Raw genomic sequence first — 115,343 nt, forward strand, 5'->3', positions numbered from 1 at the left:
TGGAATATCGCCAGCAGCACAACCTGCCCTGGAATGCGGAAAGCTGGCTGTATCAAGTTATCGCCGGCTACGAAGGCCTGCCGGATGAGCAGAAGCGGGATTTTGAGCTGGACCCCATCGGCGAGGTGCATCCGGTATTTTCCGGCAACTTCATTGTGGGGGATGTGGCGTTGGGACTGGCATGAAGAGGAAATTATATGAAGCTGTCCATCAACTGCTTCGCGAGCGCCAGGAACGAGTCCCGTTAAGTACGACCTGGAAGAAAATCCACAGCCATTTCGACATTGGCGTGCCCGAAGGCAAATGGCTGAAGTTCGATCGGGAACAGCGGGAAATACTGCGTCAACAAGCCCATCTGGACTGGGGTTTTGATCCGCTGGAAGGTATTCCAGACGGTACACGACTTGAAGTTGCCGCCCAGTCTATCGATGAAAAAATCGCCCGTCAGCGTCCTGACGATGGTTATGTACTGATCAAAGGCCGCCTCCCCTGCCCCTTGCCAACGCTGAGCCCGGAGCTGAGCCTGCGCGTGCCGTTAGCTAGTCTGAACCTCGCTGCGATCACTCAAGTTCTGGTTATCGAAAACCTCGACAGCTTCGACGACTGGCAGCAATACCGTGCGCCCTCAGAGTTAAACGATAGCCTGGTGCTCTATCGCGGCCATGGCGGTTGGGCCAGAGGCACCCGACGGCTGCTCGCCAGCCTGGCCACGACCGCTAGAGTCTTCGTCTTCCCCGACTATGATCCAGCCGGCCTGTTCATCGCCGCGACCTTACCCCGTGCCGATGCGCTACTGATACCGCACCTCGACGAGACGCTGATAAGAAAAGGCAGCAGAGAACATTCTGGCCGTCAGTACAGGGCCACTCGCTATCTGGACCGCAGCGAACTGGGCAACTGGCAAGATGTGTGGGAGGAAATGAAGGAAAGAAGCGTCAGCATCAAGCAGCAACATATGCTGGCTTTGGGTACAACATTGCAAGTGGTGGCGCGCCAGGCAGATGGCTCGCGTTAGCTGTTGATGGTAACAATGACTAGAACGAACTAGAACGAACGAGGCCCGCATAAGCGGGCCTCGTTTTTGATGCAAAGCTGGACTAAAGGCTAAGGTTGCGATTCGATGCCTTGAGGAATTCCTGCTTAAGCGCCTCGAACGTATGCACAGCCGGGAACTGCGGAAACTCGCGGATAACATTGTCTGGCGCATGGAACAGGATGCCGGCATGCGCTTCGGAAAGCATGGTGGTGTCGTTGTACGAGTCACCCGCGGCAATGATGCGGTAATACAGGCTTTTCAGCGCAATCACGGATTGACGCTTGGGATCCTTCTGGCGCAGTTGGTAATCGACGACGCGACCCGACTCGTCAGTGATCAAGCGATGGCAAAGCAGCGTCGGGAAGCCCAGCTGACGCATCAGCGGCTGTGAAAATTCGTAGAACGTATCCGACAGAATCACGACCTGGAAACGCTCACGCAGCCAGTCGACGAATTCGACGGCACCGTCCAGTGGCTTCAGAGTGCTAATGACGGCCTGAATGTCTGACAGCTTCAAGCCATGCTCGTCCAGGATGCGCAGCCGCTGCTTCATCAGCACGTCATAGTCTGGAATGTCCCGCGTGGTCGCCCGCAGCGATTCGATTCCAGTGGCCTCGGCAAAGGCGATCCAGATTTCCGGAACCAAAACACCTTCCAGGTCGAGACAGGCTATTTCCACGGGCCACTCCTCAAAGCAGAAAAATTGAAGCGGCACTCTAACGGCAGTGGCCGAGGGACGCAACGCAACGCTTATTCCCTAAACAGCGGTAGATCAACCTCAAACGTTATTTAGAGTCATAAAGCCAGTTTGCTAACATCCGCGGCCAGCAGAGCGCGCCAAGCGCCAACCAAGGAAGCCGCCTGATGAGCCAATCTATTGATGTAGCCGAGCTGGCAGCCGCCTATGCCAGCAAGTCCCCACAGGAAATTCTCAAGCTCGCCTTCGATCTGTTCGGCGACGATCTCTGGATCTCGTTCAGCGGTGCTGAAGATGTAGTGCTGGTCGATATGGCCTGGAAACTGAACAAGAACGTCAAAGTGTTCAGCCTGGATACCGGTCGCCTGCACGGCGAAACCTACCGGTTTATCGAGCAGGTTCGGGAGCATTACGGCATTCCGATCCAGATCATGACGCCGGACCCCAAACTGCTCGAGCCAATGGTCAACGAAAAAGGTCTGTTCAGCTTCTACCGCGACGGCCATGGCGAATGCTGCGGCATCCGCAAGATCGAGCCGCTGCGGCGCAAGCTTTCCGGCGTCCGCGCCTGGGCCACCGGCCAGCGTCGCGACCAGAGCCCTGGCACGCGCAGCCAGGTATCAGTGTTGGAAATCGACAGCGCCTTTTCGACGCCCGAGCACACGCTATACAAGTTCAATCCATTGGCGCAGATGACCAGCGAGGAAGTCTGGGGTTATATCCGCATGCTCGAAGTGCCTTACAACAGCCTGCATGAGCGCGGTTTCATCAGCATTGGCTGCGAACCCTGCACCCGTCCTGTGTTGCCGAACCAGCACGAACGAGAAGGTCGTTGGTGGTGGGAAGAGTCCACGCAGAAAGAGTGCGGCCTGCATGCCGGTAACTTGATCGCGAAAAGCTGACGGCCTGGTTTCGCGTCCCCAGTAATGGCCGCCTACGAGCTGATTCACCGGGCCAGCTCGTAGGATCGCCTCGGACCCTGGCCGGAGCCGACCAAATTCGAAAGCGTTGCGTTGTTCTCACTGCCACGGTGATAGGGGTCGATCACCCCACCGACACCCCGCTATCCTCTCCGACCGCAGCATCTTGTCAGCCACTGACTCGGCCGAATCTCGCGCCCCACTAGAAAGTAGGCAGTTGGACGTCCTGAAATAATTCATCCAACTCAATCTTGTTGCGGCATTGCACTGCCTTCTCGAGCATCTCCCTATCGAGATGCGGCGCAAAAGTTTCGATGAAATCACACATGAAGCCGCGCAGGAACGTGCCGCGGCGGAAGCCAATCTTGGTGACACTGGCCTCGAACAGCTCGCTGGCATCGAGTACTACCAAGTCTGGATCGAGTTTGGCATCGACCGCCATGCGCGCGACGATTCCCACGCCCAAGCCCAAACGCACATAAGTCTTGATGACGTCCGCATCCGCCGCGGTGAACACGACCTTAGGCGAAAGTCCTCTGTGGTTGAAAGCCTCGTCCAGCTTGGAGCGTCCGGTAAAGCCGAATACGTAAGTCACGATCGGGTGTTCCGCCAACGCTTCGAGGGTGAGTTTTTCCAGCTTCGCCAGAGGATGACCCTGCGGTACCACAACGCAGCGATTCCAGCGATAGCACGGCATCATCACCAGGTCACCAAACAGCTCCAGTCCCTCGGTGGCGATGGCGAAGTCTACAGTTCCGTCAGCTGCCATCTCCGCGATTTGCATCGGTGTGCCTTGATGCATATGCAGGGAAACATCCGGGTACTGCTTGATGAATGCACTGATTACCGGCGGCAATGCGTAGCGAGCCTGGGTGTGGGTCGTCGCAATGCTCAGGGTGCCGCGCTTTTCGTTGGAAAATTCTTGAGCGATCTGCTTGATGCTTTCGCATTTGCGAAGAATTTCGCCAGCAGTGGTAATGATTCGCTCGCCAGCCGGAGTGACTCTGGTCAGATGCTTGCCGCTGCGGGCGAAGACTTCGACCCCCAACTCATCTTCGAGCAACCGAATCTGCTTGCTGATACCGGGTTGGGACGTGAACAGGCTTTGTGCCGTTGCCGAGACATTGAGGTCATGATGCGCTACCTCCCAGATGTAACGCAGTTGCTGAAGCTTCATAGAGATCCCTCAAAAGGCCAGTGGCGCCTGAACATCACTATTTTTTATAACTTTCTGCACCAGAGGTCAGAATTCTAGGGCATTTCCTTATGTACCGCCTGTCAGCGAATAGCGTCGTGGTAGCCGCGATGCAATATTTGTGAACCAGGATTAACGAGCACATCCGGCCATACGCCACTCGGTATGCCGCTCCAATCGTCTCTTGGCGCTAAGCCGCCAGCGTCCAATGAATCTGGCGGCCTCGCTTGAGCTTAGCAGCCCGACAAAAAACCACTACCACCTCGAACGCCCGCTCGGCTGCCGGTAGCGCACGTTTCATTGGTGACCGCGCTCGCTTTCCATTCGTGCGGAAATGAAACGCAGCGCCTGATATAGCGCCTCGGTTTTCGGCATCGCAAAACCGGCACTCTTGGCTGCAGCCAGCGGAGCAGCGTAGATGGCGTCGAGCTCCATCGGGCGGCCATGTGCATGGTCGTGGTACATGCTAGGCAGGTAGTTGGGCAGGTGATCGGTGGACATCATCATCCGGTCCACAAGCACGTCAGGCAGCGGATAGCCACAAGCCGACGCCGCTCCACAAGCTTCCAGCATGATCGCCTTTACCAAGGCTCGACTGTCCGGATTAGCCATCAACGGAGCAGTGCCGGCGCCCAGCACGACCGAGAGACCATTGTAAGGCATGTTCCACACCAGTTTCTGCCAACGCGCCTGAGCCAGATTGGCGACTGCATTGGCGTCGACACCAGCCGCGCGCAACATCGCCACGCCTTCTTCGACCAGCGCCTGTTGTTGCTCCGGTAGTTTTGCCGAACCCGAGTGATAGCCAAGATTGACACCACCAAGTGCTTGATGCTCGACGACACCCAGCGCCGAGCGGTGTGCGCAAATGAAACAGAGGCCGCCCAGCAGGTGGAGGTTTTCAGGCAGCATTTGGCGCAGGCCTTCTTCGATTCCCAGGCCATTCTGCAATACCACCACCTTCGCACCATCCGCAGCCGCTTCAATGATTAATGGCGCAAGCTCCGAATTGTTGGTGCTTTTCGCTCCAACCAGCAGCCAATCGCACTTGGGCATATCACTAACGCTGCGATAGGCCTGCACGGCATCCAGATGCAACGAGCCGTGCACCGCACTGTTTACTTGCAGACCATGCTCCCGCACCGCCTCGTATTCACTGCGCAGCAAAAAATGAACGTCATAGCCGGCACGGGCGAGCATCGTGCCGTAAAAGCCTCCAATGGCACCGGTGCCGATGATTCCGATTCGTGGACTAGGTGCAGTCATGAAAGAACTCCAACTTCAGTTTAAGTAGTACGCCATTGACCAGCGGACGCAAATCAACCTTATCAGCGTCCCGGAGTGCCGCCCAGTCGCTGTTATCAGTTGTTCCTTCGACGCCTGAGGTGTCGCTGATGAGCCCGTACGCCTTCAAGGTCATTGTCGAGGCGACGCAATACGCGATAAGGTTCCGCTTCCCCGTTGCGCCCCTTAAGCCCTGCTCCGCCGCACCGGGATGGCTGGCGGACGGCATCCGTGACCCTGACGAGTAACACGATGGCTGATTTACCGATCGATGACCTTAACGTTTCCTCCAACGAGACCCTGATTACGCCGGATCAGTTGAAGCGTGAAATCCCGCTTACCGCCTCCGCATTGAGGACCGTTTCGGAAGGACGCCAGGTGGTGCGCGACATTCTCGACGGCAAGGATCATCGCCTGTTCGTCGTGGTAGGCCCCTGCTCGATTCATGATCTCAAGGCCGCACATGAATACGCCGAGCGCCTTAAAGGACTGGCCAGCAAGGTATCCGACAGCCTGTTTCTGGTGATGCGGGTTTATTTCGAGAAGCCACGGACCACGGTCGGCTGGAAAGGCCTGATCAACGACCCGTACATGGATGACTCCTTCAAAATTCAAGACGGCCTGCACATCGGCCGAAAGCTGTTGCTAGATCTGGCTGAAATGGGCTTGCCGACGGCCACCGAAGCGCTCGATCCGATTTCACCACAATACCTGCAGGACCTTATCAGCTGGTCGGCGATCGGCGCACGCACCACTGAGTCCCAGACCCACCGCGAAATGGCGTCTGGTCTGTCTTCGGCGGTGGGTTTCAAGAACGGTACCGATGGCAGCCTGACCGTCGCGATCAATGCGCTGCAATCCGTGTCCAGCCCGCATCGTTTCCTCGGCATCAACCAGTCGGGCGGCGTCTCCATCGTCACCACTAAGGGCAACGCCTACGGCCATGTTGTGCTGCGTGGTGGCAATGGTAAGCCCAACTACGATTCGGTCAGCGTGGCTGTCTGCGAACAGGAACTGAACAAGGCCGGCATCAGCCCCAACATCATGGTCGACTGCAGCCACGCCAACTCCAACAAGGATCCAGCGCTACAACCGCTAGTCATGGATAACGTGGCCAATCAGATTCTTGAGGGCAACAACTCTATTGTCGGGTTGATGGTAGAAAGTCATCTCGGGTGGGGTAGCCAATCGATCCCCAAAGACCTGGCCGACCTCAAATATGGCGTATCGATCACCGATGCCTGTATCGATTGGGAAGCAACTGAGAAAGCCGTTCTTGGCATGCATGCCAAGCTGAAGGACATACTGCCCAAACGCGTCCGCAGCTAATGAGAAAACGCCGCTTGCCGGCGTTTTTTATTCCTTATCAGACGTGTACGCCGGGTTGCCCTGGCGCTCGATATAACTTTCCACATACGAACAAGACGGAATCACCGTATAGCCTTCACGCATGGCGTAATCCAACGCATGTTGGGTTAGCACCGCGGCAACGCCACGACCGCGAAGAGCGTCAGGTACGAAGGTTCGGTAGATATCCAGGGTTTGCTTACCCAGATCGACATAAGCGAGATAAGCGCGATAACCATCCACGGTGGTCTCGAATTGATGGCCTGCCCGATCATGATGGATGGTCAGCTTGTCGCTCATCTCGCCTCCTCTGCAGGCTCGCCCTGCCCTGTCATCGCCTTGAGGTCATGCGAAGTCCGCACCCCCTCGTTTCTTATTAGTTGGACAGCGCATGCTACCGCCATGCAAGACATGGCTACAAATGCTTTGAAGTTTTGCACTGCGGCGCAGCCAACGCTGTTGACGATACATTACTCAGTTGCGGGCGCGTTTAGAAAAGTGCAACTTTTTGGCCCCGACATCGGTCCATGTAACGAGTGCAACGGCTGGCTCTGATTGTTTTTCAACCAACTTAGCCAGGTGCGTGCCGAAAAAGAAATGAGCTTGCAGAAAAATTGTAGTAGCCGCTGCTTGCCTCCGTTTACTTAGCGCAACTTATCGGTAGTATGTGCGCGCCAACTTTCCATAACGGAAGTTGCCATGGATTTCATCCTTAAGGGGAACACGATGAACAACGTTCTGAAATTTTCTGCTCTGGCTTTCGCCGCAGTTCTGGCTACTGGTTGCAGCAACAGCATGACCAAAGAAAGCGAAGCCCGTCTGACCGCGACTGAAGACGCCGCTGCCCGTGCTCAGGCTCGTGCCGACGAAGCGTACAGCAAGGCCGACGAGGCTATGCAAGCGGCTCAGAAGGCTCAGCAGACTGCTGATGAAGCCAACGAGCGTGCACTGCGTATGCTGGAACGCGCCAGCCGCAAGTAAAGCTTCAGGCGAAAAAAAGCCGACCTGCAACAGGTCGGCTTTTTTATGGGCTACCGATTAACAACCACCCGACAATTCACGCAATTCAGAATATCGGCTCTTCGTGGCTACTGGCCAGCGCCTGTCCCTGTTCGGCGATCTGAATTGGCAAGCCATCTTCACCTGCGACGATTTCGCGAACCATCTCCCAATCCAATTGCAGCGCACCAGCGGCCTCGTCACGCTTCAGCAGCGTGTTGATTACCACCGCGTGCTTGTCCATGAGAGTCATATGCCCGTCCTCGTCTTCCAGCGGCGTATGAGCCTCCAGATACACCTTGCCCTGACTAACACCGAACTTGTACGGCTCATCAATGATCCGCACCTGGGTTCCGACCTTGACCAACCCCGCCAGCTCGAGAACATTGTGATTGAGCATGCGGAAACAACCGTGGCTAACACGCATGCCGATGCCGAATTTCTTATTCGAACCATGGATGAGATATCCCGGCAGCGCCAGGCTCATCTTGTACGGCCCCAGCGGGTTATCCGGCCCTGGCGGAACGACCTTCGGCAGCGGATCGCCCTCGGCGGCATGCTCATCTCGAATCGACTGCGGCGGATACCAGGCCGGATTGCTGGTCATGGCCGAAATACGGGTCGCGCCCACCGGTGACCCCCAACCTTCGCGACCTATTCCTAGCGGGAAGGTATGAACCACACCCTTGCCCTCCGGGTAGTAATACAGACGGTACTCAGCGAGATTGATCACGATGCCTTCACGCGGTCCCGGTGGCAGAATGAAACGCGTCGGCAAAATGATGTCAGTACCCTCGCCCGGCAGCCAGGGATCCACGCCCGGATTAGCCGCGATGAGTTCAAGGTAGCCAAGGTCATGCGTCTCGCCCAACGCTGCGAAAGTGTCCTCGTACTTGGCCTTGATCACCTGAATCTGGCCGACCACGTCTTCACCTTCCGGAGGTAACGGCAACTCAAGAGCCGCGCACTGCCCGGCCAACAGTAAAGCAGCGAATGAAATACAGGAGGCGACTGCAGACGCGCGCGAGAGCATTCAGGGTTTCCTTGGGAATGGGTGATCGGTGTTGCTGTCGATTGTACTCGAAGGGGCAGCGGCCGCCGAGTTACCAGGCGCTGATGGCAGACGGAAGGCCTTTGCGCTGCGCGCTGAGCACCTCAAGGCATGCCGTGCAAAGTCGCCGATCCTTGAGCACCGAGCGCTCCAGATCTTGCCAGTGCGGTTGCGCAGGCAAGAAACCGCCGCAAAGCGTGCGATCGACCCGGCCGCTCAATTCCAGTTGCCGCAGCGCCAGATGCAGCCGGTTCTCGCGGCAAGCAAACAGGTCGAACTGCTCGTCCGGAACGATGAGGCGATAGGCAAATAGGGTCCAGGCTGGGCGCGGCATCTGAGGCTCCGATCGAAGGGCGCGACAGTAGCCGCGCGCAGACCTCAAAGCAAGGGTTCGAGCGCCACCCAGGCGTTGTCCAACAGCCGTTGCTGCGCGCCGGCCACGGGATGTACGCCATCGGATTGCATCATTCCGGCAACCCCTCCTATACCTTCGAGAAAAAACGGTACGTAGGGCAGCTCCTTTTCCTCTGCAAGCGAATCGAACGCGTTGGCGAACGCAGTCGTGTAGCGCTGCCCCAGGTTCGGCGGCAAACGCATGCCGAGCAGCAGAACCTGGGCACCTGCCTGGCGCGACTGCTCAACCATCGCCGCAAGATTCTGTTTCAATTGCGCCGGCGATTGGCCACGCAAGCCATCATTGCCGCCAAGCTCCAAAATCACCACCTCCGGCTCATGTTCTTCGAGCAGAGTGGGCAGCCTGGAAAGCCCGCCGGCAGTGGTGTCGCCACTGATCGACGCGTTCACCACCTGATAGTCCGGTGTCTCTGCATCGAGGCGTTGCTGGAGTAAATGCACCCATCCCTGGCTGGTTTCCAGCCCGAAAGCCGCACTGATACTATCCCCGACTACCAGCACCGTCCCCGCCAGGGCTCCCTGAGCCCAGCACAGCAGCACCAGAACTCCACCTTTTAGCCACTTTCGCATCGGAATCTCCATGAATGCCAGCATTCTCTACGCCCGGAACCTTAGCAAAGCGGTACCCAGCGCGGAAGGCGAGCTGGCGATACTCGACGACGTATCCCTGAGTATCGACAAAGGTGACAGCCTGGCCATCGTCGGCACTTCCGGTTCCGGCAAATCAACCCTGCTCGGCCTGCTGGCCGGCCTGGATCTGCCCAGCTCCGGCGAGGTGCACCTGGCCGGCCATCTGCTCGGCGAGCTGGATGAAGACCAGCGGGCGCGGGTGCGCGCCGAGCACGTCGGCTTCGTTTTTCAGTCATTCCAACTGCTCGACAGTCTCAATGCGTTGGAGAATGTGATGCTGCCGCTCGAGCTTCATGGCCGCCACGATGCACAGGCGAAAGCGACCGAGCTGCTCGAACGAGTCGGACTGGGTGCACGACTGCATCACTACCCTCGCCAGCTGTCCGGCGGCGAACAACAGCGCGTTGCCGTCGCCCGCGCATTCGCCGCCGAGCCTGAAGTGCTGTTTGCCGACGAGCCAACCGGCAATCTCGATAGTCATACCGGCGCGAATATCACCGAGTTGCTCTTTGAGTTGAACCGAGAGCGCGGCACCACGCTGGTGTTGGTTACCCATGACGAGCGCCTGGCCCAACGCTGCCAGCATCTGCTCCGCCTGGAAGGCGGTCGCCAGCTCCGCGATGAGCAAACTCGATGAAGCGTGTGCCCGCCAGCCGGCTGGCTGCTCTGGCGCTGCGCCAGCTATTGCGTGACGCTCGTGCCGGAGAGCTTCGCGTCCTGTTCTTCGCGCTATTGATCGCCGTAGCGGCGAGCACCGCCATTGGCTATTTCGGCGCGCGCCTGAACGACGCCATGATGATGCGTGCCACGGAATTCCTCGGGGCCGACCTCGTATTGCGCGGCAGTGCACCCGCCGAACCGGAGCAGATCGCAGCGGGCACCCGCCTACAGCTCGACCATGCTCGTGCGGTGGAGTTTTCCAGCGTCATCGCGACCGATGACAACCTGCAATTGGCAAGCGTCAAGGCGGCCGATAGCAGCTACCCGTTGCGTGGTGAACTGCGCAGCGCAGCCGCACCGTATCAGCCCGAACAACCCGGACCGGGACCGCAACCAGGCGAAGCCTGGGCAGAGGCACGATTGTTCGCGGCGCTGGACTTGCAAATCGGCGATCGCATCGAGGTAGGCAACAAGCAATTGCAACTGACCCGCGTCCTGACCTACGAGCCGGATCGCGTGGGTGATTTCTACAGCCTGACGCCACGCGTACTGATGCACCTCGACGATCTTGACGCGACCGGCGTGGTTCAGCCCGGCAGCCGCGTGCGCTATCGCGAGCTTTGGCGCGGCTCACCGGAGCAGCTCGAAGCCTACGAGCAAGCCATCAAACCCGCGTTACAACCGCATCAGCGCATTGAGACTGCGAAAGACGGCAATCGTCAGATCGGCGGTGCACTGGGACGCGCCGAGCGCTATCTGAACCTGGCCAGCCTTGCCGCTGTATTGCTCGCAGGCGTCGCGGTCGCACTCTCGGCTGCGCGCTTCGCCGCACGCCGCTTCGATGCCAGCGCCCTGCTGCGTTGTCTGGGGTTATCACGGCGCGAGGCGCTGATGCTTTACACCCTGCAGCTTGGTTATCTTGGTGTCGTTGCAAGCGCAGCGGGCGCTTTGCTGGGTTGGGCGGCACAGCATGGTTTGTTTTTCCTGCTGCGCGATCTGGTGGTCAGCGAAGTACCGCCAGCGACGCTCTGGCCGGCATTGGCGGGCATTGCAACGGGACTGGTAGCACTAGCTGGCTTCGCACTGCCGCCACTTGCAGCGTTGGGACGCGTACCGCCCCTTCGAGTACTGCGACGTGACATGCTGCCTATTCCTCCGAGCTCCTGGCTGGTTTACGGCGCGGCCGTGGTAGCCCTTGGGCTGATCATGTGGCGCCTGAGCCTGGATCTGAAAATCACCCTCGCGCTACTGGGTGGCGGCCTGCTTGCCACATTGATACTCGGTGGGCTGCTGTTGCTGGCGCTGCAGGGCCTACGCCGAGGGCTTTCTGGCGCATCCCTGAGCTGGCGTCTGGGGCTCGGGCAGTTGCTCCGTCACCCCTTGGCGGCTGCCGGTCAGTCGCTGGCCTTCGGCCTGATACTGCTGGCCATGGCATTGATCGCATTGCTGCGCGGCGAACTGCTCGATACTTGGCAGAACCAGCTACCGGACGACGCGCCCAACCATTTCGTACTAAATGTTCTGCCAGCCGATCGGGATGCCTTCGCCGAGCGTATTGCGACACTGTCGGACCACGCCGCACCGCTGTACCCCGTTGTGCCGGGCCGCCTGGTCGCGATCAATGGCGAGCCGGTGCGCCAGCTCGTAAGCAAGGAAAGCCAGGGCGAGCGAGCGATTCGCAGAGACCTGAGCCTGACGTGGGCAAGCGATCTGCCTTCTGATAATCGCCTGACCGCCGGCCACTGGTGGAATGGTGAACGCAGTGAGCTGCCCGGCGTATCGGTGGAAGCGGAGCTGGCGGAAAGCCTGCAAGTCGAGCTGGGCGACCGGCTCAGCTTCACCGTCGGCGGCCTTACCCGCGACGTCAGCGTGACGAGCCTGCGCGAAGTGAATTGGGACAGTTTCCAGCCCAACTTCTACATGATTTTCGAGCCGCAAACGCTGCAGGATGTGCCGGCCACTTACATGACGAGCTTTCATTTACCTGACGGCAAGGATCGCGAGTTGGTGCGACTCGCACGAGACTTCCCTTCTGCGACCATATTGCAGGTCGAGGCGTTGCTCAGTCAGCTGCGCAGCATCTTGGCGCAGGTCTCGCTGGCCGTGGAGTACGTGCTGATGTTCGTGCTGGCGGCGGGACTGGCCGTGCTGTTCGCAGGGTTGCAGTCAACCCTTGACGAACGCATTCACCAAGGCGCGCTGCTAAGAGCGCTAGGCGCCGAGCGCAAGTTGCTGCTCAAAGCCAGACGTACCGAGTTCGGCGTGCTCGGCGCGGCCAGTGGTCTGCTTGCCGCACTGGGCTGTGAGCTGGTCAGCGCCCTGCTCTATCACTTTGCGTTCGATTTGCGCTGGCAACCTCATCCCTGGCTTCTGGTGTTGCCATTGATCGGCGCGCTACTGGTCGGTACGGCCGGCGTAATTGGTACGCGTCGAGCACTTAACGCCAGCCCGCTCAACGTGCTCCGAGAAAGCTGAGCGAGGTAACCCGGCTCGCCGAATGGCGATAACTGCCTCTAGAATGGTCGTTTTCACACTGACCTGGATCGTTCATGAGCCGTTATCGCCCGCCTCGCCCTGCTGGCACTCCACTGATCACGCCCGAAGGCGAGGCGCGGCTGCGGGCTGAACTGCATGAACTCTGGCACGTGCGACGCCCTCAGGTGACCCAGTCCGTCAGCGAAGCGGCAGCGCAAGGTGATCGTTCAGAAAATGCGGAATACACCTACGGCAAGAAAATGCTGAGGGAGATCGATAGCCGCGTACGCTTTCTCACCAAGCGGCTGGAAAAACTCAAGGTCGTCAGCGACAAGCCAAGCGACCCGGGCAAGGTGTACTTCGGCGCCTGGGTGACGGTTGAAGATGAGAATGGCGAACAGGCCCGTTATCGCATCGTTGGTCCCGAAGAGCTGGAGCTGCGCAAGGGATTGATCAGCATCGACTCGCCATTGGCCCGAGCATTGGTGGGAAAGTCGCTGGATGCCGAAGTAGAGGTGCAAACACCCACCGGCCCGAAGCTCTGGTATGTCGTCGCCATCGACTACGCGTGACTCGCCAGTTTCATTGCGACTATATAGTCGCCAAATTCTGCGAACATGCAGCGATTATCCCGAGATAAACGCAGATATTCGAACATCATCACTTTCCTACCCACACAACGTTCCGTCTGGTAACAGGCAAAGCGGGTCACCGCTAACAGCTTTTGCTATCAATCATCTTCGATACGCCGTGCCAGAGCGGTTATTTGTCGTTGGCCTAACTCCTGGCACGATTGCTGCGCTTGTTGCGCCTGCAGTACGCGCAGCGCGCGGTGAATGGCGATGGATTGCCCAATGCCCGATTCACCAACTGATTGAGTGCATCCATGAACAACAAGAAAACGTTGCTTGCTCTCTGCCTCGGTTCCGCCATGGCGCTTTCCGGCCAAGTGCATGCCGGCCTGTTCAGCTCCAGCGGCTATACCCAGACCCGTTACCCGATCGTTCTTACCCACGGCATGCTGGGCTTCGACAGTATGCTCGGCATCGACTACTGGTATGGCATCCCGCATGCGCTTCGCCGTGATGGCGCGCAGGTTTACGTGACCGAAGTAAGCCAGCTCAACACCTCGGAACTCCGCGGTGAAGAACTGCTTGACCAAGTCGAAGAAATCGTCGCGATAAGCGGAAAACCCAAGGTCAATCTGATCGGCCACAGCCACGGCGGACCGACTGTACGCTACGTCGCTGCTGTGCGGCCCGATCTGATTGCCTCTGTCACCAGTGTCGGCGCACCTCACAAAGGTTCGGACGTTGCTGACCTGATTCGCAAGATACCCGAGGGATCCGGCGGCGAGACCATCGTTGCCGGGCTGGTCAACGGCATGGGCGCGCTAATCCATTTCCTCTCCGGCAGTCCCAGCACCGAACCACAGAACGCGCTTGGAACACTCGAATCGCTCAACAGCGAGGGCGCCGCACGCTTCAACGCCAAATATCCGCAGGGGATCCCGACCAGCGAATGTGGCGAAGGGGCCTACAAAGTCAACGGCGTGCGCTACTACTCCTGGGGCGGCACCAGCCCGTTGACTAACCCACTGGACATCAGCGATGCGATGTTGGGCGCCGGCTCACTCGCCTTCGATGAGGCAAACGATGGTCTGGTCGGGCGCTGCAGCTCGCACCTGGGCATGGTCATCCGCGATAACTACCGAATGAATCATCTGGACGAGGTCAACCAGGTGCTTGGCTTGACCAGCCTGTTCGAGACCGATCCGTTGACTGTCTACCGCCAGCACGCCAATCGCCTGAAGAACGCAGGTCTCTAAAGATCGCCGGGGCCGGCCGGCCCCGGCTCCAGCGCACAAGGCATGACGATGAAAAAACTCGCACTGCTGTTCTTGCTGGTCGTCACCATCGGTGTCGCGGCAATCTGGCATGAGCCGACCGAACCGACGCTGACTCAGGCAAAGGCGCTCGCCGAGCCAGCCATAGCCAGCTCACCAGCCTTACAAAACGCGAAGATTCGTTCGCTAGATCCACAGCAGCGGCCGAGCACGACGATTAACCGTCTGCCTGGCTCATTTGCCGGAACGCAGGTTGACGGCCGGCTCCAGGCGGACCCGTCCGGCAATCTGATCGTCGATGGCAATGTCCGGCGGGTCTTCGACTATTTTCTGGCAGCCATTGGCGAAGAGTCGGTTGAGGCCAGCGTCACCCGTCTACGCCGTTATATCGAAGAGCAACTTCCCCAACCCGCGGAAGGCCAGGCATTGCAGGTGCTGGGACAATATCTGGATTACAAGCGGCAATTGTTGATGCTCGAGAAGACCTATGCTCAGCGCGCTGATATTGACGCCATGCGTGAACGGTTGCGCGCGGTTCAGCAATTACGCGCCGGCATCTTCAGCGAATCGGTGCACCAAGCATTCTTCGCATTGGACGAGGCGACCGATCGCTTCACTCTCGAAAGGTTGGCGATTCGCCGCGATCCAACTCTTGATGCCGCAGCCAAGGGAGCTGCCATCGACAGGCTACAGAACAGCTTGCCAGCCGAATTGCTGGATAGCCTGGCGCCGCAACTGCAGACCGAATTGCACGAACAGACCCGGACACTACAGGCCAACGGCGCAACGCCGAGCGAAATTCGCCAGCTGCGCCAACAGCTGGTCGGCAATGTCGCAACCGCCCGCCTGGAAAAACTCGACCGTAAACGCCAGGATTGGCAGCGGCGAGTGAAGGCCTATCGAGAAGAGAAGGTGCGAATAGAGAACAGCCGGGGGCTTGGCGAAACCGACAAGCGCGCGGCAATTGATCGGATGGCAGCCGAACGTTTCGACGAACATGAGCGCCTGCGTCTCGAGGCAGCCGAACAGCTACTCGCCGCGAAAAATAGCTAAGACGCTCAGTTGGACGCGCTTTGCGGCCCGCCTTCGAGCAGATAACGCTCCCGCGTGTAGGCCAGATAATACTTGTTCACCGCATTGACGTAGCTGACCACGCCCATCCCCATGGTCTCCATGGCGATACGCTCGACCTGGAAGAACCATTGATCAGGGTTGAGACCGCGGCGCCTGGCCTCGGCACGCATGCTTTGCACCCGCTGCGGCCCCATGTTGTAGGCGGCCAGGATGAACGCCATGCGCTCGCGTTCATTGAGCCTGGGACTGGCGAAGAATTTGCGGCGGATGCTGGCCAGATATTTCGCGCTGGCCAGCACGTTATTGTCCAGTTTGCCGATATCGCGGACGCCCATGCTGCGGGCTGCGGCAGGTGTCATCTGCATCAGTCCAGTGGCCCCAGAAGCGCCGCGGGCGGCCGGGTTCAGGGTCGACTCCTTGAATGCCAACGCCGCTAGATTGAGCCAGTCGATATCCTGCTGCTGGGCATGCCGTTGCAGCGTCGAACGCACCTTTTCCAAGCGCTGTCGCCCGACCCGATCGAGTGGATACTGCACCCGATAAAGACGTCGATAGACCCGAACGAATGCTGCGTCCTGGTTATCCGGCGCGTTGTAACCCTTGAGAAAACGATCGGCACTTGCGCGCAACATGCTCGCCTCTTTTCGAACGAACCAATGCATGTCGGCACGCTTACCCAGCGCCAGCTGCGGCTCGATGCGCAATTTTGGCAACACTTTCGCCCAGCGTTCAGCGATTGTTTGCTCGACGACAGTGGCCGGGTAGATACCGGCCTGTACCATTTCCAGCACATCTTCCACGGCGAGCGTCGGGTCGACCCATTCCACGGCGATCGGTGCGCGCCCGGCTTGCATCAGCTCACGATTGATTCCTTCCAGGGCAGGCCCGGCAGCACTGCCGGCCGACAACGCCAGGCCGCGCCCCGATAGCTGCTCGAAGCGCTTGTAGTGTGGACTGCCCTGGCGAGTCACCAGAACCATCGGAACATCATCGACGACAGCTCGGCTGCGGCTCACCCGGCGCATCGTTCCCAGGTCCAGCAACTCGCCGGGCGCGACCAGATCGCCCTCGCCTCTTTGCAGTGCGGCAAGTAGTTGGTCCTTGGCCTTCGGAATCATTTCCAACGTGATCGGTTGCCCCTTGGAGCCGCGATTAAGGAACTGTTCGAACGCACGCAGGCGGACGTATTCCACGCCAATAGCTTCACCCTTGACCTCGCCGGAGCTGTTGCGACTTTGGTTCACCAGCACGCGTAAAACCCCACTGCGGCGAATTTCCGCCAGATCGCGTACCGTATCCGCCGACTGCCAGGCTTGAGGACCCATCACGCGCGCGACGGCGGGCCAGGACGCGAGCGCCAGCAGGCAAAAAAGCAGGGGAAATAATCGGATCATCTTCGGCTTATCGGCTCGAAACGGACAGGATGAAACGCGGTCACTCTGCCGCAAAGGGGCGAAGACTCTCACAGCATGAAAGACGCCGCCAGCCGAAGCTGTCTCCTAACGTTAGGTATATCCATTAAATAGCTGATTTTTATAGTTATAATTTGATTTTATAAGCGAGGCAGTTCATGCAGCTTGTCGACATCGGCGTCAATCTGACCCACCCGACCTTCGCCCGTGATCCGCGCGCCGTCCTGGATCGCGCCTATGCAGCCGGCGTCACGCAGTTGGTGCTGACTGGCACCAATCTCACCGAGAGCGAAGCGGCATCGGCACTCTGCCGCGACCTGGATGAAAGCCGGAAACGGCTGTTTTGCACCGCCGGTATTCACCCCCACGACGCGAGCCAATGGACGTCGGAAACCGCTACGCAGCTGAAAGACTTGCTCGCCGAACCCGAAGTGCGAGCGGTTGGCGAGTGCGGCCTGGACTTCAATCGCGACCTGTCTCCTCGCGCGCAGCAAGAACGCGTATTGGAGGAGCACCTGCAGCTGGCGGTGGAAACCGGCCTGCCGGTATTTCTACATGAGCGCGACGCCGATCAACGTCTGGTGGATATTCTCCGGCCATTCCGCGATCAACTCAGCGCCGCAGTGGTGCACTGTTTTACCGGCGAGAAACATGCGCTCTACGCCTATTTGGATCTCGACCTGCACATCGGCATTACCGGCTGGATCTGCGACGAGCGCCGCGGTACTCACTTGCACCCTTTGGTACGCGAGATTCCAGTAACGAGGTTGATGCTCGAAAGCGATGCACCTTACCTGTTGCCGCGCACGCTGCGCCCCAAACCCAAGGGCGGACAGAACGAACCTGCCTTCCTCCCTGAAGTCTTGCGGGAAGTGGCCCGCCATCGCGGCATGAGCGAAGACGAGCTGGCCGCCAGCACCACCGCCTGTGCCCAGCAGTTCTTCGGTATCGCGCCCTTGGATCAAGCTTGAAAGGCCTCCAAGCCAACCACTCACGCCGGTTATGGCCCTGGCCGGCAAACACCAGCGACCACGGCACGCACAGCAGCGCATCGGTCGACTATCCGCAGATACGCCCCCAACCAACCTCGTCCGGTCAGCCGAACACCGTTACCGTCTGACGGCTCAACGCCACCAGCTCGCCCTTGGCAGTCCACAGCGCCGCTGCGCAATGGCCGTAGCCATCCTGCGCATATTCGATCACCGCACGGTACTGACACCATTCATGGGTGTCGATCTGCGGTGTCGGCTGAACGAACTCAATGGTCCAAGTCAGCGAGCTGCCGGGCGCGAAGCCCTTCAGATGCGACAGCACCGCGGGTGGCCATGCATCTACCAGCGCCAGCAGATGCGAGACAGTGACCGGCTCGCGCTCGATCTCTCCGCGCTGTCGCACCCAGCCGCCCATCTCCCGCGAAGTATTGCCGCTAAACGGCAGCCCACCGATGCCCCAACGCATCGCCAGGTAGCGGGTAAATTCTGGCGCCACGCCGGGCACGTAAGGCAACTCCTGGCAATCTTCCACCGGCGGCATCGCTGGCGCCGGCTCCGCTGCCACCTCGACGGCGGAAGCGCGAGCAGCGCCGAAGCTGCCCTGAACGACGGTCACCACTTGGCCGTTCTGCACGGCACGCCCGAGCACCTGGCTGACCGCCTTGCCCTCACGCAGTACCTCGGCCTCGAAGCTGACCGGCGTATCGACCAGCAGCGGACCGACGAACGTGATGGCTAGCGAGCGCACCGGACGGCCTTCCGGCACCTGCGCCTGCATTGCTTCGTATACGAGGGCTGCAACGACCCCGCCGAAACCGGCTCGGCCTTGGCCCCAGCTGGCAGGTACGACGACGTTCTGTGGATTGTCACGCACAGCGTGTATCAGTTCGGAAAGGGTCATGCCCACCTCGGATCGTTGTTATCGGCAGCTATCTTATAGCCGGCTCGCTGATGGGCGCGCATATCTGGGCTTCAATGATAAGGCGCTATCGCGCGCACCTATGGGTCGCTGCGCCCATCCGTGCGCCGACGCCTGAGGATATCCGGGCGCCACGGCAATTGGCGCTTCAGTCTGGCTAGCGAAGCCCGCATCGTCGCCATGTTCGCCGGCTGGCCAGCATAGCGTGTCATCTCGTAGAGCCGAGCGAAATCACGAATCGGCTCGGCAACGGCCGGAGCCAAACCCGCCGCCCGCTCGGCAAAATCGCGCGCGCCCTCGCCCGCTTGCCGCGCGATTCCCTGGCGTGCCAGCAACCCTTCGAAACGCTGAAACAGACGCAGCTGAGGGTCGCGTTCGCGCCGCCAGGGTTTCAGCAGCATAAGCGCCAGAAGCGTAATCAGCAGCGCACCGGAGGCGACCATCAGCAATCCGAGCTTGCGCTCATCGATCTTGCCGAACAGTCCCTTCAGAATTTCCAGCTGACGCTCGCCCTGGTAGCCGAGGACCCAGCGTTGCCAGCCGTAGTTGAGATTGTCCCAGCCGAATCGCAGCTCGTTCAGCCAGCCGATGTCACGGTAGCGTCGCAACGTAAGTGGCGAGTCCTCAAGAAACCCCTGCTCGTCGGCAAGCGCTTCTTCGAGCCCCAGCTCGATGCGTTCCGGTGCAACCTGGAATGTAGGATCCACGGCGATCCAGCCACGATCGGCGATCCAGTACTCAACCCAGGCATGAGCATCAAGCTGACGAACCGACAGATAGTTACCCGAAGGGTTGATTTCTCCGCCCTGATAACCGGCGACGACGCGTGCGGGTATGCCAGCCGCGCGCAGCACAAAGGTCATCGCCCCGGCGTAGTGAATACAGAAACCGTTCAGCGTATCGAACAGAAAGCCATCGACGATATCGGCACCCACCGATGGTGGCCGCAGCGTGTAACCGTATGGCTGCTGATTGAAATGCCGCAGCAGCGCCTGCACGGTCGCCTCTGGAGTTCGGTGGTTGCGGCGCAGCTCCGCGGCCCATGTCCGGCTGCGCGGATTGCCCGTAGCGGGAAGCTGCAAGGCGCGCTCAAGCATCGAGGGCACGGCCTCAGGCTCGCGCAGCGATTCGGTCCATGAAGTCGCCCGGTAAAGTAATGGCTGGTCAATTGGGCGTTGTCGTTGCAGATGGAAATCGGCCATCAGCCGTACGTTGTCCGCATCCACCTGCGGCACGTCCAGCGCGTATAACCACGGCCGGCCACTGGGTTGCATTACGACGCTGTAGCGCACCGGTTCGCCTCGCGGAGTCCAATCAGGTGCCTGCGGCGCTTGTGAAGCGAATGATTGCGACCAGCGTCGGCCATCGAAGCGCTCGAAGGTGACCGCTCGCCAATATAGCTCGTCCCGCTCGGGGATCGGACCTTCGAAGCTGACCCTGAACGCCAGTTCGGCGGAGCGACTCAGCTCGGCGATATCACCCGGCGACATGCTGTCGGCCAACCCGGTTACACCGCGATCCTGTGGCTGCGGCAAGGACCAGAGCGGACCCAACCGCGGGAACAGTACGAACAGCACGAGCATCAGCGGCACGGCCTGAAGCAGCAGCGAGCCCGCCAGCCGCATTGTCGGCCAGGGTTGCGTGGCCACGGTATTCTGCTGCAGGCCGATCATCGCGGCCAGCAGCGCGGTGATTGGCAACAGGCTGTACAGCCCGGCCAGCAAGCTGTCGTAGAACAGATAACTGGTCACCACGGCGAAAAAACCAAGGAAGATCAGCACCAGTGCATCGCGGCGACTACGCATCTCCACCAGTTTGAGAATGAACGCGGCAATCAGCAGCACCACCCCGGCGTCGAGTCCGATTACGCTGCCACGCGAAAAGTACACGCCAAACCCGGCACCAATCATCATCAGGGCTTTCGCCCAGCCCTTTGGATAGCGGGCGCGCATGCGGAAGATTTGTACGCGCCACGTCGCACAAGCGAGCCAGAGGCCGATGATCCATAACGGCAGATGACCGAGATGAGGAAGAATTACCAGCACTTGCGCTACCAGCAGCCAGACCAACCCGTTGCGCGGAATCGCCTGCGCAGTGTTCACTGATCGCGCTCCCGCTCCAGACCGAACAAAGCCAATTCGCGCAAGCAACGGTTGCGGTGATCGGCGCCGCCGTCCGGGCCAATGGTTGTCGCCGCGATGCGCAAGGCGAAAGGTTGCTGGCGTGCAGATAATTCGACGACCCAGTGACAAAGTAGCGACAACCGCGCTTCGATATCGCCGTCGATGGCATCGAGATCAAGTAGCGGTTCCTGGCCGGCCAACGCGGTGAAATCCTTAACCAGCAAGCCTTGGCCTCGGGAAAATGCCTTCCAGTTGAGTCGACGCCGCGAGTCGCCAGGCTGCCATGGTTTCAAGCCTTGATAATCATCGATGCCACTCCCAACTGCGCGAACTCCCTCGCTCTCTTCTTCGGTCAGCCCGCCGGCTTGTGGTAAATCGCCTGCTGATGGACCCGGATAGACCAGCGCAGCCAGTTGCAGATCGACCCAACTCCAAGCCACGAGAATACCCAGTGGAAAACGACTCTCGACACGTATCCGCCCCGGTTTCAGCCAGCCGCGGCGCTCGCTCAGCAGGCTCAGCTCGACCTCACAGGTTCCGCTCGCTGGTACATCGACCAGTTGCAGGCCGCTCCTTGGCCAGCCCAACGCGACAGCCTGATAGAGACGGCCACGACTTTCCAGCCTGACCCGCAGACGCGCCTGCTCACCTAGGAAGACAGCCTCCGCTCCGCCTGCCTGTAGAACCAAGCCCGCTAGATTCCGCCAGGTATGCAGAATCGCAACCACGAATACCGAGCCGAGCAGGAACGTCAGCGCATAGGCGAGACTGTTCTGGTAATTGATCGCGGCAAGCAGCATCAGCAGCAGCGCCAGCAGAAACGACATGCCCACCGCAGTCGGCATGATAAATATGCGCCGCTGATCGAGCCGCACATTCGGCCCGGGCGGAATACGCTTCAACAACCAGCGATCACGTACTCGTGGTAGCAGTCGCATGTTCACCCTCTCGGCAGTTCCCGCGATTGGGCATCAGAGCGCCGGCACTTCGCGCAGCAGCCACTGCACCAACGCGCCGCCACCATGGCCAGTGGCGTCCGCCTGCTCCCGAAGGCGATGCCCGACCACAGACGGCAGCACGGCCTGAACATCTTCCGGAATCACATAGTCGCGACCGTCGAGAAAAGCCCACGCCCGTGCCGCCGCTAATAGCGCCAAACTACCACGAGGCGAAAGCCCCCAAGCGAACTGTGGCTGCGTGCGGGTGGCCTCGACCAATCGCAGCACGTAGTCGACCAACGCATCACTGACCCGCACCTGCGCCACCGCACTCTGAATCTCCACCAGTTCGTCATGATCGAGCATGGGTTCCAGGCGCGCCAGGAGATCGCGGCGCGAGTCCCCGAGCAGCAGCGCTTTCTCCGCTGCCTTCGCCGGATAGCCCAAAGACAGGCGCATCAGGAAACGATCCAGTTGCGATTCGGGGAGCGCGAAGGTCCCGCCGGAGCTGACAGGGTTCTGCGTGGCGACGACGAAGAATGGATCAGGCAAGGGCCGGGTCGCGCCCTCGATGGTGACCTGCCCCTCTTCCATCGCTTCGAGCAGTGCGCTCTGGCTTTTCGGCGTCGCCCGGTTGATTTCGTCCGCGAGGATCAGCTCGGCAAAGATCGGTCCTGGATGGAAGACGAACTGGCCGCTGTCCTTGTCGAACACCGAGGTACCGAGGATATCGCCCGGCAACAGGTCCGAGGTGAACTGGATACGCTGGAATTCCAATCCCATCACCCTGGCTAGCGCGTGGCTGAGCGTGGTCTTGCCCATACCAGGCAAATCCTCGACCAGCAGATGCCCCCTCGCCAGTAGGCAGGCCATGGCCAATCGAACCTGTGATTGCTTGCCGAGCAGGACTTCGTTCACCGCTCTGAGACAGACGTCCAATCGCGCACGCATGCAACTCTCCTTTGTTTGTTCCGTCGATCCTACTGACCCGGCAAGCTCAGGCAAAGCGATGGAAATCTGCGGTGACGAAGTTGTGACCCGGCGCTTGGTCCTTGCTCCGGTGGGGATGCCGCGTATCGCCAACCGCCCGAGCGCGAGCTATGGGCGCGTCGGTAACCTGCAGGCAATCAAGCGCGGCTGCGCGACTACGGCCGCTGCATATCGAAACGCTCGCGGGTATAGCTGTAAGTCGCGCCGCCAAGTCTCCCGACCAGATCGAGCCTGGCCGAATCGATACGTCCGCGCTCGTCGAGTACGCGGTCATCGATATGCGCCAGCAGTACTTCGGCGAAGATCAGCTGGCAGTTGGGCGCCTCAACCGGATACGGCAGGATCTGCGCGACGCGGCATTCAAAGGCGACCGGCGCGCCAGCCACCCGCTGCACGTTCACGAGACGGGCCGGTTCGCTGGCGATACCACAGTGCTCGAATTCGCTGAGACCGTGGGGCAGTGCGGCGGCGGACGCATTCATCGCCTCGGCCTGCTCAGCGCTGACGAGCTGAACGACCAGCTCACCTGTATCGAGCGCATTGCGGGCGGTGTCCTTGGGCAGCCCATCCTTGAGGCCGACGTTGATAAGCAACGTCGGAGGCTCGCTACTGATTACTTGGAAAAAACTGAACGGCGCAAGATTGCTAATGCCCGACGCCGAGCATGTCGAGACCCAGGCAATCGGTCGCGGTGTAACGGTGGACGCCAGCCAACGATAGGCCTCGACCGGCGCCAAGGTGGAGAAGTCGAGTTGCATAAGGGTTCCCTGCGGAGTCGGCCTGCAATTGGCCAGAGCCGACGGATGGGACGTGGCAACCGAAGCGGCTGCCACTCAGCGCCGCGCTGTCAGCGCCCCGCGCGCGATTCGCGCAGATAGAAGCGGGCCTTCTTGGCCTTTTCCACGCAGCCTTGATAACCCTCGAATTGTTGCTGGGTTTTAGCACCGGTAAGCAGGGCGATTGCCTTGGAATAGCTCACGGTGCCGGCAAAGCCTTCCGCTTCTGCCAGACTCTGCTCTTCCCAAGCAGCGTTCAGCTGGGACGCACAGTTGTCGCGATAAGCGGTTTTCGCGGCGCAACCGGTCAGGGCCAACGCCAACAGAGATAAACAGATCAAATTTTTCATCGACACATCCTCAATTTTTGAGACCTGCTCAGTTTTGACTACCTGCAACACGCTCGCGGAGAAATTCGACTACAGCATCTTGCTCGCCAGCGAATTCGATTCGGGACGCCTTGCTCTCCCGCTGGTAGGCATACATCGGGTCGTAGTATTGCCTCAGCAACACCTCGATCCAGCCGCGGTGCAGATCGACCGCACCCGTATTGGCCTGCTCGGTAAGCGCCTGGTCCATGATCGCGGCCAACTGTTTGTAGCACTCGCCTCCGAGCCGCTTGCTGATATTGACCAGACTTTGCTGCAAACGCTCGCTGAACGCGGCAAATCCCGCCTCGCCCTGCTCCGTGACGAACTCGGTACAGAGGTCAATTACGTAATCCTTGAGGATTCGATCGACGCGCCCTTCGAAGCTGTCCTCCAGCCATACCAGTGGATATTGCTGCATGCCCTGGAACAGCGGCAGCGGTATCGAGCAACGGCCCACCAACCGCGCTTCATCCTCAAGGACGAACTGACCGACGCCCGCCTCTTGCATCTTCAGCAGGCGAATCGCCAGCGCGTTCTCGAAATCAATCTGCACCGGTTGCGGCGTGGCACGCTTGCCGAAGCTTGAGCCGCGATGATTGGCGATACCTTCCAGATCGACGCTGTCGTCCAGGCGCGCAAGCACTTCGGTCTTGCCAGTGCCGGTCATGCCGCCGACCAGCACGAAGTCATAATTCGCCGCCGCGTGCTCGATGGTTTCCAGCAGAAAGTGGCGCATCGCCTTGTAGCCGCCCGTGACACGCGGGTAGTCGATGCCCGCCTCGGTCTTGAGCCACTGCTGAACCAGCTGTGAACGCAGACCGCCGCGAAAACAGTAGAGATAGCCCTGGGGATTGTTCCGCGCGAAATCGGCCCAGGCCTGGATGCGCTCGGCCTTGGTCTGGCCGCTGACCAGTCGATGACCCAGTTCGATCGCCGCCTGCTGGCCGTGCTGTTTGTAGCAGGTGCCGACCTTCTGCCGCTCGAGATCGTCCATCAGTGGCAGGTTGATCACGCCGGGAAACGCGCCCTTGGCAAATTCCACCGGTGCTCGCGCATCCATCATTGGTACATCGTTGAGGAACAGCTCGCGGAAGTTATCGGTATCGCCGCGCATCAACGAACCTCGACAGCAAAGGGACCGGCTTCGACCAACTCGCCGATAGGTTCGAGTGTCAGGCCGAGTTCGGTCGCGACCTTGAGAAATTCAGCCTCGCCTTCCGGTGCCACTGCGACCAACAGCCCACCACTGGTCTGCGGATCACAGAGCAATTGCTTGTGGGCCTCGCCCAGCGTCCCAATGCGCTCACCGTAGCTGTCGAAGTTACGCCCGGTACCGCCCGGTACGCAGCCCTGCTCCAGGTAATATTCGACGCCTTCCAGACGCGGTACACGGGCATAGTCGATACGCGCGGTAACGCCGCTGCCATCGGCCATCTCTACCAGATGCCCGAGCAAGCCAAAACCGGTGACATCAGTCATGGCGCGCACGGCTGCAAGCTTGCCGAAGCGGCTGCCGGGCGTATTCAGGGTGCACATCCAGTCACGGGCTCGACCAACGTCCTCGGGGCGCAGCTTGGCTTTCTTCTCGGCTGTGGTGAAAATGCCGATGCCCAGCGGCTTGGTCAGGTAGAGCTTGCAGCCGACCGTTGCCGTGTCGTTGCGCTTCATCTGGCTCTTATTGACTAGGCCGGTCACCGCCAGGCCAAAAATCGGCTCGGGCGCGTCGATCGAATGCCCGCCCGCGAGTGGGATGCCCGCTGCGTCGCATACCGAACGGCCACCAGCGATGACTTCTCGGGCCACCTCAGGCGGCAGCACATTCACCGGCCAGCCGAGAATGGCGATGGCCATCAGCGGATCGCCGCCCATCGCGTAAATATCGCTGATCGCATTGGTTGCGGCGATCCGACCGAAATCGAACGGATCGTCGACGATGGGCATGAAGAAATCGGTGGTCGACACCACGCCGCGCTCTTCATCAATGCCATAAACGGCAGCGTCGTCGCGCGACGCATTACCGACCCACAATCGCGGGTCGAGGTTCTGCGCGCCGCTGCCGGCGAGGATCACATCCAGGACCTTGGGCGAAATCTTGCAGCCGCAACCGGCGCCATGGCTGTACTGAGTGAGGCGGATGGGTTCGCTCATCTGGAAAGGGCTCTCGTGACGCTGGCAAAAACGGGCGCCGATTGTAGCAAAGGCGGGAGCCGGCATTGCTCCGCCGCGGCATTGATAAGCTTTCGTTGCCACTTTTCGTTGCCATACGGTTCTCTGCCCTTGGCTTTTACTTGAAGCTTGTGCCTTGAAGCTTGAAGCTATCGCTCCTGCCATAGGGAGAATCACATGGGCAACAAGGTCGCGCTGGTACTGGGTTCGGGAGGCGCGCGGGGTTATGCGCACATTGGTGTTATCGAAGAACTCACCGCTCGAGGTTACGAAATCAATTGCATCGCAGGCTGTTCGATGGGCGCGGTGGTCGGCGGCATCTATGCGGCTGGCAAGCTGGGCGAGTATCGCGATTGGATCGAAAGTCTGGACTATTTCGACATGCTGCGCCTGGTCGACCCGAGCTTCAGTCTCGGCGCCATTCGTGGCGAGAAAATTTTCGGGCGTATCCGCGAAATGCTTGGCTCGATCAATATCGAAGATCTGCCGATCCCCTTTACCGCAGTCGCCGCGGACCTGACCAATCAGCAGGAAATATGGTTTCAGGAAGGCAATCTGGAGCTGGCGATGCGCGCCTCTGCCGCCATTCCGAGCCTGTTCACGCCCGTCATGCAAGGCAACCGCATGCTGGTCGACGGCGGGATATTGAACCCCCTGCCGATTGTGCCGGTCGTTTCCAGCCACAGCGATATCATCATCGCGGTCAACCTCAACGCGAATAACCATCGGCAATATCCTTTGCCGGAGATCATTCGCCCAGGCCGTTTCGATGCCATGGTCAGCTCGATCAGCTCGCATATTCCGTTCTGGCGGCACGACAGTCTGGATGAGCAGGTCGCCGCGCTTCAGACCGGCGAAGCGACCGCAGACGGCCAGCCACAGGCAGCTTCAACAGGACAGAGCGCACCGAAGTCGGCAGAAGGTTCGATGGTGGTGGATGTTGGTGGGCCAGCTTCGCTGCTGGAGCTGATCAACCAGAGCTTCGAAGTGATGCAGTCTTCGTTGACGCAATACAAGATCGCCGGTTATCCGCCGAACGTGCTGATCAACATCCCCAAGCGCGCCTGCCGTTTCTACGAGTTCTACAAAGCGCCTGAGTTGATCAAGCTGGGGCAGATCATCGCGAGCGATACGCTCGACAGGTACGAGGAAGAACAGCAGCGCTAACAGGCTGCTGCTCCCATCGAGAGTGTCAGTCGAATCGACTGCCCGGCAAGTTCTCCGGTGTCGCGGCGTTTGGCACTTCCTTGATCAGCCAGTCACCCAGCAAGCTGTAGGCGACCGCCAGCAGCGTCGGGCCGAGAAACAGACCCATAAAACCGAACGCCAATACGCCACCGAACACACCTAGCAACACCACCACCAGCGGCAGGTTGCCGCCGCGACTGATCAGATAAGGTTTCAGCACGTTGTCCACACCGCTGATGATGAACATGCCCCAGATGCCGAGAAACACTGCCATTCCGTATTGGCCTTGCCAGACGAGCCATGCGACCGCCGGCCCCCAGATCAGCGGCGGGACCATCAAAAAGCTGAACGCGAACGTCAGCAGGCCAAGAATCAGCGCACCCGGTACACCGGCTATGGTGAAACCGGCATACGCCAGAATCGCCTGGGCAGCAGCCGTACCAATAACGCCGTTGACGACACGTTGCACGGTACCCGCAACCAACTCCAGGTAATGGTCTGCGCGATCGCCAATCAGCCGATGCAGCAGACTGTGGACGAAGGCTGCGAGTTTCGGCCCGTCACGATAGAAGAAGAACACCAGCACCAAGCTCAGTGCCAGCTCCAGCATTCCACTACCGATACGGGCACTGCGCACCAGCAACCAGTTGCCGACCTGCCCGATATACGGACGCACGGTGGCGAAAAACGCTGTCCCCTGCTCATCTACGGCGTTCCAGAAGGCCAGCAATCTGTCGCCAACCAACGGCACCTCACCCAGCCAAGCAGGTGGCTCTGGCAGGCCCTGCACCTGAATGTTATGCAGCAGTGCATTGACCTCGCGAATCTGGTCGGCAACGTTGAACCCCAGCCATACCAACGGCACAGCCACCAACACCATCCAGCCAAACGTCAGCAGCGTCGCGGCGAGTGTCGAATTCCCCTTCAGCAAGCGTGTCAGCCAGCGCATGATCGGCCAACTGGCGAACGCCAGTACCGCCGCCCAGAACAACGCGGAGGCAAATGGAGCCAGTACCCACACACAGGCACCGAGCAGCACCAGGAGCAGAATCTGCACCAGCAGACGATCATTGTTAAGCATCAGAATACCCATCGAAAAACGCGGTGCGCCTTGAGCAAAGCGCACCAGGCGGGAGCTCTATTGCAGACTGAAACGCACCCTCAGCGCAATAGCCTGATACGCAGGCCATCCTCATCGGAAACCTTCGGGTCCAGACGCCGCGCCTTGATCCGCTCATGGATCAGCGCTTCATGCCAAGCCGCAGCGCCTTTACCTTCCAGCATTACCCGCATGGTGCTGTCGAGCCGCAGCACGTTCGCCAGCAAGGCACCCCACTCGGCCGTTGGCTCTTCCGGCAATCGCTGCAGCCAAAGTTCGCCGGTGCGCTTCAACTGACGCAACAGGGTAGCCGGATTCGGCAGGATGACGCCGAGTGGTTCGTCCGGTTCGAACTGCTCCACCTGCAAGTAGGGCCGGCCATTGCCACGCGTAATGCCATAGAGCGCCATAAGGCGATCGGAATCGCCGGGCAATCGCGCCAGCAGATAAGCCTGCCGCGCATCAGGGCCGTAGAGCGTGGATCGCTGGAACACTGCGTTGGCCCACAGACTGCTCGATCCGCAATCGCGCCCTTCGCACCAGAACAGCAATTCGGCCCCATCCTCCAGCAGTTGGTTGCGCGACCGCTCGAATGCTTCGATACCCGTATGCACCTCCGGTAACTGATAGGTGACGGCAGTCAGCTGGCCGGACGCGCTGACTTGGGCACTCATCCTCAGGCGACCACTGATGCGACGGATCGAATCCAGCGGATAAGTCCGTTCCAGCACCTGTTGTTTCTTGAAGGCGACTATCTGCGCCTGCGGGTATCGCGCAATCGACTCGAAATCCCTGCTGCCTGGCAAATCAGCGGCACTCGCTGCACTCGCGAGCATGGCCAGCCCGGCTATCCATACACCTCGCATACGAGACCTCACCGGGTCAGCATCGACTGAGCAGTCTGTACCTGCGTGCGACTGTCGACCCAGCGCTGCACGAAGCTGAGCAGCTGCATCCGACAAGGTTGGCCGAGTTCCTTGAGCACGACCGAGATCCTGTAACCGTTGGGCGTGGCGGCGGTGTAAAGATCGATCATTGCGATGTTCCCTGCTGAGGCGATAGCCCAGCCTCACCAGTTGGCAAAAGCAAGTCAAGCGAGGGTTTGCGACAGATTCTTGCGTAACCGCGTCACTCCCTGGCTAAGCCGCAAAGAAGGGATTGAAAACAGCCGCTACCGCTTCGGCTCCCCGCTGATCATCCAGATGCAGGTGATGTCCGCCCGGCAGCCTATGCAGCGTGAACGGCAAGGCCTCGGACAGCTCCGGCATTGCCCGCTGTGTCATCAGGCCCTGCTCCGCCAGTATTAGGCTCGCGGGACACGCCACGCGCTGTACGAACGACAGCGCGTGTGCGCGGCTCAAGCGCATCGGTGACGGCAGCATCAGCCGCGCATCGGTGCGCCAGGTATAACCGCCGGGAACCGGCATCAGACCACGCTGAGCAAGCAATTCGGCCGCCTCGTGGCTGACCGCACCGACGCCCTTCATGCGTGCCGCGACGGCTTGCTCGAATCTTTCATAGACCGGCTTGCGCTTGTCATCAACGGCGAGCAATGCCTGTAACGACTCACCGAGCTTTTGCGGTGCGGTTTCGGCTTCGCCGGTATAAGGAATCACCCCATCGATCAGCGCCAGGCGCTCGACTCGCTCGGGCATGGCACCCGCCAGCAGCACGGAAACGATCGCGCCCATCGAATGGCCCAGCAGGGAGAATCGCTGCCAACCAAACTGTTCGGCCGTCTGCAGCACATCATGGGCGTAGTCCCAGATATTGTAGGCAGCGCCGACGGGTCGATGATCGGAGTGACCGTGCCCCGGCAGATCCAGCGCGACGATGCGGACGCCATCGAGTAGCGGCGCCAAGCGTGAGAATGTCGCGGCGTTGTCCAGCCAACCGTGCAGGGCGATCACCGGCAAACCATCCTCGGGGCCATAGAGATGCGCCGCAACTTCGATATGCGGCAGGCTCAGGCGGATCTCCTCGAACGCGACGGTCATGCAGCACCTCGTTGATCCAGTTCGCTCCAGCGACCGAACAATTGTCTGAGCAGCATCGCGGTAATCCCCGGATGTTCGAGCGGAAACATGTGACCGCCGGGCAACGTATGCGCTTCACCGTGCGCAACCAGTCGCAGCAGATAAGCATGATGGGGCATCACTACCCGGCTTTGGCGTCCACGTACTACCGCAAGCGGAATCTTCAACGCATGGGGCCAGCCGGGCGTGACGTGCGGCACGCTGCGGTAGATGCGGATTTCGGTTTCCGGGTCGAAGCGCAGGCGCAGCCCCTTGGCGGTCGGCTCCAGTCCGTGCTCGACGTAAGCATCCAGGCAATCGGGATCGAACGCGCGGAACAGCGTCCGACTGGCGAAATATTGCCGCGCCTCGTCCACACAAGCGAATTCCTCGCGGCGTCCGAGCGTGCGACCAGCGGGTGTCAGACGATCGATAAAGCCAAAGCGCTTGGCTGCCCAGATAAGCGTCTGGTCGAACCAGGTCGGCATCGGTGAATCGAGCATGACCACGCCGCGATAAAGCTCGGGCCGCTGCAAGGCCGCGTGATAATGCAGCATGCCGCCCAGCGAATGTCCGACACCCCAGATCGGCTCTTTTACCGTCACAAGCTGCTCGATCAGCTCCTGCACCAGGTTTTGCCAGTTGTCATCCACCGGAAACCGTGGATCGTGGCCGTGCTGGTCCAGATGAGTAACGCTGTAGTCGGGCGCCAGTAAATCGAACAGCTTGCGATAAGTACCGCAGGGAAAGCCGTTGGCATGGGCGAAAAAAATGCGTTGCGTCATGGGCTCGATGCGACAGGAGGAAAGGCAACCATTGTCTGGTCCCCTTCCCCTCGCGGCAATTGGCCGGAGCGGCAGAATGAACGGCAGTCATGCCAAACAAGACGCCTTCGGCGCCCCTCAGGGTCGCGGGATGCTCTCGCCCACAGGCACGACTGCTACGGTTAGCCGGGAAATGCAGCTGAGCTTGCCATCATCGCCGCTCAGGCGGATATCCCAGACGTGGGTGGAGCGCCCCAGGTGCACCGGACGGCAGACCGCGGTCACACGACCGCTACGCAGCGCGCGAATATGATTGGCGTTCACCTCAAGGCCGACACAGTAATACCGGCTCGGATCGATGCATTGATAGCTGGCCGTAGAGCCAACGGTTTCGGCCAGTACCACCGAAGCGCCGCCATGCAGCAAGCCATAGGGCTGGTGGGTGCGTGAATCGACTACCATGCTGGCGGTAAGGGAATCGTCATCGACGGCCTCGAAACGGATATCGAGCAGCTCGACGATAGTGTTCTCGCGCCTGGCGTTGAGTTGTTCGAGTTCCGGTTGATGGTGCCAAATGCTCAAGTGTCGCTCTCCGTATTATTTTTATTTCCGCGCAACGCTGCTGCGCTCTTATTGAACCGGCAAGGCAAGTCGCAGCTCAACGTGGATGCCGCAGCCCGGCGAGCTGCATCAGACCCGCGGCCAGATGTTCACCGTCCAGTTCGGCCAGGCTGGCAGTCGCCATCGGCAGCGGCGTGTCGCGGTGACCATGGACCAGCCAACCACCCAGCGCACCGACGAAAGGCTGATGAGTTACGAGTAGCAGGCGCTGCTCATCGCGGCGGTCGAGATAGAGCATCGCATCGTTTGGATCGGATTCCGGCGTCAGCCAGGGTACGGTTTCTACGGTCCCGGTGAAGCCAAGCGCCCGGCGAACGATCTCAGCGGTCTGCTGCGCACGCCGATAAGGGCTGACCAGAATGACCTCTATCGGCTGACCATGCAGATGCGCGGCACTGTTTTGCACTTCGAGCCGCCCGGTCGCGGTCAGGTTGCGCTCGGCATCGGTACGAGCCCTGGGCTCAGCCTCACCGTGACGCAGCAGCCACAACTTCATACCTGCGGCTCCTGCTTCGGCGGTGCAGGCGTGACCGGAGGAGCTGTTTCGATATCCGCCGGACGCGGCTTGGGCCAGTCGGACATTGGCCAGGGTTTGCGATCGGTGTTAAAGGTGCCGAAACGGCCGATCTGCGCCACATACTGGCTGAGGCTGTCACCCAGGCCCTGCAGGCTTTCGTTGGCCTTGCCGTTCACCGCGCGCAGCACCAGTTGCGCAACCACGACCACTAGCAGTACCAACTCAGCCAATTGCCAGACGAAAAAGAAAACCAGCATCCAGATGGCGCGCAGAATCAGCGATTCGCGATCCGCGCCGCTTTGTAATGTGCTCATTGTTATCTCCGTATCGTTCTCAGAAGCCGTCGGTGGAAATGAAATCCACGTCGGTCTTCGGCTCGCCGCGCATCAGGAGCGCGATTACCTGTTCCAGCGTACGCCCCTCGAACAGAATGGCATGCAGCCCAGCGACCAGTGGCATGTAGACCTGCAGCTCTTCCGCCTTAGTTTTCAAGACCTTGATGGTGTTGACCCCTTCGGCCACCTCTCCCAGGCGGGACACGGCTTCATCGAGACTCAGCCCTTCACCCAGCGCATAGCCGACCTGGAAGTTGCGGCTTTTTGAAGAAGTGCAGGTGACGATCAGATCACCCACACCAGCCAACCCCAGAAATGTCATTGGGTTAGCTCCCAACTTGACCGCAAAGCGGGTCATCTCGGCAAGGGCACGGGTAATCAGCATGCTGCGGGTGTTCTCACCCATACCCAGGGCAGCGGCCATGCCGGCCATGATTGCATAGACGTTTTTCAGCGCGCCGCCGAGTTCGACCCCAAAACGGTCGGCGCTGGCATAAACACGAAAGGTTCGTCCGTGCAGCACCTGCTGCACGGACCGGCAAAGCGCCTCATCATGGCTGGCGATCACCGTCGCGGTAAGCGCGTGCTCCGCGACTTCGCGTGCGAGATTGGGACCGGAAATCACGCCGATGCGGGCATGTGGCGCGATATCTTCCAGGATCTGGCTCATCAGCATGAAACCCTGCGCCTCGATGCCCTTGGTTGTACTAACCAGCATCTTGCCCGCCAACTGAGCAGCGAAAGGCGATAGCGCTTGGCGCAGCGCACTGGATGGCAACGCCACGAAGACCAGCTCACAGTCGCTCAGTGTCTGCTCGAGGTCCGTGACCGGTTCCACTTGAGGAAGCAATGTCACGCCCTTCAAATAGCGCGGATTCTGACGGTGGGTACGAATGCTCTCGGCCTGATCCGGATCGCGCATCCACAGCCGGACGCCGTGACCGTTCTCGGCCAGCAGATTCGCAATGGCGGTGCCGAAGCTGCCGCCACCAAGCACCGCAATGGGTTGCTGTTCAGTCATGGGGTATCCGTTTTGAGCCACCCGGTGGCAATGTTCGGCATTATACGTAGCGATTCAGACACAGCTAGCGTAAAGCCAACCGCTAATGGAATCATCAGGTTACAGTTTCCAGCAGAGCCTCTAGTCCGCGACATTTCCTTTCGTCTGCCCTTCTGCATTACGGCATCACTGCGGACGCTTCCCACGGTCTATAAGGGACAGAGCGTCACAAGGTCGTTGTCAAAGGTCAGGAGTGTTAAAGTATCGGGCCGTTTCCACCATGGTCTCCCAGTGGGGTGGTTGAAACGAGGTATCCATGCCTTGCACCTGTGACTTTAGGCGCAAGGCGGCAGTCTATGACTAGTCTTTATGATCGGACTCTCGGGTCGGATGAAAGCAGCAAGCCCTCCACAACGGGGCCATTGAGGAATACGCATGACCAAACAACAGGCCTTTACTCGGGAAGATCTGCTTCGCTGCAGCCGCGGCGAGCTTTTCGGGCCCGGTAATGCGCAACTGCCCGCGCCGAACATGCTGATGGTCGATCGCATCGTTCATATCAGCGAAGTGGGCGGCAAATACGGCAAGGGCGAATTGGTCGCCGAGCTGGATATCAATCCTGATCTCTGGTTCTTTGCCTGCCATTTCGAAGGCGACCCGGTCATGCCTGGCTGCCTGGGCCTCGATGCCATGTGGCAGCTGGTCGGCTTTTACCTTGGATGGCAGGGCAACCCCGGCCGTGGTCGTGCGCTGGGTTCTGGCGAAGTGAAGTTCTTCGGCCAGGTCCTGCCGACCGCCAAGAAGGTCACCTATAACATTCATATCAAGCGCACCATCAGTCGCTCGCTGATCCTCGGCATAGCCGACGGTACCGTCAGCGTAGATGGTCGCGAGATCTACAGTGCCGAAGGTTTGCGCGTCGGCCTGTTTACCTCTACCGATAGCTTTTGAAGGACTTCCGCATGCGTCGCGTCGTGATCACCGGCCTGGGTATCGTTTCCTGCCTCGGCAATGACAAAGACACCGTCTCCGCCAACCTGCGCGCCAGTCGCCCTGGCATCCGCTTCAACCAGGCCTATGCAGACATGGGTCTGCGCAGCCAGGTTTCGGGATCAGTCAATCTGAACCTCGAGGAGCTGATCGACCGCAAGGTCCTGCGTTTCATGGGCGATGCTGCAGCTTATGCCTATCTGGCGATGCAACAGGCGCTGGAAGATTCGGGCCTTAGCGCCGAAGACATCTCCAACCCGCGCATCGGCCTGATCGCCGGTTCCGGTGGTGCTTCGACCATCAATCAGATGGAAGCCATCGACATTCTGCGCGACAAGGGTGTCAAGCGTATCGGCCCATACCGCGTGCCGCGCACCATGAGCAGCACGGTTTCCGCCTGTCTGGCCACGCCGTTCCGCATCAAGGGCATCAACTATTCCATCGCCTCGGCATGTGCCACCAGCGCGCATTGCATCGGCCATGCGATGGAACAAATTCAGATGGGCAAGCAGGACGTCGTCTTCGCCGGCGGCGGCGAAGAAGAGCATTGGAGCCAGAGCTGCCTGTTCGACGCCATGGGTGCTCTGTCCAGCCAGTACAACGAGACGCCTGAAAAGGCCTCCCGCGCCTACGACGCCAAGCGCGACGGTTTCGTCATCGCCGGCGGTGGCGGCATGGTAGTTGTCGAAGAGCTGGAACATGCCCTCAAGCGCGGCGCCAAGATCTATGCAGAAATCGTCGGCTACGGCGCCACTTCCGACGGCTACGACATGGTTGCGCCGAGCGGTGAAGGTGCGCTGCGCTGCATGCAGCAGGCGATGGCAACTGTCGAAGGCGACATCGATTACCTCAACACCCACGGGACCTCCACCCCGGTGGGTGACGTTGCTGAAAGCAAGGCCGTACGCAACATGTTCGGCGACAAAATCCCAACCATCAGCTCAACCAAGAGCCTGTCCGGACATTCGCTGGGCGCAGCAGGCGTTCACGAAGCGATCTACTGCATGCTGATGATGCAGGGCAACTTCATCGCTGGATCGGCCAACATCGACGAGCTGGACCCAGAAGTCGCTGACCTGCCGATCGTCCGCGAAACCCGCGAGAACGCAAAGATCGATACGATCATGAGCAACAGCTTCGGTTTCGGCGGCACCAACGCCACGCTGGTACTCAAGCGCTGGAAAGGCTGATCGACAACAGCTGAAGAGTAAAAACAACGGCGCCTCATGGCGCCGTTGTTGTTTGTTCAGAATCGTAGGTGTGAAACCCGCCAGGCGCACTGGCACCCACTCCCTTTGGTGGGCCGCAACCCACCCTGCGCCTGCCGGACGCTGGCAAGGTCACGAGCCGCGATCGATCAGCTCAATACCTCGGCGCTGTCGCCATGAGCGATGCACGATGCCGCGGTGAATAGCGCGTCGGTGGAAGAGTTCAGAGCGGTTTCAGCCGAATCTTGCACCACACCGATGATGAACCCGACGGCCACCACCTGCATCGCAAGGTCATTGGAAATACCAAATAGGCTACAAGCCAGCGGAATCAATAACAGCGAGCCACCTGCCACACCGGATGCACCGCAGGCGCAGATGGCGGCGAGCAGGCTGAGCAGAATCGCGGTGGGAATGTCCACCACGATGCCCAACGTATTTGTCGCCGCCAGGGTCAGTACCGTGATGGTGATGGCCGCCCCGCCCATGTTAATGGTCGCACCCAGCGGAATAGACACCGAGTAGGTGTCTTTGTGTAACCCGAGTCGCTCACACAGCTGCATGTTGACCGGTATGTTCGCCGCCGAGCTGCGGGTGAAGAATGCGGTGATGCCGCTTTCGCGCAGACAGGTAAAAACCAACGGATATGGATTCTTGCGGATCTGCCAGAATACGATCAACGGATTCACCACCAGCGCCATGAACAGCATGCTGCCGACCAACACCAGCAGCAATTGAAGATAGCTGGCCAGTGCTGAGAAACCGGACTTGGCGAGCGTTCCGGATACCAATCCGAATATGCCCAGCGGCGCGAAACGAATCACCACTCTGACGATTAGCGTCACACCATCTGATATATCGACGATCAGATCACGCGTACTTTCACGAGCATGGCGAAACGCAAATCCAAGGCCGATGGCCCATGCCAGAATGCCAATGAAGTTACCCTCAATAAGCGCATGCACCGGGTTGTCCACCACACTAAACAACAGCGTTCGCAAGACGGCACCAACCCCCGACGGAGGCACGACGTCGTTCGCCTGGCTGATTAATGTGAGGCTCGTAGGAAACAGTGCGCTGGCTATCACCGCCACCGCAGCGGCGCTTACGGTGCCAAGAGCGTAGAGGAGCAGGATCGGGCGGATGTGCGTCGGTTGCCCGCGCTTATGGTTGGCAAGCGATGCTGTCACCAATACGAACACCAGCACCGGCGCGACCGCCTTCAGCCCGGATACGAACAGATCGCCCAGCAAGCTTACCGAAGCTGCCGCCTGAGGCGATACCCATGCCAACACGCAGCCGGCAACGAGCCCTACGATGATCTGCGCTACCAAGCTGACGCGGTTATAGGCGCTGAAAAAACGGCTTGAAAGGTTGGACATGACTGGAGTCTCGGCGTGGGAGGCTAGGCCGGAAACACGCCAGGCCGCTTCGTGAGCGGCACAGCGGTAGCCAGACTAAAAACGCCGAATGGTACGCATCTAGGTCCGATATGCCCAGCTTTGCGACACGAACAGGCTAGCGACGATGCCGCTTACGGTAGCAAGAACAGCGACCCCAACAGGTCGGGGTGCCATCGATCATAGTCAGATACGGAAACGCGCAACCAGCTCGTTCAAGTTGACGGCCAGCCCTGCAAGTTCCTGGCTCGCCGCACTAGTCTGATTGGCACCTGCCGAAGATTGCAGCGACAGGTCACGAATGTTGATCAGATTGCGGTCCACCTCACGAGCGACCTGGGCTTGCTCTTCCGACGCACTGGCGATGACCAGATTGCGCTCGCTGATCTGACTGATCGCCCGAGCGATGTCATCGAGCGCCTCACCGGCGGTACGCGCTACCTCCAGCGTGCTGCGTACCCGTTCATTACTGGCCTGCATGGCCTGCACGGCCCTATCGGTCCCTTGGTGTACATCGCCGATCATCTGCTCGATTTCTTGCGTGGATTGCTGAGTCCGATGAGCCAGTGCACGAACCTCATCCGCAACTACCGCGAACCCTCGTCCGGCATCGCCGGCACGTGCCGCCTCGATGGCGGCGTTGAGCGCCAACAAATTGGTCTGCTCGGCAACCGAGCGAATCACATCCAGTACCTTACTGATGTCCCGTACCTGGCCGGCCAGTTGTTCCACCTGGGTTGAGGTCGCGGTCACATCGCCAGCGAGCAGACCGATCGACTCGACCGTTTTGATCACTTGCTGACGACCATGCTGCGCTGTTGTGTCCGATTCACGTGATGCTTCTGAAGTCGCCACCGCATTACGGGCAACCTCGTCCACAGCTGCGGTCATTTCATTCACTGCAGTGGCGGCCTGCTCGATCTCGTGGCTCTGCTGATGCAGGCCGCGGGTCGAATCCTCGGTCACGGTATTGAGCTCTTCAGCTGCCGAAGCGAGCTGATTGGACGAATCGGAAATACCCTGAATGGTGCTGCGCAGGTTTGCCTGCATGCTCTTGAGCGCAACCAGCAGACGCGCCGGCTCGTCCGTGCCTTCGATGATAAAGTCCTGGGTCAGGTCACCGGATGCCACGGCCTCAGCGACATTGACGGCCTGATTCAAAGGTCGAACGATACTCTTGGTAAACAGTGTTGCCAGCGCCACGGTGGCAAGGGCAGCGAGGATGATGGTGATGATCACCCAGTTGAACGCAGTCTCGTACGCTTCAAGCGCGCGATCCGCGGCGTGGCCTGCCTCGCCGCTGTTGATACGCTGCAAATCATCGAGCGCGCTGGTCATGGCATCCGCATGCCCATTAATGCTGCCGCGCATGACCTCCATGGCCTGATCCCGCGCGCCTTGACTAGCAAACTCTACTACCTTGCGCTGCTCGGTCATGTATGAATTCTGAGCTGCTCTGAATCGCTCATAGGCGGCTTTCTCACCTGCTGTAGTCAGCTTTTCATAGTCAGCGATCGTTCCACTGACGTCATTGACCAGCTTGGCGAGTGTTTGGCGAGCCGCATTACGCGACTCATCATCGTCCAGCATGACCGTACGCATCGTAAGTGCGCGAATACGCTGCATACCAGCGTTCATGTTGCTCAAGGCTATGATGCTCGGTAGCCAGTTCTGGTCCACCTCGCTGGATTCCTTGCGCATCTCTTTCATCTGATTCAATGATGACAAGCCGAGGAACAGCACGAGCAAGCCGATCAGGCCGAAGCCCATGGCAGAGCGTGCAGGAATATTCAAATTTCGAATCGACATGGGATTTGCTACTCCACGAGGTGCGCTGCAATCTTCGCAGCGATTTCACCTCTTATCGGAGTCCAAACGATTAGCTTGAATGATTGACGCCAAAAAGATGCGTTTATACATACGCCGCGACGAGTGGTAATACACCAAGAAGACGGCTGCTCAACGCCCATTGGTTCGCTCGCGTCGTCACTTTCCCATTAGGTTCAGCGCACCTCTGCCTGCCGTTTGCGAGGCAGAACATCGAGGAAATTTTCGCGGGCGACCTTGCGGGCGACCGACTCGGGCAACGCGTCGAGAAACGGGTCGAAAGCGCGCATGCCTTCACCCAAACTATCGAAGCGCCCCACTACATCCGAACCGAGCATGAAGCGCGTCGGATGGCGCTCGATCAGTGCCACCCAGTCACTGTCAGGCTCGTCGGACGCATTCAGCAGGTAAGGCCTGAGCATCGTCCAGGAGAGGTCGATGTAAAGGTTGGGATAGTCATCGAGCAGGCGCGTAACCGTCGGAAGAAGAAAATCGAGTTTTTCCTGATGACGATGCAGTTCCATGCTCGTTCCCGCATGCGCCCAGATGAAACGGGTATGCGGATGGTTGCGCAGCGGCTCTTCCAGCTCCGCCAGATACAGCGGGTTGCGCTCGCGTTTGGAGGTGATATTGGAATGCAGCATCACCGGCAGATCGAACTCGGCGGCCAGGTGATAAACACGCGTGAGCGCTTCGTTGTTGGCGCGTGGTGTATCACCCTGCGTCAGCGCGGTGACATCGTCATGCCGGGTGAATATCTCCCCTAGCCCTTGCCAAAGGCCTGGATCGAGATCGAGCATTCGCCGAATGTGCGCATCGGCGTTCTTGTCGTTGGGATTGAAGCCTGACAAAAACGGATGGAATCTGCGTCGCTGCTCTTCGTCCAGCTCTTTTAGCGCCGCAGCGACCACCACATCGGTCGCGCTGTACCAATAGACGGGAGCATCGTCGCCAGCGTAGTAACGAGGCCGCTTGGGTTCGTTCTCATGCCATTTTTTTGCAACCGGGATACCGCTGATCATCACGTGATCGATGTCGCCCGCATCCATGGCCTTGAGCAAACTGCTCATGCCATCGCTTTCCTGAAAAAAATCAACGAAGTGAAGGTGCGCGTCGCTGTAGCGGTAATCACGCGCCTGAACCGGGCCAATCGAAGCGACCAGACACAGCGCGATAAAGCAGTTTCGTAAGTTGAACAACCAATGACCTCCTGATAGCCAAGCGGATAGACCGTCCTGGGACATGGCGGTTCAGTAGCAGGCTGTCGTTTCACTCGAGTACGGCGCTTCCCCTACCCTGCCGAGAATCGGTCGCTCGGATAGATGGAGTCTCAAATCATCATGGCGCGACGAGGCAAAACCATGCTGGCCTGAATGCAAAAGGCCCGTCAGTGACGGGCCTTTTGCGCAGCTGTGGGTTATGCGGAAAGCTCAACCAGCAGCTTATTCAAACGCTGCACATAGGCAGCCGGATCCTTGAGGCTATCACCGGCGGCCAGGGCGGCCTGATCGAAGAGGATGTGCGATAGATCAGCGAAGCGATCCTCATCCGGCTCGGCGTCCAGCTTCTCGATCAGCGGGTGCTGCGGATTGATCTCGAAGATCGGCTTGGTCTCAGGCACTTTCTGCCCGCTCGCCTCGAGAATCTGGCGCATCTGCAAGCCAAGATCCTGCTCACCGATCGCCAAAATGGCTGGCGAGTCAGTCAAACGATGCGATACGCGCACTTCGGCCACTGCGTCGCCCAGCGCACCTTTGAGACGCTCGACCAAGCCTTCCTTCGTCTTGGCGATTTCTTCCTGGGCTTTCTTGTCCTCTTCCGAGTCCAGCTTGCCGAGATCAAGATCACCGCGCGCCACGTCCACGAATTGCTTGCCGTCGAACTCGGTGAGGTAGCTCATCAGCCACTCGTCGATACGGTCGGTCAACAGCAGCACTTCGATGCCCTTCTTGCGGAAAACTTCCAGATGCGGGCTGTTCTTGACTTGGGCATAGGATTCGCCTGTCAAGAAGTAAACCTTGTCCTGACCTTCTTTGACGCGGCCAAGGTAATCGGCAAGCGACACAAACTGCTCGCCCGAAGCGTCGCTGGTGGAGGCAAAGCGTAGCAGACCGGCGATCTTTTCCTTGTTGGCGAAATCTTCCGCCGGGCCTTCTTTGAGTACCTGACCGAACTGCTTCCAGAAGTTCTTGTAGTCCTCCGGCTTGTCCTTGGCCAGCTTGTCCAGCATGTCCAACACACGCTTGGTCAACGCCGACTTCATCGAGTCGATCACCGGATCCTTCTGCAGGATTTCGCGAGAAACGTTCAGCGAAAGGTCGTTGGAGTCGACCACACCCTTGATGAAGCGCAGGTACAGCGGCAGGAATTCATCAGCTTGGTCCATGATGAATACGCGCTGCACGTATAGCTTGAGCCCCTTGGGTGCCTCGCGCTGGTACAGATCGAACGGTGCGCGGCCAGGCACGAATAGCAGCGAGGTGTACTCGAGCTTGCCCTCGACCTTGTTGTGACTCCAGGCTAGCGGATTCTCGAAGTCATGGCCGACGTGCTTGTAGAACTCCTGGTATTCCTCATCCTTCACTTCGGTACGCGGGCGAGTCCAGAGCGCACTGGCGCGGTTGACAGTTTCCCACTCGGTCTCGGCCGGTTTTTCCTTCTCCTCGTCGCTCTCGCCAGAAGAATGGATGTCCTTCGGCAACTCGATCGGCAGGGCAATGTGATCGGAATACTTCTTGATGATGTTGCGCAGGCGCCAGCCATCGGCGAACTCTTCTTCACCGGATTTGAGATGCAACACGATGCGCGTGCCACGCTCCGATTTCTCGATGGTAGCGACTTCGAAATCGCCCTCGCCTTTCGATGACCAATACACGCCTTCTTCGGCTGGCGTTCCCGCACGGCGGCTGTACACCTCGACCTGATCGGCGACGATAAATGCCGAATAGAAGCCGACGCCGAACTGGCCGATCAGGTGCGAGTCCTTCTTCTGGTCACCGGTCAGGTGCTTCATGAAGTCGGCAGTGCCCGACTTGGCGATGGTGCCGAGGTGGGTAATCACGTCTTCACGATTCATGCCGATGCCGTTGTCCTCGAGGGTAACGGTCTTGGCCTCTTTGTCGAAGCTGACGCGGATCTTCAGATCAGAACCGCCCTCAAGCAGCTCAGGCTTGGCCAGCGCTTCGAAGCGCAGCTTGTCGGCAGCATCGGAGGCGTTGGAAATCAGCTCTCGAAGAAAGATCTCCTTGTTCGAGTACAAGGAATGGATCATCAGGTGAAGCAGTTGCTTCACCTCGGTCTGGAAGCCCAGGGTTTCTTTGTTTTGAGTCTCCACACTCATCGTTTTGCAAACTCCACATCGTCAATGGCACGGGCCGCGAATGCGGCAATGACAAGCAGATGGGGGCTTCGACAGGGAATTCAAGTGCGCGCAGGCGGCTGGGCGACGTTGAATCATTCAATTGGCACATCGCCGAGCCTGGTTCAGCCTGCGCAGCTATGGCTCTAGCAGTTCGAGCAGGACTATATTTTCTGGAGCGAGATTGTAGGTTGCCTCCCCCGGCCCTTTCAGTACTCGTCTGATCGCCAGGTTGCCATCTCTATCAACACCGATGAAGCGTCCTTCAGCCACCCCGCCACGCTCCGTGTGCGCCCGCATCTGCAGCTGCTCGTAGCGCGCCGGATTGCGTAATAACCGTTCGAGGGAGAACCGCTGTCGACGGTCGATATGTGGCGATGGAGTGCTGTCGAACGAAGATTGCGGCTGAGCGGCCACAACGTTGGATGGGGTTTCGGACTCAGGCAGTGGCGGGTATTCGTCATCATTTACCATCCAGCCCTGCTCGCCTTTCTGAATATCCAGGTCAAAACTTCCGAGCTCACTATTCACTTTAGCTTTCACGACAATCGTTAGAGTTGTCGCAGGAAAAGTCATTGGCGCCAGCGATTCAACCGTTACGGCTCGCGTCTTGAAACGTCGCTGCAGATAGTCCTTGGCAAGATAAGCGAGTGTGTCAGCTGAATCGTGGCGGAGGTCCACCTTGCCCGCGCGATAACGCAATTCGTCCGTGAACAGCTCAACGTGGCCGCTAAGGCTCGTGTGGTAGTGGGCTGGCAAGACCAGATGAAAGTCGCCGGCCAGCTTGTTCGGCGGCACCGGCTGCAGATCCAGATGCAGCGTATAGCCGCTCTGGACTCTACGTGCCTCGGGAAGCTCCTGTTCCGGACGCATCCAGCTGATCTCTATTTCGGGTGCGGGATTGGCATCCTGAGGCAGCACATCTACCCGCAATGCGCCGGGCTGAGTTGTACCAAGGTTGATTCTCACCTCCTGTCTGGCAAACAGATCGTCGCCTTCACGCAGCGTCAGCACCCCATCGATAAGCCTGCCGATCCGAGGGTTGAACGGGCGATCATCAAGCTGACCGTACAGACCGATAGCCAGATGACGGTTCTGCGTTTGTTCGTCTGGCTCAAGCCACTGCAGGCTGGCAATCGCCTCGATGCGCTCCGGCTCATGATTTGCGAGCAGCGTAAAGCCTACGACAAGGGGAACGAACCCCAACCCCGAAAGGCCAACGGCCTTTCGAGCGACGTTCCAGTGACGGACGACGTAGATCAACGTAATCGGCGGAAGAAGGCTTCCAACTCCCCACAACAAGCTGGTACCGAAGGCCAGAACAACCAACCAGACGATACCTGCAACTATCAGCAGCAGTCCGCCCAGTATCAACAACGCATCCATTCAACATCCTTGAGACATCTACAGTGGCGACCGCCAGACGTATCAGGGCTCGTTGACTTTGAAATGGCAACGTGCAGTGGCGATGGGCTCGGCCTGATTGGTTTGCCAGGCTGTAACGGCAACATTGGCTACGCGGCGCCCCTGGCGCCAGACCTGGCAGGCGGCAAAGGTGTCACGATAGTGACCCGCCCGGAGATAATCTATCGAGAAGTCGATGATTTTAGGCAAATGTGGCGCGCCCATAAACATCAGCAGATGGAGCATCGCTGCGTGTTCCATGAAGCCGGCGATCACTCCACCATGGATTGCTGGAAGCGTCGGATTGCCGATATTGGCTTGGTTCTTAGGCAGCCGGAAGACCATCTCGTCACCCAGGCGCAGACACTCTATGCCAATGAGTCTGGCATACGGGACCATCTGCAGAAGCGCATCGTAGCTGTTACTGGCGTGAGCTTCACGAACCAGCGCATCAAGATCCAGGCTGCTCACCTGCGCACCTCCGACTCACCTGAAATCGCTGAAGCCTGGGTGTTCTTGCCCATGCGCATGAAAGCGCCCACGACATGTGCGATCGGCTGATTGACATCGTGCTGGTACGCCACTCCGCGGGTGAAAATCACCGTCGGTGTGACGCGATAGCATTCGGCAAAGCCGAACACATCATGGTTCGGCTCGGCCGGATGCATGTAATCGATGCGCAAATCGAGCGTCGGGCAGATTTCCAGCTCGGGCAGCGCGCATGCCGTCGAGATGCCGCACGTCGTGTCCATAAGCGTTGTGATCGCCCCGCCATGGACAAGTCCGCTTTCCAGATTACTGACAATTTTCTCGCTGTAGGGAAGGCGCAGCGTGAGCCCTTTGGCATCAGCGTGCTCGACGCTCATACCAAGCACCTGACAATGGCGTAACAAGGAAAGGAAGCGCTGAGTACGCTCCAGTATCAGACTATCGCTCATGCGAATTCTCGAGACCGAATCAAGCCGGGCATTTTAACCCTCCCGAAGATATCTTCCCTATTCCTTCGGATTTTCGATAGGCAAGGTTGGCGTAAATACCATTACCTTGAGCACATCGGAATGGAACTCGCGACGATAAAGGATTAGCACGACGCCGGCCGTTACCCCCATAAAGAACCAGGGGTGAATAAACCAGGACAGCGCTGCCATACCGAAATAGTACGCGCGTAAACCGAAGTTGAACTGATTGGCGGCCATCGAGATCACCCGCGCCGCGCGTTCGGCGAATGACTTGCGCTCCTGATCGCTAACGTTGCGCTCGCCCGCCATCGGCGCAGACGCGACCAGTACGGCCGCGAAGTTGTACTGTCGCATGCACCAGCTGAAAGTGAAGAAGGCATAAACGAAGACCACCCCCAATCCGAGCAGCTTGATCTCGGAAAGACCTCGGCTCACCGGCTGGGCGAACGGCAGGTCGGCTAACAGCGACATGGCTCGATCAGATGCTCCCAACGCGGTAAGAATACCGGCCAGAATAATCAGAGTGCTCGACGCAAAAAATCCAGCATTTCGCTCAAGATTGCCGATGACGTTTGCATCGGCGATTCGATTGTCACGCTGCAACATGCGGCGCATCCAGTCCTGGCGGTACAAATGCAGAACACTGGCCAGACAAGCGGTATCCCTGCCACGCCAACTTGCATAACGGGTATACCCTGCCCAACACAGAATGAACCAGACGACAGCGATCAGGTGCGGTAGCAGATGACTCGGAATCGACATGAAAATCCCTCTGAACACTGGCATCTGATTATAGCCAGCCAAACCTGACGGCCTGACCGCCAGGTGTCTTTTGCTGCGGCGTTCGATCCTATGTGGCGATCCTACGTGTACCGATTAGTCGATCTGCAACAAACGCGATTACCAGAGTGACCAACACCGGCACCAACCAACCCATACTCTGGGCCGCCAGCGGCAATCCTTTAAAAAAACTCGGTACTAGATTAGTAAAGCCAGCAGCCGAGAGACCATCCGCAACGCCAAACACAAGCGTCACTGCCATTACCGGAACGAACATCCGGCTCGGCGAGATCCAGCAGCGGTCAAGCAGACTCAGCGCTACCAGCATGATCGCCAGTGGATAGAGCCCAACCAGCACCGGCACCGAAACGCTGATCAGCTGAGTGAGCCCCTGATTCGCCACCAGCAGGCTAAACAGTGTGAAAACGATCACCACGGTGCGATAACTGACAGGGAGGAGGCTGCTGAAAAACTCACCGCAAGCGGCAGTCAGCCCCACCGCGGTCGTCAGACAAGCCAAAGTAATGACCACCGCCAGCAACAGGCTACCCGCAACTCCGAAGGTATGCTGCACATAGGTAGTCAGGATCTGTACGCCGTTCTGCGCATCACCTGCGATGCCCTGGCTGGTGGCCCCGAGATAGAAAAGTGCCAAGTAGACGAGCGACAACCCGATGGCTGCAATCGCTCCGGCAATCATCGAATAGCGAGTTATCAGTGCAGGTTCCGACACACCACGATCACGAATGGCCGTCGCGATCACGATACCGAACACCAACGCGCCAAGGGTATCCATGGTCAGATAGCCTTCGAGAAAACCCTTGAGCATCGGATCACTGCGATAGCTTTCGGCGGTAACGCCGATATCGCCGGCCGGCGCGAAAAATGCTGCCCCGCCCAAAACCAGCAAGGCCGCAAGCAGTACCGGAGTAATGAATTTACCGACCCGGTTGACCAGCTTGCCCGGATTGAGCACTAAAAACAGAGTCGCAGCGAAGAATAGCGCGGTATAAACCAGCAAAGGCATTGCGGAGTTGCCAGTGAACGGGGCCACGCCCATCTCGAACGAAACCACAGCAGTGCGAGGCGTGGCGAAGAGTGGCCCGATCGCAAGATACACGGCAACCGCCAGAAGCGTTCCAGCACCGCGACCAAGGGGTGCCGTCAACCGATCCATGCCACCGCCGACTCGTGCCAGCGCAACCACGGTGAGCAACGGCAAGCCGACCCCCGTTAGAAGAAAGCCAGCTGCCGCGGGCCAAATAAATTGTCCCGCAGCCAATCCGGCGCTGGGAGGGAAGATAATGTTGCCGGCGCCAAGGAACAGCGCGAATGTCATGAATCCAAGAGCCAGCAGATCCTGGCCTTTCAAGCGAATCATCGGTTTCACCACTGCAGCAGAGTTCTGGTACGACGAACGCACCCAAGTATTTTTCGTAACGGCCACACACAGCAATGCCTGGCTGCCCATAAAAAAGGTCGCACCTTAATGGAATTGCATGCCGCAAGCGAGGATTCGAGGCCGTTCCGCCGAAAAGCCGATAACGACTCCATCCAGAGTACTTTCTGTCCGCTATCACCCATTACGAATGTCGATAGATCCGCGTGCAAATAAAAATGCCAGTCAGATTATCTGACTGGCATTTTTTTGTGTCGCAGCGACTATATCAGCCCTGCTTGACTTCCCAACCGGTCACTTCGGCAAGCGCCTTGCCGATATCGGCAAGAGAACGGACGGTCTTGACACCGGCATCCTGCAGCGCAGCGAACTTCTCGTCAGCGGTACCCTTACCGCCTGAGATGATCGCACCGGCATGGCCCATACGCTTACCGGCAGGCGCAGTCACGCCAGCAATGTAGGAAACCACTGGCTTGGTGACGTTGGCCTTGATAAAGGCTGCGGCTTCTTCCTCAGCGGAACCACCGATTTCACCGATCATCACGATCGCTTCGGTCTGCGGGTCTTCCTGGAACAGCTTGAGGATGTCGATGAAAGTCGATCCCGGAATAGGATCGCCACCGATGCCAACGCAGGTGGACTGGCCGAAACCGGCGTCCGTGGTCTGCTTGACCGCTTCGTAGGTGAGCGTACCGGAGCGCGAAACGATACCGACCTTACCTGGCAAATGGATATGCCCTGGCTGGATACCGATCTTGCATTCGCCGGGGGTAATGACGCCCGGGCAGTTCGGTCCAATCAGACGCACACCCAGCTCGTCACACTTGATCTTCACTTCAAGCATGTCGAGGGTCGGGATGCCTTCGGTGATGCAGACGATCAGCTTGATGCCGCCAAACGCAGCTTCCAGAATCGAATCCTTGCAAAACGGCGCGGGTACGTAGATTACCGAAGCATCCGCGCCAGTAGCCGCTACGGCCTCCTTGACGGTGTTGAAGACCGGCAGGCCCAGGTGAGTGGTGCCACCTTTGCCCGGTGTCACGCCGCCGACCATCTTGGTGCCGTATTCGATGGCCTGTTCGGAGTGGAAGGTACCCTGCGAGCCGGTAAAGCCCTGGCAGATAACCTTGGTGTCTTTATTAATCAGGACGCTCATTATTTGCCCTCCGCGGCTTTGACGACTTGAATGGCCGCATCGGTCAGGCTGGTCGCACCGATGATGTTCAGACCACTTTCACCCAGCATCTTCGCTCCAAGCGCGGCGTTGTTACCTTCAAGGCGAACGACTACCGGCACCTTTACGCCAACTTCCTTGACCGCGCCGATGATGCCTTCAGCGATCATGTCGCAACGGACGATTCCACCGAAGATGTTCACCAGAACAGCGGCGACGTTTTCGTCGGAAAGAATGATTTTGAACGCCTCTGTAACCCGTTCCTCGGTAGCACCGCCGCCTACGTCGAGGAAGTTGGCTGGCTTGCCGCCGTGCAGGTTGACGATGTCCATGGTACCCATGGCCAGGCCTGCGCCGTTGACCATGCAACCGATGTTGCCGTCCAGGGCTACATAGTTCAGTTCCCACTTGGCAGCGTGGGCTTCGCGTGGATCGTCCTGCGACGGGTCTTGCATACCGCGCAGCTTGGGCTGCCGATAGATGGCGTTGCTGTCGATATTGAGCTTGGCATCCAGGCAGTGCAGGTTGCCGTCCTTCTTGATTACCAGCGGGTTGACTTCCAGCAGAGCCAGATCGTAATCGACGAAGAGCTTGCCCAGACCTACGAAGATATGAACGAACTGCTTGACCTGATCACCCTTGAGACCGAGTTGGAACGCCAGCTCGCGACCTTGGAACGGCTGCGCGCCCACCAGCGGATCGATGGTGGCCTTAAGGATTTTCTCGGGGGTGTCGTGAGCAACCTTTTCAATGTCTACGCCACCTTCGGTGGACGCCATGAACACGATCCGGCGGGTGGCGCGATCAACCACAGCACCCAGGTAAAGCTCCTTGTCGATGTCGGTGCAGGCTTCTACGAGAATTTTGCTCACCGGCTGACCGTTGGCGTCGGTCTGGTAGGTCACCAGACGCTTGTCCAGCCACTGCTCGGCAAAAGCACGGGCTTCGTCCTTGCTACGCACCAGCTTAACGCCACCCGCCTTGCCGCGACCGCCAGCATGTACCTGAGCTTTGACCACCCACTCGGTGCCACCAATATGGTCGCAGGCTTCTGCCGCTTCCTTAGGACTATCGACTGCGTAGCCTTTGGAAACCGGCAATCCGTATTCGGCAAACAGTTGCTTACCCTGATATTCGTGAAGATTCATCTTAGCTACCGTTCGGTTTGGTGTGCATCAGACGCCACCTCAAGCGGCGTCGCCTCAAGTCGCTGAAAACTATCCAAAATACCTTTCAGAGACCTGTCATACCTTGCTGGAAGGTATCCCGGCGGCCCGCGCAGGACATGAAAGTCAGCGCTAGCCGCCGTTTCCGCAGTGCGGTTTAGCGCTTCTTGCGGTTGGCAATGTGGATGGCATGACCATTCACTGCCAATGCGGCTTCATGCAGCGCTTCGGACATGGTCGGATGTGAGAACACCATCATGCCGAGGTCTTCGGCGCTGGTGCCGAATTCCATCCCGATAGCGCCCTGCTGAACCAGTTCAGCTGCGGCCGGGCCCATTACATGTACGCCCAAGACACGGTCGGTTTTGGCATCGGCAATAACCTTGACCAGACCGGCAGTGTCGTTAGCCGCCATAGCACGGCCGCTCGCGGCGAACGGGAAAGTGCCGACATTGATCTCTACGCCTTCGCCTTTGAGCGCCTGTTCAGTCTTGCCGACCCACGCGATTTCCGGGTGGGTATAGATGACCGAAGGAACCAGGTCGTAGTTCATTTGCGACTTGTGACCGGCGATACGCTCGGCAACCATCACGCCCTCTTCCGAGGCCTTGTGCGCGAGCATGGCGCCGCGTACCACGTCGCCGATGGCGTAAACGCCCGGTACGCTGGTCGCGCATTGATCGTCAACAAAAATGAAGCCACGCTCATCCATGTCGACGCCGGCATCGGCAGCCAACAGGTCAGTGGTGACCGGACGACGGCCGACGGCAACGATCAGCTTGTCGAAGGTCTGCTGCTGCTCGCCTTCAGCATTGGTGAAGTTGACGGTGACCTGGTCGCCTTTAACTTCGGAACCGGTGACGCGAGCGCCCAACAGAATTTTAAGGCCCTGCTTGCTTAGGACCTTGAACGCCTCTTTGGATATCTGCTCGTCAGCAGCCGGCAGGAACTTGTCCATCGCTTCCAGCACGGTAACTTCCGCGCCCAGACGAGCCCATACCGAGCCCAACTCCAAGCCAATAACGCCGGCACCAATTACGCCCAGTTTCGCCGGAACGCTCTGAAAATCCAGCGCGCCGGTTGAATCAACAATGATGTTCTGATCGACCGGCGCCGGCGGGATGTCCACCGGCTTGGAGCCGGAGGCCAGGATCACGTTCTCGGCCGCCAGCGTTTCGGTACTACCGTCGAGCTTGGTGACTTCGACCTGCTTGCCGCTGAGCAGCTTGCCATGGCCTTCAAAAACGGTGACGCCATTGGCTTTCAGCAACCCCGCAACGCCGCCGGTGAGGTTCTTAACGATCTGGTCCTTGCGTGCCACCATGGTCGGCACGTCCATTTTGACGTCGCCGGTGCTGATACCGTGAACCTTGAAGCTCTCATGGGCTTCATGGAACTTGTACGAGCTGTCCAGCAACGCCTTGGACGGAATGCAACCAACGTTTAGGCAAGTGCCGCCCAGTGCGGTCTTGCCTTCCTTGCCCTGGTATTTTTCGATGCAGGCGGTCTTTAGCCCCAACTGTGCAGCGCGAATCGCTGCTACATAACCGCCGGGGCCGGCACCAATGACGACGACGTCGAATTTCTGGCTCATTACGAATCCTCTTTAAGCAGAGTTACAAGCCACAAGCTGCAAGTCGAACGAAGCTGCTAACACTCGCAGCTTGCGATTGCAGCCTGAGGCTGCTTTGTTAGATATCCAGCAGTAGACGGGCAGGATCTTCCAGCAGGTTCTTGATGGTCACCAGGAAGCTGACCGCTTCCTTGCCGTCGATCAGGCGGTGATCGTAGGACAGGGCCAGGTACATCATCGGCCGGATGACCACCTGACCGTTGATGGCCATTGGACGCTGCAGGATGTTGTGCATGCCCAGGATGGCGGCTTGCGGCGGGTTGACGATCGGGGTCGACATCATCGAACCAAAAGTACCACCATTGGTGATGGTGAAGGTACCGCCAGTCATTTCGTCGATCGACAGTTTGCCGTCGCGGGCCTTCTTACCGAAGGTGGCGATGCCGCTTTCGACTTCAGCCAGGTTCATCAGTTCGGCATTGCGCAGGACCGGCACGACCAGCCCACGGTCGCTGGAGACAGCGACGCCGATGTCCTGGTAGCCGTGGTAGACGATGTCAGTGCCGTCGATCGAGGCGTTGACTGCCGGGAAGCGCTTCAGCGCCTCGACGGAAGCCTTCACGAAGAAGGACATGAAGCCCAAGCGCACGCCGTTGTGGGTCTTTTCGAACAGATCCTTGTACTTCGAACGTAGAGCCATGACTTCGGTCATGTCGACTTCGTTGAAGGTGGTCAGCATCGCCATGTTCGACTGTGCTTCGACCAGGCGCTCTGCGACCTTGGCACGCAGGCGAGTCATCGGCACGCGCTTCTCGGTGCGATCACCGGCGGCTACGACAGGTGCAGCGGCAGCACTGGCGGCAGGCTTGGCTGCAGCCGGGGCGGATTTCTTGGCTTCGATAGCGGCGACCAGGTCTTCCTTAGTTACACGACCATCCTTGCCGGTGCCTTTGACGCTGTTCGGGTCGATACCGTTCTCTTCAGCCAGCTTGCGAGCAGCAGGCGCGAGAATGGCATCTTCGCCGCCGGCAGCCGGAGCGGAAGCGGAAGCCGGTGCGGAAGTTTCTGCAGGCGCGGCAGCAGGAGCGGCCGAAGCTGTAGCACCCGCCTCCAGTTTGCCAAGCAGTTCGCCGCTGAGCACGGTGTCGCCTTCGTTCTTGACGATTTCGCTCAGTACGCCATCCGCTTCGGCCAATACTTCCATTACGACCTTGTCGGTCTCGATATCGACGATCAGTTCGTCGCGCTTGACCGCTTCGCCCGGCTGCTTGTGCCAGGTGGCAACGGTGCCGTCAGCAACCGATTCCGGAAATTGGGGGGCTTTGATCTCGATAGCCATTAGCTGGGGTCCTATTTGATTCGGTTTTTACATCGAGGCCGCGGTTTTCGCGGCCTCTTGCAAGAATGATTAAACGGTGAACGCGTCCTGCAGCAGCTTTTCTTGCTGCTCCGCGTGCATGGAGGCGTAACCGACCGCAGGCGCAGCAGAAGCTTCACGACCCGCGTATTGCAGGAACAACTCCTTCTTGTGCGCAACAGCAACGCGACGCATGTGGTGCTGGCTGCAGTACCACGCGCCTTGGTTCATCGGCTCTTCCTGACACCAGACAATGCTCTTGAGATTCTGGTAAGGCGCAAGCACCTCGGCCAGATCATCTTCCGGGAACGGATACAGCTGCTCCAGACGAATGATCGCGATATCTTCGCGACCTTCGTTGCGGCGCTTGTCCAGCAGATCGTAGTAGACCTTGCCGCTGCACATGATCAGGCGTTCGACCTTGCTCGGCTCGATCTGATCAATTTCTGGGATCACCGTCAGGAACGAGCCCTGAGTCAGTTCTTCCAGTGTCGAAGTCGCCAGCTTGTGGCGCAGCAGCGACTTCGGCGTCAGGGCAACCAGTGGCTTGCGTAGCGGGCGAATCGCCTGGCGACGAAGCATGTGGTAGACCTGTGCCGGCGTAGTCGGTACGCAGACCTGGATGTTGTGCTCGGCACACAATTGCAGGTAACGCTCCAGACGAGCGGACGAATGCTCAGGCCCCTGCCCTTCGTAGCCGTGTGGCAACAACATGGTCAGGCCGCAAAGACGGCCCCACTTGTGTTCGCCGCTGGTAATGAACTGGTCGATGACGACTTGCGCACCGTTGGCGAAGTCACCGAACTGAGCTTCCCAGACCACCAACGCGTTGGGCATGGTCGTGGCGTAACCGTATTCGAACGCAAGCACGGCTTCTTCCGACAGGAAAGAATCGTACAGGTCGAAGCGCGGCTGCCCTTCATAGAGATGCTGCAGCGGAATATAGGTACTACCGTCCTTCTGGTTATGCAGCGCCGCATGGCGGTGCGAGAAGGTACCGCGTCCGACGTCCTGACCACTGATGCGCACCGGATGGCCTTCGAACAACAAGGTGGCATAAGCCAATGTCTCAGCGTAACCCCAGTTGATTGCCAGCGCGCCAGCACCCATCTTCTGACGGTCTTCGAGAATCTTCGAAACCTGGCGCTGAACAACAAAACCTTCGGGTGTCGCCAACATTTTGCTGGACAATTCCTGCAGGGCTTTCAGGTCGAAACGCGTGTCATGACGGGCAGTCCAGGCATGGCCCAGATAAGGACGCCAATCGACGAAAAGCTCCTTGTTCGGTTCCTTGACCAGGCTTTTGACCACGTGCAAACCATTGTCCAGCGCGGTGCGATACTCATCGACCTTCGCCTGCACCTGCGCGTCTTCCAGCACCTTCGACTGGGTTAGCGAATCGGCATACAACTCACGGGTGGTGCGCTGCTTGGCGATCTTCTGATACATCAGCGGCTGAGTACCGCTCGGCTCGTCGGCCTCGTTGTGGCCGCGGCGACGGTAGCAGATCAGATCGATGACGATATCGCGCTTGAACTGCATGCGGTAATCGACAGCCAGCTGGGTGACAAACAGTACAGCTTCCGGATCATCCGCATTCACGTGGAAGATCGGTGCCTGAATCATCTTCGCAACGTCAGTAGCGTACTCGGTGGAGCGCGCGTCTTCCTGCTTGTTGGTAGTAAAGCCGACCTGGTTGTTGATCACGATACGGATGGTGCCACCAGTCCGATAGGCTCGGGTCTGGGACATCTGGAAGGTTTCCATGACCACACCCTGCCCCGCGACCGCGGCGTCGCCATGGATGGTTACCGGAAGAACCTTGTCACCAACCGCATCGCTACGACGGTCCTGACGAGCACGAACGGAACCTTCAACCACCGGAGAAACGATTTCCAGGTGAGACGGGTTGAAAGCCATTGCCAAGTGAATTTCACCACCCGGCGTCATCACGTTTGACGAGAAACCCTGGTGATACTTGACGTCGCCGGAGCTAAGGCCCTCGACCTTCTTGCCTTCGAACTCGTCGAAGAGGTCGCGCGGATTCTTGCCAAAAGTATTGACCAGCACGTTTAGACGGCCGCGGTGCGCCATGCCGATGACGATTTCCTTGGTGCCATACGATCCGGACCGCTGAATGATTTCGTCCAGCAGCGGAATCAGGCTCTCACCACCTTCCAGGCCGAAGCGCTTGGTTCCCGGATACTTGGTACCCAGGTACTTTTCAAGGCCCTCGGCAGCGGTCAGGCGCTCAAGCAGGTGGCTTCTGATCTCCGGCGAAAACGCCGGGCGCCCCCGGACGCTTTCCAGACGCTGGAGGAACCAGTTGCGCTGCTCAGAATCGACGATATGGGTGAATTCGGCACCGATGGTGCGACAGTACGTCTCTTGCAACGCCTGCTGGATTTCGCGCAAGGTTGCCTGATCCTTGCCCATGGCAAGATCGCCGGTACGGAAAACCGTATCCAGGTCGGCATCGGTCAACCCGTAGTGATTGATCGCCAGATCAGCTGGCGCCGTGCGCTGCTGCAAGCCAAGCGGATCGAGCTGTGCAGCCTGATGGCCACGCATCCGATAAGCCTGAATCAGACGCAGGACTTCGACCTGCTTCTTCTCGTGCTCGCTACTTACGCTGCCTGCGGAAACAGGCTGGGCGCGACGCTGATTCTTGGCCAGCAGGACGAAGTGATCGCGAATTGTCGAATGCGATACATCTGCCGCAGTGCCACCGCTGACGGGCAGCTTCTGGAAGTAGGTGCGCCACTCTTCGGGCACAGCGTTGGGATCGTGCAGGTAGAGCTCGTATAGCTCTTCCACATAGGCAGCGTTACCACCGGATAGGTGGGCACTGTCCCACATGCGCTGCATTACGCTTTCTTGCATGTCTGGTCACCTTCGATAAGGAGACACCACCAGCGTGGAGACCGCAGCATGACTTCCCAAGTTCTGAAGCAGCGACCAAGGTAAAGCCACCACGGACCGCGCAGATAGTTTCCGAGAACCACCCCGGATGCTCCTGCTGGTCATCAAATTTTCAGAGTGAAATCCCGGCTTTGTGAGCTGGGATTTCTACTAGAACTACGGCGCCGAGGTCAGACTCCGGCGCCGTAGCTGTCGCGGTGAAGCATTACGGGCCTTGCAACTATGCAAATAGTTGCAAACACCCATGGCACATCAGGTCGCGCTCTGCAGCAGCATGTTACGCACGTGACCGATCGCCTTTGTCGGGTTCAACCCTTTCGGGCAAACGCTCACGCAGTTCATGATGCCGCGGCAACGGAACACACTGAACGGATCATCCATGGCACTCAGACGGTTCTCGGTTTCAGTGTCGCGGCTGTCGGCCAAGAAGCGGTAGGCCTGAAGCAACGCAGCTGGACCAAGGAACTTGTCCGGGTTCCACCAGAAGGACGGGCAGCTGGTCGAGCAGCAAGCACACAGAATGCACTCGTACAGACCGTCAAGCTTCTCGCGATCTTCTGGGCTCTGGAGACGTTCGATAGCCGGAGCAGGCGTATCGTTCATCAAATAAGGGCGAACCTTCTCGTACTGCTTATAGAAGATGCCCATATCCACCGCCAAGTCACGAATAACTGGCAAACCAGGCAGCGGACGCACCACCAGCTTGTTGCCTTTGACGACGTCTGACAGCGGAGTGATACAGGCCAGACCGTTCTTTCCGTTCAGGTTCATGCCATCGGAGCCACATACCCCTTCGCGGCAGGAACGACGGTATGAAAAGCCTTCGTCTTGTTCCTTGATGAGCGCCAGTACGTCCAGCACCATCAGGTCTTTACCGTCGGTATTGACCTGGAAGTCCTGCATGTAAGGCTTTTCGTCCTTATCCGGGTTATAGCGATAAACGCTCACTTGCAACATATCGGCGACCTCAGTAAGTCCGGACCTTGGGTTCGAAAGTCGGAACTGTCTTCGGAGAGAAGTTCACGGCACGTTTGGCTACACGCTTCTCACCGGGGAAGTACAGGGTGTGGCACAGCCAGTTTTCATCGTCACGCTCTTCAAAATCTTCGCGAGCATGCGCACCGCGGGACTCTTTGCGGCTCTCGGCTGCAATAGCAGTAGCTTCGGCGACCTCAAGCAGGTTCTGCAGTTCCAACGCTTCGATACGCGCAGTATTGAAGGCCTGGCTCTTGTCAGAAATCTTGACGGTAGCGATGCGCTGACGCAAATCGGCAAGCTGAGCAATGCCCTTCTGCATGTATTCGCCAGTACGGAACACACCGAAGTAGTTTTGCATGCAACTCTGCAGTTCTTTACGCAGCGAAGCGACATCTTCACCGGTAGTCCGCTCGTTCAGGCTGGCCAAACGATTCAGCGCTACGTCCAGATCGGTTTCGGTAGCACCGCGATGCTCGATACCCTCCTTCAGGGCTTTTTCCAGGTGCAGTCCGGCTGCGCGGCCGAACACGACAAGGTCGAGCAACGAGTTACCGCCGAGACGGTTGGCGCCATGCACGGATACGCAAGCGACTTCACCTACCGCGAACAGACCATCGATGATCTTGTCGTTGCCGTTGGCATCCTGGGTCATTGCCTGACCATGAATGTTGGTGGCGATACCACCCATCATGTAATGGCAGGTTGGGACCACAGGAACCGGAGCAGTAACCGGATCGACGTGAGCAAATGTCTTAGACAGTTCGCAGATGCCCGGCAGGCGGCTATGCAGCACTTCCTCGCCAAGGTGATCGAGCTTCAGCATCACGTGATCGCCATCCGGACCACAGCCGTTGCCAGCCAGGATTTCCTTGACCATCGAGCGAGCAACCACGTCACGACCGGCAAGATCTTTCGCGTTCGGAGCATAACGCTCCATGAAGCGCTCACCGTGCTTGTTGATCAGGTAACCACCCTCACCGCGGCAGCCTTCGGTAACCAGCACGCCGGCACCCGCGATGCCCGTCGGGTGGAACTGCCACATTTCGATGTCTTGAACCGGCACACCTGCACGCAGCGCCATGCCGATACCGTCGCCGGTATTGATCAGGGCATTGGTAGTCGATGCGTAGATGCGACCCGCACCGCCAGTAGCCAGAACCACAGCTTTGGAACGGATATAAACGGTTTCGCCATTCTCGATGCAGATCGCGATGATACCGACGATGGCACCGTCCTGGTTTTTCACCAGATCCACGCCGTACCACTCATTAAGGAAGGAAGTGCCGGCTTTCAAGTTGGCCTGATAGAGCGTATGCAGCAACGCATGACCAGTACGGTCAGCAGCAGCGCAGGTACGAGCAGCCTGGCCGCCCTTGCCATAATCCTTGGATTGGCCACCGAACGGACGTTGATAGATGCGACCCTGTTCGGTGCGAGAGAACGGCAGCCCCATGTGCTCCAGTTCGAAGACAGCCTCCGGGCCAACGGAACACATGTATTCGATAGCGTCTTGGTCACCGATATAGTCGGAGCCCTTGACGGTATCGTACATGTGCCAGCGCCAGTCATCGTTCGGGTCAGCCGAAGCGATAGCGCAGGTGATGCCACCTTGAGCGGAAACGGTATGCGAGCGAGTCGGGAAAACCTTGGTCACCACCGCAGTTTTGTGGCCTCCCTGGGCCAGCTGCAGCGCAGCGCGCATACCCGCGCCGCCGCCACCAATAATGATGGCGTCATAAGAAAGAGTACGAATGCTAGCCATGGATCAGATACCCCAAAGAATCTGCACACCCCAGACGAAGAATGTGAACATGGCGATGCCACACACTGCCTGGAAGAGGAAACGTACACCGGTAGCCCACTTACCGATTGCCATGTTGGTTAGATAGTCGGTGGAGATAGTCCACATACCAACCCATGCATGCACACTCAGGGCGACCAGCGCCAGCAGACTGAAGATACGCATCCAGCTGGCCGAGAAGAGCTCCTGCCACTGGGCATATTCCAGCCCTGGGTTCAGAACCAGATATCCGATCAGAAAGAGAAAATAAACCGCGAGAACCACTGCGGAAACACGCTGAGCCATCCAGTCATAAAGACCCGAACGCGAGAAGTTCGTGACGTTAGTTACCATATCCAGACTCCCGCCAGAACGATCAGCACCGCCGAAACGGCCAGAACGATTTTCGAGCCCAGCTTGCCGCCTTCCAGCGTCTCACCATGCCCCGTGTCCATGATCAGGTGACGCACACCCGCCACCAGGTGATACAGCAATGCAGACAGCAGCACCCAAATCACCAGCTTGGCCAGCGGACTGCCGATGTATGCCTTCACCTCTTCGAAGCCTTCGGCAGAAGAAAGCGAGGTATCCAGCGCAAGCAACAGAATGGCCACACCGACGAACAGAACCACGCCGGAGATACGGTGAAGGATCGACGTGTAGGCAGTGATTGGGAGTTTTATAGTCCTAAGATCTAGGTTTACAGGTCGTTGGCTTTTCACGGCTTTTTTCACACTTGAGAGCCCCGAAGACGCAGGGCAAAGTTGTTGGGAAGAGTACGCAGCGGTACCCGCCACCCACGAGTGACAACCCACAGGAAACTGCCTGTTAGGCCCCTGCCGGTCGGTTGCCGAGTATAAACAGTTAGGTCGCTAATGACAATGTGGTGAAGTGCCACTAAAGGCGCATGGCGACCCATTTATAAATGCCGTAAACAGATTATCTGTATTTGCGAATTCACCCGTAAAACCCCCTCTGCGACAGGGCCCCGCGCAAATTGACTTTGTGATTTATCTCACTATAGTGATGCGGGCCCTGCGTGGGGGGCCATGATGATTCCAAGCATAAAACAGGAGGCCATACATGGCTGACAACAAAGCGCAGTTGATCATCGAGGGCGCAGACGCCATCGAACTGCCCGTTTTAACCGGTACCGTAGGGCCCGACGTAATCGACGTACGAGGCTTGACCTCCACGGGTCGCTTCACCTTCGATCCCGGCTTCATGTCCACCGCCTCTTGCGAATCCAAGATCACTTATATCGACGGTGATCAGGGCGTTCTGCTGCATCGCGGTTACCCGATCGAGCAATTGGCCGATAAGACCGATTATCTCGAGACTTGCTACCTCCTGCTGAACGGCGAACTGCCCACCGCCGAAGAAAAGGCGAAGTTCATAAGCACCGTGAAAAACCACACAATGGTTCACGAGCAGCTCAAGTCTTTCCTTAATGGTTTCCGTCGCGACGCACACCCGATGGCCATCATGTGCGGTGTTGTTGGCGCACTGTCAGCCTTCTATCACGACTCGCTAGACATAAACGACCCGCACCATCGCGAAATTTCCGCGGTGCGCTTGGTCGCCAAGATGCCGACCCTGGCCGCCATGGTCTATAAATACTCCATGGGTCAGCCGATGATGTATCCGCGCAACGACCTGAACTACGCTGAAAACTTCCTGCACATGATGTTCAACACACCATGTGAAGTGAAGCCGATTAGCCCTGTGCTTGCCAAAGCCATGGACCGCATTTTCATTCTGCACGCGGATCATGAGCAGAACGCATCCACGTCCACCGTTCGCCTGGCTGGTTCCACCGGCGCCAACCCCTTCGCCTGCATCGCGGCAGGTATTGCGGCTCTCTGGGGTCCGGCACACGGCGGTGCGAATGAAGCCGTTCTCACCATGCTCGATGAAATCGGCGATGTGTCGAACATCGAGAAGTTCCTGGCCAAGGCCAAGGACAAGAACGATCCGTTCAAACTGATGGGCTTCGGCCACCGCGTCTACAAGAACTTCGATCCGCGCGCCAAGGTCATGAAGCAGACCTGCGACGAAGTACTAAGTGAGCTGGGCATCAACGACCCGCAGCTCGAGCTTGCAATGAAGCTGGAGGAGATCGCACTGAACGACCCCTACTTCGCCGAGCGCAATCTGTACCCGAACGTCGATTTCTATTCCGGCATCATTCTCAAGGCAATCGGTATTCCGACCAGCATGTTCACCGTGATCTTCGCCCTTGCACGCACCGTTGGCTGGATCTCGCACTGGAAAGAAATGATCTCGATGGGCCAGAAAATCGGCCGCCCACGTCAACTCTACACCGGCCACCCGAAGCGCGACCTTCCTCGCTGAGCCGTTAGCTGGAAATACAGTCCTAGGCTGCTAACGGACCCCGCTTAATTGCGGGGTTTCGTTTTTCTGGGTACAACCTTGATCGCTTCCCGGTCCGCGCGGGAGCGCCTGCTCTGGACGCTTGCGTCTGGTCTGCAGGCTCTTGGACAACTTGGAGCGTCAATCTTCGGGAACGTGGGACGATCAACAGATTCGCCCAGCAACCGTTCAGCTAAGCAGGGGTACTGGAGGAGCGCGCCATGCGCGTGAATCGGCGGCACGGCTCGCTCCTACATTGGCCTTGCCCCTACCCGTCAGGCCGTAACCTGCTCCATCCAGCCCAGCAGCCGAATCGCGTCTTCCCGAACATCGCCACAGACACTACGATCAGCCTGAAAAGCAGCACATACATCAGGCCTTGAAGGATGACCAAACAGACCGCACAGATTCATCTCGGACAGATGTAGACAAGGTGTTCCGGCCGGCTTACCGAAAGGCATGCCGGGAATCGGCGAAGTGATCGAAGGGGCAATACAGCAGGCACCGCAACCTGGGCGACAATCCATCCCAATCATCCGGACGAAAACGGGTGGCGATAATAGTTGTTGTGAAAGCAAAAGGCACTAGCACTACGGGCCGCGCATCGGCTCTTGCTCTACGGAATCCAGCGCATGGCGGTATCGGATACCGTGCGCCGTCAAAGATGACGCCGCATCGCCGCTTGGGCATACTGGCCGACCTTTTTCAGCATCTTTAGGTATCTGAATGTTCAAGGTTAACGAGTACTTCGACGGCACCGTCAAATCCATCGCCTTCGACATGGCGGCAGGCCCGGCCACTGTGGGCGTTATGGCTGCAGGCGATTACGAATTCGGCACCAACCAGCTGGAGATGATGCATGTGATTGCCGGCAGCCTGGATGTAAAACTACCGGGAAGCGAGCGTTATGAAACCTTTAATGCGGGCACGCAATTTACCGTACCGGCGAACAGCAAGTTTCATCTGAAGGTCGCGACGGACACGGCTTATTTGTGCGAGTACCGCTAAAGGGCAAATACATATGCTTGTAAACAAGCAAAACCGTACCCGGATCTGATGCTAAGTATTTATCCTAGATGTGCGCGGCAATAACATCGAGGCTCTGAAAATCACCTCAGCCTAGCAGCTTGTAGGCCCGATTGACTTGCTTTGATTGACTCAAGCGAGTCAGCTCTCCAACCAACCGCTCCCGCTCCGCACGGCAGCGCTCCCGAACCTCATCATACAAGCGCGACAGCTCTTCGAGCTGCTCGCGCAGGCCGGCATCAAGAGCATCTTCGTCGCGCAATGCGGCAACCAGGGCGAGACACTCCTTATCCAGCGCCGTTATAGCAGTCCACTCACCTGCTGCCAGGGCAACGCGGAGCGCCTCAGTCAGCGTGACGAACTCCTGTTTGCGTGACAGCATGGGTGCCTCGGCGAAAAGCAAATAGATGGAGCATTGAATTCAGAACTAGAGCCCAATCGAAACCAGCGTTGATAGGCTGATTACGCCTGCGGCGCAATCTTGTCCCAGGCCAGCTTGATCTCGCCCAGCAGCTTGCTCACTTCGTTCAGCTTATCAATATCGTTATGTCGACTCGACTCGAACAGACGCATCGTCATATATTCATAGAGCCGATCAAGATTTTCCGCTAACTCACCACCGACGCTTTTATCAAGCGCGTCGCGCAAACCACCGATGATATTGATGGCCTTGCCAACAAGCACTCCCTTCTCCGCAAAAGCATCACGCTCCATTGCGCCTTTTGCCTGAGCGATACGGTCCAGGCCGCCCTGCATGAGCATTTGGATCAAGCGGTGCGGATCAGCCTCATTTACTTGAACTTTTACGCCAATTTGCTGGTACTGCCTCATTGCTGCCATAGCGTTCATTTGGATGAGCCCCTCGCCACATCAATTTGTATAATCAGTGTATCGGGCAACGACTGACAAACTTTATGGTTGCGCTAACCTTTTGAACGAAAAAAGCCGCCCAGGCGGCTTTTTAATGCGATGAGTGCTATTTGGAGTTGCTTGCCGCCCACGGAAGGTTTTCCAGAGAAGCAATCAAGCTACTCGATGTATTGCTCAACTGGCCAACCAGCAAATCCATTGCATTGAACTGCTTGTAAAGGCGTTCTTGCAAAGAGGTGATGCGCCGATTGAGATCCTCCTTCTGCTTGTCAATATTTGAGATGGTCTCAGTCATTGACTTGTTGCGTTGCTCTAGGATACCGCCAATTTCTGTGTATGGCTTGAGCTTCTCATCAAGCCGGGTCGCTAAACCCTTTTCTCCAGCAAACAGGTTGGACAATTCTTCGAAGCTGCTGCCAGTCACCTTGGCTAGCTTATCGCTATCTATCTTGAGTGAGCCGTCTCTTTGGGTGGTGATACCGATATCGCTAAGCGCTCGGATAGTACCCGAACCCTCTGTCTTGACCAGTTCATTACGGATAGTATTGAGCAAAGTACGAGCGGTTGCGTCTCCAACCAGCGCGCCGGTTACCGGCGTTTTGCCATCGCCCACCGGAGTAACTTTTGTTTGGGCATTCACTACACCTATGAGCTTGTTATAGGCATCGACGAAGGCTTGGACCTGTTTCGTAACTCCCGCTTCATCTAGTTTCACGCCAACCGTCAACGGCTTCCCTTCTTCCGTTACGCCTTTCAAGTCCAACGTCACCCCCTCGATGGCGGTTTCGATCTTGTTGGTCTTGCTGATCACACTTAAGCCATCAATAGTGAGTTCGGCACTACTGGCTTTAGTTATGACGCCTGCCGAACCGTCGTCACCAGGCGCCGCTGTTCCACCAGCGAAAGCCAACTTGGACAGATCACCGCTCGCTCCGCTCACCGCGACGGTAATGTCTTCGTTCGCGCCAGAAGTAGAACTGTTAAGTACCAGCCGCGATCCGGAGCTGTCAGTCACTATGGTTGCGCTCAGACCCTCCTTAGCGCCGGCTTTGTTAATCGCATCCCGAACACCCGCTAAAGTATTGTTACCCTCACCCACCGTAATGGCAGGCAGCGCAACTTCGCCAATACTGACAGTAAGAGTTCCGCTACCCAAGGTTACAGGTGTTTTTGGATCATCAACTATCGCCTGAAGCGCCACCTTGCTCCCAGCTGCAAGTTGACTAACTTCAACTTTATAGCTGCCGGCACCTGCAGATATGCCTGCCGTTACCCCAAGCAGATCAACATTGGAAGAGGACGCAGCCCTGGCCTGGAACAGCTCTGGTTTATTTAGCTTACCCAGCGCAGTCTGAAATTCACTGATGGCACTCTTCAGCGTGCCGATCGCCGTAATTCGAGTGGTGGTTTTGGACTCGAGCGTGCTGAGCTGCGACTCTTTTGGCGCGCGCTCCGCAGCCACCATACTGGCTACGATACTGTCGATATCGATTCCGGAACCGATGCCCGTTACGCCCGCCATAACCCTACCTCGTCAAGAAAACAACGTACTGAAGCAACCAATCAAGATCCGTGCCGTTACGCCTTCGTCTCGAATAACAAGCTGCGCATCTCATCAAGTCGTTCGGCCAATCGAAGAATTTCCTCTGATGGAATTTGCCGAACCATCTTGCCCGACTCACCATCGACAACCTGAACGACAAGCTCGCCTGTCGAGTCGTCGACGCTGAAACTCAAATCACGCCGCGCACTTTGCATTTGCGCAAGCAATTTTTCCACGGCCTCGCCGACAGCTGCCGACCGGTCAGCTTGGCCCTCGCCGGGAGCGACAGGCTCTTGCCGATCAGACGACAAAAACCCAGACTCCTTGGGAAGGCTGGGTATTGTGCTGAGCGGGGTCAAGGCCGCTGCGACTCCGGCTATTTTTGCGACGTCCATGATTCACCTCGAAATGAATCGATGGGGAAGTGACAAGCACTTCCCCATCTTACGCCATCTTAGAGCCGCTTATTATTGCAGCAGGCTCAGGACTGCCTGCGGCAGCTGCTTGGCCTGTGCCAGGATTGCGGTACCAGCCTGTTGCAGAATCTGGTTCTTGCTGAGGTTGGCGGTTTCAGCGGCGAAGTCCGTGTCCTGGATTCGACCGCGAGCGGCAGAGACGTTCTCAGAGATGTTCTGCAAGTTCCCGATGGTATTCTCGAATCGGTTCTGAACAGCACCGAGATCTGCTCGCTGCGCATCAATGTCTTGAATAGCTTGGTCAATGACCATCACAGCTTCTTGAGAACCCTGTACCGTACTTACATCAATTCCAGATACTTTAGTCTCAGTGGCCTCTGTTGCAGCTGTGTAAGCGGCACCCGCCGCCAGGCCTGCAGGCAGAGCACTAACGCTCAAAGACGTGAGTGCGTTCGCCGAGCCATCAGTATCTAGTCCGGAGATGATTTTAGTATCCGCGCCGTCAGTCACGAAAGCACCCAATCCGACGTTCGCATCGTTGATTGCAGTCGCAATTTGCTGAGTGGCGTCAGCTGCTGTAGTACCACTCGCGATGGTAGTAGTCACAGTGAAGTTTTCACCGTTGACGGTCCCGCTTACAGTAACTGTGCCCGAAGCGCTCGCAGTTCCGGTCGCCGCAGCCACGGAGCCTTCGAAAGACTTACCTTTCAAAGAATCGGTGCTCATCTCGTCAATCTTGACGCTGATGGTTTCGTTAGCGGCACTTCCTACTTGGAACGTAGTTGTATCGAAGCTGCCATCCAGCAGTTTCTTACCACCGAAGGTGGTGGTATTCGAAATACGATCAAGTTCCTTCTTCAGCTCACTTACTTCCGAGTTCAATGCTTTACGCTCGGAATCACTGTTGGAACCGTTGGCCGACTGCAGGGCCAGATCGCGCATACGCTGCAGCAGGTTTGTAGATTGCTGAAGCGCGCCTTCGGCTGTTTGCGCCATCGAGATGCCGTCGTTGGAGTTCTTTACCGCAACACCCAAGCCGTTCACCTGGCTGGTAAGACGGTTCGCAATTTGCAGACCAGCAGCGTCATCCTTCGCGCTGTTAATACGACTGCCTGTCGACAAACGCTGCATAGAAGTGGCAAGCGAGTTAGACGAATTATTCAGGTTGCGCTGAGTATTCAGGGAAGCAACGTTGGTGTTTACGGTCAAAGCCATGATATTTGTCCTCCATCGGACCTAGCTTGTTTTGCCTGGGTTGCGACCCTAGCCTGCAATGCTCAGGCAACCAGTGAGTTCGCATTCATCTTTTGTATCGGCGCTTCATCTGGAAGCTTTAGAACTTTCTGCCTGTTCTTCGAAAATCGCCGGCTCGTACCTGCACAAAAGCCCTTTTTGACCCGGTATATCCAATCGGGTCCTGACCTGTATCGACTAGAGTGCGAACAGCTTTAGCCAGCTATGAAAAAAGCCCTCCGTAGAGGGCTTTCAACATCGGACATGAGCGATTCAGTATCCCGTCCAGGCATCACGCCACTGATCCAGGACCTGTCCCGCCAGAAGCCAATCGCGGCGTACCACGACACGCAACTCATCGCCTAGACGGGCAGTAGCTTCCCGCTCAGCCATGTGGCCTCGTATTGCATCCACCCAATCGGCAAAACGATTTTTCACCCGCGTAACAGGCAGCGCTCCCTGATAAGGCGCGAGGTTGCTGCAAACGACCGGGAAGCCGCAGGCGCCATACTCCAGCAATTTGAGGTTGCTCTTGCATATGTTGAATGGGTTGTCTTCTAACGGCGCGATTGCGAGATCTAGATCCAGGCTGGCGAGCTTCTCGGCGTAACGCTCGATGCCGACACCCTGGTGCCACTCCTTGACATAAGGTTTCAAAACCTCTGGACACATCCCAAGGAAGATCCAGTCCACTTCTTTAGCGAGCTCACGGACCACGTCGACGATCAGTTCTAAATCGCCTGTGTGGCTGGCCCCGCCTGCCCAGCCGACACGCAACCGTTCGCCATTACGGCGGTTCGCCTTGAGGCCGCCCCACGGTCCCGTTGGTAGCCGATTTGGTACAACCCGGATATCCGGATGATAGCCATGAAACGCTTCGGCAAGCGGATCGGTAGTAACCACAATACGATCGACGAAACTCATTCCTCGTCGTAAGGAGCGCACAATGTCTTTGGGCATGTGCTTACGATGGACACTTTTGACCGGCACGTTGGGCAGATAGTCGTCCAGCTCGTAAATTTTGAATGCGCGAGAAAAAGCCTTCAGCCGCCGCATCGCCTCGAGTCGTTCGTCGCCAATTTGTCGTTGCAGGATAACCGCGTCCGGCTCGTAACGCTCCAGGTCCGCAGGATGCATGAGCCCTACCGACACTGCCCCCTCCGCTTTGCCAGCTTCTTCCAATGCCTCGAAAGGGTAAATGATGCGATAGTGGCCGCAGCCGAAAAGGTCGGCAGGATGCGCCAGGATGCGAGGAACTGGTTTCCATGACCCCATTGGACGCCACGACAGGCGGACATCTGAAAGCTTGAAGCCTCCGAGCCGCTGCAGACTTAAACCCGGGTTATATGCCGGATCGCGGGCCAGTACGCTCAACCAGCGAGCATAAATCAGGTCGTCCTGCTCCGGGGTGCTGGCAGGCCACCGAGCATCGTCTTGCAAGAGACGCACATGTGGCGTCCACACGGTGAGGTAACCCGCCTCACGCGCCTTCAGGCAGAGATCGACGTCGCCCCAGGCCTGGCCCAGTTCGCCCTCGTCAAGTCCATCCAGTTGGACGAACAACGCCCGTGAAATCATCAGGCACTCAAGCGAGACCGCACTATAGTTCTGATCTACCAGCATTCGGTGCATGTATCCGATCGAATCGATACTGCGCCCATAAAATGCGCGACCAGCCGGGCCGCACAAGCCAAGAAGAAGCCCGGCGTGACGCAGCTTACCCTCAGCCGATACCAGAGTACCGCCAACGACCCCGACCTCGGGACGAAGTGCATGATTCAGTAGGCCTGCCAGCCAATCGGCATCAAGCACTGCAACGTTATCGGCGAGTAAAAGCAGGAAGTCTCCTTTCGCCGCGCCGGCAGCCTGGTTGATAGCAGCCTCGCGACTGCCTTGGCTGTTGAGTACGCGTAGCTGCGACTCGCCCATCGATGCGAGGGCACAAAGCCATTGGCTAACCTCAGGCGAGCATTGTCCGTGATCGAGCAGCAGCAGTTCGAAGGCTACGCCTTGAGTCGATTCCAGAATGCTTTCCACGCAGCGCTGCAGTAGCGCCAAATCATTGCCTGCCCTAACGACGATCGATACGGAGGCCTGCTGCGAATGACCATACTGAATTCGGTAGTGATTCGGCCTTAGCTCAGAAACTGTGGCCTCGGTATATCCGCGGGTGGCCAGGTGGCGTTCTATCGTCCTACGCTCGTCAGGATGGCCTGCCAGAACCGGTGGCTGACCTGCAATCAGCAACTCTGGAACGTGGCCGAGCCCAGCAAGCCCGCCCTCTTCGATCAGACCTAGCAACGCGTGGAATTCAGGCGCTCCGGCGTACATCGGATCGAAGCCGCCCAACGACACCAATGCCTGGCGATTGAAAAGACAATGGCGCACGATGCTGCATGGAAAGCTCAACAGCAGATCCAGGTTTAGATCAGGTCTGAGTACCAACCCTTTCGTCCCATCCATCTCGTGCTGCACGGCATCCATGTAAAGGGCACGGAAGCCCGGGGCTGCAGCGAGCTCCAGACCGGCGACAAGCAATCCCGAGGGCGTGAGCATGTCGCCTGCATCCAGAAGCAGCAACCAGTCGGCAGTGTCGGCCTGAATGAATTCATTCAAGGCGGCGAGCGACTCGCTTTCGGATGAGTGCAGCAGTGCTATGTCGCCTGGGAGCGCAAAAGGTATGACGTGTTCTGTGAGCACGACGCCATGAATAGCCGCATAACTGCCGCGCGCTTGGGCCAGGCTGTCGAGCGTTCGGCGCAGCGAATCAGCCACGACGCCATCCCAGCGCACCACCACACGGAAGCTGGGCGGGGTGATTGCTTCAAGGCGTTGTTCGATCAGGTGACGCTGAGCGACAGTCGGCACGCGAGCCGCGATCCAGCCATCGATCTGCTGGCGGGATTCACTATCGGCTTGCGCATTGCTGAGCGCTGCCACTAGGTCGATGGGCTCGAAATGAAGCGGCTCGGAAAGCGTCGCAACACCCACGTGCCGGCTTGTTTTCTCGTCGCTAGCCCAACCCAGCTCGCGCACCATGCGCCGGAAGTTGGCATGACCTTCGTTACCCACACCTGGCCGTTCGCGGCCGATCTGGCTGAACTGCATCCGCGAGACGCGAAAACGCGTCAATGGTGCAGATAGGAATGCCAAGTGGCCACGCTGCAACAATTTGACGTAGAGCGCGAGATCAGCGACCCAGGTGATCTTGACGCCATTGAGCGCTGACAAGCCCTCACCGAACGACAGCACATCGCTACGCCGACACATCACGGTGCTGGGTTCACCAATGAAGTTGAAGGTGTGCTCAGCGAGAAACGAGGTCAACGTCTTGCCATCGAGCACAACATCGCCACCGAAGGGAAACACAGTCGCCGACGTATCGGGCAACGAATGCCCCTGCTCGTCGATCAGTTGGCGCCTCGAGCCCGCTAGGGCGATTTGCGGGCAGGCTTGCATTACACCGACCAGGCGCTCGATGGCGCATGGTTCGAGGGCATCATCGTCATGCAAAAACTTGATGTATTCGCCCTCCGCCACCGCAATGGCTCGAGCAGTACTGCGAGTCTCGTATAGGCGGCTTTCGTTGCGGTGATAGCGAACGGAGAAATCTGCCCGGTCGGCGAATGCCTGCACCGTCAACTCGACATCCGGCGTGGTGGAGTCGTCGCAAACCACCAGTTCGATGGGCCGATAGGACTGGGCGAGAAGGCTATCGAGCGCCTCGGGCAAGAACTGCGCCTTGTAGGCGGGCATCACCACGCTGACCAGCGGGGCGGGCGATTTCAGATTGTCCATGGCTACCTCTCGTACCGGGTGAGCGCGGCGATACGGTCTATCACGCGTCGGGAATTGCAGTCATCGCCATGGGCGAAGAAGAACGTTTGGGTCTTGCGGTAGTGCTCGGTCAGGTGTTGCTGAGGGCAGCTCAGTAACTCGTCTAGCGCATTCAACCAAGCCTCGAAGCGAGTCGAGACAGGCCCTGGAAAAGCCAAATCCATGTCGTATAACAAGCCATTCTGTCGGCTGCGGTAATGCTCCAGGTCGTAGGCGAAGCTCATGACCGGCTTGTCCAAATACAACGCATCGATATAGACCGAAGAATAATCAGTGACCACCACATCAGCCTCGCGCAGAATCGGCGCGATTTCCGCAATCTGCTCATGGCCCAGGTCGATCAGTGTGTGGCCGTCGACGAAGCGCTCCATATTGAAAAGCGCCTCGACATTGCGGAAATAGTGCATACGAAAGCCCAGCACTGCGTCATGGCGTTCGAGCACCTCTCGTAGCGCGGTAATTTCCTGTTCACTGAACTGGTAATAGCTGGCCGATTCGATGGCGGTTTCACGGTAGGTCGGGGCATAGACCACCAGCCGCCGTCCGCCCTTTAGGCTACGGATGAGCTCTAAATCGCGTCGCAGGAAGGCGGGCAAATGCGCCTCGGCACGCTTGAGAAAATCATTGCGCGGCAAACCCGTCACCCAAACGTTCTCGTACGGAATCGGATGAAAGATCGCCGTCATCGCGTAGCTATCTACGTCTGACGACGCAACCAGGCCTCTGTAAAACGCACGCTCGCGACGCCGATAAGGAACCCGGTCGCCCTGATTGCGTTGCTCAGGGTTCGCCAGCGCGAACAGTCGCTTGAGCGGAATGCCATGCCAAAGATTCACAACCAGACGGCGCGTCAGACTTGGACGTGGAAAACTGCGTGAGCCGTCGGACCAGCGCAACGCGAGATCCATGGTGATGGAATTGGTCAACAGCAAGACGCCGCAGCGAGTCAGCGCCAGCAGCCCACCGAGGCTCTGTAGGTTAACCACCTCGGTATTGCAGGCTCCCTCAAGTTCGATCGTCACTCCCGGCCCGCGGGTGAAAATGCGCTTGCAGATACGCGGGTCCGCCTTGACCTCTTCAAAGACTGCACGCGAGTTTTCGACGAACTGGGTGCGCTTGAGCGGGTGGGCAAAAAATGCCCAATGGTCATCCTGCTTGGGCAGAAGTCGATCCATCATCCAGAAAAAGGGTAAGGCCAGGTACTTACCAAACCAGACGGATGCGATCTGCGCCTGCGACCATCGATCAAGCATGCCAAATTCCTGCGTTTGCTTAGCCCCCGCTGCGTCGGACGGACAATCGGTGTGACTCATCGCGCGATGACGCCTGCCATTGGCTGTTCATCAAGGCCCGCCAGGAGATCTACAGGCGGAACGATGCCGGCGTGGATCAAGAGCAATTCACATATGCCTTCGACGTCCGCATCTGACAGATCTGGGTAGATCGGCAGGCAGAGCACCTGACGCGATATCGACTGCGCCACCGGCAGGTTCGATGGCACCGACGAAGGCAGGCCACGGTACATTGGGAAATCGCTGATCAGCGGGTAGAAATAGCGCCGAGCGAGGATGCCGCTTTCCCGCAGTCGTGCATTTAGCTCGTCACGGCTAATCGGAAAGTTCTCGTCAATCAGCACAGGGAAATAAGCATTGTTGCGAAATGCTTGTTTCCCAGGGGCAACGCAGGTCAGTCCCGGCACGCCTGCCAGCCGGCTTCTGTAGAGCGCATCAATTTCAGCACGACGTTTGAGCGCGGCATCGATGTAGTTCAGTTGCAATAGCCCGAACGCGGCATTGATTTCACTCATTTTGCCGTTGATGCCAGGCGCAACTACGGTCGTTTCGTTGACGAAACCAAAGTTCTTCAGATGATTGATGCGCTGCTTGGTCTTTTGGTCCGGGCAAATGATCGCCCCACCCTCGAACGTGTTGAATACCTTGGTCGCATGGAAGCTCAGCACACTCAGATCGCCGTGGCGCAGGATGCTGCCGCCTTCGTCGCGCACGGCAAATGCGTGAGCGGCGTCATAGATGACGCGCAGGTTGTAGTTGTCGGCGATCTGGCTGATCGCCTCTACGTCGCACGGGTTGGCATAGCAATGCACCGGCAGGATTGCGGTGGTCTGCGGAGTAATAGCCGCCTCGATCTTGCTCGGGTCCAGGTTCAGCGTCACCGGGTCGATGTCGACGAATACCGGCTTGATGCCGTTCCACAGCAGCGAATGCGCAGTAGCGACGAATGAGTACGGGGTAGTGATGACCTCGCCAGTAATGCGCAGAGCCTGCAGCGCTGTTACCAGCGCCAGCGTACCGTTGGCGAAAAGCGCAATATGTTCGACGCCAAGATACTCGCAGAGAGCCTGCTCGAGGGCCTGATGCATCGAGCCACCGTTGGTTAAAATTCGGCTCTGCCAGATCTTTTCCAGATACGGCATGAATTCCTCAAGCGGCGGGAGCAACGGACTGGTGACCGGAACATTCTTTCGCATGTCGTTACCTGCATGAGCTGATCGAGGCGGCGGGTAGTCGCGGTGAGAACCCAGACGGTTCATTGGCGCCAAGTCGTCGCATGCAGGACTAGCTGCAAAAGCCGTTCCCGATTACGCTGCGGTCGGCGATCATGGATGAGTGGTCACCGTTAGCGCACCGGTTTCAGGGGTCAGCTCAAGTTGCAGAGCGGAAGTGATTGCGACCGGCAGCTGGGCGATGACTGCCGGATCGATCAGCGAGCGTCCCAAGCGGTATCGCGCAATTTGCCCCCGATAGCGATAGCGCAATGCGAGGCCGAACGGTCCGTCATGCTGTCGCCCCATCCATTCGTCAATAACCCGGCATGGAAGCGCGAATCTTTGATCTCGCGCCCCGCTTTCATACAGGGTGAACGGCAATTCCTCACCCGAGCCAAACGACCACAGCGTCAAGCACACGTCGGCTCGCTGCTGTACGTCAGCCGGCAAGTCCAGGGTCATGCGCAACTGACCACCCTCCACGCTGATCCGAGTCAATGCAAAAAAGCCCAGCGTTGGAATCTCGATCTGCAATGCGCTCGAATCGAATCCGGCCGGCGGCGATGCAAGAGCCGCAGGCGCCCAATGTGTCGCCCCGTCCCGCTGCTCAACACGGCAATCATTAGGTGTCTGCAGCAAATGCTTGAGGGCGGAAACATGCCCCTGATGGATCAATGTCAGATAAGTCGAACGCCGAACGCCAACGGGTGCCAAGTCCAGCGGACCGAAGTCCGCTATCAACTCGGACATTCCCTCAATGAAAGCCTCGCAGAACTCCTCGGAAACGAGGACCTCAGGTGCAACCTGCAACGCCCGCTGCAAGTTGCTGAGCGCAATGGCGCGTCGGTACAGTTGGGCGAGAGGCTCATCGGCATATTGCGTCCATTCCAGTCGAGCAGAACGGATACGATCCCTGAAGTTGCCAACCTGCGCCTTGCGTTGGGTAATCGAATCACCGGCTGGACGCTGACGCCAAAGATAAACAACCTGCCCCTCCACCACCGTACACCGGCTAAGCCAATAGGCACGATGCACGAATGGCCGGTCGGCATACAGCAGCCCTGTCTCCATACCAAGCCCATGCTCGCGTAAAAAACCGGTACGAAACACCTTGTTCCAGTAAAAGCCGTCATGCATCAAATCATCGAGCGCTGCGGGCGTCTGGATGACTCGCGGTCGCGACCAGGCAAACGGTTCGTAGGCAAAGCCTTCTATGGTCAACACATCGCCGACCAGGCGCATGGCACGCCCAACCACGATGTCCGCCCCGGTCGTTTCCGCCCGTTCGATAAGCCGCGCATAACCCTGCGGCGTTACCACATCATCCGAATCGACCAGCGCCAGGTAGCGACCACGTGCGAGGGAAATACCCAGATTGGCTGCCACGGCGCCGCCTTCGTTGGCTTTGCTGATGCATCGAAAATTAGACCGGGTGCGCTCGTATTCCCGGCAGATCGCCAGACTGTCGTCCGTGCTCGCGTCGTCGATCGCAACGATTTCGACGTCCTGACACGCCTGATTCAAGAGCGAGTCAAAGCACGCTCTCAGGTATTCAGCCGTGTTGTATACCAGCACCACTACGCTCAGCAGCGGTGCGGATGTCTCGCCCGAAGGCCCCGTCACAGGCGCCAATCCATCAGCTGCTCTACGGCATCGACATCGAATACCGGCACGCCGGTCTTGCGGCTGACATCCATACGTTCACGGAAAGAGTCATCGATGAATATCGCCGATTCGGGACGGTCGATCACCGTGCTCTTCGGCGAGCCGTCAGCGATGTGAACGATGCGCGAGAAGATTGCGGGCGACAGCTTGTTCGCTTCGAGCGTCGCGCGCGGGCAGCGGTTGTGACGGGTGACCAGCACGACCGATACCTGACGTCCCAGCCACTGATACAGCAGCGCTACCAGCATGACGTTGACTTGCCCGTCGATGATCAGCGTATCGTCGAGATCAAGGTAGACGGTGTCGTACTTAAGCCCGACCCGGTAGCAATTCTTCAAAGCTCGGTCGAGCTGAATCGGGTACTGCTGCGTCTGTACGCTGAACGGCAAATTGCGATAAGCCAACACCGTCAGCAGCGGATAGTTGATGCCAAGATTTCGTGACAGCCCCATGGAGCCAGCAATGCGCGGTGCCACCTCCAACAATTTGTAACGGCCTTCCCCATTGCGCTTTAGCTGAAAGAACCAAGCGCCTTTGAGCCGCAAACGCTTGGCGATGCGTTCGGCGATCGAGCTCATCTCTTCATCCAGAGGCACCGGTTTCGTGCTGACGCTGATGCCCGCCTTTACGCGTGCACGGACTCGCGGCGACGCATGTAGCAAGCCCCCCGAGCCGTCAGAAATGCAATCAACGGTATATTCTTTGCCCGGCAGGTACTCAGAAAATACGTATTCGGTGCCCGCGCCAAGGAGCTGTACGTGCCTCGCCTGAGAATCGATCCGTTCGGCACCCTGCGAGCCTTGCCCTACGGCCGGCTTTGCGAAGATCGGATAATGCGCGGCGAGACCCTCGACGGTAGCCGGTACGAAGTCCTCCTCGGCAAAGGCGCGATAGGTCACGTTCTTGTTGCGACAAAGCTTCGCCGTCTCGGCATCCGGTACTGCCACCGTGGCAGCAATGCGCTCGGCCGCCAGCGCAAGCGCAAGCACCACGCTGTCATGGGCGGGCAACACCACGTCGATCTGCCAGCTATCGATCAGGGCATTGAGCGTCTCGATGAAATCGGGAGAGCGCACATGGGCATCGATCTGGGTGTAACGGGCGTAGACATAGGCACCGTGGTCGTCAACCGACGAGGCTCCAAACAGCCGCACGGCCTTGCTGTATTTCAACGCTGAATGGATCTCCAGCCCTATTTCCGAGCCGCAGGGAAATACGAGCACATTTAGCGCAGTCATTTAATAGCTCCAAAAACGCGTTCAACTACCCGCTCGGCAGCACGCCCATCATTAAGGGCACAGAAACGCTCACGAAAGTGCGCATAACGATTGGCGTAGCGCTGCGAGACAGCGGGCAAGTCTGCGAGCAGATCCAGCAACTGCTCGCTGTCCTGCACAACGGGCCCAGGAAGATCACTCTGCATGTCAAGGTAGAACCCGCGTAGCGCCTTCTCGTACAGCGCCAGGTCATAGCAGTAGAAGAGAATCGGCCGGCCGGTGACAGCAAAATCGAAAAACACTGATGAGTAATCTGTAACCAGACAATCTGCCACACGGCACAACTCCGTGATGTCGCCCAGGTGCGAAACGTCCCGGACGTTTGACGGCAAACTCGAGCGGTCAATCCGTTCAGCCACCAAGTGATGTGCCTTGATCAGTAGAAAATGGTCGATCGGCAGGCGGCGCGCCACTGCGGCCAAGTCAAGATGCAAATCCAGCCCGTACTGCCAGTCACCCACCGGTTTGTGGTCTCGCCAAGTCGGCGCATAAAGAATGACTCGAGCCTGCGGCGGCAGGCCGAGTGTCTTTAGTCGGTCGGCTCGATCCGAGCAGGGCTGCACCAGCGGATCGGTCAATGGATAGCCGGCCTCCAGCACCTCACCGTCGTAACGAAAGGCACGGCGGAAGATGGTGGTCGAATAGCCGTTTTCGCTCAGCAACAGACTCCAGTCACGCGATTCTTTGTAGAAATTGTCCCTCGCATCGACTTGAGGATTGTCGATATCGAAGGCAATGCGTTTTAGCGGAGTACCGTGCCAGGTCTGCAAATAGCAGGTCTCCGGCTTCTTTCCGTGGACGGAGAAGATCACGTTGTTGACGCGATAGCGCGCCTGGGCAAGCAGGCGGTAATAGTCGGGAGAGCGACGCGTAACCACCTGCGGGTTGCCGGGAATCACGTCGTTACCATCGTAGGACCAAACGCAGCGCAGATCCGGGCGAAGGCGCAACAACGCTTCGTAGAGATAGCGAGGATTGCCCGCGTATGCCTTGCCTAAAAAGCTTTCGAAGAACACCAACTTGTCATCTAGTGGTGCTTCTGCCAGGTGATGAGCGTAGCGCTCGCGGGCGTTTTCGGCTTCGACGACGCCTGCATGGCGCTTGCTTGGAGCGATGTAAAGGGCTAGCGACTGGGCGCTTTCGGTCAGGTAGCAGGATAGGCCATGCGACGCGGTGGACCAGACAAGGAAATGCCGATCTTGGTTACGTACCAAGCGGTCGCCGCGCAGCAGCGTTTCGCTCGACGCCCCTCTCCGGCACAGCTCACATACTCGAACATCCCACCGGGCTTCACGTTCGAGCAGCAACGGTACCAGAGCCAGTCGTGCGACCAATTGGTCGCCATCGCGCGAACAGGCTACCCGATGCTCGCGCTTGTCGCTGCGCCGAGTGAACAGCAGCTCGCAACGTGTGCTCTCGCCGCCGGGCGGCTGAAAAGCCAGGCTCAAATCGCCCGATGATTCGGGTACGACCGACAGGGCGAACGGCATCGTCATCAATCCAGCCCCCGCTGCAGCGATTTCAGCAGACCGAGCATATTGGTGATTTCTTGCTCGCTCGACAGAAGACTGCGTAGCGAATCACGTAGCTCAGTCGAGGAAACGCCACTGGTGCGCTCCAGATATTTAACTTCACAGTACGCACCGAGGTGGTCGAATTTGCCGGCCCAGTCGTCGCCCATCACGAACAGGTCGACGCCGTGGCGGCGAATATCGTCGGGCTTTTGCGCCCAGTCGTCTTCGGGAATAACCAGATCGACACAATCCAGCGATTCGATGATCTCCCTGCGTTCTACGAACGGGATCAGCGCTTTTTTGCCCTTGCGTTCGTTGAACTCATCGGTTGAGACGCCGACGATGATCCGATCACCCAGCGCGCTCATGCGCTTGAGCAGACGCAAGTGGCCGACATGGAACATGTCGAAGGTACCGTAGGTGATTACGGTGGTAGGCATGGCGGTCCTCGCGGGCTGCTGCGGCCACGCGGTGCCAGCTGAAGCTGAACGGAAACGGCGGGCCGGCGCGGGCAACAACACGTCAAAAAGCTGGCTGCTCGCGCTCTCGACACAGGCGTAGCAAGGACGGTGCCAGGGATCACTTAGTCCGGTGTGCTGTCGCCGAACGGGTTATCGAGCCGCAAAGTCCTGCTTTCTACTCTCAAGACGAAGCGGTACTCAATGTAGTCAGGATTCTTGGACCACCAGGAGCCGGCATTGGCCTCCTCCACGGCGAACCCTGCACGGTGGAAAAGCATCAGCCAGTTTTCCTGGGGCAGGCAGTTAAAGTGCGAGTAGAACCACACCCAGCCCTTGGTGTGCTGGGGCACTACTACTACAAGCAGTCCGTCGTCCTTCAGGCAGCGGTTGTATTGCCACAGTTGAAACAGCGGGTTGAGCGAGTGCTCGAGGGTATGGCGAGTGGTAATGAAGTCGAGACTGCGGGCAGCGAAATGCTCGGCGAAGGCGGACATATCAGCCGCAACGAATTTTTCGATGGCCGGATCGGACGGGGGAAAGTAGTCGAAATATGTGATGTCGCATCCCTTTGCAGCTGCTTGCTTGACCAGGTAGGCGGTACCGCCTACGTCAACCCCGGCGCCACCTTGCAACCAGTGCAGCATCCAATTGCACGAGTTCTCCTTGGATTTGCTCCAGCCGTAGCCAAAATCTTTGAATTGCCCCTGCAGTTCGCCTATGAATTCTGAATAAAGGCTCATTACCACCCCCGGATTTGATCTCGTATACGTTAGCACTGCTCAGCGAGAAAGATCGTTGAGCCGCCGGCCAAACGCCTCTTCATCCAGGACTGTCACGCCTAGTTCAGTGGCTCTGGCTAACTTCGATCCCGCTCCAGGTCCAGCCACAACGCATGTCGTCTTGGCCGATACCGAGCCGGACACCTTGGCCCCGAGCGCCTCCAGTTTTGCCTTGGCTTCATCACGGCTCATGCTTTCCAGCGTGCCGGTAAGCACCCAGGTCTGACCCGCCAACGAAAGGCCTTCCGCTGCCTTACGTTCGCTCTGCCAATGCATGCCGAACTCACGCAGTTGAGCTTCAATGCTACGAGCGCGCTCGGCGTTGCCAGGGTCGTCGAAGTAGTCGCGCAACGCGCGGGCGGCCTTTTCATTGAGACGCTCGACCTGACGCAGGTCCAGCCAGTCGGCACCAACGATGCCCTCAAGGCTGCCGAAGCGATCCGATAAACGTTGAGCGCCGGTTGTAGCGATGAAAGGGATATTCAGCTTGTCGAGCAGCCCTGCCAGCGTCGCGCAGGCGGCGAATTCGGGATGCACGTCGCCTTCTTCTTGCAGCCGAACGCCACGCTCATGCAACTGCTTGATAACGAGCTGGTTATGCTCGTCCTCGAAGAAGCTATGGATTTCATGGGCGACTTCCAGCCCGATATCGGGCAGATAGACCAGCACATCCGGCATCGCCCGGCTGATGCGATCGAGCGAGCCCAAAGCCCGCGCCAGCAGCTTGGCGGTGCCTTCCCCAACATACGGAATCCCCAAGGCATAGATAAAACGCGCCAGGGATGGTGCACGACTTGCGTTGATGGATTTGAGCAAGTTGCGGCTCGATACATCGGCAAAACCTTCCAATGCCAGAACCTGGTCATACGTCAGGCAATAGAGATCGGCTGGCGAGTGCACTAGGCCGGTGTCGACCAATTGCTCGACGATCTTGTCGCCCAGACCGTCAATGTCCATCGCACGGCGCGAGACGAAGTGGATAATCGCCTGTTTGAGCTGGGCCTGACAGGCCAGGCGGCCGACGCAGCGGTAGATGGAGCCCTCGCTGACCGACTCCCTGCCCTTGCTGCGCTTGATCAGCTGGGTGCGTTCAACAGCCGAGCCGCAGACAGGACATTGCTCGGGTACATGGACCGCACGCGCATTTTCTGGTCTGCGTTCTGCGATCACGCCAAGGATTTGAGGGATCACGTCGCCCGCACGACGCACGATTACGGTGTCACCGATCATCACGCCCAGACGCGCAACTTCATCCATGTTGTGCAACGTGGCGTTGGAGACCGTCACGCCGGCAACCTGCACGGGCTTCAAGCGCGCGACGGGCGTGATAGCGCCTGTGCGGCCAACCTGAAACTCCACATCCAACAGCTCGGTAATTTCTTCCCGGGCCGGAAACTTGTGCGCGATGGCCCAGCGCGGCTCGCGGGCGCGGAAGCCCAGTTCACGCTGCTGTCGCACGGAATTCACCTTGAACACCACACCGTCGATCTCGTAGGGCAATGCGTCGCGCTTTTCACCGATGGCCTGGTAATAGGCACGGCATTCGGCGACGCCCTTGGCCAGCTTCAGCTCACGGCTAATGGGCAGGCCCCAACCCTTCAAAGCATTGAGAATACCGATATGGGTATCGGGCAGCCCATCGTCGCTGCGACCAATGCCATAGGCGCACAGCTCCAGGGGGCGGCTCGCGGTAATCTTCGAGTCCAGTTGGCGCAAGCTTCCTGCCGCCGCATTACGGGGGTTGGCGAAGGGCTTGCCGCCACTTTCAACCTGGCGGGCGTTGAGTGCCTCGAAACCGGACTTGGGCATATAGATCTCGCCGCGCACTTCGAGAATTGCTGGCCAACTACTGCCGTGCAGCTTCAAGGGGATATTGCGGATCGTGCGCACGTTGGCGCTGATGTCCTCGCCAGTGCTGCCGTCGCCACGAGTGGCGCCACGTACCAGGTGGCCATTTTCGTAGAGCAGGCTGACCGCTAGACCATCAAGCTTCGGCTCACAGCTGTATTCGACTTCAGCGCCGCCACCGAACAGGTCGCCGGCTGGAATATCCAACCCCTCACGTACGCGACGATCGAAATCGAGCAAGTTTTGCTCTTCAAATGCATTGCCGAGGCTGAGCATCGGAACTTCATGGCGGACCTGGCCGAAGGCCGCCAGCGCCTCACCGCCGACACGCTGGGTCGGCGATTCGGCCGTTATTAGCTCAGGATGTTCGGCCTCAAGCGCTTTCAGCTCGTTGAACAGACGATCATATTCAGCGTCAGGGACACTGGGCTCGTCGAGTACGTAGTAACGGTAGTTGTGGGCGTCGATTTCGCTGCGCAGTTCGGCGATGCGCTCTGCAGCGGTTTGGGCGGAAGGCATATGACGGAGCCGTGGCTATGGCAATGCTGATCAGACAGTCTCAGCGCGCCTTGGTTGATATCAGGCGCGGGATTTTAGCCGATCCTGCAATTGGCGGCAGGTTTGCGCTGGCGTCGAGGCTGTTCATGGCATCGACAGCGTGTTGCACGGCGTTGAGCAGGCGAAAGCTCCGTAGGGTGGGCTTCAGCCCACCGGGGGGCCTCGGAGGGTTGGTCGAAGCGTCTTCACCCATCCTCATTTTCTGATGCGTTTTTTTCGGTGGGCTGAAGCCCACCCTACGATTGTGTGCCTCTCCGTTGCGCTTACCGCGCTCGGCTCGACCTGCGGCCGCATCGCGGATGGCGTTCATCAGCGCGGTTTGGTGTGCGTCTAGTGATTCTGGGTGCATCTCGAACAGGATTTGTGACCCGCTGCACTTGTACGAGGCCGACCCGGGGGATGTTTTTGGCCGCGTACTGGCCAAAAAGACCGCTCCTGAGAGCGGTTTCGGGGATCAACGTTTGATAGTCATCTGCCGGCGCTCGTATTCAACGATGCGCTGGCGGTAGTGCTCGATGGTCTGGGCAGTCAGCACGCTGCGCTGGTCATCTTTCAGCTCACCGTTCAATTCCTGCGAAAGCTTGCGAGCGGCGGCGACCATTACGTCGAACGCTTGCTTCGGATGGCGCGGCCCAGGCAGGCCGAGGAAAAAACTGACGGCTGGCGTGGTGAAATGGTCGATATCGTCCAGGTCGAACGTCCCGGGCTTGACCGCGTTGGCCATGGAGAACAGAACTTCGCCATTTCCCGCCATGCTTTCGTGACGGTGAAAGATATCCATCTCACCGAACCGCAAACCGCTTTCGAGAATGTTCTGCAGCAGCGCCGGGCCGCGGAAACCGGACGCATCGCGAGAGATGACGTTGATTACCAGGACCTCCTCAACCGGCGGCAGATCCTGACCGAACTCGCTCGTTTCAGCTTCCTCGTCATCACCGGCTACAGGGTTCAGCAGCGTCGGGACAGGTTCATCGCTCGAAAAATGCAGATCGCCTTGCTGGGGTGCGGTGGCGCGACGCTTTCCGGTCTCGCGGGCGCTCATCGAGGGAAGATCAGTTTCGTCCAGTGAGGGCTCGTTGTTGCGGTTTACGACTCGTGGCGGCCCCAGTAGCTCGTTGGTCTCGCCGTCATCGGGGAAACTGTCGGCGATGTTGCGGTCCAGCTTGAACTTCAATTTGCCTTTGCTGCCGCGCATCCGCCGCCAGCCGTCAAAAAGAATGCCGGCAATAACAATGATGCCGATGACGATCAGCCACTCGCGCAGACCGATATCCATTAATGCTTGAACCCCTGAAATCGATGATAAAGACGCAGATTCACAGCCGCTGAACAGGCTCCTCTGCGCATCGTAAAAAATTTGCGCTCTAAACTAGCACGACGAACGGTAGATTTGCACCGCCCGACGCTGCTCTTTTATAGGTCTCTGTCTACCGACAACCTGTGGCAGGCAAAGCCGCGACTCAAGCCTCCACAAGTGCAACTGCCTGTTCCACATCGACCGCAACCAATCTTGAACAACCCGGCTCATGCATGGTCACGCCCATTAGCTGGTCAGCCATTTCCATCGCAATTTTGTTATGCGTGATGTAGATAAACTGCACCTTCTCAGACATTTCCTTGACCAGACGCGCATAGCGCCCAACGTTCGCATCGTCCAATGGCGCATCCACCTCATCCAGCATGCAGAACGGCGCCGGGTTGAGCTGAAAAATCGCAAACACAAGCGCCAAAGCAGTCAACGCCTTCTCTCCCCCTGATAGAAGATGAATCGTGCTGTTCTTCTTACCTGGCGGGCGCGCCATGATCGCCACCCCGGTATCGAGTAAATCTTCCCCGGTAAGTTCCAGATAAGCGCTGCCGCCACCGAAAACCTTGGGGAAAAGCGCCTGCAAGCCGCCGTTGATCTGGTCGAAGGTCTCCTTGAAGCGATTACGGGTTTCCTTATCGATCTTGCGGATAACGTTTTCCAGCGTTTCCAGCGCCTCGGTGAGATCGTCGTTCTGGGCGTCGAGATAGCGCTTGCGTTCCGACTGTTGCTGATACTCATCGATTGCAGCGAGGTTGATCGGACCGAGCCGCTGGATCCGCGCGCTCAAGCGCTCCAGCTCCGCCTCCCACTCCCCTTCACTCGCCCCGGCAGGCAATGTCGCCAGTACGCCGTGCAGGTCAAAGCCATCCTCGTGCAGCTGATCCTGCAGCGCCTTGCGACGAACACTCAGCGCCTGCCATTCCATTCGCTGTTGTTCAAGCTGGCCGCGCAGCAGTTGCGCTTGCTGCTCGGCCTGTGTGCGGCGTTTCTCTGCATCGCGCAATTCTCGATCGGCGTCTTCGAGAGCCAACCGAGCGAGCTTGAGTTCATCTTCCACGCCCATGCGCCGCTCGAGCAGTTCCTCAAGTTTCATGCGCAGCTCTTCGAGCGGCGCCTCGCCCTCCTCCAGATTCAGGTTGAGTTGCTCGCGCCGCTCCACGGCACGGTCGAACTGCTGTTCAAGCCGTTCAAGAGCCTGGCGGGTCGAATCGTACTGTGCCTTCAGCGAACCCACTCGCACGGCCAGTTGATGTGCGTGATCCTTATGCTGGCGGGCCTCTTGGCGAATACGATCGAGCTTTTCGCGAATGCCGTCGCGGTTCGCCAGCAGCGACTCGCGTTGTTCGGTATCCATCGCCATGGCATCGAGCGCGTCCTGCAAGTGCAGCCGTGCCTCGCCCAACTGTTCGGTCTCCAGCGCGCGCTGCTCGGATTGCTCGGCCAGTTCTTCTTCCAGCCGACGACGACGCAGGCTCAGTTGCTCCAGCTTGGCGTGGCTGGCTGATAGCCGAGCCTTCAGTTCGCCCTGCTGCCGAGACATGTCCTGATGACGGCGACGTTGCTGCTCTCGGTTTTCTTCCTGCTGGCGTTGCGCCTCGCGGAGCTGGTCTAGGCTCTCGCTTAGCAGCTCCAGACTGGCCTCATGCTCGTCACGCTCGGTCTGTAACCGTTCCAGCTCCTGACCGCGTGCCAGCAACCCGGACTCGGCGTCACCCGCGCGCCGCGCGCGCAGAAAATGCCGGCCAACCCAGTAACCGTCACGGCTGATCAGGCTTTCGCCATCGCCAAGCGAGCCACGTGCAGCCAACGCCTGATCAAGATCATCCACTGGTCGCACCCGGCCCAACCATGGCGACAGATCGGCGGCTGACTCGATTTTGTCCAGCAAGCTGCCGGCCATGCGAGCACCGCCCTGTGTCGGAGTGACCAGACGCAAGTCGCCCTGCTCGAAGCCGCTTACATCGAGGCCGTCGAATCCATCCAACAACACCGCCTGCAGGTCCGCGCCCAGCACGGTTTCAACTGCCAGCTCCCAGCCCGGCTCGACACGTAGCCCTTCGGCGAGGCGAGGACGCTCATCGAGCCTCTGCTCACGCAACCATTCGGAGACGCCCTTACCTGGATCCATCGCGGCCTGCTGCAAAGCTTCCAGCGAAGCGATACGACCATTCAGCCGCTGCAGTTCGCCCTGCGCCTGTTGCTCGGCCTGGCCGGCTTGCTGCAGCTGCTCGCGTAATTGTTCAAGTTGCCGATCGGTCTGCTCCTGCTCGGCGACCAGTTCTTCCAGACTCACCTCGCTGACGGCCAACTGCTCGCTCAGCTCTGCTACCGCGGCATCTTCCGGATCGCCCGCAAGCGAGGCGCGTTCCTCATCCAGACGACGGTGGCGCTCGGCCAGGCGTTCCAGGCTCTGTTCCAGCTGCTGGATACGGGACTGCTGCACCTCGGCCGCACGGCGCGGTTCGGCGCTCTGCTGATTGAAACGTTCCCACTGCTCTTGCCAGAGCTGCATCGCGGTTTCGGCTTCTTCGAGTTGCGCCGCGGTTTCCTCGGCTGCCGCACCCGCTATGTCCTGCTCGGGCTCGAGCATCGCCAGTTCTTCGCCAAGGGTGGCGAGCAAGGTGCGGTCATGCTCCAGATGCGATTCGGTTTCCAGCCGCGCCTGCTCGGCCTCGCGCAAGTCGTTCTGTAGCTGCCGAAGCCGCTGCTGGCCATGCTGAATGCTCTGCTCTACCCGTGCGATATCACCGCCAACGGAATAAAAGCGGCCTTGAACCAGATTAAAACGCTCGGATAGCTCATGATGACCGTCGCGCAGACGTTCGATGCTAGCGTCCGCATTGCGCTGTTCGGCGACCAGTGCCTCGAAACCGACCTCCTGATCGCCAATCACCTGCTCACGCTGACCAACCTGATCGTTCAAGGCCTGCCAGCGCAATGCCGATAGTTGCGCCTTCAGCTGGCGCTCTTCGGCCTTGTACTCCTGATATTTTTCAGCCGACTGGGCCTGGCGATGCAAGCGTTCCAGCTGCCGCTCCAGCTCTTCGCGCAGATCGGTCAGGCGCGCCAGGTTTTCATGGGTGCGGCGAATACGGTTCTCGGTTTCGCGACGGCGCTCCTTGTACTTGGAGATTCCGGCCGCCTCTTCGATGAAATTGCGCAGGTCTTCAGGCTTGGCTTCGATCAGTTTGGAGATCATGCCTTGTTCGATGATCGAATAGCTGCGCGGGCCCAGGCCGGTGCCAAGGAAGATGTCGGTGATATCCCGCCGCCGGCATTTCACACCGTTGAGGAAATAAGTGTTCTGCGAATCGCGCGTGACCCGGCGGCGGATGGATATCTCGGCGAAGGCAGCGTATTCGCCGGTGAGGGTACCGTCGGAATTGTCGAAGATCAGCTCGATGCTGGCCTGGGTCACTGGCTTGCGGGTGTTCGAGCCGTTGAAGATGACATCCGTCATCGACTCGCCACGAAGGTTCTTCGCCGAGCTTTCACCCATCACCCAGCGCACGGCATCGATGATGTTCGATTTGCCGCAACCATTCGGGCCGACCACTGCCGCCATGTTGCTCGGAAAGCTGACGGTGGTCGGGTCGACGAATGATTTGAAGCCGGCGAGTTTGATGCTTTTCAGTCGCATGCGGGCCTATCCATGGCGATCAGCGGGAGAATGAACAAGCAGGGTCGCCGCAAACATCGGAATTCCTGGCATCGAGTGGGTGCTGACGCGAAACGGCGGAGTTTATCACGGCGCCTGGTGGGCTGAAGCCCACCCTACTGGTCCCATGCGATACCGATATAGGGTGGGCCGGGTGGCGCTCCGCTTCAGCCCACCAATCGCGGCGATGCTTACGTGGCAACCGGCGACAAATCGCGGCGGGAGTGATGCTCACCAAGCGTGAAGGACGCTAGCTCCGTTTCGGCCTGGTTTGGAATTGCATCTGGTGGGCTGAAGCCCACCCTACTGATGCCCAGCCCCGTCTAGCCCACCCTACGCCGCCCGGCTTCAACCGCCCGTCATGCTCATGAAGCGCACTACCTGAACCTGCTCATCGGTACGGAATTCGTGCTTTTCCGGCTTGAGCTGCAGCGCGTCGACCAGCGCGTGGCGCAATCGCTCGCTGTCGCCTGGGTAGCGACGCATCAGGCTCTTGAGGTCCAGCGCCCCTTCATGTCCTAGGCAAAGCACCAGCTTGCCTTCGGCCGTGACACGCACGCGGTTGCAGCTGCCGCAGAAGTTGTTGCTGTGCGGCGAAATGAAGCCAACCTGAGTTTCGCTACCAGCCACCTGCCAGTAGCGCGACGGACCGCCGGTGGCGTGGCTGCTGCGTATCAGCTGATGGCCGACTTCGATGCGTTCGCGCACTTCCTCGCTGGAGCAAAAGGTGATCTGGCGCTCATGGCTGGACACGGTGCCCAACGGCATTTCTTCGATGAAGCTGATATCCAGCCCGCGCTCGACGGCGAAATTCACCAGGTCGAGTACCTCGTCATCATTTCGACCTTTCTGAATCACGCTATTGAGCTTGATTCGGCGGAACCCGGCATTGCGCGCCGCCTCAATTCCTTCTAGCACCTGATCGAGCTTGTCACGACGGGTGAGCTCGGCGAAACGATCGCGCTTGAGCGAGTCCAGGCTGATATTCAGGCGTTTGACGCCGGCACCGCGTAATACCGGCGCCAGTGTTGGCAGTTGCGAGCCGTTGGTGGTGATCGCCAGGTCTTCCAACTCCTCACGCGCACCCAGGCGAGCCAGCAAACTAGGCAGACCCTTGCGCACAAGCGGCTCGCCGCCGGTCACGCGGATGCGCTTGACGCCTAGGCTGATGAAGGCGTCGGCGACCGCATAGAGCTCTTCGAGCGTGAGAATCTGCGCACGCGGTGCGAATACCATGTCTTCACTCATGCAATACGTGCATCTGAAGTCACAGCGGTCGGTAACCGACAATCTAAGGTAAGTGATGCGCCGGCCGAACGGGTCGACCAACTGAGAATCTGGCATGTCGCTCTCCAACGGCTTGATGCGCACGGACAAGACTATGCCGGAACGTGACGTGAGGCAAAGGTGGCGAGGCGAATGGCATGCAACAGCACGCCATTACGCAACGGGCATCCGTCAAACGTGAGCTGAACGTTTTGATGGGTTGCGCCTACAAGGGGGCCGGCCGTCATGCGACGCGGTTCACGACACACCCGATGCGGCCCGCCCGAAGGCAAAGTCCGGCACCGGCAACACTGGCTGCATGAACCTTCGGCTAACGCGCAACGATACTTTGATGGCACGACTCGAACACTAGGATAATTCGCCTTCGCCGATTCACCGGAGCTTTTGCAGATGGATAACGACGCCCTCCGATCGATGGGCTGGCGCGAGCGCCTCTACATCATCATCTTCTTCACCAATACGCCCGCCGGCAAACGCTTCGATACCTGGCTGCTTGGCGTTATCTTCGCGAGCCTGGTCGTGGTGATGTTCGACAGCGTTGCCTCCTACCGGGAGCAGCACGGAATGCTGTTGACTGGGCTGGAGTGGTGTTTCACGGCTATTTTCGCCATCGAATACCTGGTTCGGATCTATTGCCACCCAGAGCCGCGCAAATACATCTTCAGCTTCTACGGCGCCATCGATCTGCTGTCCGTTTTGCCGGCATTTATCGCGCTGTTTCTGCCGGACGCACAGTACCTGTTGGTGGTGCGCACCATTCGCATGCTACGCGTGTTCCGCGTCCTCAAGCTGACGCAATACCTGAGCCAGGCCAACTTTCTGCTGGTCGCGCTGCGTGGCAGCAAGCAGAAAATCGTCGTCTTCTTGCTCAGCGTCACTACGATGGTGCTGGTGTACGGCACGTTGATGTATGTGATCGAAGGTCCCGAGAACGGCTTCACCAGTATTCCGATGAGCATCTATTGGGCAGTGGTGACCATCACCACGGTGGGCTTCGGCGATATCGTCCCGCATACGGCGCTGGGCAAAGCGGTTTCTACATTGGTGATGATCACCGGTTACTCGATCATCGCCGTCCCCACCGGAATTTTTACAGCGGAACTGGCTACCGCGATGCGTGCCGACAGCTTGCAACACCGCTGCCCCACATGTGAAAAGCTCAGCCACGAGCCGAATGCGGCTTTTTGCAGTCGCTGTGGGAGCCAGCTTTTCAATCGAGCAGAACGCGACGCCGAAAGCTGATCTCCTTGACTGACCTGATCATTCAACAGCGCTGAGCAAGCCTTCTCATAAAGCCAAAGCCCATCGACAGTCGCCCAGAATCTTCCATCCGAACCGCCTCGGTACAGGGTTGTCACAACCTCTGACTTGCCGCGGGCCGGATGGAGACGCGAATGCCCTTGCTCAAACTGCTGCATTTCGCAGGCCTGCTGTGCTGGTGCGGCACCCTCTTATATCTGCCTGCGCTCATCGCGGCCGGTACCAAACGCAGTGATGCGCTTTTTTATCGAGACCATGCCCACCTGACCCGCATGGTTTTCAACCTCATAGGTACCCCGGCCGCGCTTATTGCGATCGGATCGGGAACCGCCCTGTTTCTACGCGACGGCATCATGGCCGGCTGGCTGATCGTCAAACTCAGCACGGTCGCCGGTATGGTGCTGTGCCACGCCCTGTGCGGCGTGCTTGTACTGCATATCGAACGCTCGCCGGAACAGAGCGTAAGCATTCGCTGCCGCTTTCTCGGCGTCGCTGTCGCGACCTTCATTACAGCAACGCTCTGGCTGGTACTGGCCAAGCCGTTTTAGCTCATGACTCAAACCGCTCGATCAACCGAATAACGCCCATGACCGAACGATCCAAACCTCATTCACGGCCCAGGTCAGACCTTGTCCAGATCGACCCCAACAGCATGCTCGTAAACCAACCGCCCGCCGAGATAGGCAGCCAGGGAGATCATCGCAGCGGTGATTGCCGACAGGTACAGCGCCCAGAACAGCATGCTGTCTCCATCGTTCTGGTAACGCAGCAACCAATTGAGCGAAGCCAACGAAAGCATCATCACCGCCAGGATTGCATGACACCAGGCGGTAATCTTCTGCCGAATCTCATGCACCGTAAGCAGATCGATCAAGCCGAAAATGCTGGCGACCCAGCCGCCCAGAGCACCCACACCGGCCAACCAGAGCCCTGCGCGCCACCAGAAATCATCCATCGTGAAGAGGTGGGCAATATCGACCGGCAGCAGTCCGGTCAAAGCCGCCACTGGAAAATGGATCAGCATCGGATGCAAGGGATGCCCGGCAATCGCGGCGCGGCTGTGGATGGAGTCTCGGTATCGGGCCATTCGGCTCTCCGGCGGCATTCAAGGGGACTGGGCACCCGCTCCCAACGAGTCGGCAGCCTCTTGAAATGGACCACACTGGCGCTGGCAGTTCCTTTGCTGAGCGCCTGCGGCGGCCCGCTGTCCGCCCTTAACCCAGCCAGCCCGATGGCACGGCAGGTGGCGAATGTCTGGTGGGGAATGTTCGCTTTCGCCACGCTAGTGCTGGTAGCCGTGAGTGCCCTATGGATCTATGCATTGGCGCGCAAACCGCGCAAGACCACCGATGAACAGGCCATACGACTCAATCGGCGCTGGGTCATAGGCGGCGGCATCGTGTTACCAAGCGTAAGCATCATCGTGTTGTTGATATTCGGCATCCCGACCGGGCGCAGCATGATTCCGCTGCCGGTCGAGGGCGAGCAACCATTAAGGGTCGAAGTCACCGGTCATCAATGGTGGTGGGAGGTGCATTACCCCGACAGCGGTGTTACCACAGCCAATCAGTTGATCATCCCGGCCGGTCGCCTGGTGGACGTGCAGGTCACCAGCGCCGATGTCATTCACTCGTTCTGGATCCCGCGGCTCGGCGGGAAGATGGACATGCTGCCCGGACGGACCAACATCATTCGCATCGAAACAGGGCATACCGGAATATTCCATGGCCAGTGCTCCGAGTTCTGCGGCCTGCAACATGCGCATATGAAGCTGCATGTCGAAGCGTTGGACGAATCCGGTTTCGGCGAATGGATCGCGGCGCGGGAAAATCTCAACTTTACGCAGCGCGCGCCCGGCGAGGCAGGAGAAGTCTTCCAGAACCGCTGCGGCCAATGCCATCGCGTCGCGGGGATTACCGACGGTAATCGCGCACCGGATCTTACCGATCTGGCAACACGGCCAAGCCTAGGCGCGGGCGTAATCGACAATGACGAAGAAGGCCTCCGCCGCTGGCTGCGTGAACACAAGACGCTCAAGTTCGGCAATGGCATGCCTGCCCACGACGACGTTCCGCCTGAAACCCTTGACCAGATCGCCGATTGGCTGGAGACGCTCGCTCCATGACTTACTTCGACAGAAGCAGCGCGCCCTCTACGGACCCGGATCAGCTCCACGACCAATTCAACGATGTCTGGGGCAACCCGCGCGGGTGGCGCGCGCTGACCATCGTCAACCACACCAGCATTGGCCTGCGCTTTTTGATTACCGGCGGGGTGTTCTTCCTGATCGGCGGCTTGATGGCGATGCTGATCCGCACCCAGCTCGCCCTGCCTGGCTATGTATTGATGGAGCCGGAAGTTTACAACCAGGTTTTCACCATGCACGGCTCGGTGATGATGTTTCTGTTCGCCGTACCAATGATGGAGGGATTGGCGGTCTACCTCATTCCCAAGATGCTTGGTGCGCGGGATCTCATCTTCCCGAGGCTGTCTGCGCTCGGTTATTACTGCTACCTCTTCGGCGGCATCATTCTGCTTTCCAGCGTGTTTCTCGGCGTGGCGCCCAAGGCCGGCTGGTTCATGTACACGCCGCTGTCGAGTTCGTCGCACATGCCTGGCGTCAACTCCGATTTCTGGCTGCTGGGCATCACCTTCGTCGAAATTTCGGCGGTGAGCGCCGGGGTCGAGCTGGTGGTGTCGATCCTGCGCACACGAACCAGCGGTATGGCGCTGCACAAGATGCCGCTCTATGCCTGGTACATCCTGGTCATGTCGCTGATGATCGTTTTCGGTTTCCCACCATTGATACTCGGCAGCATTCTGCTTGAACTGGAACGAGCCGCCGGCCTGCCATTCTTCGATACCGCCAAGGGCGGCGACCCCGTGCTTTGGCAGCATCTGTTCTGGCTGTTTGGCCATCCCGAGGTGTACATCATCTTCTTGCCGGGCGCCGGCATCGTCTCGACGCTGTTGCCAGTGTTCTGTCAGCGGCCCCTAGTGGGTTATCGCTGGGTGGTACTCGGCGTGCTGACGACCGGCTTCCTGAGCTTCGGGCTCTGGGTTCACCATATGTTCACCGTGGGCATCCCGGCCCTGGCGCTGGGTTTTTTCTCGGCGGCGAGCATGCTGGTGGCGATCCCTACGGGCGTGCAGATATTCGCCTGGATCGCCACGCTCTGGCTGGGCAAACCGGTGTACCACGTGCCGATGCTGTGGCTAGTGGGTTTTCTGATCGTCTTCGTCTGCGGCGGGCTGACTGGCGTGATGGTTGCTCTAGTGCCCTTCGACTGGCAGGTGCACGACACTCACTTCGTCGTCGCGCATATGCATTACGTGCTGGTCGGCGGCATGTTCTTTCCCTTGATGGCCGGGCTGTATTACTGGCTGCCGCACTTCTCAGGACGCATGCCCTCGGTACGGCTCGGCCGCTGGGGCTTCTGGCTGGTATTCATCGGTTTTAATGTGACCTTTCTGATCATGCATTGGACTGGCCTGATTGGCATGCCGCGCCGGGTCTATACCTACGACACGGGCCTGGGCTGGGACATGCCTAATCTGGTTTCGTCGATCGGCAGCTTCATCATGGCCATCGGTATTGCCACCATCCTGCTGGATATCGTATTGCACTTTCGCTTTGGCCAGCCCGCGGAGAAAAACCCGTGGAACGCCGACACGCTGGAATGGGCCACTAGCTTGCCACCGAGCCCATATAACTTCGTCAGCCTGCCGAACATAAGCGAGCGTCATCCACTGTGGAAGGACCCGGATCTACCGGACAGCATTGCTCGCGGCGAACACGCATTGACGACCATAGACCATGGCCGACGGGAAACCTGGGGCACGGACCCTTTGACCGGCAAGGTGCGCGAGATCATTCATCTGCCTGGCAACAGCTGGTTGCCATTCGTGGCTTCGGTGTTTTTAGCCGTGCTCTGCCTGAGCCTATTGAACAAGTTCTACTGGGTCGCCCTCAGCGCAACCATCGCAACGCTAATCGTGTTGTTCCGCTGGTCATGGGAAAACGGCGCGCATCCGGCTGCCGCGCCGGACGCGCAAACCCAGCCCGGCGAGCCGCCACTGCATTCGCGCACCTTCGATGGTCCGGGGCTGTGGGGCATGGGCGTGACGCTGCTGGCCAACGGCACTATGTATCTGTCGCTGCTGTTCGGCTGGTTCTACCTCTGGACAGTGTCGCCGCAATGGCAGGTGCCCGAGCAGTCGGACCTCAACGGCTGGCTGATGCTTGCCAGTGCCGCTCTGCTGACCGTCGGAACGCTGTGGATGCGCATCGTGCCGGCGCGATTGCGCCGTGGTAACAACGATCGGCTGTTGGGCAATCTCTGCGCTGTTGCAACCATCGGCCTGGTGCAATGCGCCACGCTACTGTGGGTGCTGCTCGGGGCCAATCTGCAGATAACCGAAACCGCACATGATGCAGTGATCTTCGTGATGCTGGCCTACAGCCTGATTCATTGCGCCCTGGCAACGATCCTTACCGTATTGCAGGCGATGCGGGTGATGTACGGCTATGTCGGTGACAAGGCACCCTACGAAACCGTGGTGGTCGAGCAGCTCTGGTATTACAACCTCGGCGTGATCTGGAGCGCCTACGCTGCAATCGTCCTGTTCCCGACCGCGTTGGGAGCCGCCTGATGAAGTATCGTCGCACTTCGATCTTTCACCCTGTACAGATCCCGTTCGGGCTGACGATCTGGAGCCTCTGGTTTGCTGCCATGTATGGCTCTCATGCCGTAGTCTGCTCGATTGCTCCGCCTGACCCTAATCAGGGCATTTTCAACTGGCTGAACGCCAGCTTCGGAGCTCTGACATTGTTGGTCGTCTTGCTGCTGCTTTGGTTAGGGCGCCGTTCCTGGAAGCTGTCGCGCCCGCCACATGATCTCAATGAGCGCCAGGTCTTCGTCACCAAGATTTCCTCGGGCATCCATTTCATTGCGGCGCTGTCCACGATATTCGTTGGACTTCAGCTGGCGTTTCTGCCGCCATGCATATGATTCGATGGGTTACAGACGCATCCTACGAACCGATTCAGGCCCGAGCGGAGGCATCAGTCGGTCTTCTTGCGAATCCAGTAGAGATAGGTGCCTTCTTCGGCGTGCTGCTCCACCAGCTCATGGCCGAGGAAGACGCAGAACTTAGGGATATCGCGTTGGGTGGACGGGTCGGTGGCGATCACCTTGAGCAGTTCGCCGCCACCGAGGCCGCGCACCTTGTTGTGCAGCATCATTACCGGCTCAGGGCAGTTGAGACCGCTGGCATCGAGCACCGCGTCGGCGGACAGTTCAGCAGATTGAGACATCACAGGCTCCATAAAACAGGTCGGCATTGTCGCGCAGACGGATCGTGCGGTCACCAGGCCCAACGTCACAGCCGACGCAAATGGCAGGTCACTTCCTCGCGGTCATGGTAAAGCTGCTTGCAGCCGATGCTGGCCTTCACCCCTCGTTCGGCAAGCCCATCTGCGATGCGTTCCAACAGGCGTTTCACCTCGGCGTAACGCTGCTTCATCGGCAATTTGAGGTTGACCACAGCCTCACGGCACAGGCCCTCGCCAATCCAGGTTTCCAGCAAAGCGGCATTTTTCGCCGGTTTCTCGACGATATCGCAGACCATCCAATCCACAGGACGCTTGGGACGGAAGGCAAAACCATCCGCGCGGTAATGCCCGACCAGCCCTGACTCAAGCAGCGTCTCGTTCATTGGCCCGTTGTCGACCGCCATTACCTCTATATCTCGATTGACCAGCTGCCAGGTCCAACCACCCGGCGAGGCGCCCAGGTCCACCGCGGTCATGCCCGCAGCCAGCCGCTCATCCCACTTATCGCGTGGAATGAAGTGGTGCCAGGCCTCTTCCAGTTTCAATGTCGACCGGCTCGGTGCCTGCCGCGGGAATTTCAGACGCGGAATGCCCATCGGCCACATGGCGCTGTTATCCGCTTCGGCGACGCCGAGAAATACCTCACGCCCGCTCTTGAAGGTCAATAGCAAACGCGGGCCGTCACCGCCCTCGCTCAATCGGCCCGCCTTTGTCAGCGCCTTGCGCAACGGTGCCTCGAACTTGCGGCAGAAGTTCGAAAGTTCCTTGCCATCGTTGGTGTCCAGCACTTCCAGCCAGAGGCTGCCGCACACGGGATAGGCTTGGAGATGTTCGAGCAACACGCCGATTCGGTCGGCTTCAGGTAAGGCCAGATAGTCGCCACGGGCCCATTGCCGGGGAAAGATCAGCCGGGAGAAGCGTACGCCGCGCATCAACCGCTCCGCGCCACCCTCCTCGCTGCAGACGAACTCGGCGCAAGCGCTGTCCGGTTTCGCCTTGGCGTAACCGGCCACATCAAGGCGAACGGCCTGATCGCTGATCTCGGCGCAGACTTCGTTTTCAAAGCCCGGTCGGCAATGCAGCAGCAATGTTTTCATGGTACGAACCCTGTAGTCGGCGCGACGGTGCAATGGCGTGCGAGCGCTCTGCGACCAAAGCCGCACATCATAGCCGAGTGGGGAACCCGAGGCGTGCTGCCCCGGTCCAGTGAACAGTTAGCTGGAATCAATCGAGCGAATACAGCCCCGTCAGCGCCTGCAAAATGCCGAGGCAAGGATTCCATCGCCGTCGACGCCAGTCGGCGGCCAGTTTCGTGGCGAAACACTTCGCCAGGGGCTAGTTTCAACACAACGCTCCCCATCCCAGTCAAGCCCGACCGTGCGGGCACAAGGAGAGACGAATGCCATCCCTGGACAGCCTGAACTGCCGCCGAAGCCTCGATGTGAACGGCAAGACCTATCATTACTACAGCCTTGCTGAAGCGGCGAAGCAATTGGGCGACATCAGTCGTCTACCGACCTCCCTCAAGGTTCTGCTGGAGAATCTGCTGCGCTGGGAGGATGACGTCACGGTGCGCGCCGATGACTTCACCTCGTTGGCGGTGTGGCTGAAGACCCACACCTCCGAACGCGAAATCCAGTACCGCCCCGCGCGCGTGCTGATGCAGGATTTCACCGGCGTGCCTGCGGTCGTCGATCTGACCGCCATGCGCGATGCCGTGTCCCGAGCCGGCGGCGATCCACAACGCATCAATCCGCTGTCACCGGTGGATCTGGTGATCGACCACTCGGTGATGGTCGACCGTTTCGGCAGCAACAAGGCGTTCGAGCAGAACGTCGACATCGAAATGCAGCGCAACGGTGAACGCTACGAGTTCCTGCGCTGGGGCCAGCAGGCATTCGATAATTTCCGCGTGGTGCCGCCGGGCACCGGTATATGCCACCAGGTCAACTTGGAATACCTGGGCCAAGTGGTGTGGACCAAAGAAGAAAACGGCGAAACCATCGCATACCCGGACACCCTGGTCGGCACCGATTCGCATACAACCATGATCAACGGCCTCGGCGTGCTGGGTTGGGGCGTGGGCGGTATCGAGGCGGAAGCGGCCATGCTCGGCCAGCCCGTATCGATGCTGATTCCTGAAGTAGTCGGCATGCGCCTGACCGGAAAACTCAACGAAGGCGTGACGGCTACCGATCTGGTACTCACCGTCACCCAGATGCTGCGCAAGCAGGGGGTGGTGGGCAAATTCGTCGAATTCTTCGGTCCCGGCCTCGACAATCTTCCCCTTGCCGACCGCGCGACCATCGGCAACATGGCACCCGAATACGGCGCGACCTGCGGTTTTTTCCCGGTGGATCAGGTCACGATTGATTACCTGCGCCTGACCGGGCGCGACGAGGACCGCATCGCGCTGGTCGAGGCGTACAGCAAGGCCCAGGGCATGTGGCGGGACAGCAATTCACCGGACCCGGTGTTCACCGCCACTCTGGAACTGGACCTCAGCCAGGTGCAGCCTTCTCTCGCCGGACCCAAGCGTCCACAGGACAGGGTTTCGCTGGGTGACATTGGCGCCAACTTCGATCTCCTACTGGAAACCAGTGGCAAGACTCAGCAAGCCAACAGCTCGGTGCCCGTAGCTGGCGAGGATTTCGGTCTCAAGCATGGCGCAGTCGTCATCGCGGCGATTACCTCCTGCACCAACACTTCCAACCCCAACGTCCTGATGGCCGCTGGACTGGTAGCAAAGAAGGCGCTCGAACGCGGTTTGAAGCGTGCGCCATGGGTGAAATCCTCCCTCGCGCCCGGCTCCAAGGTCGTCACCGATTATCTAGAGCGCGCCGGGCTGACCACCTACCTGGATCAGCTTGGTTTCAATCTCGTCGGTTATGGCTGCACCACTTGCATCGGCAACTCCGGACCGTTGCCCGAGGCCATTGGCCAAGCGGTCACCGACAACGATCTGATCGTGTCCTCCGTGCTCTCCGGCAACCGCAACTTCGAGGGACGCGTGCATCCGCTGGTGAAGGCCAACTGGCTGGCTTCGCCGCCGCTGGTGGTGGCCTTTGCGCTTGCCGGTACAACCCGAATCAATATGGATAAGGACCCACTCGGCTACGACGAGCAGAATCAGCCGGTCTACCTTAAGGACATCTGGCCGACCAGCGCCGAAGTAAACGAAGCGGTCAGCAAGATTGATGGGCAAATGTTCCGTACACGCTATGCGGACGTATTCAGCGGCGACGAGCATTGGCAGTCCATCGCAGTAACCGCTGGCGATACCTATAAATGGAACAGCAATTCGAGCTATGTGCAGAATCCGCCGTTCTTCGAGGACATCGGCCAACCGCTGGTGCCGCCAGCAAATGTCGAGAATGCGCGCATTCTCGCTCTGTTTGGCGACTCCATCACCACTGACCACATCTCGCCAGCTGGCAACATCAAAGCCAGTTCGCCCGCCGGTCTGTACCTGCAGCAACTGGGCGTAAAGCCGGAAGACTTCAACTCCTATGGCTCGCGTCGAGGCAATCATGAAGTGATGATGCGCGGGACATTCGCCAACATCCGCATCAAGAACGAGATGCTGGGTGGCGAAGAAGGCGGCAATACGTTTCATCAGCCGAGCGGAGAGCGCATGTCGATTTACGACGCGGCAATGCGCTACCAGACCGAAGGCGTGCCGCTGGTGGTGATAGCCGGCAAGGAGTACGGCACCGGCTCCAGCCGCGACTGGGCGGCCAAGGGCACCAACCTGCTCGGGGTGAAAGCTGTGATCGCCGAAAGCTTTGAGCGCATCCACCGCTCCAACCTGATCGGCATGGGCGTGCTGGCGCTGCAGTTCGTCGGTGATCAGACGCGCAAATCATTAAGCCTGACCGGTAACGAGACGCTCTCTATCCGAGGTCTCAGTGCCGACATCAAACCACGTCAGCTCCTGACCGTGGATGTGGAGCGCGAGGACGGCTCACGAGACAATTTCCAAGTGCTCTGCCGCATCGACACGCTCAATGAAGTCCAGTACTTCAAGGCCGGCGGCATTTTGCATTATGTCCTAAGACAGTTGATCGAAGCCTGAGCGCCACGCATCCCTGGCGCCCCTTCAACGCTCGCTCGCAACACTGTTGCAGCGGGCGTCTTGTTTCTGCGAATGTTTGTCGGTTGATGCTCAACTGATTGGTTTTGCTGCCGTTAATAAGACATGGCTTGCCGTCATCGACTGCCCAAGAACATCAAAACCATCCCGAACTGCCAGGCGTACCCTCATGCGAAACAACCAGCCCATCACTCAGCGTGAATATGCATTCCCAGAGCAGCAGCGGCTGATTTCCACCACGGACCTCAAAGGCCAGATCAGCTACTGCAACGACATATTCGCCGAAGTCAGCGGCTTCGAGCGCGGCGAATTGATCGGCTCGCCGCATAACCTGATCCGTCACCCGGACGTGCCGGCCGCCGTTTTCGCCCACATGTGGCGGACGCTTAAGGATGGCAAACCCTGGATGGGCATCGTCAAGAATCGACGCAAGAATGGCGACCATTACTGGGTCAACGCCTATATGACGCCCATGCTCGATCTGCAGCGCAAGATCGTCGGTTACGAGTCAGTTCGCACCAAGCCCACACGTGAACAGGTGCAGCGGGCGGAGGCACTTTATGCGCGACTTAATGCGGGCAAGAGCGGCGTGCCACGTCGCGACAAGTGGCTGCCCGTCGCAGTCAATTGGCTGCCGTTCATTTGCATCAGCCAGATCGGTTTCATGGTCGGTTTATGGCTCGATCACATCTGGGGGTTCGCATTGGCTGCGCTGCTTTCCGTGCCGCTGGGACTCGCCGGGCGGCATTGGCAGATGCGCGGCATGAGCCGGTTGGTACGGCTGGCCGAACAATCAACGAGCGACCCGCTGATCGCCCAGATGTACACCGACAGTCAGGGCGCCGAAGCCCGGCTGGAAATGGCGATGCTCAGCGAACATGCACGACTGAAGACCTGTCTGACCCGTCTTCAGGACAGCGCCGAGCAGCTTCAGCAGCAAGCCAAGCGCGCAGATGAACTGGCGCACAGCTGTTCCGACGGTTTGGCGCGTCAGCATCACGAGACCGAACAGGTCGCCACGGCCATTAATCAAATGGCCGCAACGACTCAGGAGGTTGCCGGCAACGTAGCCCTGGCGGCCGGTGCCACCGAAGAGGCCAGCCGGCTCGCCGCCGAGGGCCGAGAAATCAGCGCACAGACCCGCAAGGCCATCGAGTCGCTGGCCAGCGCGGTGACAGAGACGGGCGATGCGGTTTCAGCGCTGGCGAAGAACAGCGACGAAATTGGCACCGTCGTCGATGTGATCAAAAGCATTGCCGACCAGACCAACTTGCTTGCACTCAATGCAGCCATCGAAGCAGCTCGCGCCGGGGAAAGCGGTCGTGGCTTCGCGGTGGTCGCCGACGAGGTCCGCCAACTGGCCCAGCGCACCGCTACGGCCACAGGCCAGATTCATCAACTGATTGAAAAACTTCAGCTGCAGGCACGCCAGGCCGTTGAAACCACCGAACAGGGCCGCGCTCAGGCGAGCCGTGGCGTGGAAAGGGTAATCGACGCGGACAAGGCGCTCGCCGGCATCAGCACCGCGGTGGAAAGCATCATCGATATGACCTCGCAGATCGCCTCGGCGACCGAGCAGCAGAGTGCAGTTGCCGAGGAAATCAGCCACAACGTCAGTAATATTGCCCGCCTCGCCGATCAGACCGCGGGTGATGCACAAAGCTCGACGTTGCTCTCCGAGGAACTGGCCGCAACCGCGCAGTCCCAATACACCCTGGTGGAGCGCTTCAACCGCTGAACGATCGGTTATGCAGAAACGCCGCGACTGCGTTCGCGGCGTTATCGAGATGCTGATCGTGAGTCAGTCCCGATCGTTTCAGAGGCTTTAGATCATGGTCGGCGGTTGCCAGCCAGCTGAGGCGAATCGCCGGCGATAGCGGGTATCCGGCGACCGTATTCCGGTCACCCAGCGCGTCGCGCTCACCCTGAACGATCAGGGTCGGCGTACGTAGCTCGGCAAGATGCGCCACGCGCGGCTTCTCTGGCTTTCCTGTGGCATAAAAGGGATAACCCAGACACACCAGCGCATCAACCTCCAGCTCATCGGCCAGGAGGCTGGCCATCCGTCCGCCCATCGATTTGCCACCGATCGCCAGCCGCCCTGCGGTTTGCTGTCGGACATAGCCATAAACGTCCCGCCATTGTTGTAGCAGTAGCGCCTGAGGGTTCGGTGGACGTTTGCGCCCGGTATGGCGCCGCTCTGCCATGTAGGCGAATTCGAAACGGAACACCTCTATTCCACGCGCGACGAGGCGCTCGGTCATCTGCGCCATGAACGGGCTGTCCATCGGCGCCCCTGCGCCGTGCGCGAGGATCAGGCTCGCGCAGGCTTCGTCGCACGGGCGATTGACCGTGACGAGCGGGACCTCGCGTCCCGGCGTGCATTGATCGCCCTGAATATCAGTCATCTGAATTTCCCATGGCTTTCCCGACATCTATCGAATAACCAGTTACGCCCACAAAAAACTCGTCATGATCCGTCTATAGCAATTCGTATGTACACATCGTCTCTTACCGCGATAGAGGCACATGGTCCGCCAACTACCATCAGTGACGTGGGAAATCGAGCCATCCGCAACGTGCCGCAACACAACTTCCTTGGGAGGTACAACGATACCTGCGCTGTTTTCGACCAGGCCCGCCCCAAAAAGCCTCAGTGCGACGCTCTGTCGCAGACCGTCCAGTCCATCCTCGCTTTGCCCGTGTGCCCGCCTGCTCCTATATTCTTCTCCACTCGCCGGACTACGCAGAATTACAAGGCGAAGCTCTCGATTCAGCACATCGGCATGATGTGAAAAACGACCCTGCAAATCGCATGGAAAACGCTTGGGATCAGGGTCCGAACGGCACGAGATGGCCTGGGCCTCGTTTGCATTGCCCCCCTCCTTTCTCCATACTTGCCGCCGTTTTTGCCCCTCTGAAATGCCATTAGCGTGGAAGCCTTGCATGAGCACAGCAATAAGTGAGACTGCATATAACTATAAGGTGGTTCGCCAATTCGCCATCATGACGGTGGTGTGGGGAATCCTTGGGATGGGTCTGGGCGTTCTTATCGCCTCGCAGCTGGTGTGGCCCGCACTCAACTTCGACCTACCGTGGGCCAGCTTCGGTCGTTTACGCCCGCTGCACACCAACCTGGTGATCTTCGCGTTCGGCGGCTGTGCCCTTATGGCCACCTCGCTCTACGTGGTACAGCGCACCAGCCAGACCCGGCTGATATCCGACGGTCTGGCCGCGTTTACCTTCTGGGGTTGGCAAGCAGTGATCGTCCTGGCGATCATTACTCTCCCGCAAGGCTTCACCAGCAGCAAGGAATACGCCGAGCTCGAATGGCCGATCGATATTCTGCTGGCGGTCGTCTGGATCAGCTACGCGATCGTATTCTTCGGCACCATCGTGAAGCGCAAAGTAAGCCATATCTACGTAGGTAACTGGTTTTACGGTGGCTTCATCCTGGTTACGGCGATGCTGCACATTGTCAACAACCTCGAAATCCCGGTTTCTTGGTTCAAGTCTTATTCGATTTATTCCGGCGCCACCGATGCCATGGTGCAGTGGTGGTACGGCCATAATGCCGTGGGCTTCTTCCTGACCACCGGCTTCCTGGGCATGATGTACTACTTCGTTCCGAAGCAGGCTGAGCGCCCCGTGTACTCCTATCGCCTGTCCATTGTGCACTTCTGGGCACTGGTCACGCTGTACATCTGGGCCGGCCCGCACCACCTGCACTACACCGCTCTACCAGAGTGGGCCCAGAGCCTGGGCATGGCGATGTCGATCATTCTGTTGGCACCGAGCTGGGGCGGCATGATCAACGGCATGATGACGCTGTCTGGCGCCTGGCATAAGCTGCGCACCGACCCGATCCTGCGCTTCCTGGTGGTGTCGCTGGCGTTCTACGGCATGTCGACATTCGAAGGTCCGATGATGGCCATCAAGACTGTCAACGCGCTGTCCCACTACACCGACTGGACCATCGGCCACGTTCACGCTGGCGCTCTCGGCTGGGTAGCGATGATCTCAATCGGCTCCCTGTATCACCTGATTCCGAAGGTCTTCGCTCGCGAGCAGATGCATAGCATCGGGCTGATCAATGCCCACTTCTGGCTGGCGACCATAGGCACCGTGTTGTATATCGCCTCGATGTGGGTCAACGGTATCACTCAGGGCCTGATGTGGCGCGCGGTCAACGAAGACGGCACCCTCACCTACTCCTTCGTCGAGGCGCTGGAAGCCAGTCATCCGGGCTTCATCGTTCGAGCATTGGGCGGTGCGTTCTTCCTCACCGGCATGCTGCTGATGGCCTACAACACCTGGCGTACCGTGCGTGCCGCCAAGCCGGCTGAATACGAAGTCGCTGCGCAGATCGTCTGAGGAGCCGAGCATGAAAAGTCACGAGTTACTTGAAAAGAACGTTGGCCTGCTGGCCCTGTTCATGACCCTGGCTGTCAGCCTTGGCGGTCTGACGCAGATCGTCCCGCTGTTTTTCCAGGACGTGGTCAATGAGCCGGTAGAAGGCATGAAGCCACGCACTGCTCTGGAGCAGGAAGGTCGCGATATCTACATCCGTGAGGGCTGCGTTGGCTGCCACTCACAGATGGTTCGCCCATTCCGTGCCGAGACCGAGCGTTATGGTCACTACTCCGTCGCTGGCGAGAGCGTATACGACCACCCATTCCTGTGGGGTTCCAAGCGCACCGGCCCGGATCTGGCCCGCGTTGGTGGTCGCTACTCCGATGACTGGCACCGCGCGCACCTCTACAACCCGCGCAACGTGGTGCCCGAATCGAAGATGCCGTCCTACCCTTGGCTGGTAGAAAACAAGCTCGACGGCAAACATACCGCCGCCAAGCTGGAAGCACTTCGCAGCGTAGGCGTGCCCTACACCGATGAAGACATTGCCGGAGCCAAAGACGCCGTGAAGGGCAAGACCGAGATGGATGCTCTGGTGGCCTTCCTGCAAAGCCTTGGCACCTCCCTCACGAACAAACGGTAACGCATGATGGAAATCGGGACTCTTCGCGGCCTGGGCACCATTTTGGTATTCGTCGCCTTCATTGGCCTCGTGCTCTGGGCCTACAGCAGCAAACGCAAGAAAAGCTTCGACGAAGCCGCAAATCTGCCCTTCGCTGACGAGACCGACATCAAGAAGCGTGAAGAAGAAGCTTCCAGGAGTAAGAAATAAATGACCACGTTTTGGAGCTGGTACGTCACCCTGCTGAGCCTGGGCACCATTGCGGCACTGGTCTGGCTGCTGCTTGCGACCCGCAAGGGGCAGCGTGGCGACAGTACAGAAGAAACCGTCGGCCATTCCTATGATGGCATCGAGGAATATGACAATCCGCTGCCCAAGTGGTGGTTCATGCTGTTTGTCGGCACGGTGATTTTCGCCCTCGGCTACCTTGCCCTTTATCCGGGCCTGGGTAATTGGAAAGGTGTGCTGCCTGGCTATGAAGGTGGCTGGACGCAGGTTAAAGAATGGCAGCGCGAGATGGACAAGGCGAACGAGCAGTACGGCCCGCTCTACGCCAAGTTCGCTGCAATGCCAGTCGAGCAAGTCGCTCAAGACCCTCAGGCCCTGAAAATGGGCGGACGTCTGTTCGCTTCGAATTGCTCGGTCTGCCATGGCTCGGACGCCAAGGGTGCCTATGGCTTCCCTAACCTCACCGACCACGATTGGTTGTATGGTGGAGAGCCGGAAACCATCAAGACCACCATCATGGGTGGGCGCCAGGCGGCCATGCCTGCCTGGGCTAACGTGATTGGCGAAGATGGCATCCGCAACGTCGCCGGTTATGTTCGTAGCCTGTCTGGTCGCGATATCCCTGAGGGCATCAACGCCGACATCGAGCAAGGTCAGAAAATCTTCGCCACCAACTGTGTAGCCTGTCATGGCCCTGATGCCAAAGGCACCCAGGCCATGGGCGCGCCGAACCTGACAGACAACGTCTGGCTTTATGGCTCGAGTTTCGGACAGATTCAGCAGACTCTGCGCTATGGTCGTAATGGTCGTATGCCTGCTCAGCAAGACCACCTTGGCAATGACAAGGTGCACCTGCTGGCCGCCTATGTGTACAGCCTCTCGCAAAAGTCGGAGAACTGATCCGATCGGTCTCAGGCGCGACCGACAGTCGCACCTGAGATCGACCATCGAGGCGTACCATTCGCAGCAGGTAAGCAAAAGATCCCGGTCGGCACGTATCGGCCGGGACACTCACCCTCCGCCGTGGTATGCATTCGATGTCTGAGCAAATCCCCGTCCATGATGTAACTCCCCCGGCCAAGGTCAACGCGTCAACGGACCTCTACGCCGCCCGTGAAAAGATCTATACCCGCTCGTTCACCGGCCTGTTCCGCAATCTGCGACTCGTCGGCGGCGCGCTGCTATTCGTACTCTATTTCGGCACCGTATGGCTGACCTGGAACGGCCGACAAGCCGTCTGGTGGAACCTGCCCGAGCGTAAGTTCTATATTTTCGGCGCCACGTTCTGGCCTCAGGACTTCATCCTGCTTTCGGCGCTGCTGATCATTTGCGCCTTCGGGCTGTTCTTCATTACCGTATTTGCTGGGCGTGTCTGGTGTGGCTATACCTGCCCGCAGAGCGTGTTCACCTGGGTATTCATGTGGGCGGAAAAAGTCACCGAAGGCGACCGCAACCAGCGCATGAAGCTCGACAAGGCGCCCATAAGCTCAACCAAGTTGCTGCGAAAGTTTGCCAAGCACGCGATCTGGCTGGGCGTTTCGTTGGCAATCGGTATCACGTTTGTGGGTTATTTCACCCCGATTCGAGATCTGGTGCCTGATCTGCTGACGTTCCAAGTGGGTGGCTGGGCGGCCTTCTGGATTGGCTTCTTCACTCTCGCCACTTATGGCAACGCCGGCTACCTGCGTGAGCAGGTGTGCATTTACATGTGTCCCTACGCACGCTTCCAGAGTGTGATGTTCGACAAGGACACCCTGATCGTCTCCTACGACCCGCGCCGTGGCGAGCGCCGCGGCCCTCGCAAGAAGGACGCTGATTACAAAGCCATGGGCCTCGGTGATTGCATCGATTGCACCATGTGCGTCCAGGTTTGCCCGACGGGCATCGACATCCGTGACGGCCTACAAGTCGAGTGTATCGGCTGTGCCGCCTGCATCGACGCCTGCGACACCATTATGGATAAGATGAACTACCCACGCGGGTTGATCAGCTACACAACCGAGCACAACCTGTCTGGGCAGAAGACCCGCATGGTTCGCCCACGATTGATCGGCTACGCCATCGCGCTGACGACGATGATGGGTGTGTTCGCCTATGCCGTCACCGATCGCTCGCTGGTCAAGCTCGATGTGCTCAAGGACCGGGTGCTCTATCGCGAGAACCAGCAAGGCAGAATCGAAAACGTCTATACCCTCAAGGTGATGAACAAGGCTCAGAAGGAGCAGATCTTCGTCATCGAAGCCACTGGTCTGGACGACCTGCAATACGAAGGTCGCAATGAAATCCACGCTGCGGCCGGTGAGCTGATCACCGTTCCGGTGGAGCTCTCGGTCGCACCGGAAAAGCTGCCATCGAGCACAAACGAAATCGTCTTCCACATCAGATCGGTAGACGATTCCTCAATCGAAGATGAGTCGGAGAGCCGTTTCATCGGCCCGAGCATCCGCTGAACAGGTAGCACATGAGCATTTCCGACAACGAAAACACCCGGTGGTATACCCAATTTTGGGCCTGGTTTGTCATCGGCATCCTGCTGCTGTCGGTGATACTCGGCACCTCGATGCTGACCATCGCCATCCGCAATGCCGACACTCTGGTATCGGACAACTACTACGATGCCGGCAAAGGCATCAACCAGGCGCTGGAACGCGAGAAACTCGCCGAGCGCCTGCAGGTACAGGCGCAACTGGTGCTCAACGACGAGCGCGGGCTGGCCGAACTGCAGCTGAGCGGTAACAGCCGCCCACAGCAAGTGATCCTCAATCTGCTCTCGCCGACGCAGCCCGAACGCGATCGCCGCATCATTCTGCAGACCCAGGGTAACGGGTTCTATCAGGGACAGATGCAGGAGCCGGTAACAGGCCGGCGCTTCGTCGAATTGCTCGGCCGTGAAGGTGATCAGGACTGGCGCTTGTTCAAGGAAATGGAAATCGCGAGCGGTCAGACACTCGAACTGAGCTACTGACCAGCCGATGGCGAGCCCCCTGCCCTGCTATCACTGCGGCCTGCCGGTTCCTGCTGGCAGCGCCTATCAGGCCCGCGTGCTCAACGAGACGCGGGCGCTGTGCTGCCCAGGCTGCCAGGCCGTGGCGGAAGCGATCGTCAACGGCGGCCTGGAAAGCTATTACCTGCATCGCAGCGAAGCCTCGATCAATCCCGACGCATTGCCTCAGGCGTTGACCGATGAGCTTGCACTGTACGACCGCAAGGATGTGCAACAGCCATTCGTGCAGCACGAAGGCGAGCTCGCCAACACCTCGCTGATGATCGAAGGCATCAGCTGTGCCGCCTGCGGCTGGCTGATCGAGCGTCACCTGCGCGGCCTCGACGGTATTGCCGAGGCGAGCCTGAATCTCTCCAACCATCGCCTGCGGGTGCGCTGGAACGATTCGGCGCTGCCGCTCAGTGAATTGCTCGCCGAGCTTCGACGTATCGGCTATGCCGCCCACCCCTACCAAGCTGATCAGGCGGCAGAGCGGCTCGCGCGGGAGAACCGCCGCAGCATGCGCCAGCTGGGTGTGACCGGGCTGCTCTGGATGCAGGTGATGATGGCAACCATGGCGACGTGGCCAGAGTTCAACATCGACCTCTCGGCCGGCATGGCCAGCATTCTGCGCTGGACTGCGCTGCTGCTGACGACCCCTATCGTTTTCTATTGCTGCACCGATTTCTTCAAGGGCGCCTTGAGAGATCTGCGTACCCGCCATCTGACCATGGATGTTTCGGTTTCGCTCGCCATCGGCGGCGCCTATCTCGCCGGTATCTGGTCCACCCTGACCGGTCAGGGCGAGCTGTATTTCGATGCCGTGGGCATGTTTGCCCTGTTTCTGCTTGCCGGACGCTATATGGAACGCCGCGCGCGGGAACGCACTGCCGCGGCTACTGCTCAATTGGTCAATCTCCTACCCGCGTCGTGCCTGAAACTCGCCGAGGACGGCCAATCCGCGCGCATCCTGCTCAGTGAATTAGCGGTCGGTGATCGGGTGCTGGTGCAGCCAGGCGCTCTGGTCCCGGCTGATGGCCGCATCGTCAGCGGGCATTCCAGCATCGACGAATCGGTACTTACTGGCGAATACCTGCCGCAGCCACGAAGCGCCGGTGATGCGGTCACTGCTGGCACCCTAAATGTCGAGGGCGCGCTGACTGTCGAGGTCCAGGCGCTGGGCGACGACACCCGGCTGTCCGCCATTGTGCGTCTGTTGGAGCGTGCACAGTCGGACAAACCGCGCCTCGCCGAGCTGGCCGACCGTGTCGCCCAGTGGTTCCTGCTGATCGTTCTGTTGACCGCAGCTATCGTCGGCATCGTCTGGTGGCAGCTCGATCCGCAACGGGCTTTCTGGATCGTCCTTGCCCTGCTCGTCGCCACCTGCCCGTGCGCGTTGTCGTTGGCCACCCCGACAGCCCTGACCACGGCTACCGGCACGCTGCATAAACTTGGCCTATTGCTCACCCGCGGACATGTTCTGGAAGGTCTCAACCACATCGATACCGTGATTTTCGATAAGACCGGCACACTTACCGAAGGGCGCCTGACCTTGAGCGAGGTTCGCCCGTTGGGCGGATTGGATGCCAACGCCTGCCTGGAGCTGGCCGCCGCATTGGAAAACCGCTCCGAACACCCTATTGCCAAGGCCTTCGGTCGAGCGCCGCAAGCAGCCGATGCGGTGGACAGCGTGCCGGGGCTAGGCCTCCAGGGTTCGGTCGGCGGACGCACCTTGCGCATTGGTCAGCCAACGTTCGTCGCTGCAGGCTATGCAGGCCCGCCTCCCGTTATCCCGGGAAACCAGGGTCAGTGGCTGCTGCTTGGCGACGCGCAGGGCCCGCTGGCATGGTTGATATTGAACGATCGTCTGCGCGACGACGCACCCGCTCTGTTGCAGGCCTGCAAACGCCGAGGCTGGAAAACGATCTTGCTGTCCGGTGACAGCTCGCCGATGGTCGGCGACATAGCCCAACAGTTAGGCATCGAAGAGGCACACGGCGGGTTGACCCCGGCCGACAAGCTCGTCCATCTGCAGCGACTCCAAGCAGAGGGCCGTCGCGTGTTGATGCTTGGCGACGGCGTGAATGACGTTCCGGTCCTGGCCGCAGCGGATATCAGCGTGGCGATGGGCTCGGCAACCGACCTGGCCAAGACCAGTGCGGACGCAGTCCTGCTTTCCAACCGGCTCGACAGTCTTGTGCAGGCCTTCACCGTGGCGCGCCGAAGCCGTCGCATCATCATCGAAAACCTCGCCTGGGCGAGCCTCTATAACGGCCTGATCCTGCCGTTCGCAGCCATAGGTTGGGTGACGCCGCTATGGGCAGCACTGGGTATGTCTGCGAGTTCGCTGCTGGTGGTGTTGAACGCATTGCGGCTGACCCGGCTGCCGGCATCGCTTGCGGTCCGACAACCCGATCCGCCTGGCGTAGGATGAAGACAGCTCCATACCTGATCAGCTTTGCCCTGCCGCAGCACTATCTGGAGGCCCCATGGCCGCACTCTACATATTGATTCCCGTCGCCATCGTTCTGGTTGCACTGGCCATCTGGGTATTCTTCTGGGCAGTCGACAGCGGTCAGTACGATGATCTCGATGGCCCCGCGCATAGCATTCTTTTCGATGAAGAAGATCCCAAGCATCGTGCGGGCATCGAACAAGCGGACCAGGGCAGCGAGGAGAAATCCGATCGTGGCTGAGCTGTTACCACTGCTGGTATCTGCTGTGGTGCTCGGCCTGCTCGGCGGCGGGCACTGCCTGGGCATGTGCGGCGGCTTGATGGGCGCGCTGACCATGGCTATTCCTGTCGAGCAGCGCGGCAAACGCCTGCGCCTGTTAGTTGCCTACAATCTGGGGCGAGTATTGAGCTACACCGGCGCGGGCCTGCTGATCGGTCTCGCTGGCTGGGCCGTTGCCAACAGCCCGGCAGCCATGGCGCTGCGGGTTGTAGCGGCATTGCTACTTGTCAGCATGGGACTTTATCTGGCGGGTTGGTGGAGTGGGCTGACGCGTGTTGAAGCCGTAGGCCGAGGCTTGTGGCGCCATATTCAGCCGTTTGCAAGCCGGCTCATGCCGGTCAAGAGCATCCCTCGAGCTTTGCTACTCGGTGCGCTCTGGGGCTGGCTGCCCTGTGGTCTGGTCTATAGCACCTTGCTCTGGGCTGCGAGCCAGGGCGATGCGCTGGACAGTGCGTTGCTGATGCTGGCATTCGGTATCGGCACCTGGCCTGTGCTACTGGCAACGGGTCTGGCAGCAGAGCGGCTGACCGCTCTGCTGCGCAAGCGCGGCGTGCGAATGCTTGGCGGGATGATGGTGATACTGTTCGGCCTGTGGACCTTGCCCGGCCCCCATCAGCAGTGGCTGATGGGGCACGGCGCCGGCGAGGTTTCAACGCAGGAACGGACGCCCGCGCATCTGCACCATTAATCGCTCTGCGCATGACGGTGCCGATCAGCGGCCGTCCTGCAACCCCTGCGCTTGTGGCTCGACTGTATCGGTTAGGGCTCCTTCGGCAACTGGCGCTTATGTGCCGACTTGTCATAGGTTTCGACGATGATACGGGCCGCCTCGTCGGGTACCGACTGCCCATGCAGAAAGGCATCAATGTCTTCATAGCGCACACCGTGCGCCGCTTCGTCCGGTTTACCCGGAGAAAGCTCTTCGAGATCCGCCGTTGGAACCTTCTTTACCAGTTGCTCAGGTGCGCCTAAGGCGGCGGCAAGCTCGCGAACCTGACCCTTGACCAGACCCGCCAGGGGTGTCAGGTCGCAGGCGCCGTCACCGAATTTGGTGAAAAATCCCATTACCGCTTCGGCAGCATGGTCGGTGCCGATGACCAGGCCCTGCCGCGCGTTCGCGATGGTGTACTGCGCCACCATGCGCATCCGCGCTTTGGTGTTGCCAAGTACGAAGTCGCGTTTCTCTGCAGAGAGCGGGTCCAATGCCTCGATGGCACGCGATAGCCCTTGGACGGCGGCACCGATATTGACCGTATGGCACTCGTCCGGCTTGATCGTATCGACCGCCAGCTGCGCCTCGTCCTCGTCGTGTTGAACCTGATACGGCAGACGGACCGCGATAAAACGGTAATCGTCCCCTTCGCCTGCAGCGCGCATGCCTTCCACCGCGCGCTGCGCGAGCAGGCCTCCTGTGGTCGAGTCGACACCACCGCTGATACCGAGCACCAGGGTCTTCATCCCGGATTCGCGCAGGCAGTCCTGAATAAAGCCAACTCGTCGGTCGATCTCAGCCTGAACGGCCGCCGGACCGTCGAAGGACGGACGAACGTTGAGTGCGGCAGCGATCTCTTGCTGGCGGCTATGCATGAATGTCTCCTGTGCCTATTGGACGATATGATTTAGTGCCGTAGTTGGCCATCCGACCATATTTCAACGAATAAATCTCTCTGTATATGCCGGTCCCGAGCTCGACGCAGATTCGTTACCCGCGTGCCATCGGTCAGGTTGGCGGCTGCGTCCGAAGAGAATCCCGCCTTTTCAGATTGCCAAAGCAGCAAGGTACTCGCGCCAATTGGCGGTGCGCACTGCCTGGGTTAATCTTGCGCGTCCCGTTATGCCCGTTGCGGCGCAAACGTGAACGCCGACCCCCACCCGGAGCCTCGTTATGATCTTCGATGAATTTGCGATCAAGACACTGATACGTCCGGTCCCGGACTTCCCGAGCTCGGGTGTGGTATTCCGTGATATCACGCCGCTGCTGCAGTCGCCAAAAGCGCTGAGAATGGTTGTGGACAGCTTGATCCAGCGCTATGTCGAAACCGATTTCAGCCATGTCGGCGCCTTGGACGCTCGTGGCTTTATCATCGGTTCGATAGTCGCCTATGAACTGAACAGGCCACTGATTCTGTTCCGCAAGAAAGGCAAACTTCCAGCCGACGTATTGGCAGAGTCCTACTGTACCGAGTACGGCGAGGCCTTTCTCGAAGTGCACGCTGACAGCCTTTGCGAAGGCGATTCGGTACTGCTGCTGGACGATCTGATAGCCACTGGGGGGACGCTGATTGCTGCTGCGCAGCTGGTTCGCCGCATGGGCGCAAGTATCCACGAAGCGGCTGCAATCATTGATCTTCCCGAACTGGGCGGGTCGAGCAAGCTCCAGGATATGGGCATTCCGACCTTCACCCTCACTGCGTTCGAGCTGAACGAGCGCTAAACGTAGTTTGGATACCGATCATGCGCTTGGCCAATTTCCGCTGGGTACTGCTGGGCCTTCTGGTCGTAATCTGCTCGCCTGCGTTCGCACTCGACCGCAACGCCCTGCTCGATGAGGCCAATCTGCTACTCCTGCCTCGTGAGCGGCAATTGCCCAGCCTGGAACTGATTGATGAGCAGGGCAACGCCTTCAGCACCAATTCGCTTCGTGGTCGCTGGTATCTGCTTTTCTTCGGATTCACCGCCTGCCCGGATGTCTGCCCGACAACGCTCAGCGATATGCGCGGGTTATTCAAACAACTACAGCCGGAGATCCGTGAACAGCTGCAGCTCGTGCTGGTCAGCGCCGATCCGGCACGCGACACACCCGAGGCGTTACGCACCTACCTAGGTTACTACCGCGCCGGATTCAGAGGGCTAACGGGCGATATGGATGCGCTGCAAGGCCTATCGAAATCGCTGGGTCTGCCGTTCGTACCGGCAGAAAAGACGGAGGGGGATTACAGCGTCAGCCACAGCGGCAATCTGGCTATCGTTGGTCCCGATGGCACGCTGCGCGGTTACATTCGCGCCCCGTTCAAGTTGGAAGGGCTGCGTCAGGCCTTGCCTGAAGTGATCGAAGCCGAGTGATGCATTCAACAACTCAGTGACAATCGAGCGTATCGGCCAGTACGTATGCCTGGAAAGCCACTTCGTCTACCCAATGCTGAGTAAGATCCGCCAGCTGACCGTCCTCTAGCCATCCCGAAACAGCCTGCTCCACACGCCGCTGAAGCGCCGCATCCCCCGCCTCGATTCGCAATGCCAACTCCGAATCGGGAAGCGCAGGCAGAAGCCGATCGTAGCGACGCCACTCGGGCAGGCGCGCAATCTTATCCAGCAACAAGCGATCATCTACAACTGCCTGGCACTCACCGAGCTTGAGCCCGATCAACGCCTGGGCGGCGCTGGGATAGCTTCGGGCAATGCCGCCGAAGCGGGCAGTAACCACTGAGGCATGAGGACTGCCGATCGTGACGCAGAAAGTTTCCCCCGCCAGGTCAGACCATTCGAAAGGCCCGCCCTCGGATGACGTCAACGCTGCAACTTCGCTGCGGTAATAGGCAACACCGGATTCGAGCGCACCAGCCCGCAGATCCGCCTGCCCCTTGGCACCGACTAATGTCATCTCGCTATCGAGTACCGTACCCAGACGGGCAAGCAACTGCGCTTCGAAGCCTTCGCTGATCTGTTCGGCTTCCGCAGCCCTGAGCGGCCGGTAATCACCCACCAGCACCGCTTGCAAGGGCGCCGCAAGCACACTGGCCGGCGCCATGAGTGCAACCATCATTAGCCGCAGCAGGTATGACTTCACGGCGAAACCTCTCACACGTACTGGTAGCGAAGCATCCGTTGCTTGAATTTTTCCAAAACCACCTGATCGATCAGTGTTGCAAGAATGGCGATGACCAGAATGTTCATCATCACCCCCGCCATGTCGGCAATTTCGCCCGAATAGGCGAGAGAGCGACCCAGCCCCTGACCAAAACCGATCAGCATTTCCGCGGAGATCAATGCGCGCCACGCATTCCCGAACGCCAGCTGCGCGCCGGTGATTAACTCCGGCATGACGGCAGGCAGGTAGACACGCCGCAGCAACTGCCAACGCGATGCGCCCATCACCCGAGCGGCTGACACATGGACCGGCTGCACGCTTTCGGTGGCGTTCATGACCGACAATGCCATCGGAAAGAACGCTGCCAGCGCAACCACCACGATGATCGGCAGGTTGCCGAAGCCCATCACGATGAGGAACAACGGTACCCAGGCGATCGACGGAATCGATTGGAGTATCACAATGGCCGAGCGCAGGATTTCACGAAAGAAGAACAGCACCCCGCCCAGCAGACCAAAGCCAATACCGAACAGCAATGCGAAGCTGTAGCCGCTACCCAGACGGCTCATGCTGCCGTAGAGCCCCTCGCGGAACTCTGGCTCCAGGACAGTGGTGAACAGGCGCTCGAAAACGGCGGGGATCCCGGGCATCAAAAACGCTGGAAGACTCCATGCCGCTATCTGCCATATCAATAGAATAAAAAGGATCGCCAGAACGACGGCAAGATACTTTTTCGGACCGGTAAGACGACGTCCCTGGCTCATCAGTGCCCTACCTCCGTCTTGATACCCAACAACCGGAGGATTTCCCGCCGCTCGGCCGCGAACTCGGAAAGATCGTGACTCTTCTCGCAGTGGGTGAAATTGAAAGTCTTCAGCACCTGTGCCGGTCGGGCACTGAACACCATTACGCGATCGGCCAGGTAAAGCGCCTCGTCAACGTCATGGGTTACCAGCAAAACCGTGGGCTGGTGCTCCTCGATCAACTCGCGCAGCACATCCTGCAGCGCCATGCGGGTCAGCGCATCGAGCGCGCCGAAGGGCTCATCCAGCAACAGCACTTCCGGCTTGGCGATGAATGCACGAGCCAAAGCGGTGCGCTGGCGCATACCGCCGGATACCTGATGCGGATAGTAGTGCTCGAAGCCATCCAGGCTGACGCGGGCGAGCCAGACTTTCGCCTGTTCGAATGCGTCTGCCTTAGAGACGCCCTGCAACTCCAACGCCATGGCGACATTGGCTTGCAACGTGAGCCAGGGATACAGCGCATGCTCCTGAAAAACCAGTGTGCGCCGAGGGCTCGGTCCAGGAATCTTCTTGTCATCAGCGAGCACGCGTCCAGCGGTTGGATTCTCCAGCCCGGCAGCCAAGTGCAGCAGGGTCGACTTACCGCAACCGGAAGGTCCCACCAATGCAACCAGTTCGCCTTGGGCGAATTCGCCGCTGAAGCCTTTGATGACTTCGAGCTGGCCGAAATGCTTATCTACTTCTTCAAACCTGAGCTGCATAACGCTTCGAAGCCCTCAAGAATCTGCCCGATCAATGGGCTGAATAGCACTGCCCGGCGCAAGGCCGGGCAGTGTGTGAAACGATCTACCGTTGAGTTAGAGTTCGCGGGCCTGCTGCCAGGACAGATCGAGAATCGCGCTGGTTTCGAACGGCTGGCCATCGCGGGTCTTCAGCGAGCCGAGTTCCTGGAGGATGTTCGCCAGCTCTTGGATACGCTCCAGATCGTCGTTGCCAAGCTTGGCACTGAAGGTCTGGGTGGCAATGGCTTCCTCGATGACCACTTCGCGAGGCAGATCACCGCGATTGAGCGTCTTCAATGTCGGTTCGGCGATAAAGTAGTCAGCGATCAGCTTTGCCGCTTCAGCCGGTTGGTTCTCCAGCAGATCAATCGCCTCGCGCTGCGCGTCGAGCGACTTCCAGACTGCGTCCTTGCGCTTTTCCAGGGTTTCGCCGGAAGTAATCACCACCATGCAGGGAAACGGCCAGACCTCACCAATTTCGTAGATCTGCTTCACCGGTGCGACGAGCTGAGCGATCCGGTCATAGGGTTCGAAGAGAAACGCGGCATCGGCGCGACCCGAGACAAGGGACTGCACCGCCACCGCCGGGCTTGTGCCCATGATGTTTACCTCGGTCGGCGACACACCAGCATCCTTCAGTGTGACGCCGCGCAATACCGCATCAGCGGTGCTGCCCTCTTTCTGCGAGGCAAGCACGTGGCCTTTCAGATCGGAGATCTTTTCGATGCCGGTTCCCTCGCGGGCCACGATGGAGTGATAACCCTGCTGAGCGCCGCCAACGACCTTCAGATCAGCACCTTTGGAGGCCCAGGCAACCGCATTGGTAAAGCCAAGCACGCCCGTATCCAGCTGGCCGCCAATGATGGCCTTGATTAGATCGGTGCCCGAGCTGAATTCGACCAGTTCGACATCAAGGCCGTGCTTCTCGTACAGCCCGCCTTCGTAAGCGACCATCGCCTGAGCATCATCCATGACGCGGATGAAACCAACCTTGAACGTGTCCTGAGCTTGAGCAAATGTGCTCAACAGCAGGAGCGCGGGAACCAGCCAGTGTTTTGCCTTCATTATCAACCTCGAGCTCGCAAGCATGTTGAAGTTATATAACCAAAAGAAAGGGATTAATATAATTTAGTTATTAACTGTGTCTGGCTTAGAACTTTACACGAAGTGTCCCGGTATCGGCACTACCTGGCAGACATAAGCGGCAAACCACGCGTTATAAGTTTCTACTGCTGCAGCCGCGATACGACGTATTGCCGGATCAGAGGGTAATTGTCTTGCGCCCCGCCAACGCATGTGCAAGCGTGCCGCCATCGACCAAATCGAGCTCGCCGCCAAGCGGCACACCGTGGGCAATACGGCTGAGCGTCAACCCCTTCGGAATCAACATCTGCGCAATATAGTGAGCCGTGGCCTCGCCTTCGACGGTGGGGTTGGTGGCCAGTATCGCCTCGCTGAAGTTGCCTTCGGCTACCCGCACCAGTAGTTCGGGGATACCAATGGCCTCAGGGCCCAAACCGTCGAGCGGTGAAAGATGTCCTTTAAGTACGAAATAGCGTCCGCGAAAGCCGGTCTGTTCCACAGCGAATACGTCCACCGGGCTCTGCACAATACACAGCAGGGAATCGTCCCGCCGTGGATCGGCGCATTGCGGACAAAGTTCATCCTCGCTTAGCGTACGGCATTGTCGACAGTAGCCCACTGCCTCCATCGCGCGCGTCAGCGCCTGCGCCAACCGCAACCCACCGCTACGATCGCGTTCAAGCATTTGCAGCGCCATGCGTTGCGCTGTTTTCTGCCCGACGCCGGGAAGAATGCGCAAAGCATCGATGAGCTGGCGGATGAGAGGGCTAAAAGACATGAAGTCACCGGACGGAGGCAGAAGGGACGATCAAGAGCAGCAAAAAGAGACAGAAGCGCCGAACCGGGGCGCTGGAACCGTTGTAGAAACGGTTCTGGCTTGCCCCAGCCCAGTCGATGGGCACCTGGAACGGCGCCCAACAGGTGGATCAGAAAGGCATCTTGAAACCTGGCGGAAGTTGCATGCCATCGGTCATGCCCGACATTTTTTCCTTGCTGTTCTGCTCGATCTTGCGCACCGCATCGTTC

Annotated in this window: 105 protein-coding genes and 1 pseudogene (2 of these 106 running past the window's edge); 34 read left to right on the top strand and 72 right to left on the bottom strand. The window is 58.8% G+C overall.

Translation table 11 applies throughout. The annotated features are described in order from the left end of the window. Both D7241_RS07660 and D7241_RS07665 read left to right on the top strand, forming a co-directional pair. Positions 1-185: the end of a phosphoenolpyruvate carboxylase gene (locus D7241_RS07660; RefSeq protein ID WP_408100985.1), read on the top strand. It extends 1,036 nt beyond the left edge of the window; only the last 185 of its 1,221 coding nucleotides appear in the window; the start codon falls outside the window, past its left edge; its stop codon occupies positions 183-185. Then, on the top strand, positions 182-1,015 hold the full coding sequence (locus D7241_RS07665; protein ID WP_408100986.1) for a hypothetical protein: 834 nt from the start codon (positions 182-184) through the stop codon (positions 1,013-1,015). The genes D7241_RS07660 and D7241_RS07665 overlap by 4 nt, the downstream gene beginning before the upstream one ends. An 82-nt stretch (positions 1,016-1,097) precedes the next feature. On the opposite strand, the gene thrH is transcribed toward D7241_RS07665, so the two are convergent. After that, positions 1,098-1,715 (bottom strand): bifunctional phosphoserine phosphatase/homoserine phosphotransferase ThrH, encoded by a 618-nt coding sequence (thrH, locus tag D7241_RS07670; protein ID WP_255976381.1) that lies wholly within the window; start codon positions 1,713-1,715, stop codon positions 1,098-1,100. Positions 1,716-1,900: 185 nt separating this feature from the next. Here thrH and D7241_RS07675 point away from each other — a divergent pair, with 185 nt between their 5' ends. Next, positions 1,901-2,635 (top strand): phosphoadenylyl-sulfate reductase, encoded by a 735-nt coding sequence (locus tag D7241_RS07675; protein ID WP_408100987.1) that lies wholly within the window; start codon positions 1,901-1,903, stop codon positions 2,633-2,635. Between the two features lie 220 nt (positions 2,636-2,855). Here the strand turns inward: D7241_RS07675 and cysB are convergent, their stop codons facing one another. After that, positions 2,856-3,830: an HTH-type transcriptional regulator CysB gene (gene cysB / locus D7241_RS07680; protein ID WP_408100988.1), complete on the bottom strand. Its 975-nt coding sequence runs from the start codon at positions 3,828-3,830 to the stop codon at positions 2,856-2,858. Positions 3,831-4,145: 315 nt separating this feature from the next. Beyond that, the gene (locus D7241_RS07685; protein ID WP_408100989.1) at positions 4,146-5,114 is read right to left on the bottom strand and encodes a putative 2-dehydropantoate 2-reductase; all 969 of its coding nucleotides are present in this window, start codon (positions 5,112-5,114) and stop codon (positions 4,146-4,148) included. A 270-nt stretch (positions 5,115-5,384) separates the two neighbouring features. Here D7241_RS07685 and D7241_RS07690 point away from each other — a divergent pair, with 270 nt between their 5' ends. Further along, positions 5,385-6,461: a 3-deoxy-7-phosphoheptulonate synthase gene (locus D7241_RS07690; RefSeq protein WP_255976389.1), complete on the top strand. Its 1,077-nt coding sequence runs from the start codon at positions 5,385-5,387 to the stop codon at positions 6,459-6,461. Between the two features lie 27 nt (positions 6,462-6,488). Here the strand turns inward: D7241_RS07690 and D7241_RS07695 are convergent, their stop codons facing one another. Continuing rightward, complete coding sequence (locus D7241_RS07695) at positions 6,489-6,779, bottom strand: GNAT family N-acetyltransferase (RefSeq protein ID WP_408100990.1); 291 nt, start codon at positions 6,777-6,779, stop codon at positions 6,489-6,491. Positions 6,780-7,205: 426 nt separating this feature from the next. Here D7241_RS07695 and D7241_RS07700 point away from each other — a divergent pair, with 426 nt between their 5' ends. Continuing rightward, positions 7,206-7,460 carry an Lpp/OprI family alanine-zipper lipoprotein gene (locus D7241_RS07700; protein WP_025241419.1) on the top strand — a complete coding sequence of 85 codons (255 nt, stop codon included), beginning with the start codon at positions 7,206-7,208 and terminating at the stop codon, positions 7,458-7,460. A gap of 85 nt (positions 7,461-7,545) precedes the next feature. Here D7241_RS07700 and D7241_RS07705 read toward each other — a convergent pair whose 3' ends face one another. The 3 genes from D7241_RS07705 to D7241_RS07715 all read right to left on the bottom strand — a co-directional run bounded on the left by D7241_RS07705 (position 7,546) and on the right by D7241_RS07715 (position 9,513). Beyond that, positions 7,546-8,511 (bottom strand): L,D-transpeptidase family protein, encoded by a 966-nt coding sequence (locus D7241_RS07705; RefSeq protein ID WP_255976393.1) that lies wholly within the window; start codon positions 8,509-8,511, stop codon positions 7,546-7,548. 70 nt (positions 8,512-8,581) lie between these two features. Next, positions 8,582-8,863 carry a hypothetical protein gene (locus tag D7241_RS07710; protein WP_408100991.1) on the bottom strand — a complete coding sequence of 94 codons (282 nt, stop codon included), beginning with the start codon at positions 8,861-8,863 and terminating at the stop codon, positions 8,582-8,584. A gap of 44 nt (positions 8,864-8,907) precedes the next feature. Further along, entirely contained in the window at positions 8,908-9,513 is a 606-nt protein-coding gene (locus tag D7241_RS07715; protein ID WP_408100992.1) for an arylesterase, read from the bottom strand. Between the two features lie 10 nt (positions 9,514-9,523). Between D7241_RS07715 and D7241_RS07720 the strand changes: the two genes are divergently transcribed. From D7241_RS07720 to D7241_RS07740, 5 genes are all read left to right on the top strand, one after another. Continuing rightward, entirely contained in the window at positions 9,524-10,210 is a 687-nt protein-coding gene (locus tag D7241_RS07720) for an ABC transporter ATP-binding protein (protein ID WP_408100993.1), read from the top strand. Further along, on the top strand, positions 10,207-12,708 hold the full coding sequence (locus D7241_RS07725; RefSeq protein WP_408100994.1) for an ABC transporter permease: 2,502 nt from the start codon (positions 10,207-10,209) through the stop codon (positions 12,706-12,708). Before D7241_RS07720 ends, D7241_RS07725 begins: the two co-directional genes overlap by 4 nt. A gap of 74 nt (positions 12,709-12,782) precedes the next feature. Then, the gene (gene greB, locus D7241_RS07730; RefSeq protein WP_408100995.1) at positions 12,783-13,280 is read left to right on the top strand and encodes a transcription elongation factor GreB; all 498 of its coding nucleotides are present in this window, start codon (positions 12,783-12,785) and stop codon (positions 13,278-13,280) included. Positions 13,281-13,594: 314 nt separating this feature from the next. Beyond that, positions 13,595-14,536, top strand: a complete 942-nt coding sequence (locus tag D7241_RS07735) for a triacylglycerol lipase (RefSeq protein WP_408100996.1) — start codon at positions 13,595-13,597, stop codon at positions 14,534-14,536. Positions 14,537-14,584: 48 nt separating this feature from the next. After that, positions 14,585-15,607, top strand: coding sequence for a lipase secretion chaperone (locus D7241_RS07740; protein WP_408100997.1), 1,023 nt, complete (start codon positions 14,585-14,587; stop codon positions 15,605-15,607). A 5-nt stretch (positions 15,608-15,612) separates the two neighbouring features. Here D7241_RS07740 and D7241_RS07745 read toward each other — a convergent pair whose 3' ends face one another. Continuing rightward, on the bottom strand, positions 15,613-17,022 hold the full coding sequence (locus tag D7241_RS07745) for a transglycosylase SLT domain-containing protein (RefSeq protein WP_408100998.1): 1,410 nt from the start codon (positions 17,020-17,022) through the stop codon (positions 15,613-15,615). Positions 17,023-17,198: 176 nt separating this feature from the next. Here D7241_RS07745 and D7241_RS07750 point away from each other — a divergent pair, with 176 nt between their 5' ends. Next, entirely contained in the window at positions 17,199-18,011 is an 813-nt protein-coding gene (locus D7241_RS07750) for a TatD family hydrolase (RefSeq protein WP_408100999.1), read from the top strand. Between the two features lie 124 nt (positions 18,012-18,135). Here the strand turns inward: D7241_RS07750 and D7241_RS07755 are convergent, their stop codons facing one another. The 8 genes from D7241_RS07755 to selD all read right to left on the bottom strand — a co-directional run bounded on the left by D7241_RS07755 (position 18,136) and on the right by selD (position 26,297). Next, complete coding sequence (locus tag D7241_RS07755; RefSeq protein ID WP_408101000.1) at positions 18,136-18,933, bottom strand: acyl-CoA thioesterase; 798 nt, start codon at positions 18,931-18,933, stop codon at positions 18,136-18,138. Positions 18,934-19,031: 98 nt separating this feature from the next. Then, positions 19,032-21,053, bottom strand: coding sequence for a DUF3488 and DUF4129 domain-containing transglutaminase family protein (locus D7241_RS07760; RefSeq protein WP_408101001.1), 2,022 nt, complete (start codon positions 21,051-21,053; stop codon positions 19,032-19,034). After that, complete coding sequence (locus D7241_RS07765; RefSeq protein WP_408101002.1) at positions 21,050-22,012, bottom strand: DUF58 domain-containing protein; 963 nt, start codon at positions 22,010-22,012, stop codon at positions 21,050-21,052. Before D7241_RS07765 ends, D7241_RS07760 begins: the two co-directional genes overlap by 4 nt. Before the next feature lie 33 nt (positions 22,013-22,045). Continuing rightward, the gene (locus tag D7241_RS07770; protein WP_408101003.1) at positions 22,046-22,963 is read right to left on the bottom strand and encodes an AAA family ATPase; all 918 of its coding nucleotides are present in this window, start codon (positions 22,961-22,963) and stop codon (positions 22,046-22,048) included. A 194-nt stretch (positions 22,964-23,157) separates the two neighbouring features. Next, positions 23,158-23,760 carry a flavin reductase family protein gene (locus D7241_RS07775; protein WP_408101004.1) on the bottom strand — a complete coding sequence of 201 codons (603 nt, stop codon included), beginning with the start codon at positions 23,758-23,760 and terminating at the stop codon, positions 23,158-23,160. An 89-nt stretch (positions 23,761-23,849) separates the two neighbouring features. After that, positions 23,850-24,128 (bottom strand): hypothetical protein, encoded by a 279-nt coding sequence (locus tag D7241_RS07780; protein WP_255976448.1) that lies wholly within the window; start codon positions 24,126-24,128, stop codon positions 23,850-23,852. A gap of 28 nt (positions 24,129-24,156) precedes the next feature. After that, complete coding sequence (mnmH, locus tag D7241_RS07785; RefSeq protein WP_408101005.1) at positions 24,157-25,263, bottom strand: tRNA 2-selenouridine(34) synthase MnmH; 1,107 nt, start codon at positions 25,261-25,263, stop codon at positions 24,157-24,159. Further along, a complete protein-coding gene (gene selD, locus D7241_RS07790) occupies positions 25,263-26,297 on the bottom strand; it encodes a selenide, water dikinase SelD (RefSeq protein WP_408101006.1) in 1,035 nt (344 codons plus the stop codon). The genes mnmH and selD overlap by 1 nt, the downstream gene beginning before the upstream one ends. A gap of 195 nt (positions 26,298-26,492) precedes the next feature. Here selD and D7241_RS07795 point away from each other — a divergent pair, with 195 nt between their 5' ends. Further along, complete coding sequence (locus D7241_RS07795) at positions 26,493-27,482, top strand: patatin-like phospholipase family protein (protein ID WP_408101007.1); 990 nt, start codon at positions 26,493-26,495, stop codon at positions 27,480-27,482. A 25-nt stretch (positions 27,483-27,507) separates the two neighbouring features. Here D7241_RS07795 and D7241_RS07800 read toward each other — a convergent pair whose 3' ends face one another. From D7241_RS07800 to D7241_RS07840, 9 genes and pseudogenes are all read right to left on the bottom strand, one after another. After that, positions 27,508-28,584 (bottom strand): AI-2E family transporter, encoded by a 1,077-nt coding sequence (locus tag D7241_RS07800; RefSeq protein ID WP_408101008.1) that lies wholly within the window; start codon positions 28,582-28,584, stop codon positions 27,508-27,510. Positions 28,585-28,664: 80 nt separating this feature from the next. Continuing rightward, on the bottom strand, positions 28,665-29,468 hold the full coding sequence (locus tag D7241_RS07805) for a DUF4892 domain-containing protein (RefSeq protein WP_408101009.1): 804 nt from the start codon (positions 29,466-29,468) through the stop codon (positions 28,665-28,667). 71 nt (positions 29,469-29,539) lie between these two features. Next, a pseudogene (locus D7241_RS07810) lies at positions 29,540-29,638 on the bottom strand (glutathione S-transferase); the annotation flags it as partial. Between the two features lie 103 nt (positions 29,639-29,741). Further along, positions 29,742-30,599, bottom strand: coding sequence for an alpha/beta fold hydrolase (locus D7241_RS07815; protein WP_408101010.1), 858 nt, complete (start codon positions 30,597-30,599; stop codon positions 29,742-29,744). Beyond that, positions 30,596-31,402 carry an alpha/beta fold hydrolase gene (locus D7241_RS07820; protein ID WP_408101011.1) on the bottom strand — a complete coding sequence of 269 codons (807 nt, stop codon included), beginning with the start codon at positions 31,400-31,402 and terminating at the stop codon, positions 30,596-30,598. Before D7241_RS07820 ends, D7241_RS07815 begins: the two co-directional genes overlap by 4 nt. A gap of 117 nt (positions 31,403-31,519) precedes the next feature. Then, positions 31,520-31,963, bottom strand: coding sequence for a hotdog fold thioesterase (locus D7241_RS07825; RefSeq protein ID WP_255976465.1), 444 nt, complete (start codon positions 31,961-31,963; stop codon positions 31,520-31,522). 76 nt (positions 31,964-32,039) lie between these two features. Then, positions 32,040-32,498: a phosphohistidine phosphatase SixA gene (sixA, locus tag D7241_RS07830; protein WP_408101012.1), complete on the bottom strand. Its 459-nt coding sequence runs from the start codon at positions 32,496-32,498 to the stop codon at positions 32,040-32,042. Next, positions 32,495-32,833: a DUF4389 domain-containing protein gene (locus tag D7241_RS07835; RefSeq protein ID WP_255976469.1), complete on the bottom strand. Its 339-nt coding sequence runs from the start codon at positions 32,831-32,833 to the stop codon at positions 32,495-32,497. The genes sixA and D7241_RS07835 overlap by 4 nt, the downstream gene beginning before the upstream one ends. A gap of 19 nt (positions 32,834-32,852) precedes the next feature. Then, positions 32,853-33,875, bottom strand: a complete 1,023-nt coding sequence (locus tag D7241_RS07840) for an NAD(P)H-dependent glycerol-3-phosphate dehydrogenase (protein WP_255976471.1) — start codon at positions 33,873-33,875, stop codon at positions 32,853-32,855. A gap of 414 nt (positions 33,876-34,289) precedes the next feature. On the opposite strand from D7241_RS07840, the gene fabA reads away from it, so the two are divergent. Both fabA and fabB read left to right on the top strand, forming a co-directional pair. Then, positions 34,290-34,805 carry a 3-hydroxyacyl-[acyl-carrier-protein] dehydratase FabA gene (gene fabA, locus D7241_RS07845; RefSeq protein WP_045161538.1) on the top strand — a complete coding sequence of 172 codons (516 nt, stop codon included), beginning with the start codon at positions 34,290-34,292 and terminating at the stop codon, positions 34,803-34,805. 11 nt (positions 34,806-34,816) lie between these two features. Further along, positions 34,817-36,034: a beta-ketoacyl-ACP synthase I gene (gene fabB, locus D7241_RS07850; RefSeq protein ID WP_408101013.1), complete on the top strand. Its 1,218-nt coding sequence runs from the start codon at positions 34,817-34,819 to the stop codon at positions 36,032-36,034. 167 nt (positions 36,035-36,201) lie between these two features. Here fabB and sstT read toward each other — a convergent pair whose 3' ends face one another. The 18 genes from sstT to sdhC form a co-directional block, all read right to left on the bottom strand. Further along, the gene (gene sstT, locus D7241_RS07855; RefSeq protein ID WP_408101014.1) at positions 36,202-37,434 is read right to left on the bottom strand and encodes a serine/threonine transporter SstT; all 1,233 of its coding nucleotides are present in this window, start codon (positions 37,432-37,434) and stop codon (positions 36,202-36,204) included. Positions 37,435-37,638: 204 nt separating this feature from the next. Continuing rightward, complete coding sequence (locus D7241_RS07860; protein ID WP_408101015.1) at positions 37,639-39,261, bottom strand: methyl-accepting chemotaxis protein; 1,623 nt, start codon at positions 39,259-39,261, stop codon at positions 37,639-37,641. A gap of 194 nt (positions 39,262-39,455) precedes the next feature. Continuing rightward, positions 39,456-40,442, bottom strand: coding sequence for an amidohydrolase family protein (locus D7241_RS07865; RefSeq protein WP_408101210.1), 987 nt, complete (start codon positions 40,440-40,442; stop codon positions 39,456-39,458). Between the two features lie 254 nt (positions 40,443-40,696). Next, complete coding sequence (htpG, locus tag D7241_RS07870; protein WP_408101016.1) at positions 40,697-42,619, bottom strand: molecular chaperone HtpG; 1,923 nt, start codon at positions 42,617-42,619, stop codon at positions 40,697-40,699. A 156-nt stretch (positions 42,620-42,775) separates the two neighbouring features. Then, positions 42,776-44,023, bottom strand: coding sequence for an MFS transporter (locus tag D7241_RS07875; RefSeq protein ID WP_408101017.1), 1,248 nt, complete (start codon positions 44,021-44,023; stop codon positions 42,776-42,778). A 42-nt stretch (positions 44,024-44,065) separates the two neighbouring features. Beyond that, positions 44,066-44,512, bottom strand: coding sequence for a PaaI family thioesterase (locus tag D7241_RS07880; protein ID WP_408101018.1), 447 nt, complete (start codon positions 44,510-44,512; stop codon positions 44,066-44,068). Next, the gene (locus tag D7241_RS07885; RefSeq protein WP_408101019.1) at positions 44,509-44,979 is read right to left on the bottom strand and encodes a PaaI family thioesterase; all 471 of its coding nucleotides are present in this window, start codon (positions 44,977-44,979) and stop codon (positions 44,509-44,511) included. Before D7241_RS07885 ends, D7241_RS07880 begins: the two co-directional genes overlap by 4 nt. A gap of 57 nt (positions 44,980-45,036) precedes the next feature. Continuing rightward, complete coding sequence (locus D7241_RS07890) at positions 45,037-45,762, bottom strand: DUF599 domain-containing protein (RefSeq protein WP_255976491.1); 726 nt, start codon at positions 45,760-45,762, stop codon at positions 45,037-45,039. A gap of 88 nt (positions 45,763-45,850) precedes the next feature. Beyond that, positions 45,851-47,161, bottom strand: a complete 1,311-nt coding sequence (gene brnQ, locus D7241_RS07895) for a branched-chain amino acid transport system II carrier protein (protein WP_408101020.1) — start codon at positions 47,159-47,161, stop codon at positions 45,851-45,853. Between the two features lie 286 nt (positions 47,162-47,447). Then, entirely contained in the window at positions 47,448-48,335 is an 888-nt protein-coding gene (gene sucD / locus D7241_RS07900) for a succinate--CoA ligase subunit alpha (RefSeq protein ID WP_255976495.1), read from the bottom strand. Further along, on the bottom strand, positions 48,335-49,501 hold the full coding sequence (gene sucC / locus D7241_RS07905) for an ADP-forming succinate--CoA ligase subunit beta (RefSeq protein WP_131651543.1): 1,167 nt from the start codon (positions 49,499-49,501) through the stop codon (positions 48,335-48,337). The genes sucD and sucC overlap by 1 nt, the downstream gene beginning before the upstream one ends. Positions 49,502-49,676: 175 nt before the next feature. After that, complete coding sequence (gene lpdA / locus D7241_RS07910; protein ID WP_408101021.1) at positions 49,677-51,113, bottom strand: dihydrolipoyl dehydrogenase; 1,437 nt, start codon at positions 51,111-51,113, stop codon at positions 49,677-49,679. 97 nt (positions 51,114-51,210) lie between these two features. Beyond that, a complete protein-coding gene (gene odhB, locus D7241_RS07915) occupies positions 51,211-52,431 on the bottom strand; it encodes a 2-oxoglutarate dehydrogenase complex dihydrolipoyllysine-residue succinyltransferase (protein ID WP_408101022.1) in 1,221 nt (406 codons plus the stop codon). 69 nt (positions 52,432-52,500) lie between these two features. Then, positions 52,501-55,332, bottom strand: a complete 2,832-nt coding sequence (locus tag D7241_RS07920; RefSeq protein WP_408101023.1) for a 2-oxoglutarate dehydrogenase E1 component — start codon at positions 55,330-55,332, stop codon at positions 52,501-52,503. Positions 55,333-55,623: 291 nt separating this feature from the next. Continuing rightward, on the bottom strand, positions 55,624-56,328 hold the full coding sequence (locus tag D7241_RS07925; RefSeq protein ID WP_255976504.1) for a succinate dehydrogenase iron-sulfur subunit: 705 nt from the start codon (positions 56,326-56,328) through the stop codon (positions 55,624-55,626). Between the two features lie 10 nt (positions 56,329-56,338). Next, positions 56,339-58,111, bottom strand: a complete 1,773-nt coding sequence (sdhA, locus tag D7241_RS07930) for a succinate dehydrogenase flavoprotein subunit (protein ID WP_255976506.1) — start codon at positions 58,109-58,111, stop codon at positions 56,339-56,341. Positions 58,112-58,114: 3 nt separating this feature from the next. Continuing rightward, on the bottom strand, positions 58,115-58,483 hold the full coding sequence (gene sdhD, locus D7241_RS07935; RefSeq protein WP_255976507.1) for a succinate dehydrogenase, hydrophobic membrane anchor protein: 369 nt from the start codon (positions 58,481-58,483) through the stop codon (positions 58,115-58,117). After that, on the bottom strand, positions 58,477-58,863 hold the full coding sequence (gene sdhC / locus D7241_RS07940) for a succinate dehydrogenase, cytochrome b556 subunit (protein WP_408101024.1): 387 nt from the start codon (positions 58,861-58,863) through the stop codon (positions 58,477-58,479). The genes sdhD and sdhC overlap by 7 nt, the downstream gene beginning before the upstream one ends. A 349-nt stretch (positions 58,864-59,212) precedes the next feature. On the opposite strand from sdhC, the gene gltA reads away from it, so the two are divergent. Next, positions 59,213-60,484 (top strand): citrate synthase, encoded by a 1,272-nt coding sequence (gltA, locus tag D7241_RS07945; protein ID WP_255976511.1) that lies wholly within the window; start codon positions 59,213-59,215, stop codon positions 60,482-60,484. A gap of 293 nt (positions 60,485-60,777) precedes the next feature. Here the strand turns inward: gltA and D7241_RS07950 are convergent, their stop codons facing one another. Continuing rightward, positions 60,778-61,029: a YkgJ family cysteine cluster protein gene (locus D7241_RS07950; RefSeq protein WP_255976513.1), complete on the bottom strand. Its 252-nt coding sequence runs from the start codon at positions 61,027-61,029 to the stop codon at positions 60,778-60,780. A gap of 199 nt (positions 61,030-61,228) precedes the next feature. Between D7241_RS07950 and D7241_RS07955 the strand changes: the two genes are divergently transcribed. After that, positions 61,229-61,510 (top strand): pyrimidine/purine nucleoside phosphorylase, encoded by a 282-nt coding sequence (locus tag D7241_RS07955; RefSeq protein WP_408101025.1) that lies wholly within the window; start codon positions 61,229-61,231, stop codon positions 61,508-61,510. A gap of 106 nt (positions 61,511-61,616) precedes the next feature. On the opposite strand, the gene fliT is transcribed toward D7241_RS07955, so the two are convergent. The 17 genes from fliT to moaA all read right to left on the bottom strand — a co-directional run bounded on the left by fliT (position 61,617) and on the right by moaA (position 86,346). Next, positions 61,617-61,910: a flagellar protein FliT gene (gene fliT, locus D7241_RS07960; protein ID WP_408101026.1), complete on the bottom strand. Its 294-nt coding sequence runs from the start codon at positions 61,908-61,910 to the stop codon at positions 61,617-61,619. An 80-nt stretch (positions 61,911-61,990) separates the two neighbouring features. After that, on the bottom strand, positions 61,991-62,377 hold the full coding sequence (gene fliS, locus D7241_RS07965) for a flagellar export chaperone FliS (protein WP_255976520.1): 387 nt from the start codon (positions 62,375-62,377) through the stop codon (positions 61,991-61,993). Between the two features lie 127 nt (positions 62,378-62,504). Further along, positions 62,505-63,920: a flagellar filament capping protein FliD gene (fliD, locus tag D7241_RS07970; protein WP_408101027.1), complete on the bottom strand. Its 1,416-nt coding sequence runs from the start codon at positions 63,918-63,920 to the stop codon at positions 62,505-62,507. 56 nt (positions 63,921-63,976) lie between these two features. Next, on the bottom strand, positions 63,977-64,336 hold the full coding sequence (locus D7241_RS07975) for a flagellar protein FlaG (RefSeq protein ID WP_408101028.1): 360 nt from the start codon (positions 64,334-64,336) through the stop codon (positions 63,977-63,979). Between the two features lie 72 nt (positions 64,337-64,408). Next, positions 64,409-65,572, bottom strand: a complete 1,164-nt coding sequence (locus D7241_RS07980) for a flagellin (RefSeq protein WP_408101029.1) — start codon at positions 65,570-65,572, stop codon at positions 64,409-64,411. Positions 65,573-65,863: 291 nt separating this feature from the next. Then, positions 65,864-69,388, bottom strand: a complete 3,525-nt coding sequence (locus tag D7241_RS07985; protein WP_408101030.1) for a glycosyltransferase — start codon at positions 69,386-69,388, stop codon at positions 65,864-65,866. A gap of 2 nt (positions 69,389-69,390) precedes the next feature. After that, positions 69,391-70,680 (bottom strand): CDP-glycerol glycerophosphotransferase family protein, encoded by a 1,290-nt coding sequence (locus D7241_RS07990; protein ID WP_408101031.1) that lies wholly within the window; start codon positions 70,678-70,680, stop codon positions 69,391-69,393. 56 nt (positions 70,681-70,736) lie between these two features. Beyond that, positions 70,737-71,915 (bottom strand): DegT/DnrJ/EryC1/StrS aminotransferase family protein, encoded by a 1,179-nt coding sequence (locus tag D7241_RS07995; protein WP_255976532.1) that lies wholly within the window; start codon positions 71,913-71,915, stop codon positions 70,737-70,739. Between the two features lie 129 nt (positions 71,916-72,044). Then, positions 72,045-73,556 carry a glycosyltransferase family 2 protein gene (locus D7241_RS08000; RefSeq protein ID WP_408101033.1) on the bottom strand — a complete coding sequence of 504 codons (1,512 nt, stop codon included), beginning with the start codon at positions 73,554-73,556 and terminating at the stop codon, positions 72,045-72,047. Further along, positions 73,553-74,836, bottom strand: coding sequence for an ATP-grasp domain-containing protein (locus tag D7241_RS08005; protein WP_408101034.1), 1,284 nt, complete (start codon positions 74,834-74,836; stop codon positions 73,553-73,555). Before D7241_RS08005 ends, D7241_RS08000 begins: the two co-directional genes overlap by 4 nt. Beyond that, a complete protein-coding gene (locus D7241_RS08010; protein WP_408101035.1) occupies positions 74,833-76,365 on the bottom strand; it encodes a CDP-glycerol glycerophosphotransferase family protein in 1,533 nt (510 codons plus the stop codon). Before D7241_RS08010 ends, D7241_RS08005 begins: the two co-directional genes overlap by 4 nt. A 5-nt stretch (positions 76,366-76,370) precedes the next feature. Then, positions 76,371-76,829, bottom strand: coding sequence for an adenylyltransferase/cytidyltransferase family protein (locus D7241_RS08015; RefSeq protein WP_255976540.1), 459 nt, complete (start codon positions 76,827-76,829; stop codon positions 76,371-76,373). Between the two features lie 143 nt (positions 76,830-76,972). Then, the gene (locus D7241_RS08020; protein WP_408101036.1) at positions 76,973-77,590 is read right to left on the bottom strand and encodes a class I SAM-dependent methyltransferase; all 618 of its coding nucleotides are present in this window, start codon (positions 77,588-77,590) and stop codon (positions 76,973-76,975) included. A gap of 39 nt (positions 77,591-77,629) precedes the next feature. Next, positions 77,630-79,996, bottom strand: coding sequence for an NAD-dependent DNA ligase LigA (gene ligA, locus D7241_RS08025; protein ID WP_408101037.1), 2,367 nt, complete (start codon positions 79,994-79,996; stop codon positions 77,630-77,632). Between the two features lie 493 nt (positions 79,997-80,489). Continuing rightward, positions 80,490-81,311 carry a cell division protein ZipA gene (zipA, locus tag D7241_RS08030; protein WP_408101038.1) on the bottom strand — a complete coding sequence of 274 codons (822 nt, stop codon included), beginning with the start codon at positions 81,309-81,311 and terminating at the stop codon, positions 80,490-80,492. A gap of 184 nt (positions 81,312-81,495) precedes the next feature. Then, the gene (smc, locus tag D7241_RS08035; RefSeq protein ID WP_408101039.1) at positions 81,496-84,984 is read right to left on the bottom strand and encodes a chromosome segregation protein SMC; all 3,489 of its coding nucleotides are present in this window, start codon (positions 84,982-84,984) and stop codon (positions 81,496-81,498) included. 366 nt (positions 84,985-85,350) lie between these two features. After that, positions 85,351-86,346 (bottom strand): GTP 3',8-cyclase MoaA, encoded by a 996-nt coding sequence (moaA, locus tag D7241_RS08040; RefSeq protein WP_408101040.1) that lies wholly within the window; start codon positions 86,344-86,346, stop codon positions 85,351-85,353. Positions 86,347-86,679: 333 nt separating this feature from the next. On the opposite strand from moaA, the gene D7241_RS08045 reads away from it, so the two are divergent. After that, positions 86,680-87,531 (top strand): ion transporter, encoded by an 852-nt coding sequence (locus tag D7241_RS08045; protein WP_255976552.1) that lies wholly within the window; start codon positions 86,680-86,682, stop codon positions 87,529-87,531. 152 nt (positions 87,532-87,683) lie between these two features. Beyond that, entirely contained in the window at positions 87,684-88,097 is a 414-nt protein-coding gene (locus tag D7241_RS08050; protein ID WP_255976555.1) for a CopD family protein, read from the top strand. 74 nt (positions 88,098-88,171) lie between these two features. On the opposite strand, the gene D7241_RS08055 is transcribed toward D7241_RS08050, so the two are convergent. After that, positions 88,172-88,636: a DUF2231 domain-containing protein gene (locus D7241_RS08055; RefSeq protein ID WP_408101041.1), complete on the bottom strand. Its 465-nt coding sequence runs from the start codon at positions 88,634-88,636 to the stop codon at positions 88,172-88,174. Between the two features lie 144 nt (positions 88,637-88,780). On the opposite strand from D7241_RS08055, the gene coxB reads away from it, so the two are divergent. From coxB to D7241_RS08070, 3 genes are read left to right on the top strand one after another with little or no spacing between them, the layout of a single operon-like run. After that, positions 88,781-89,674 (top strand): cytochrome c oxidase subunit II, encoded by an 894-nt coding sequence (gene coxB, locus D7241_RS08060; RefSeq protein WP_408101211.1) that lies wholly within the window; start codon positions 88,781-88,783, stop codon positions 89,672-89,674. After that, on the top strand, positions 89,671-92,202 hold the full coding sequence (ctaD, locus tag D7241_RS08065) for a cytochrome c oxidase subunit I (RefSeq protein WP_408101042.1): 2,532 nt from the start codon (positions 89,671-89,673) through the stop codon (positions 92,200-92,202). Before coxB ends, ctaD begins: the two co-directional genes overlap by 4 nt. Further along, positions 92,202-92,561, top strand: a complete 360-nt coding sequence (locus D7241_RS08070; protein WP_408101043.1) for a hypothetical protein — start codon at positions 92,202-92,204, stop codon at positions 92,559-92,561. The genes ctaD and D7241_RS08070 overlap by 1 nt, the downstream gene beginning before the upstream one ends. 53 nt (positions 92,562-92,614) lie before the next feature. Here D7241_RS08070 and tusA read toward each other — a convergent pair whose 3' ends face one another. Further along, on the bottom strand, positions 92,615-92,866 hold the full coding sequence (gene tusA, locus D7241_RS08075) for a sulfurtransferase TusA (protein WP_408101044.1): 252 nt from the start codon (positions 92,864-92,866) through the stop codon (positions 92,615-92,617). 65 nt (positions 92,867-92,931) lie between these two features. Beyond that, entirely contained in the window at positions 92,932-93,981 is a 1,050-nt protein-coding gene (gene rlmM / locus D7241_RS08080) for a 23S rRNA (cytidine(2498)-2'-O)-methyltransferase RlmM (protein ID WP_408101045.1), read from the bottom strand. Positions 93,982-94,283: 302 nt separating this feature from the next. On the opposite strand from rlmM, the gene acnA reads away from it, so the two are divergent. Both acnA and D7241_RS08090 read left to right on the top strand, forming a co-directional pair. After that, a complete protein-coding gene (gene acnA / locus D7241_RS08085; protein ID WP_408101046.1) occupies positions 94,284-96,959 on the top strand; it encodes an aconitate hydratase AcnA in 2,676 nt (891 codons plus the stop codon). 187 nt (positions 96,960-97,146) lie between these two features. Continuing rightward, positions 97,147-98,715: a methyl-accepting chemotaxis protein gene (locus D7241_RS08090; protein ID WP_408101047.1), complete on the top strand. Its 1,569-nt coding sequence runs from the start codon at positions 97,147-97,149 to the stop codon at positions 98,713-98,715. On the opposite strand, the gene D7241_RS08095 is transcribed toward D7241_RS08090, so the two are convergent. Then, on the bottom strand, positions 98,705-99,385 hold the full coding sequence (locus D7241_RS08095; RefSeq protein ID WP_408101048.1) for an alpha/beta family hydrolase: 681 nt from the start codon (positions 99,383-99,385) through the stop codon (positions 98,705-98,707). The two genes, D7241_RS08090 and D7241_RS08095, sit on opposite strands and share 11 nt — an antisense overlap. Positions 99,386-99,923: 538 nt before the next feature. Between D7241_RS08095 and ccoN the strand changes: the two genes are divergently transcribed. The 9 genes from ccoN to D7241_RS08140 all read left to right on the top strand — a co-directional run bounded on the left by ccoN (position 99,924) and on the right by D7241_RS08140 (position 108,586). Beyond that, positions 99,924-101,351: a cytochrome-c oxidase, cbb3-type subunit I gene (gene ccoN / locus D7241_RS08100; protein ID WP_255976573.1), complete on the top strand. Its 1,428-nt coding sequence runs from the start codon at positions 99,924-99,926 to the stop codon at positions 101,349-101,351. A gap of 10 nt (positions 101,352-101,361) precedes the next feature. Then, on the top strand, positions 101,362-101,973 hold the full coding sequence (gene ccoO / locus D7241_RS08105; protein ID WP_255976576.1) for a cytochrome-c oxidase, cbb3-type subunit II: 612 nt from the start codon (positions 101,362-101,364) through the stop codon (positions 101,971-101,973). Positions 101,974-101,979: 6 nt separating this feature from the next. After that, positions 101,980-102,162, top strand: coding sequence for a cbb3-type cytochrome oxidase subunit 3 (locus D7241_RS08110; protein ID WP_408101049.1), 183 nt, complete (start codon positions 101,980-101,982; stop codon positions 102,160-102,162). Further along, positions 102,163-103,080 (top strand): cytochrome-c oxidase, cbb3-type subunit III, encoded by a 918-nt coding sequence (ccoP, locus tag D7241_RS08115; protein WP_255976580.1) that lies wholly within the window; start codon positions 102,163-102,165, stop codon positions 103,078-103,080. Between the two features lie 137 nt (positions 103,081-103,217). Beyond that, a complete protein-coding gene (gene ccoG, locus D7241_RS08120) occupies positions 103,218-104,630 on the top strand; it encodes a cytochrome c oxidase accessory protein CcoG (RefSeq protein ID WP_408101050.1) in 1,413 nt (470 codons plus the stop codon). Between the two features lie 11 nt (positions 104,631-104,641). Continuing rightward, a complete protein-coding gene (locus tag D7241_RS08125) occupies positions 104,642-105,145 on the top strand; it encodes a FixH family protein (RefSeq protein WP_408101051.1) in 504 nt (167 codons plus the stop codon). Positions 105,146-105,152: 7 nt separating this feature from the next. Continuing rightward, positions 105,153-107,597 carry a heavy metal translocating P-type ATPase gene (locus tag D7241_RS08130; RefSeq protein WP_408101052.1) on the top strand — a complete coding sequence of 815 codons (2,445 nt, stop codon included), beginning with the start codon at positions 105,153-105,155 and terminating at the stop codon, positions 107,595-107,597. A 55-nt stretch (positions 107,598-107,652) separates the two neighbouring features. After that, entirely contained in the window at positions 107,653-107,859 is a 207-nt protein-coding gene (gene ccoS, locus D7241_RS08135) for a cbb3-type cytochrome oxidase assembly protein CcoS (RefSeq protein WP_408101053.1), read from the top strand. Further along, positions 107,852-108,586, top strand: coding sequence for a sulfite exporter TauE/SafE family protein (locus tag D7241_RS08140; protein ID WP_408101054.1), 735 nt, complete (start codon positions 107,852-107,854; stop codon positions 108,584-108,586). The genes ccoS and D7241_RS08140 overlap by 8 nt, the downstream gene beginning before the upstream one ends. Positions 108,587-108,657: 71 nt before the next feature. Here D7241_RS08140 and nadE read toward each other — a convergent pair whose 3' ends face one another. Then, entirely contained in the window at positions 108,658-109,485 is an 828-nt protein-coding gene (gene nadE / locus D7241_RS08145; RefSeq protein WP_408101055.1) for an ammonia-dependent NAD(+) synthetase, read from the bottom strand. Between the two features lie 298 nt (positions 109,486-109,783). Here nadE and D7241_RS08150 point away from each other — a divergent pair, with 298 nt between their 5' ends. Beyond that, complete coding sequence (locus D7241_RS08150; protein WP_408101056.1) at positions 109,784-110,332, top strand: adenine phosphoribosyltransferase; 549 nt, start codon at positions 109,784-109,786, stop codon at positions 110,330-110,332. A gap of 20 nt (positions 110,333-110,352) precedes the next feature. Beyond that, a complete protein-coding gene (locus tag D7241_RS08155) occupies positions 110,353-110,961 on the top strand; it encodes an SCO family protein (RefSeq protein ID WP_408101057.1) in 609 nt (202 codons plus the stop codon). A 13-nt stretch (positions 110,962-110,974) separates the two neighbouring features. On the opposite strand, the gene D7241_RS08160 is transcribed toward D7241_RS08155, so the two are convergent. From D7241_RS08160 to D7241_RS08185, 6 genes are all read right to left on the bottom strand, one after another. Beyond that, positions 110,975-111,685: an amino acid ABC transporter substrate-binding protein gene (locus D7241_RS08160; RefSeq protein WP_408101058.1), complete on the bottom strand. Its 711-nt coding sequence runs from the start codon at positions 111,683-111,685 to the stop codon at positions 110,975-110,977. 11 nt (positions 111,686-111,696) lie between these two features. Further along, positions 111,697-112,470 (bottom strand): ABC transporter permease, encoded by a 774-nt coding sequence (locus D7241_RS08165; RefSeq protein WP_255976605.1) that lies wholly within the window; start codon positions 112,468-112,470, stop codon positions 111,697-111,699. After that, positions 112,470-113,213 carry an ABC transporter ATP-binding protein gene (locus tag D7241_RS08170; RefSeq protein ID WP_408101059.1) on the bottom strand — a complete coding sequence of 248 codons (744 nt, stop codon included), beginning with the start codon at positions 113,211-113,213 and terminating at the stop codon, positions 112,470-112,472. The genes D7241_RS08165 and D7241_RS08170 overlap by 1 nt, the downstream gene beginning before the upstream one ends. Positions 113,214-113,309: 96 nt before the next feature. After that, the gene (locus D7241_RS08175; RefSeq protein ID WP_408101060.1) at positions 113,310-114,299 is read right to left on the bottom strand and encodes an ABC transporter substrate-binding protein; all 990 of its coding nucleotides are present in this window, start codon (positions 114,297-114,299) and stop codon (positions 113,310-113,312) included. Between the two features lie 196 nt (positions 114,300-114,495). Then, a complete protein-coding gene (gene recR, locus D7241_RS08180) occupies positions 114,496-115,095 on the bottom strand; it encodes a recombination mediator RecR (RefSeq protein WP_255976611.1) in 600 nt (199 codons plus the stop codon). Positions 115,096-115,243: 148 nt separating this feature from the next. Beyond that, on the bottom strand, positions 115,244-115,343 hold the end of the coding sequence (locus D7241_RS08185) for a YbaB/EbfC family nucleoid-associated protein (RefSeq protein ID WP_019339308.1). The gene runs 227 nt beyond the window's last position; only the last 100 of its 327 coding nucleotides appear in the window; the start codon falls outside the window, past its right edge; it ends in the stop codon at positions 115,244-115,246.

The organism is Stutzerimonas sp. VN223-3 (genome assembly GCF_045999685.1).
GTDB lineage: Bacteria > Pseudomonadota > Gammaproteobacteria > Pseudomonadales > Pseudomonadaceae > Stutzerimonas > Stutzerimonas stutzeri_AR.

Bases quoted from the DNA above. Each gene is read 5' to 3' on its own strand.
- D7241_RS07665 (WP_408100986.1), top strand. From the start codon at position 182: ATGAAGAGGAAATTATATGAAGCTGTCCATCAACTGCTTCGCGAGCGC.
- D7241_RS07675 (WP_408100987.1), top strand. From the start codon at position 1,901: ATGAGCCAATCTATTGATGTAGCCGAGCTGGCAGCCGCCTATGCCAGC.
- cysB (WP_408100988.1), bottom strand. From the start codon at position 3,830: ATGAAGCTTCAGCAACTGCGTTACATCTGGGAGGTAGCGCATCATGAC.
- D7241_RS07685 (WP_408100989.1), bottom strand. From the start codon at position 5,114: ATGACTGCACCTAGTCCACGAATCGGAATCATCGGCACCGGTGCCATT.
- D7241_RS07690 (WP_255976389.1), top strand. From the start codon at position 5,385: ATGGCTGATTTACCGATCGATGACCTTAACGTTTCCTCCAACGAGACC.
- D7241_RS07695 (WP_408100990.1), bottom strand. From the start codon at position 6,779: ATGAGCGACAAGCTGACCATCCATCATGATCGGGCAGGCCATCAATTC.
- D7241_RS07700 (WP_025241419.1), top strand. From the start codon at position 7,206: ATGAACAACGTTCTGAAATTTTCTGCTCTGGCTTTCGCCGCAGTTCTG.
- D7241_RS07705 (WP_255976393.1), bottom strand. From the start codon at position 8,511: ATGCTCTCGCGCGCGTCTGCAGTCGCCTCCTGTATTTCATTCGCTGCT.
- D7241_RS07710 (WP_408100991.1), bottom strand. From the start codon at position 8,863: ATGCCGCGCCCAGCCTGGACCCTATTTGCCTATCGCCTCATCGTTCCG.
- D7241_RS07715 (WP_408100992.1), bottom strand. From the start codon at position 9,513: ATGCGAAAGTGGCTAAAAGGTGGAGTTCTGGTGCTGCTGTGCTGGGCT.
- D7241_RS07720 (WP_408100993.1), top strand. From the start codon at position 9,524: ATGAATGCCAGCATTCTCTACGCCCGGAACCTTAGCAAAGCGGTACCC.
- D7241_RS07725 (WP_408100994.1), top strand. From the start codon at position 10,207: ATGAAGCGTGTGCCCGCCAGCCGGCTGGCTGCTCTGGCGCTGCGCCAG.
- greB (WP_408100995.1), top strand. From the start codon at position 12,783: ATGAGCCGTTATCGCCCGCCTCGCCCTGCTGGCACTCCACTGATCACG.
- D7241_RS07735 (WP_408100996.1), top strand. From the start codon at position 13,595: ATGAACAACAAGAAAACGTTGCTTGCTCTCTGCCTCGGTTCCGCCATG.
- D7241_RS07740 (WP_408100997.1), top strand. From the start codon at position 14,585: ATGAAAAAACTCGCACTGCTGTTCTTGCTGGTCGTCACCATCGGTGTC.
- D7241_RS07745 (WP_408100998.1), bottom strand. From the start codon at position 17,022: ATGATCCGATTATTTCCCCTGCTTTTTTGCCTGCTGGCGCTCGCGTCC.
- D7241_RS07750 (WP_408100999.1), top strand. From the start codon at position 17,199: ATGCAGCTTGTCGACATCGGCGTCAATCTGACCCACCCGACCTTCGCC.
- D7241_RS07755 (WP_408101000.1), bottom strand. From the start codon at position 18,933: ATGACCCTTTCCGAACTGATACACGCTGTGCGTGACAATCCACAGAAC.
- D7241_RS07765 (WP_408101002.1), bottom strand. From the start codon at position 22,012: ATGCGACTGCTACCACGAGTACGTGATCGCTGGTTGTTGAAGCGTATT.
- D7241_RS07770 (WP_408101003.1), bottom strand. From the start codon at position 22,963: ATGCGTGCGCGATTGGACGTCTGTCTCAGAGCGGTGAACGAAGTCCTG.
- D7241_RS07775 (WP_408101004.1), bottom strand. From the start codon at position 23,760: ATGCAACTCGACTTCTCCACCTTGGCGCCGGTCGAGGCCTATCGTTGG.
- D7241_RS07780 (WP_255976448.1), bottom strand. From the start codon at position 24,128: ATGAAAAATTTGATCTGTTTATCTCTGTTGGCGTTGGCCCTGACCGGT.
- mnmH (WP_408101005.1), bottom strand. From the start codon at position 25,263: ATGCGCGGCGATACCGATAACTTCCGCGAGCTGTTCCTCAACGATGTA.
- selD (WP_408101006.1), bottom strand. From the start codon at position 26,297: ATGAGCGAACCCATCCGCCTCACTCAGTACAGCCATGGCGCCGGTTGC.
- D7241_RS07795 (WP_408101007.1), top strand. From the start codon at position 26,493: ATGGGCAACAAGGTCGCGCTGGTACTGGGTTCGGGAGGCGCGCGGGGT.
- D7241_RS07800 (WP_408101008.1), bottom strand. From the start codon at position 28,584: ATGCTTAACAATGATCGTCTGCTGGTGCAGATTCTGCTCCTGGTGCTG.
- D7241_RS07805 (WP_408101009.1), bottom strand. From the start codon at position 29,468: ATGCGAGGTGTATGGATAGCCGGGCTGGCCATGCTCGCGAGTGCAGCG.
- D7241_RS07815 (WP_408101010.1), bottom strand. From the start codon at position 30,599: ATGACCGTCGCGTTCGAGGAGATCCGCCTGAGCCTGCCGCATATCGAA.
- D7241_RS07820 (WP_408101011.1), bottom strand. From the start codon at position 31,402: ATGACGCAACGCATTTTTTTCGCCCATGCCAACGGCTTTCCCTGCGGT.
- sixA (WP_408101012.1), bottom strand. From the start codon at position 32,498: ATGAAGTTGTGGCTGCTGCGTCACGGTGAGGCTGAGCCCAGGGCTCGT.
- D7241_RS07835 (WP_255976469.1), bottom strand. From the start codon at position 32,833: ATGAGCACATTACAAAGCGGCGCGGATCGCGAATCGCTGATTCTGCGC.
- D7241_RS07840 (WP_255976471.1), bottom strand. From the start codon at position 33,875: ATGACTGAACAGCAACCCATTGCGGTGCTTGGTGGCGGCAGCTTCGGC.
- fabA (WP_045161538.1), top strand. From the start codon at position 34,290: ATGACCAAACAACAGGCCTTTACTCGGGAAGATCTGCTTCGCTGCAGC.
- fabB (WP_408101013.1), top strand. From the start codon at position 34,817: ATGCGTCGCGTCGTGATCACCGGCCTGGGTATCGTTTCCTGCCTCGGC.
- sstT (WP_408101014.1), bottom strand. From the start codon at position 37,434: ATGTCCAACCTTTCAAGCCGTTTTTTCAGCGCCTATAACCGCGTCAGC.
- D7241_RS07860 (WP_408101015.1), bottom strand. From the start codon at position 39,261: ATGTCGATTCGAAATTTGAATATTCCTGCACGCTCTGCCATGGGCTTC.
- htpG (WP_408101016.1), bottom strand. From the start codon at position 42,619: ATGAGTGTGGAGACTCAAAACAAAGAAACCCTGGGCTTCCAGACCGAG.
- D7241_RS07875 (WP_408101017.1), bottom strand. From the start codon at position 44,023: ATGGATGCGTTGTTGATACTGGGCGGACTGCTGCTGATAGTTGCAGGT.
- D7241_RS07885 (WP_408101019.1), bottom strand. From the start codon at position 44,979: ATGAGCGATAGTCTGATACTGGAGCGTACTCAGCGCTTCCTTTCCTTG.
- D7241_RS07890 (WP_255976491.1), bottom strand. From the start codon at position 45,762: ATGTCGATTCCGAGTCATCTGCTACCGCACCTGATCGCTGTCGTCTGG.
- brnQ (WP_408101020.1), bottom strand. From the start codon at position 47,161: ATGATTCGCTTGAAAGGCCAGGATCTGCTGGCTCTTGGATTCATGACA.
- sucD (WP_255976495.1), bottom strand. From the start codon at position 48,335: ATGAGCGTCCTGATTAATAAAGACACCAAGGTTATCTGCCAGGGCTTT.
- sucC (WP_131651543.1), bottom strand. From the start codon at position 49,501: ATGAATCTTCACGAATATCAGGGTAAGCAACTGTTTGCCGAATACGGA.
- lpdA (WP_408101021.1), bottom strand. From the start codon at position 51,113: ATGAGCCAGAAATTCGACGTCGTCGTCATTGGTGCCGGCCCCGGCGGT.
- odhB (WP_408101022.1), bottom strand. From the start codon at position 52,431: ATGGCTATCGAGATCAAAGCCCCCCAATTTCCGGAATCGGTTGCTGAC.
- D7241_RS07920 (WP_408101023.1), bottom strand. From the start codon at position 55,332: ATGCAAGAAAGCGTAATGCAGCGCATGTGGGACAGTGCCCACCTATCC.
- D7241_RS07925 (WP_255976504.1), bottom strand. From the start codon at position 56,328: ATGTTGCAAGTGAGCGTTTATCGCTATAACCCGGATAAGGACGAAAAG.
- sdhA (WP_255976506.1), bottom strand. From the start codon at position 58,111: ATGGCTAGCATTCGTACTCTTTCTTATGACGCCATCATTATTGGTGGC.
- sdhD (WP_255976507.1), bottom strand. From the start codon at position 58,483: ATGGTAACTAACGTCACGAACTTCTCGCGTTCGGGTCTTTATGACTGG.
- gltA (WP_255976511.1), top strand. From the start codon at position 59,213: ATGGCTGACAACAAAGCGCAGTTGATCATCGAGGGCGCAGACGCCATC.
- D7241_RS07950 (WP_255976513.1), bottom strand. From the start codon at position 61,029: ATGGATTGTCGCCCAGGTTGCGGTGCCTGCTGTATTGCCCCTTCGATC.
- D7241_RS07955 (WP_408101025.1), top strand. From the start codon at position 61,229: ATGTTCAAGGTTAACGAGTACTTCGACGGCACCGTCAAATCCATCGCC.
- fliT (WP_408101026.1), bottom strand. From the start codon at position 61,910: ATGCTGTCACGCAAACAGGAGTTCGTCACGCTGACTGAGGCGCTCCGC.
- fliS (WP_255976520.1), bottom strand. From the start codon at position 62,377: ATGAACGCTATGGCAGCAATGAGGCAGTACCAGCAAATTGGCGTAAAA.
- fliD (WP_408101027.1), bottom strand. From the start codon at position 63,920: ATGGCGGGCGTAACGGGCATCGGTTCCGGAATCGATATCGACAGTATC.
- D7241_RS07975 (WP_408101028.1), bottom strand. From the start codon at position 64,336: ATGGACGTCGCAAAAATAGCCGGAGTCGCAGCGGCCTTGACCCCGCTC.
- D7241_RS07980 (WP_408101029.1), bottom strand. From the start codon at position 65,572: ATGGCTTTGACCGTAAACACCAACGTTGCTTCCCTGAATACTCAGCGC.
- D7241_RS07985 (WP_408101030.1), bottom strand. From the start codon at position 69,388: ATGGACAATCTGAAATCGCCCGCCCCGCTGGTCAGCGTGGTGATGCCC.
- D7241_RS07990 (WP_408101031.1), bottom strand. From the start codon at position 70,680: ATGCTTGATCGATGGTCGCAGGCGCAGATCGCATCCGTCTGGTTTGGT.
- D7241_RS07995 (WP_255976532.1), bottom strand. From the start codon at position 71,915: ATGCGAAAGAATGTTCCGGTCACCAGTCCGTTGCTCCCGCCGCTTGAG.
- D7241_RS08005 (WP_408101034.1), bottom strand. From the start codon at position 74,836: ATGACTGCGCTAAATGTGCTCGTATTTCCCTGCGGCTCGGAAATAGGG.
- D7241_RS08010 (WP_408101035.1), bottom strand. From the start codon at position 76,365: ATGCCGTTCGCCCTGTCGGTCGTACCCGAATCATCGGGCGATTTGAGC.
- D7241_RS08015 (WP_255976540.1), bottom strand. From the start codon at position 76,829: ATGCCTACCACCGTAATCACCTACGGTACCTTCGACATGTTCCATGTC.
- D7241_RS08020 (WP_408101036.1), bottom strand. From the start codon at position 77,590: ATGAGCCTTTATTCAGAATTCATAGGCGAACTGCAGGGGCAATTCAAA.
- ligA (WP_408101037.1), bottom strand. From the start codon at position 79,996: ATGCCTTCCGCCCAAACCGCTGCAGAGCGCATCGCCGAACTGCGCAGC.
- zipA (WP_408101038.1), bottom strand. From the start codon at position 81,311: ATGGATATCGGTCTGCGCGAGTGGCTGATCGTCATCGGCATCATTGTT.
- smc (WP_408101039.1), bottom strand. From the start codon at position 84,984: ATGCGACTGAAAAGCATCAAACTCGCCGGCTTCAAATCATTCGTCGAC.
- moaA (WP_408101040.1), bottom strand. From the start codon at position 86,346: ATGCCAGATTCTCAGTTGGTCGACCCGTTCGGCCGGCGCATCACTTAC.
- D7241_RS08045 (WP_255976552.1), top strand. From the start codon at position 86,680: ATGGATAACGACGCCCTCCGATCGATGGGCTGGCGCGAGCGCCTCTAC.
- D7241_RS08050 (WP_255976555.1), top strand. From the start codon at position 87,684: ATGCCCTTGCTCAAACTGCTGCATTTCGCAGGCCTGCTGTGCTGGTGC.
- D7241_RS08055 (WP_408101041.1), bottom strand. From the start codon at position 88,636: ATGGCCCGATACCGAGACTCCATCCACAGCCGCGCCGCGATTGCCGGG.
- coxB (WP_408101211.1), top strand. From the start codon at position 88,781: ATGGCACGGCAGGTGGCGAATGTCTGGTGGGGAATGTTCGCTTTCGCC.
- ctaD (WP_408101042.1), top strand. From the start codon at position 89,671: ATGACTTACTTCGACAGAAGCAGCGCGCCCTCTACGGACCCGGATCAG.
- D7241_RS08070 (WP_408101043.1), top strand. From the start codon at position 92,202: ATGAAGTATCGTCGCACTTCGATCTTTCACCCTGTACAGATCCCGTTC.
- tusA (WP_408101044.1), bottom strand. From the start codon at position 92,866: ATGTCTCAATCTGCTGAACTGTCCGCCGACGCGGTGCTCGATGCCAGC.
- rlmM (WP_408101045.1), bottom strand. From the start codon at position 93,981: ATGAAAACATTGCTGCTGCATTGCCGACCGGGCTTTGAAAACGAAGTC.
- acnA (WP_408101046.1), top strand. From the start codon at position 94,284: ATGCCATCCCTGGACAGCCTGAACTGCCGCCGAAGCCTCGATGTGAAC.
- D7241_RS08090 (WP_408101047.1), top strand. From the start codon at position 97,147: ATGCGAAACAACCAGCCCATCACTCAGCGTGAATATGCATTCCCAGAG.
- D7241_RS08095 (WP_408101048.1), bottom strand. From the start codon at position 99,385: ATGACTGATATTCAGGGCGATCAATGCACGCCGGGACGCGAGGTCCCG.
- ccoN (WP_255976573.1), top strand. From the start codon at position 99,924: ATGAGCACAGCAATAAGTGAGACTGCATATAACTATAAGGTGGTTCGC.
- ccoO (WP_255976576.1), top strand. From the start codon at position 101,362: ATGAAAAGTCACGAGTTACTTGAAAAGAACGTTGGCCTGCTGGCCCTG.
- D7241_RS08110 (WP_408101049.1), top strand. From the start codon at position 101,980: ATGGAAATCGGGACTCTTCGCGGCCTGGGCACCATTTTGGTATTCGTC.
- ccoP (WP_255976580.1), top strand. From the start codon at position 102,163: ATGACCACGTTTTGGAGCTGGTACGTCACCCTGCTGAGCCTGGGCACC.
- ccoG (WP_408101050.1), top strand. From the start codon at position 103,218: ATGTCTGAGCAAATCCCCGTCCATGATGTAACTCCCCCGGCCAAGGTC.
- D7241_RS08125 (WP_408101051.1), top strand. From the start codon at position 104,642: ATGAGCATTTCCGACAACGAAAACACCCGGTGGTATACCCAATTTTGG.
- D7241_RS08130 (WP_408101052.1), top strand. From the start codon at position 105,153: ATGGCGAGCCCCCTGCCCTGCTATCACTGCGGCCTGCCGGTTCCTGCT.
- ccoS (WP_408101053.1), top strand. From the start codon at position 107,653: ATGGCCGCACTCTACATATTGATTCCCGTCGCCATCGTTCTGGTTGCA.
- nadE (WP_408101055.1), bottom strand. From the start codon at position 109,485: ATGCATAGCCGCCAGCAAGAGATCGCTGCCGCACTCAACGTTCGTCCG.
- D7241_RS08150 (WP_408101056.1), top strand. From the start codon at position 109,784: ATGATCTTCGATGAATTTGCGATCAAGACACTGATACGTCCGGTCCCG.
- D7241_RS08155 (WP_408101057.1), top strand. From the start codon at position 110,353: ATGCGCTTGGCCAATTTCCGCTGGGTACTGCTGGGCCTTCTGGTCGTA.
- D7241_RS08165 (WP_255976605.1), bottom strand. From the start codon at position 112,470: ATGAGCCAGGGACGTCGTCTTACCGGTCCGAAAAAGTATCTTGCCGTC.
- D7241_RS08170 (WP_408101059.1), bottom strand. From the start codon at position 113,213: ATGCAGCTCAGGTTTGAAGAAGTAGATAAGCATTTCGGCCAGCTCGAA.
- D7241_RS08175 (WP_408101060.1), bottom strand. From the start codon at position 114,299: ATGAAGGCAAAACACTGGCTGGTTCCCGCGCTCCTGCTGTTGAGCACA.
- recR (WP_255976611.1), bottom strand. From the start codon at position 115,095: ATGTCTTTTAGCCCTCTCATCCGCCAGCTCATCGATGCTTTGCGCATT.